The 92,120-nt window shown below is 48.7% G+C and carries 83 protein-coding genes, 1 tRNA gene and 1 pseudogene; 40 read left to right on the top strand and 45 right to left on the bottom strand.

Translation table 11 applies throughout. The annotated features are described in order from the left end of the window. Positions 1-573: 573 nt before the first annotated feature. From CHB92_RS19840 to rpmH, 5 genes are all read right to left on the bottom strand, one after another. Positions 574-1,086, bottom strand: a complete 513-nt coding sequence (locus CHB92_RS19840; RefSeq protein WP_089320976.1) for a DUF2480 family protein — start codon at positions 1,084-1,086, stop codon at positions 574-576. A 9-nt stretch (positions 1,087-1,095) separates the two neighbouring features. Continuing rightward, entirely contained in the window at positions 1,096-1,791 is a 696-nt protein-coding gene (tsaB, locus tag CHB92_RS19835; RefSeq protein WP_089320975.1) for a tRNA (adenosine(37)-N6)-threonylcarbamoyltransferase complex dimerization subunit type 1 TsaB, read from the bottom strand. Between the two features lie 166 nt (positions 1,792-1,957). Then, a complete protein-coding gene (locus tag CHB92_RS19830) occupies positions 1,958-3,607 on the bottom strand; it encodes a S41 family peptidase (RefSeq protein ID WP_089320974.1) in 1,650 nt (549 codons plus the stop codon). A gap of 38 nt (positions 3,608-3,645) precedes the next feature. After that, the gene (rnpA, locus tag CHB92_RS19825; protein ID WP_089320984.1) at positions 3,646-4,056 is read right to left on the bottom strand and encodes a ribonuclease P protein component; all 411 of its coding nucleotides are present in this window, start codon (positions 4,054-4,056) and stop codon (positions 3,646-3,648) included. Positions 4,057-4,097: 41 nt separating this feature from the next. Then, positions 4,098-4,259, bottom strand: coding sequence for a 50S ribosomal protein L34 (gene rpmH, locus CHB92_RS19820; RefSeq protein WP_071784616.1), 162 nt, complete (start codon positions 4,257-4,259; stop codon positions 4,098-4,100). A 153-nt stretch (positions 4,260-4,412) separates the two neighbouring features. Between rpmH and CHB92_RS19815 the strand changes: the two genes are divergently transcribed. Continuing rightward, positions 4,413-6,128: a M61 family metallopeptidase gene (locus CHB92_RS19815; RefSeq protein WP_089320973.1), complete on the top strand. Its 1,716-nt coding sequence runs from the start codon at positions 4,413-4,415 to the stop codon at positions 6,126-6,128. Between the two features lie 67 nt (positions 6,129-6,195). Here the strand turns inward: CHB92_RS19815 and CHB92_RS19810 are convergent, their stop codons facing one another. The 6 genes from CHB92_RS19810 to CHB92_RS19785 all read right to left on the bottom strand — a co-directional run bounded on the left by CHB92_RS19810 (position 6,196) and on the right by CHB92_RS19785 (position 11,038). Further along, positions 6,196-7,434: an NAD(P)/FAD-dependent oxidoreductase gene (locus CHB92_RS19810; protein ID WP_089320972.1), complete on the bottom strand. Its 1,239-nt coding sequence runs from the start codon at positions 7,432-7,434 to the stop codon at positions 6,196-6,198. Between the two features lie 137 nt (positions 7,435-7,571). Then, complete coding sequence (locus tag CHB92_RS19805; RefSeq protein ID WP_089320971.1) at positions 7,572-7,793, bottom strand: hypothetical protein; 222 nt, start codon at positions 7,791-7,793, stop codon at positions 7,572-7,574. A 154-nt stretch (positions 7,794-7,947) separates the two neighbouring features. Beyond that, positions 7,948-8,871, bottom strand: a complete 924-nt coding sequence (locus CHB92_RS19800; RefSeq protein WP_089320970.1) for a PfkB family carbohydrate kinase — start codon at positions 8,869-8,871, stop codon at positions 7,948-7,950. A 132-nt stretch (positions 8,872-9,003) separates the two neighbouring features. Continuing rightward, positions 9,004-9,080, bottom strand: a tRNA-His gene (locus CHB92_RS19795). A gap of 252 nt (positions 9,081-9,332) precedes the next feature. Further along, positions 9,333-9,701 (bottom strand): DUF6980 family protein, encoded by a 369-nt coding sequence (locus CHB92_RS19790; RefSeq protein WP_089320969.1) that lies wholly within the window; start codon positions 9,699-9,701, stop codon positions 9,333-9,335. 2 nt (positions 9,702-9,703) lie between these two features. Continuing rightward, a complete protein-coding gene (locus CHB92_RS19785; protein ID WP_089320968.1) occupies positions 9,704-11,038 on the bottom strand; it encodes a dihydroorotase in 1,335 nt (444 codons plus the stop codon). Positions 11,039-11,305: 267 nt separating this feature from the next. Between CHB92_RS19785 and CHB92_RS19780 the strand changes: the two genes are divergently transcribed. Beyond that, positions 11,306-12,667 (top strand): DEAD/DEAH box helicase, encoded by a 1,362-nt coding sequence (locus tag CHB92_RS19780; RefSeq protein WP_089320967.1) that lies wholly within the window; start codon positions 11,306-11,308, stop codon positions 12,665-12,667. Between the two features lie 102 nt (positions 12,668-12,769). Here the strand turns inward: CHB92_RS19780 and CHB92_RS19775 are convergent, their stop codons facing one another. Then, positions 12,770-13,237 carry a hypothetical protein gene (locus tag CHB92_RS19775; protein ID WP_245842735.1) on the bottom strand — a complete coding sequence of 156 codons (468 nt, stop codon included), beginning with the start codon at positions 13,235-13,237 and terminating at the stop codon, positions 12,770-12,772. Between the two features lie 181 nt (positions 13,238-13,418). Further along, positions 13,419-14,075 (bottom strand): uracil phosphoribosyltransferase, encoded by a 657-nt coding sequence (gene upp, locus CHB92_RS19770; RefSeq protein WP_089320966.1) that lies wholly within the window; start codon positions 14,073-14,075, stop codon positions 13,419-13,421. Positions 14,076-14,382: 307 nt separating this feature from the next. On the opposite strand from upp, the gene CHB92_RS19765 reads away from it, so the two are divergent. The 4 genes from CHB92_RS19765 to lpcA all read left to right on the top strand — a co-directional run bounded on the left by CHB92_RS19765 (position 14,383) and on the right by lpcA (position 19,152). Then, positions 14,383-16,053 carry a hypothetical protein gene (locus CHB92_RS19765; RefSeq protein WP_089320965.1) on the top strand — a complete coding sequence of 557 codons (1,671 nt, stop codon included), beginning with the start codon at positions 14,383-14,385 and terminating at the stop codon, positions 16,051-16,053. A gap of 209 nt (positions 16,054-16,262) precedes the next feature. Continuing rightward, on the top strand, positions 16,263-18,101 hold the full coding sequence (locus CHB92_RS19760) for an ABC transporter ATP-binding protein (protein WP_089320964.1): 1,839 nt from the start codon (positions 16,263-16,265) through the stop codon (positions 18,099-18,101). Positions 18,102-18,226: 125 nt separating this feature from the next. Then, the gene (locus CHB92_RS19755) at positions 18,227-18,568 is read left to right on the top strand and encodes a hypothetical protein (RefSeq protein WP_089320963.1); all 342 of its coding nucleotides are present in this window, start codon (positions 18,227-18,229) and stop codon (positions 18,566-18,568) included. 8 nt (positions 18,569-18,576) lie between these two features. Then, on the top strand, positions 18,577-19,152 hold the full coding sequence (gene lpcA, locus CHB92_RS19750) for a D-sedoheptulose 7-phosphate isomerase (protein WP_089320962.1): 576 nt from the start codon (positions 18,577-18,579) through the stop codon (positions 19,150-19,152). 80 nt (positions 19,153-19,232) lie between these two features. Here lpcA and CHB92_RS19745 read toward each other — a convergent pair whose 3' ends face one another. Beyond that, positions 19,233-21,425: a PAS domain S-box protein gene (locus CHB92_RS19745; RefSeq protein ID WP_144266351.1), complete on the bottom strand. Its 2,193-nt coding sequence runs from the start codon at positions 21,423-21,425 to the stop codon at positions 19,233-19,235. 241 nt (positions 21,426-21,666) lie between these two features. Between CHB92_RS19745 and CHB92_RS19740 the strand changes: the two genes are divergently transcribed. Next, the gene (locus tag CHB92_RS19740; RefSeq protein ID WP_089320960.1) at positions 21,667-23,205 is read left to right on the top strand and encodes a YifB family Mg chelatase-like AAA ATPase; all 1,539 of its coding nucleotides are present in this window, start codon (positions 21,667-21,669) and stop codon (positions 23,203-23,205) included. 541 nt (positions 23,206-23,746) lie between these two features. After that, entirely contained in the window at positions 23,747-24,418 is a 672-nt protein-coding gene (locus CHB92_RS19730; protein ID WP_089320958.1) for a porin family protein, read from the top strand. 190 nt (positions 24,419-24,608) lie between these two features. Here the strand turns inward: CHB92_RS19730 and CHB92_RS19725 are convergent, their stop codons facing one another. The 7 genes from CHB92_RS19725 to uvrA form a co-directional block, all read right to left on the bottom strand. After that, positions 24,609-26,009 carry a dipeptidase gene (locus CHB92_RS19725; RefSeq protein WP_258179121.1) on the bottom strand — a complete coding sequence of 467 codons (1,401 nt, stop codon included), beginning with the start codon at positions 26,007-26,009 and terminating at the stop codon, positions 24,609-24,611. A gap of 50 nt (positions 26,010-26,059) precedes the next feature. Beyond that, positions 26,060-26,704, bottom strand: coding sequence for a glycerol-3-phosphate 1-O-acyltransferase PlsY (gene plsY / locus CHB92_RS19720; RefSeq protein ID WP_089320956.1), 645 nt, complete (start codon positions 26,702-26,704; stop codon positions 26,060-26,062). Between the two features lie 171 nt (positions 26,705-26,875). Beyond that, complete coding sequence (locus CHB92_RS19715; RefSeq protein ID WP_089320955.1) at positions 26,876-31,645, bottom strand: hypothetical protein; 4,770 nt, start codon at positions 31,643-31,645, stop codon at positions 26,876-26,878. Between the two features lie 11 nt (positions 31,646-31,656). Further along, entirely contained in the window at positions 31,657-32,487 is an 831-nt protein-coding gene (gene prmA / locus CHB92_RS19710) for a 50S ribosomal protein L11 methyltransferase (RefSeq protein WP_089320954.1), read from the bottom strand. 4 nt (positions 32,488-32,491) lie between these two features. Continuing rightward, entirely contained in the window at positions 32,492-32,869 is a 378-nt protein-coding gene (locus CHB92_RS19705) for a DUF6150 family protein (protein ID WP_089320953.1), read from the bottom strand. A 104-nt stretch (positions 32,870-32,973) separates the two neighbouring features. Then, positions 32,974-33,735, bottom strand: coding sequence for a triose-phosphate isomerase (gene tpiA / locus CHB92_RS19700; protein ID WP_089320952.1), 762 nt, complete (start codon positions 33,733-33,735; stop codon positions 32,974-32,976). A 106-nt stretch (positions 33,736-33,841) separates the two neighbouring features. Then, the gene (gene uvrA / locus CHB92_RS19695) at positions 33,842-36,646 is read right to left on the bottom strand and encodes an excinuclease ABC subunit UvrA (RefSeq protein WP_089320951.1); all 2,805 of its coding nucleotides are present in this window, start codon (positions 36,644-36,646) and stop codon (positions 33,842-33,844) included. Between the two features lie 314 nt (positions 36,647-36,960). Between uvrA and CHB92_RS26495 the strand changes: the two genes are divergently transcribed. Continuing rightward, on the top strand, positions 36,961-37,083 hold the full coding sequence (locus CHB92_RS26495; protein WP_089320950.1) for a 30S ribosomal protein THX: 123 nt from the start codon (positions 36,961-36,963) through the stop codon (positions 37,081-37,083). A 45-nt stretch (positions 37,084-37,128) separates the two neighbouring features. On the opposite strand, the gene CHB92_RS19685 is transcribed toward CHB92_RS26495, so the two are convergent. Then, positions 37,129-38,415, bottom strand: a complete 1,287-nt coding sequence (locus tag CHB92_RS19685; RefSeq protein WP_089320949.1) for an MFS transporter — start codon at positions 38,413-38,415, stop codon at positions 37,129-37,131. A 233-nt stretch (positions 38,416-38,648) separates the two neighbouring features. On the opposite strand from CHB92_RS19685, the gene CHB92_RS19680 reads away from it, so the two are divergent. From CHB92_RS19680 to CHB92_RS19670, 3 genes are all read left to right on the top strand, one after another. Then, positions 38,649-39,122, top strand: coding sequence for a hypothetical protein (locus CHB92_RS19680; RefSeq protein WP_106219184.1), 474 nt, complete (start codon positions 38,649-38,651; stop codon positions 39,120-39,122). A gap of 344 nt (positions 39,123-39,466) precedes the next feature. After that, complete coding sequence (locus CHB92_RS19675; RefSeq protein ID WP_089320947.1) at positions 39,467-39,805, top strand: hypothetical protein; 339 nt, start codon at positions 39,467-39,469, stop codon at positions 39,803-39,805. A 441-nt stretch (positions 39,806-40,246) separates the two neighbouring features. Next, positions 40,247-40,627: a group III truncated hemoglobin gene (locus CHB92_RS19670; RefSeq protein ID WP_089320946.1), complete on the top strand. Its 381-nt coding sequence runs from the start codon at positions 40,247-40,249 to the stop codon at positions 40,625-40,627. Between the two features lie 57 nt (positions 40,628-40,684). Here CHB92_RS19670 and CHB92_RS19665 read toward each other — a convergent pair whose 3' ends face one another. After that, a complete protein-coding gene (locus CHB92_RS19665) occupies positions 40,685-41,749 on the bottom strand; it encodes an LA_2272 family surface repeat-containing protein (protein WP_106219183.1) in 1,065 nt (354 codons plus the stop codon). 494 nt (positions 41,750-42,243) lie between these two features. On the opposite strand from CHB92_RS19665, the gene CHB92_RS19660 reads away from it, so the two are divergent. From CHB92_RS19660 to CHB92_RS19645, 4 genes are all read left to right on the top strand, one after another. Then, positions 42,244-42,846: an RNA polymerase sigma factor gene (locus tag CHB92_RS19660; protein ID WP_089320944.1), complete on the top strand. Its 603-nt coding sequence runs from the start codon at positions 42,244-42,246 to the stop codon at positions 42,844-42,846. Next, entirely contained in the window at positions 42,821-43,051 is a 231-nt protein-coding gene (locus tag CHB92_RS19655) for a hypothetical protein (protein WP_089320943.1), read from the top strand. Before CHB92_RS19660 ends, CHB92_RS19655 begins: the two co-directional genes overlap by 26 nt. Positions 43,052-43,072: 21 nt before the next feature. Next, the gene (gene nth / locus CHB92_RS19650) at positions 43,073-43,753 is read left to right on the top strand and encodes an endonuclease III (RefSeq protein ID WP_089320982.1); all 681 of its coding nucleotides are present in this window, start codon (positions 43,073-43,075) and stop codon (positions 43,751-43,753) included. 147 nt (positions 43,754-43,900) lie between these two features. Beyond that, entirely contained in the window at positions 43,901-44,590 is a 690-nt protein-coding gene (locus CHB92_RS19645) for a hypothetical protein (protein ID WP_089320942.1), read from the top strand. Between the two features lie 70 nt (positions 44,591-44,660). Here the strand turns inward: CHB92_RS19645 and CHB92_RS19640 are convergent, their stop codons facing one another. Continuing rightward, positions 44,661-45,143, bottom strand: a complete 483-nt coding sequence (locus CHB92_RS19640) for a DUF4890 domain-containing protein (protein WP_089320941.1) — start codon at positions 45,141-45,143, stop codon at positions 44,661-44,663. Between the two features lie 262 nt (positions 45,144-45,405). On the opposite strand from CHB92_RS19640, the gene asnB reads away from it, so the two are divergent. Beyond that, positions 45,406-47,328: an asparagine synthase (glutamine-hydrolyzing) gene (gene asnB, locus CHB92_RS19635; protein WP_089320940.1), complete on the top strand. Its 1,923-nt coding sequence runs from the start codon at positions 45,406-45,408 to the stop codon at positions 47,326-47,328. Continuing rightward, the gene (locus CHB92_RS19630) at positions 47,325-48,491 is read left to right on the top strand and encodes a glycosyltransferase family 4 protein (RefSeq protein ID WP_089320939.1); all 1,167 of its coding nucleotides are present in this window, start codon (positions 47,325-47,327) and stop codon (positions 48,489-48,491) included. Before asnB ends, CHB92_RS19630 begins: the two co-directional genes overlap by 4 nt. A gap of 6 nt (positions 48,492-48,497) precedes the next feature. Here CHB92_RS19630 and gldB read toward each other — a convergent pair whose 3' ends face one another. Continuing rightward, positions 48,498-49,499, bottom strand: a complete 1,002-nt coding sequence (gldB, locus tag CHB92_RS19625) for a gliding motility lipoprotein GldB (RefSeq protein WP_089320938.1) — start codon at positions 49,497-49,499, stop codon at positions 48,498-48,500. A 73-nt stretch (positions 49,500-49,572) separates the two neighbouring features. Between gldB and CHB92_RS19620 the strand changes: the two genes are divergently transcribed. Continuing rightward, positions 49,573-50,244 (top strand): porin family protein, encoded by a 672-nt coding sequence (locus CHB92_RS19620; protein ID WP_089320937.1) that lies wholly within the window; start codon positions 49,573-49,575, stop codon positions 50,242-50,244. Between the two features lie 77 nt (positions 50,245-50,321). Here the strand turns inward: CHB92_RS19620 and CHB92_RS19615 are convergent, their stop codons facing one another. The 3 genes from CHB92_RS19615 to CHB92_RS19605 form a co-directional block, all read right to left on the bottom strand. Continuing rightward, positions 50,322-51,914, bottom strand: coding sequence for an Rne/Rng family ribonuclease (locus CHB92_RS19615; RefSeq protein WP_089320936.1), 1,593 nt, complete (start codon positions 51,912-51,914; stop codon positions 50,322-50,324). Positions 51,915-52,126: 212 nt separating this feature from the next. Then, positions 52,127-52,993 (bottom strand): tetratricopeptide repeat protein, encoded by an 867-nt coding sequence (locus tag CHB92_RS19610; RefSeq protein ID WP_089320935.1) that lies wholly within the window; start codon positions 52,991-52,993, stop codon positions 52,127-52,129. A 62-nt stretch (positions 52,994-53,055) separates the two neighbouring features. Beyond that, positions 53,056-53,361 carry an HU family DNA-binding protein gene (locus CHB92_RS19605; RefSeq protein WP_089320934.1) on the bottom strand — a complete coding sequence of 102 codons (306 nt, stop codon included), beginning with the start codon at positions 53,359-53,361 and terminating at the stop codon, positions 53,056-53,058. Between the two features lie 338 nt (positions 53,362-53,699). Here CHB92_RS19605 and mutY point away from each other — a divergent pair, with 338 nt between their 5' ends. The 6 genes and pseudogenes from mutY (at position 53,700) to CHB92_RS19575 (ending at position 60,076) form a co-directional block, all read left to right on the top strand. Next, the gene (gene mutY, locus CHB92_RS19600) at positions 53,700-54,791 is read left to right on the top strand and encodes an A/G-specific adenine glycosylase (protein ID WP_089320933.1); all 1,092 of its coding nucleotides are present in this window, start codon (positions 53,700-53,702) and stop codon (positions 54,789-54,791) included. Positions 54,792-54,899: 108 nt separating this feature from the next. Next, entirely contained in the window at positions 54,900-55,370 is a 471-nt protein-coding gene (locus CHB92_RS19595) for a single-stranded DNA-binding protein (RefSeq protein ID WP_089320932.1), read from the top strand. A 26-nt stretch (positions 55,371-55,396) separates the two neighbouring features. Next, positions 55,397-56,767 (top strand): gliding motility-associated protein GldE, encoded by a 1,371-nt coding sequence (gene gldE / locus CHB92_RS19590; protein ID WP_245842733.1) that lies wholly within the window; start codon positions 55,397-55,399, stop codon positions 56,765-56,767. After that, a complete protein-coding gene (gene gldD / locus CHB92_RS19585; RefSeq protein ID WP_089320931.1) occupies positions 56,727-57,350 on the top strand; it encodes a gliding motility lipoprotein GldD in 624 nt (207 codons plus the stop codon). Before gldE ends, gldD begins: the two co-directional genes overlap by 41 nt. Before the next feature lie 111 nt (positions 57,351-57,461). Then, complete coding sequence (gene recG, locus CHB92_RS19580; RefSeq protein WP_089320980.1) at positions 57,462-59,561, top strand: ATP-dependent DNA helicase RecG; 2,100 nt, start codon at positions 57,462-57,464, stop codon at positions 59,559-59,561. Between the two features lie 132 nt (positions 59,562-59,693). Then, positions 59,694-60,076 (top strand): annotated as a pseudogene (locus CHB92_RS19575) (acyl-CoA thioesterase). 211 nt (positions 60,077-60,287) lie between these two features. Here CHB92_RS19575 and CHB92_RS19570 read toward each other — a convergent pair. The 7 genes from CHB92_RS19570 to CHB92_RS19535 all read right to left on the bottom strand — a co-directional run bounded on the left by CHB92_RS19570 (position 60,288) and on the right by CHB92_RS19535 (position 69,175). After that, entirely contained in the window at positions 60,288-62,087 is a 1,800-nt protein-coding gene (locus tag CHB92_RS19570; RefSeq protein ID WP_089320930.1) for an acyl-CoA dehydrogenase family protein, read from the bottom strand. A 70-nt stretch (positions 62,088-62,157) separates the two neighbouring features. Next, positions 62,158-62,514, bottom strand: a complete 357-nt coding sequence (locus CHB92_RS19565) for a four helix bundle protein (RefSeq protein WP_089320929.1) — start codon at positions 62,512-62,514, stop codon at positions 62,158-62,160. A gap of 46 nt (positions 62,515-62,560) precedes the next feature. Further along, positions 62,561-63,739 (bottom strand): acetyl-CoA C-acyltransferase, encoded by a 1,179-nt coding sequence (locus tag CHB92_RS19560; protein WP_089320928.1) that lies wholly within the window; start codon positions 63,737-63,739, stop codon positions 62,561-62,563. A 96-nt stretch (positions 63,740-63,835) separates the two neighbouring features. Beyond that, the gene (locus CHB92_RS19555; protein WP_089320927.1) at positions 63,836-64,132 is read right to left on the bottom strand and encodes a GIY-YIG nuclease family protein; all 297 of its coding nucleotides are present in this window, start codon (positions 64,130-64,132) and stop codon (positions 63,836-63,838) included. Between the two features lie 91 nt (positions 64,133-64,223). Beyond that, positions 64,224-66,626, bottom strand: coding sequence for a 3-hydroxyacyl-CoA dehydrogenase/enoyl-CoA hydratase family protein (locus CHB92_RS19550; protein WP_089320926.1), 2,403 nt, complete (start codon positions 66,624-66,626; stop codon positions 64,224-64,226). A 24-nt stretch (positions 66,627-66,650) separates the two neighbouring features. After that, positions 66,651-67,085, bottom strand: coding sequence for a MarR family winged helix-turn-helix transcriptional regulator (locus CHB92_RS19545; protein ID WP_089320925.1), 435 nt, complete (start codon positions 67,083-67,085; stop codon positions 66,651-66,653). Between the two features lie 329 nt (positions 67,086-67,414). Beyond that, positions 67,415-69,175, bottom strand: coding sequence for an AMP-dependent synthetase/ligase (locus tag CHB92_RS19535; RefSeq protein ID WP_089320923.1), 1,761 nt, complete (start codon positions 69,173-69,175; stop codon positions 67,415-67,417). Between the two features lie 237 nt (positions 69,176-69,412). Here CHB92_RS19535 and CHB92_RS19530 point away from each other — a divergent pair, with 237 nt between their 5' ends. From CHB92_RS19530 to murQ, 4 genes are all read left to right on the top strand, one after another. Then, entirely contained in the window at positions 69,413-70,579 is a 1,167-nt protein-coding gene (locus CHB92_RS19530) for a formimidoylglutamase (RefSeq protein ID WP_089320922.1), read from the top strand. Positions 70,580-70,706: 127 nt separating this feature from the next. After that, positions 70,707-70,961, top strand: a complete 255-nt coding sequence (locus CHB92_RS19525) for a cytochrome b5 domain-containing protein (protein WP_089320921.1) — start codon at positions 70,707-70,709, stop codon at positions 70,959-70,961. 60 nt (positions 70,962-71,021) lie between these two features. Continuing rightward, complete coding sequence (locus tag CHB92_RS19520) at positions 71,022-71,885, top strand: hypothetical protein (RefSeq protein ID WP_089320920.1); 864 nt, start codon at positions 71,022-71,024, stop codon at positions 71,883-71,885. 110 nt (positions 71,886-71,995) lie between these two features. Continuing rightward, complete coding sequence (gene murQ, locus CHB92_RS19515) at positions 71,996-72,817, top strand: N-acetylmuramic acid 6-phosphate etherase (RefSeq protein ID WP_089320919.1); 822 nt, start codon at positions 71,996-71,998, stop codon at positions 72,815-72,817. Between the two features lie 70 nt (positions 72,818-72,887). Here murQ and CHB92_RS19510 read toward each other — a convergent pair whose 3' ends face one another. Continuing rightward, the gene (locus CHB92_RS19510) at positions 72,888-73,979 is read right to left on the bottom strand and encodes a hypothetical protein (RefSeq protein WP_106219182.1); all 1,092 of its coding nucleotides are present in this window, start codon (positions 73,977-73,979) and stop codon (positions 72,888-72,890) included. A gap of 265 nt (positions 73,980-74,244) precedes the next feature. On the opposite strand from CHB92_RS19510, the gene CHB92_RS19505 reads away from it, so the two are divergent. Beyond that, a complete protein-coding gene (locus tag CHB92_RS19505; protein WP_089320917.1) occupies positions 74,245-74,814 on the top strand; it encodes a hypothetical protein in 570 nt (189 codons plus the stop codon). Positions 74,815-74,889: 75 nt separating this feature from the next. Here the strand turns inward: CHB92_RS19505 and CHB92_RS25915 are convergent, their stop codons facing one another. The 5 genes from CHB92_RS25915 to era form a co-directional block, all read right to left on the bottom strand. After that, positions 74,890-75,042: a hypothetical protein gene (locus CHB92_RS25915; protein WP_179223114.1), complete on the bottom strand. Its 153-nt coding sequence runs from the start codon at positions 75,040-75,042 to the stop codon at positions 74,890-74,892. A gap of 231 nt (positions 75,043-75,273) precedes the next feature. Next, positions 75,274-75,483, bottom strand: coding sequence for a hypothetical protein (locus CHB92_RS19500; RefSeq protein ID WP_089320916.1), 210 nt, complete (start codon positions 75,481-75,483; stop codon positions 75,274-75,276). A gap of 140 nt (positions 75,484-75,623) precedes the next feature. Further along, positions 75,624-75,815 (bottom strand): hypothetical protein, encoded by a 192-nt coding sequence (locus CHB92_RS19495; protein WP_089320915.1) that lies wholly within the window; start codon positions 75,813-75,815, stop codon positions 75,624-75,626. Between the two features lie 187 nt (positions 75,816-76,002). Beyond that, positions 76,003-77,316, bottom strand: coding sequence for a ribosome biogenesis GTPase Der (gene der / locus CHB92_RS19490; protein ID WP_089320914.1), 1,314 nt, complete (start codon positions 77,314-77,316; stop codon positions 76,003-76,005). A 61-nt stretch (positions 77,317-77,377) separates the two neighbouring features. Further along, positions 77,378-78,268: a GTPase Era gene (gene era, locus CHB92_RS19485; RefSeq protein WP_089320913.1), complete on the bottom strand. Its 891-nt coding sequence runs from the start codon at positions 78,266-78,268 to the stop codon at positions 77,378-77,380. 294 nt (positions 78,269-78,562) lie between these two features. On the opposite strand from era, the gene hemH reads away from it, so the two are divergent. Further along, positions 78,563-79,591, top strand: a complete 1,029-nt coding sequence (hemH, locus tag CHB92_RS19480) for a ferrochelatase (RefSeq protein WP_089320912.1) — start codon at positions 78,563-78,565, stop codon at positions 79,589-79,591. 86 nt (positions 79,592-79,677) lie between these two features. Here the strand turns inward: hemH and CHB92_RS19475 are convergent, their stop codons facing one another. The 4 genes from CHB92_RS19475 to glmM form a co-directional block, all read right to left on the bottom strand. Continuing rightward, a complete protein-coding gene (locus tag CHB92_RS19475; RefSeq protein ID WP_089320911.1) occupies positions 79,678-80,163 on the bottom strand; it encodes a hypothetical protein in 486 nt (161 codons plus the stop codon). A 31-nt stretch (positions 80,164-80,194) separates the two neighbouring features. Next, entirely contained in the window at positions 80,195-80,776 is a 582-nt protein-coding gene (locus tag CHB92_RS19470) for an LOG family protein (protein WP_089320910.1), read from the bottom strand. Positions 80,777-80,865: 89 nt separating this feature from the next. Further along, the gene (locus tag CHB92_RS19465; protein WP_089320979.1) at positions 80,866-82,008 is read right to left on the bottom strand and encodes a cysteine desulfurase family protein; all 1,143 of its coding nucleotides are present in this window, start codon (positions 82,006-82,008) and stop codon (positions 80,866-80,868) included. A gap of 142 nt (positions 82,009-82,150) precedes the next feature. Continuing rightward, positions 82,151-83,542, bottom strand: coding sequence for a phosphoglucosamine mutase (gene glmM, locus CHB92_RS19460; RefSeq protein WP_089320909.1), 1,392 nt, complete (start codon positions 83,540-83,542; stop codon positions 82,151-82,153). Positions 83,543-83,701: 159 nt separating this feature from the next. Here glmM and mazG point away from each other — a divergent pair, with 159 nt between their 5' ends. The 9 genes from mazG to CHB92_RS19415 all read left to right on the top strand — a co-directional run bounded on the left by mazG (position 83,702) and on the right by CHB92_RS19415 (position 91,971). Next, the gene (mazG, locus tag CHB92_RS19455) at positions 83,702-84,511 is read left to right on the top strand and encodes a nucleoside triphosphate pyrophosphohydrolase (RefSeq protein WP_089320978.1); all 810 of its coding nucleotides are present in this window, start codon (positions 83,702-83,704) and stop codon (positions 84,509-84,511) included. Positions 84,512-85,053: 542 nt separating this feature from the next. Then, the gene (locus tag CHB92_RS19450; RefSeq protein WP_089320908.1) at positions 85,054-85,935 is read left to right on the top strand and encodes a MotA/TolQ/ExbB proton channel family protein; all 882 of its coding nucleotides are present in this window, start codon (positions 85,054-85,056) and stop codon (positions 85,933-85,935) included. A 21-nt stretch (positions 85,936-85,956) separates the two neighbouring features. After that, on the top strand, positions 85,957-86,562 hold the full coding sequence (locus CHB92_RS19445; RefSeq protein ID WP_089320907.1) for an ExbD/TolR family protein: 606 nt from the start codon (positions 85,957-85,959) through the stop codon (positions 86,560-86,562). An 18-nt stretch (positions 86,563-86,580) separates the two neighbouring features. After that, entirely contained in the window at positions 86,581-87,102 is a 522-nt protein-coding gene (locus CHB92_RS19440) for an ExbD/TolR family protein (RefSeq protein WP_089320906.1), read from the top strand. Positions 87,103-87,105: 3 nt separating this feature from the next. After that, positions 87,106-87,936 carry an energy transducer TonB gene (locus CHB92_RS19435; RefSeq protein ID WP_089320905.1) on the top strand — a complete coding sequence of 277 codons (831 nt, stop codon included), beginning with the start codon at positions 87,106-87,108 and terminating at the stop codon, positions 87,934-87,936. A gap of 183 nt (positions 87,937-88,119) precedes the next feature. Continuing rightward, complete coding sequence (locus CHB92_RS19430; protein ID WP_089320904.1) at positions 88,120-88,956, top strand: energy transducer TonB; 837 nt, start codon at positions 88,120-88,122, stop codon at positions 88,954-88,956. Positions 88,957-89,080: 124 nt separating this feature from the next. Beyond that, positions 89,081-89,338, top strand: a complete 258-nt coding sequence (locus CHB92_RS19425; protein WP_089320903.1) for a hypothetical protein — start codon at positions 89,081-89,083, stop codon at positions 89,336-89,338. After that, complete coding sequence (locus CHB92_RS19420; protein WP_245842732.1) at positions 89,328-90,269, top strand: PstS family phosphate ABC transporter substrate-binding protein; 942 nt, start codon at positions 89,328-89,330, stop codon at positions 90,267-90,269. The genes CHB92_RS19425 and CHB92_RS19420 overlap by 11 nt, the downstream gene beginning before the upstream one ends. Positions 90,270-90,330: 61 nt before the next feature. Beyond that, positions 90,331-91,971: a tetratricopeptide repeat protein gene (locus tag CHB92_RS19415; RefSeq protein WP_089320901.1), complete on the top strand. Its 1,641-nt coding sequence runs from the start codon at positions 90,331-90,333 to the stop codon at positions 91,969-91,971. Positions 91,972-92,120: the final 149 nt, after the last annotated feature.

Below are 92,120 nucleotides of genomic sequence, written 5' to 3'. Positions count from 1 at the left end.
CCCTTCCTTGTGAAGCGGGCTGCAAAGGTAAGAAGAGTTTTTCGTTTTGCAAGCACCAGGGGAGAGGTTTTTCTCTTTTTCCCTTTGCCTGCTAAAGACTCATTCAACCCCTGTTATCGCTGCCCCTGTCCTGCCGAAGGGAGCGCAAAGGTAGGCAAAGTTTCCCGGCAAGCAAGGCCCAAGGGAAGATCAGCGCAGAAAAAAAGCTAAGTAGCTCAGGCAGTGGGGGATTCTTTTTGATCCCCTTCTCTAGAGCGGGCGCTAGAGGGTAACAGCCAGAGGACCGGCGGAAGCTCCGGCTAAAACAGCTTTTTAACTGCTCCCCCTGCATGCTTTTCCTCTTAGTGCTGGAAAAAAACAGCAAAAGCGGGGCCTGAAGTTCCCCCTTGGCAGGATTGCTTTACCCAGTAATCCCCTTTTACCGCCTAGTCGCTGGAGTCTCCCCCACCGCTCGGAGGTAACCTAAGACCAACTCCACGAAGTTCAACAGCTGATAAGCTCACACTAAAGGAAAAAGATAAAGCTCCCGCCTATCCGACGGGAGCTTTATTAAATATTGCTTTTTTAAACTTATTATACAGTTTTAGGGCGCTTATATAACGGCACAGTACTGCAAGGTTCGCCATACATAAGGCTACTTACTACAGGCAAAAGCTTTCGCATTATTTCCACATAGGCATAGGTTGGCACTTCTACCCCTGCACAACCTTTTACCACTACTTTGCCATCCTGGTATTCTTCTACATTAATTTTGTTGATCGCCTCCTGCATTAAAGACTGTTCCAGTGCCTCCAGGTTCCCGAACACGTAATGATTTGCATGATTCTGCAGCTTTGTTGCTAATAACATATAAGCCCAGGTAGGCACTATAGCATCCGCAGAACATATGATCGCCACATTCTTGCCCTGATACTGCAACCAGTCATGCTCTTTCATAAAGGCTCGAAAATCTTTCTCCTTAAGGATCAGGCCATGGAAGAGGTTATCTTTTATATCGTATACCACACGCTCTCCCGGGTGAACCAACTCCTCCAGGTTGAGTGTAACCAGCGCGCTCTGTGCTACTTTGTTTATTATCTCTGACATATCTCGTTCTTATTTAGCGCTTTTACCTGCTTTTGTTATGTAAACATCCTTTAAATAGAAGGGTTCATAATAGGCTACATCCTCAAACGTTTTTTGCTCATACTTCTGCAGCGCTAATTGCCCAATGGTAATGGCAGACGGCACTACGTTATCTACAAACAAAGCATTTTCGTTTTCGGCTACCAATTCTTTGAATTTTTGCGCGCCACTACCCATAAAAACTATTTGCTGCTCTGCTAGCCTGTCTTCCAGTGTACTGGCATCCAACACAACAGGGGCTACTGGCTCTACTTCCTGCAGCTGACTATTCAGCACGCAAAGATACACTTCCATTCTTCTGGCATCCAGCATAGGACAAAACAGGAAACGGGAAGGCTTTGGTGTGACAGCCACAACTTGTGCAGCCAAGCCATGCAGAGTTGAAACTTCCAGCAAGGGAATGTTAAGTGAGTAACAAAGGCCTTTTGCTGTAGCTGACCCTATCCTCAAGCCTGTATACGACCCAGGCCCTCCTGAGACTACCACCGCCTCCAAATCCTGTAAGGTTATGCCGCAATTCTCTACTAGCTGGCTTATCATAACCGTAATATGCGAAGAGTGAGACTTCTCTATCTGCAACTCAGAAGTCCCTAGCAGTTGTGGTCCGTTGAACAAGGCAACAGAGCAAACAGTAGTGGAGGTTTCAATGGCAAGCAACAAAGGCATAATATATAGTAAATTAGTTAGGCAAGCTACCTGGAATCTTTTTACAAAATTAATGGAACATTGCACAGCTCCAAAACACTAGTTTGTAGGGAGAGTTATACGGATGGGCTTTACAACAAAAGAGGGTGGCACCTTTTGGCACCACCCTCCTATACACTGTCTCCCTCTAGTTTAACTTCAGATAAGAACTATACTTTTCTGGATTGTTCAGCACTTGCTTTGCCATTAAAATATCCGGGTCATCATCAAATGTAGCTTCAATGTAGCCTTTCTGGAGGTAGTATCTTGAAGCGATCTCAGCCTCTAACACCTCCATGATTTCGGACTTGAAGCGCATTAAATCATTCGCCTTGTTGTGCGACACTTTGTTTCTGATTGCCTCCAGTTCTGCCCTGATATCATCATAATGCTTGCCTTCTTTTGCCTCAGCTGCTAACTCATCCAACTCACTTTCTATGTTAGTAGCATAAGACACATCCTTACCGCTCAAGTAAGAAACAAAGCTTTTGTATTCTTCATCAGTAAGGTTAAACTCTTTAGCGGCCGGAATAGTAGGATGCTCAAACTTATACTTATTCGCATAGTCAAAGAAATAGCCTTTAGCCGCAATGGTTTTGGTGATATCGGAATACTCTTGCTGTTTTACTTCCACATCAGGCGCTACCCCACCACCATCGTATACTGTTCTTCCGGCCGCAGTTTTAAAAGCAACACGTAGTGAATCCGGCACTTTACCTACGCTACCGTCTTCGTTACGGTGTGTGTAATCAATCGCCTGAATGCAACGTCCACTTGGGATATAGTACTTAGCTGTTGTTACCTTTAGCTGTGAGTTATAAGATAAAGGACGTGTTACTTGTACTAGGCCTTTCCCGAACGTACGCTCTCCTACCAACACGGCACGGTCGTAGTCCTGCATCACGCCAGCTACAATCTCAGAAGCCGAGGCACTGCGGGAACTGGTAAGAATCACGAGCGGAATGTTTTTATCAAGAGGTTCATCCAGTGCTTTATAAGTTTTGTTCCACTCCTTTACCTTGCCTTTGGTGCTAACGATGTCCTGCCCCTTGTCCACAAACACGTTGGAGATATTTACTGCTTCATGCAGTAAACCTCCCGGGTTATCGCGCAGGTCGAAAACTATTTTCTTCGCCCCCATCTCTTTCAGCTTCTGAACAGCCATTTTCACCTCTTTCGAAGCATCAACCGTGAAGCCAGACAGCTGGAAATAACCGATCTCATTATCTAACATGCCATAATACGGCACGTTCTCTACCATAATATTGTCTCGCAACAATTCTACTGTTCTGGACTTTGTTTGTCCATAGCTGCGCACTTCCAGTTTAACAGAAGTATTTGCCTGCCCTTTCAAAAGCTTGCTTACATCTGAAGTAGACTTACCGGTTACCGTTACACCATTTATTTTCAATATCTCGTCACCAATGGCCAGTCCAGCTTTATGGGCCGGCGAGTTTTCGTAAGGCATTTGCACCACTACTTTTCCTTCGCGACTGCCAATCACAGCACCGATACCACCGTACTGGCCGGTAGTCATGGTGCGGAAGTCTTCGATATCGTCTTCTGGAATGTAATTAGTGTAGGGGTCCAGCGACTTGAGCATGGCGTCAATGCCGGTACGCATCATTTTGGCTGGAGGCACATCATCTACATAGTAGGTGTTCACCTCTTTGAAAAGCGTGGCAAAAACATCCAGGTTTTTGGCTATCTCAAAGTAACGCTCAGACTCGGTTTTGAAGGAAAGTAGGCCAAAGGCAAGAACGCCAACAAACAGACCGGCAATAGACTTCTTGTACATAATTTCTAGGTTAGATAGGACGCAGAAAAGTAGTATTGCTACTTATTCAAACAACGTACCAACCCTGAAATTAGTTTTTTTTGGATGGAATGAAAGGACTTTTTTTCCTTGCCGATATAAATTATACCCAGGAGCTGCGGAGCCTGCTCTTGAGATTGTGCGAGGATGTGCTTATTGAGGCGGAACGCCTCCCGTATTTGCCGCTTAAGGCGGTTACGGTCTACAGCACGCTTAAAATAGCGCTTAGAAACAGAGATGAGTACCTGGGTATGCCCAGGCAATGGGTCCTGCGGCGTGTAATACACAAACCGCAGCGGATACAAATTAAAAGAAGAACCCTTGCTAAACAGTAGCGCGGTGAGGCGCTTACTACACAAGCGTTCTTCTTTTGAAAATGTATAGGATGATGGCTGCTCGGCTTGCTGCTCGTTAGCTGCTGCTGAATCCATTAGCGGCCCAGGCAATGCAAAGCAAATTCCCCATTCAGGGATTAAGCTGCCTTATGTCTTTTCTCGCTAGAAACTGTAAGTCTCTTTCTGCCTTTGGCTCTTCTGCTGGCCAATACTCTTCTACCGTTAGCGGTCTCCATTCGTGATCTGAAACCGTGCTTGTTTCTTCTTTTTCTCTGAGAAGGCTGGAATGTTCTTTTCATCGTATGCCAATGCTTTTATTATGGCCTGCAAAATTAGGTAACCTTTTCTAAATTAGCAAAGTCATCCCCAAATATTCTCTTAAAATTATCAATCTTAAACGGCTACATAGGCGTTACAAGAGCAATAGCGCATAAAACCACGAAGGCAGCAAGATGATAAAATACAACCTTTCCTACTCAAATCCCCTCACACACTTCCTCCATATCACCATTACCATACCCCGCAATAGGGAGCAGGAACTGTATCTGCAACTGCCGGCCTGGCGCCCCGGCCGGTACGAACTACAGCACTTTGCCCAAAAGCTACGGGGTGTTACAGCCACTGCTAATGGCGAAAAACTCCCTATCCGAAAGGTAACGAAGGACAGGTGGTTGATAGAGACCAATGGAGCCGAAACAGTAGCGGTAAACTATGATTTCTATGCCCGCCAGATGGACGCAGGCGGATCCTGGCTGGATGAAACGCAACTGTACGTTAACCCCATCAATTGCATGATGGCCGTAGAGGGACGCGAGCACGAACCGTGCACCCTACAGTTGCAGATACCTGAAGACTGGCAGGTGGCTAGTGGCCTACAGGAGCAAGAGAAGCACACGCTAGAGGCTGCTAACTTCGACGAACTGGTTGATAGCCCCTTTATAGCCAGCGATAGCCTGAAGCAGGAAACTTTTACGGTGAATGATATTCCTTTTCACATCTGGATGCAGGGCGACTGCCAGCCGGATTGGGAGCGCATCAAAAGCGACTTTGAGGCTTTCACAAAAGAGCAGCTGCACGTTTTCGAAGACTTTCCTGTCGCGGAATACCATTACCTGAACGAAATCTTACCCTACCACTTTTATCACGGGGTGGAGCACAGCCACTCGACTGTCATTACCCTCGGACCAGGAGAACTGCTTATGGCACCGTCCCTGTACAAGGAATTCATCGGCGTTAGTTCGCACGAACTGTTCCATACCTGGAATATCAAGAAGATACGCCCCAAAGAGTTAATGCCCTATAACTTTTCTCAAGAAAACTACTTTAAAACAGGCTATGTAGCCGAGGGAGTAACGACTTATTATGGGGACTATATGCTGGCTCGTTCCGGCTTTTTTACAGCAGAGCAGTACTTTGAGGAGCTGAACACTTCTTTGCAGCGCTACTTTGCGGATTACAGTCGCAACAATCTCTCTGTGGCTGACTCCTCTTTCGACTTATGGCTGGATGGTTATAAGCCGGGCATACCTGACCGTAAGGTTTCTATTTATATCAAAGGCATGCTCACAGCTATGCTACTCGACCTGCAGCTACGCAAAGCAACAGAGAATAAGGCCAGCCTGGACACTGTTATGCGGAAACTATGGGAACGCTTTGGGAAAAAGAGCATTGGCTATTCCGAGGATGATTATTTGGCCCTCGTGGATGAGGTAGGACAGACTTCCTTTAGAACATACTTTGATAATTTCATTAACGGCACGGCACCAATCGAGGATGCACTGGACGAAGCGCTACGGTATGTAGGTTGCACATTACGGAAACAAGAGAGTTCGCTGCTGTATGAGCACAAGTACGGTTTTAAAGTTTCTTCTGACGAGACTTCTAAAGTTATAGCAATAGCCCCTGATTCCCCGGCAAGCGAGGTGTTAAGCATCGACGATGAGTTGGTAGCACTGAACGGGCGCAAGCTGGAGAACAACCTACAACAGCTGTTGGCACTAGAGCCGGACGAAGTAGAACTGGTTCTGTTCCGGGACAAACAATTGCATGTAGTGCGCCTGCAGAAGAATGACTCATCCTACTACAGCAGGTACTTCGTGGAAAAGCGTAAGGACGCCACCCAGGCTGAGCAGGAAAACTTTAAGCTTTGGCTGAAGCAGGAGTTTTAAAGGAAGAAAGGCTCGTGCTAGGAGAACAGTACTTGTTGAATGCCTGCCTCCTTGCTTTCGTCTATTTTCAATTAAACAGCAGTTTGAGGTAGAAAGACGGCTGTTTGAGGCGTTCGCGGAGGTCCAGGTCGTTGAACATGCAGGAGATAGTTTCTGCCAAGACGGTGTTCTTAGATGCTTTGGAGGCAACTTTATCAAACAGCCATGGATAGTTCAACAGCCTCTGCATCTGGCGACTCAGTTTAAGCTCTTTCCAGAGTCGGTTGTATACCGCTTTATCGTACCCTTGCATGAAGGCCGTCGAAAAGTCTTGTGCCTGTAGGCACTGAAACACCTGCTCTGCTGCCCACCGGCCACTGATCATGGCATTGCTTACCCCTTCTCCTGTAAAGGGGTCTATCAGGGCACCGGCGTCACCTAATAGCATGTAGTTGTCGCCAGAGATGCGTCGTTTTTTAGAGCCCAGCGGTAAGCCATATCCTTTGATTCCGCCCAGCAACTCTGCATTCCTGAAACGCTGCTGCAGCGCCGGGTGCGATTCGATCATCCGGAGCATCTCTTTCTTCAGGTTCACTTTCTTTTTGCTCACTGCACTGCTGAGCATGCCAACGCCTACGTTTGCATGGCCATTAGGCAAGGGGAAGATCCAGAAATAACCAGGCAGGAAATCCTTGAAAAAATGGAGTTCGATAAAGTTATCCCCATCCAAACCCTCCACGCCTTTGTAATAAGCCCGTAAGCCAGCACAGTAATGCTCAGGCTCCTGCTGCAGGTTGGCTACATGCCGGCTAAAAGCAGACTGTGCCCCATTGGCTACTAACAGGAGCTTGGTCTGAATCAGGGACTGGCTGTCTTTCCCGAGCAGCGCAAAGCCGCCTTCCGGCAACCGTTCAAAAGCTGCGACCTCTACTCCCTCCAGCAACCGCACTTCAGAGCGCTGCTTTACCTGTTCTATCAAGAAGTTATCGAAGTGGAGGCGTTTAGAGATGTAACCGGCTGGGGCATCTTGGGCCTTCTGGTAGTTGTATTTGAAAGGAACGCTCAGCTTCTCCCCTCCCGGTGAAATGAAGTGAATGCCCCAGGAAGGTAGCGCCTCCTGCTCCTGGCTAAACAGTTGTGGTAGATCCGGTGAGATACGGCGCAGTTCGTTTACTACCTTCCCGCTCAGTGCATCTCCACATACCTTATCACGAGGGAACACCGCTTTATCCACTAGCAAGGAGGAAATACCTTTGTTAGCTAAGTGTAGGGCTGCTGTAGCACCTCCTGGCCCTGCACCCAGTATACATACATCCGTTTTAAGCATATGCCATAGAAATGAATCTCTCGAAAGATAAGGATTTGAGGGCAGCACAGCACAGCAGGGCAGGCACAAAAAAGCGGAAGGCCTTTAAAGGCCTTCCGCTCTCGTTATTTTCATAGTTTGTATCTTGCGTAATTGCCTTACTTTTTATCGAAAGGCATATTGTTACCGCCCTGCGCCAAATTGCGGTTGGGGTTCTGCACTTTGGAGTCATCCGTCTGCAGTATCTTCTTCGCAGGGTCTATCTGTACTTCTTTGTTATAGCCCTCCTGCTGGCGCTTATTCTCCACTTTAGAGAGAACGTTTTCTTCTGATTGCTTCTGTAATCTTTCTTTATCGTTATTTTTATTCTTATCGCTCATATTCCTATCTCCTCTTTAGTCTACACTTAGTTTTACCCCACCCCAGGGCTTTTTGTTACAGAACCGGCAAAATAGGCTTTGAGAATACAGAGCTTTTAAATACAAAAAGGGAAGCCTTAGCCTCCCTTCCTGTTTTCCATATCTTTTATGGCTACTACTGTAGCACGGTATCAAAAGCCACCAGGTTCACGAATTTCTGTACGCGGTTATCAATCTCCTCCTGCGACAGCTTCTTCAAGCGTTCCGTGCCAAACTTCTCCACGCAGAAAGAGGCCAGGGCTGACCCATGAATCACGGCACGCTTCATGTTCTCGAAGCTGGCATCACCCGTGCTGGCAATGTACCCGATAAAACCACCCGCAAAGGTATCTCCCGCTCCGGTTGGGTCAAACACTTCTTCTAAAGGCAGGGCTGGGGCAAAGAACACTTTATCTTCGTTAAACAACAGGGCCCCGTGCTCCCCCTTCTTGATGATCAGGAATTTTGGCCCCATGTCCATGATTTTCCTGGCAGCTTTTACCAGAGAGTACTCACCGCTCAACTGGCGCGCCTCTTCGTCATTGATAGAAAGCACATCAATTAACTTAACTGTTTCTTTCAGCTCGTCCAGCGCAATATCCATCCAGAAGTTCATGGTGTCCATCACGATCAGCTTCGGGCGGTTGTGCAGGCGTTCAATAACCGTGCGCTGCACCTGTGGGGCAAGGTTGCCCAGCATCAGGAATTCACACCCCTGATAGCTGTCCGGAATAATCGGATCGAAGTCGCCCAGCACGTTTAGCTCTGTCACCAGAGTTTCGCGGCTGTTCATGTCGTTAAAGTAGCGGCCAGACCAGAAGAAAGACTTCTCGTTCTCCTTTACCTGCACTCCTTCGGTGCTAATGTTACGCTCGTGCATCAGTTTAATGTGATCCTGGTCAAAGTCACCACCTACCACTGATACCACGTTAACCGGCTTCACGAAATAAGAAGCAGCCAATGAAATATAGGTAGCCGCGCCACCTACGATCTTATCTGTTTTTCCGAAGGGAGTCTCCAGCGCATCAAACGCCATCGAACCTACTACTGTTAAGCTCATACCTTTAAATTACTATTAAATGGTTTAACTGTTAAGTGCTTGCTGTCAACAGCTCGTAGCCAGCAATTTAACCACTCCACAATTTATCAATTTATCCAAATAAAAAAGCCCTTGAAGTTCGCTTCAAGGGCTTGGGGTGGAAGATGGGGCTCGAACCCACGACCCCCAGAATCACAATCTGGTGCTCTAACCGACTGAGCTACAACCACCGTGTCTCGTTTGAGTGTGCAAATATAAAGAGGAAATCACAGAATGCAATACCAGGACGCATTTTTTACCTAAAAATTTTACGCATCGCTTCTTTTATACCCCTGTTAGTACCTTAAGTATATCGTAACTCAGTTAGTAAAAAACATACCTATCAGCCCATTCAGACTACTCCGCTTCTATACTTACGAACACAGAAAATGGAAAGACAACAAGCACCGACAGCCCTAAGCGAAACAGGAGCAGCTTAACTCTTACTTACTCAGCTTACTGCCACACCACGGGCAGTAGTTAATTACAACCATTGTTGCGCTGCCATTATGCACTGGTATTCCGTAAAGCCCCTCATCCCATCTATTGATGATCACTTCCGGATCATTATACTTTGTTTCCCCGTCCTGGTCCAGGCTTTCATACACTTTGTCGGCCATCATCATGCAGCAGTAACCGTCGGGATAGAACCCATTGCTCTTTAGCTTTTCAGCAGTAGCCCAGTTATAGCACTCCTCGTTATCGTGGATGGCGTCAACATAAGCTTCATACTCCTTAGAGGCTGTTATTTCCTCCGGCAGCTCTTTCCCGAAAAAACGGGCATGCAGCTCTTTAAACTTTTCCAGCTCCATGATTACCTGTCGAACAGTAGCCGCTCTCCTCTTTTGCTCTCGTCAAAAGCACCGTTCACAAAGGCCAAATGTCCTGAAACCAGTGTATGCGTAATGGAGCTGCTGAAGGTGTAGCCTTCGAACGGGGACCAGTTGCACTTGTAATAGGTGTTGTCTTTGGTAACAGTATAGGGCTTGTTCAGGTCTACCAGCACCAGGTCAGCCCAATAGCCTTCCCGTATATAACCACGCTCACGTACGTTAAAAAGTACGGCTGGTGCATGGCTCATTTTCTCCACCACCTTTTCCAGTGTCAGCTTGCCCTCACGCACAAACTCCAGCATCATCTGTAGCGAGTGCTGTACTTGTGGTATTCCTGATGGTGCTTTCCTGTACTTGTTCTGCTTCTCCTCCCAGGTATGCGGGGCATGATCTGTGGCAATAACATCCAGCTTATCCTCCAGCAGCCCCTGCAACAGCGCCTCTTTATGGCGGTGTTCTTTGATAGCAGGATTACATTTAATTTGGTTACCTAGCTCATCGTAGTCCTTCTTATCGAACCAGAGATGGTGCGTGCATACCTCGGCAGTAATACGTTTCTGCTCTAGTGGAATATCGTTCCGGAAGAGTTTCAGCTCCTCCTCAGTGGAAATATGCAGGATGTGCAGGCGGGTGTTGTGCTTCTCGGCCAGCTTTACTGCCATAAAGGAAGACTTGAAGCAAGCTGCCTCATTCCTGATTTCGGGGTGGCACTTCACCGGGATATCATCTCCGTACTTTTCCTCATAAATCGCCATGTTGTCGCGGATGGTCTGCTCATCCTCGCAGTGCACAGCAATCGGCAGCTTGGCCTTGGCAAATATCTGCTCCAGCGTCTCCTCATTATCCACCAGCATGTTTCCTGTAGAGGATCCCATAAAGATCTTGATCCCACACACGGTGTTAGGGTTGGTAAGCAGCACCTCTGCCAGGTTATCGTTTGTGGCCCCCATGTAGAAGGAGTAATTAGCCAGAGAGGTTTCTGCGGCAATATTGTACTTGTCCTCCAGCAACTCCTGCGTGACGGCGTTGGGCACCGTGTTCGGCATTTCCATAAAAGAAGTAGTGCCGCCTGCTACAGCCGCTCTGGCCTCCGTTTCGATGTTTGCCTTATGCGTCAGCCCCGGCTCCCGGAAGTGGACCTGGTCATCAATTACCCCTGGCAACAGATGCAGGCCTGTTGCATCGATGCTTTCATCCACCTCAGCAGCTATGTTTTGCCCGATCTGTACAATGCGTCCTTCTTTTACCAGTACATCGGCAGTAGTTACTTTTCCCTCGTTAACGAGTTGTGCGTTCTTTATCAGGATACTTTTCATGCTGCTAAGATACGGGAAGCCAACTTAATCGGCACATCTAACGCTGTTTTAATCTACCTCTTCAGCAGCGCAACAGCGGTTTGCGGCACATCTAGCGACACCTACAGCATGATGCGCACCACCTGAGGGATATTAACTCCACTTTCTTCCCTGCGGGTGTTCTGCAGGCTTTTCCCCTGCATTGTAATTACAGGAAGCACAGCTTTTACCTCCTAACCGCAAAATTCCCGTACTTTTGTAAGAACGCGAAGTAAAAGCACTATAGCCATGGCAGAAGAAACAGAAAAGGAGAACATCACATTTGAAGATTTCAAACTGAACAAACAGCTGTTAAATGCCATTGAGGAAGCTGGCTATGACAAGCCTACCCCTATTCAGCTAGAGGCTATTCCGGTTATTATGGGAGGGCATGATATATTAGGCATTGCCCAGACAGGAACCGGTAAAACTGCTGCCTACCTCCTACCGCTGCTCATGAAAGTAAAATATGCGCAAGGTACGAACCCTCGTGCCCTCATCCTTGCCCCTACCCGGGAACTGGCCATGCAGATAGAGGAGAACATCGGGCTGCTGGCCAAGTACACTGACCTTCGCTTTGCGGCTATTTACGGAGGAGTAGGTCCAAAGACGCAACTCTCCAGAGTACATGAAGGGATAGACATACTCGTAGCCACCCCTAAACGCCTGATGGAATTTTACCTAAAAGGCGAACTGGTGCTGAAAGAGCTAAAGACAATGGTGCTGGACGAGGCCGACAAGATGATGGACATGGGCTTTATGCCTCAGATTCGCCAAATACTGGAGGTAATCCCCCGTAAGCGCCAAAACCTGCTGTTCTCCGCCACCATGCCTGACAAGGTGGTTGAACTGTCGGAGGAGTTCCTGGAGTTCCCGACCCGGGTAGAGATAACCCCTCAGGCCACCCCGGTAGAAACAGTTAGCCAGGTACTCTACAAGGTGCCTAACCTACGCACCAAAATAGAGCTGCTTGAGCACCTGATCCAGGATACAGAGACCTTTAACCGGGTGATCATCTTTACCAGAAGTAAGAAAAACGCGGAGAGTGTGTCTAAGTTTCTGGAGCACCGGAATTACGGCGAAGTACGGGCCATCCACGGAAATAAAGGACAGAACACACGCATTAACTCCATGGAGGCTTTTAAGGGAGGAGAGGTCCGTTTTCTGGTCGCAACAGATGTGGCTTCACGCGGCATCGACGTCAGCATGGTAAGCCATGTGATTAACTTTGACGTGCCGCTAATTTACGAAGACTATGTGCATCGCATTGGTCGCACGGGTCGTGCTGAGAACGAAGGGGCAGCCATTACCTTTGCCACAGAGGCCGAAATGTACCACGTGCATAAGATCGAAAAGATCATCCGAATGCAGATCCCGCAAAACCCGATGCCTGCTGAGGTAAAGGTGTTTGAAACGCCTTTTGAAGAGCAGCAGGAAATGGCCCGAGATGTAGACCGCCAGAAACGTCGTGAAAACCCAGACTTCAAAGGGGCTTTCCACGAGAAAAAGGGGAAGCACAAGTCTAACTTTGAGAAAGGAAGGAAAAGTAAAGGCGATCCAAGGGACTCGTTCTGGCAGAAGACCAAGAAGAAAGGGAGCAGAAAGAAATAAAAAAGGACAGCAACTGGAGAAGGTTGCTGTCCTTTTTTATTTCTCTTCAAACGCGATCAGACTCTTTTACTAGAGCGTAGCTCATCTGCTCTCGGCATCAAACTAAAACTTGATACTTAATAACAGGCCCTCTGCCATATGGCCGAACTTAAAAACGAGCAGGTTAAGAACTGCACTCCAAAAAATGGAGCTCCAGAGCATGTGAATGAAAATATGCTTGCGGGAGGCCCCAAAGAGGGCCACTACAATAGTGCCGAATATTGGTGTAAAGATAACAGGGGTCAGAAAGGCAACGCCTGTTACACCGAAGCGTTTCCAGACCTGCACGATACGGCGGTTCTTTTTATTGAATATGGGCTTTCGCTTGGAGCGCCTTCGTTTTGAGAACCATTTTGAAACGGCTCTGCCAATGATGGAAAAAATAATAACACTTGTCATCATCCCCGCCACCGTTAATGCTGTAGTCTCTATATAGGACAGCCCTAGTGACATTCCCGTCACAGGTCCTCCGAAAAACTTCACCATACTTATCAGGTACACCGACAAGTACTTCAATACTTCTACTAGCACCGCTTCGGACTAAAATTGTATTCTACTAAACAGAACGCTCAAAATAACAAATTATACGTAAGTATACGCACAGGATAGCAGCAATAATTGTAATTATTCTAACAAGCTTTATAGCCAGTCAGCTAATTACCGAATCTTTACGGATTAGGTGGTAATAAGGGCTTACAGGCAAAGTTTGGAGCTACACTTTAGGCCCAAAGGCCAGATCGCCGGCATCACCAAGACCTGGCACAATATAGGAACGCTCATTCAGATGGTCATCTAGTGCCCCAAGCCAAATGTAGGCCTCCGGTACTTTCTGCTGTACATATGCCAGTCCCTCAGGAGCCGCAATAGCAGCAGCAATATGTACCTGCTTGGGTTTACCATGCCGTAGCATGCCTTGGTACGACTCCACCAAAGACCTACCGGTTGCCAGCATAGGATCTGCAAGAATCAATATTTTATCATGCAGGTTCGTGGAGGCCAGGTACTCCATATTAATCTGCAGCTGCGTATTTTCCTCCTCTACCCGATAAGCTCCCACAAAAGTACTGTAGGCTTTATCAAAGTAGTTAAGCATGCCTTGGTACAAAGGCAGCCCTGCCCGCAGAATAGTCGCTAATACTGGCTGTTCGGCTAGCAGTTTTGTCTCGGTTTGAGCAAGTGGAGTGGTAAGCGTGGCCGTGGTATAAGGCAAGGTTTTAGATATCTCGTAGGCCAACAGTTCCCCTAAGCGCTCAAGGTTACGTCGGAAGCGCATGCTGTCTTTTTGAATGGTGGTATCACGTAGTTCAGCAACATAATGGTTCGCTAAAGAGGGGGTATTGATCAGGATGTTGAGCTTGTTCTTTTCCATAAGAGGCGCCAAAGCATTTGTATTGGCTTAAAGGTACGTAAGGCAGAGGCCTTGTGCCAAAATTAGACCAAAGTTTCAAGCACCCTTCCATGAAAGAAGAAGAGATGAAACCGCTGATGATACGCAAAAAAGAACAGGTTATTCCCACCCATAAAAGTTCTACTACTGGGTACTTAACAGAGAACAGCTAAATTATGTAGCTTTTACTGTTGGAATCTTATAAATTCAGGCTTTTCCCCGGAACAAACAGCTTTTAAAAGAGTACATTCGCATTGCATCATCACAATCCCTATAACTGATACTGTACATGAAAAGTACGTTTGGTGCCTTAGCACTCACCCTTGCTTTTAGCTTTGCCGCACAGGCACAGGACACATACGTTCCTTACAACCGCGATGTATACCACTGGATAGACCGTTATCAGATCAAGTATGGCGACCAGGTACCCGAACTACAGACAGCGGTCCGCCCCTACGGCCGGCAGGATGTGGCAGAGCTGGCGGAGGTGAGTGCGCGTAACGCCACCACCCCTGTTGACCAGTTTAACACGCTGTACCTGCTCAACGACAATTGGAACTATACCGAGCTGGAGGTTAATGAAAGCCAAAAGCCGATCCTAAAATACTTCTTCCGCAATAGAACAGATCTCTATCACTTCGAGAATGAAAACTTTACGGTTCGTGTAAACCCGGTGCTACACTTTGAGGTGGGACTGGACAACCAAACGGACGGTACTCGTTACATCAACACGCGTGGTGTACAAGTAGAGGGCACGATTGATGACAGATTTGGTTATTACGCTTTTATAGGAGAAACCCAGGCGCGTTTCCCAGGCTATGTAATAGACCGTATCCAACGGGACAATGTAGTCCCGCACGAAACGCTGTGGAAGCCCTTTAAAGAAAATGCCTACGATTTCACCACGGCCCGGGGCTATATTAACTATGCGTTAAGCGATCATGTAGAGATACTGCTAGGGCACGACAGGCAGTTTATAGGAGATGGCTACCGTTCATTAATTTACTCAGACTTTGCCCCTCCGGCCTTTTTCCTGAAACTGAATACGCAGGTTTGGAAGATCCATTACATGAACTTGTTTCAGGAGTTAACTTCTGAGTACCGCCGTGGCGAAGGGGATTTGTTATTCCCTAAAAAGTACATGGCACTACACCGCTTAGGAGTTAACATAACAGATAACTTTAACCTGGGCCTGTTTGAGCAAGTTGTTTTTGCTCGTGGCGAAGGAAAGTTTGAACTGCAATACCTCAACCCTATTATCTTCTACAGAAGTATCGAACAAGGTCTGGGAAGTGAGGACAATGCCATGCTGGGCGCCGACTTCCGCTGGAACATACGGGACCGTGTACAGCTTTACGGCCAGCTATTCTTGGATGAGTTTAAGCTAAGAGAAGTTACGGCAGGTAATGGTTGGTGGGCAAATAAGCAGGCCGGGCAAATCGGGGCTAAGTACATAGATGCTTTCGGGTTGAACAACCTGGACCTGCAGGGCGAGGTAAACCTTATACGCCCTTATACTTACCAGCACGAGGACCAGTTTACGAATTACCAACACTATAACCAACCATTGGCTCACCCTATCGGCGCTAACCTGTACGAGTTGATCGGGATAGCGTACTATCAGCCGCTCCCACGTCTGATGCTTACAGGCAAAGCGATTGTTACCCGTTATGGCCAGGACGTAGTAACAGCGACAGACACTTTGAACTACGGCAACAACGTGCTCTTTTCTTACTACGACCGCGCTTTAGGTTACGGTAATGAAATAGGGCAGGGTATTGCGACAGACCTGCTGTTCCTGGACCTGACCCTCTCCTATCAACTCAAGCATAATATGTTCCTGGACCTGAGGCAGGTTCTCCGGAGATCGGATGCGGAAATAAATGCTTTAGACCATAACACGGTTTTCACCTCCGTTGCTTTCCGCTGGAACATTGCGCCACGACTATATGTATTTTAATCAATAGCAATACCACCATCTAAAGTAAAAAGGTAGAAAGGCAACTCTCTACCTTTTTACTTTCCTGCCTTTTAATTAAGTATCTTTGCTGCAGCTTAAGGGTTATTCCCTAACAGCCTTATCAACATTTAACCTGTAGTACCGGCACCGTATAGGCTGCCCTATCTGCTGTAGGCCTTTGACAATGGCTGACAGTGTTCTATACTCTCATGAAGACATACCTTCGTATACTCCAGTTTGCCAAACCTTACAGCCGGTTTGTGCCACTGTATACCATCTACACCATCCTGGGCATCATCTTCGGTATCTTTAACTTTGCGCTGATCATTCCCCTGCTCAATGTGCTGTTTGCACAGGTAGGGACCGAAGAAGCTGCTACAATGGTAACACAGCGCCCGGAATTCAGCTTTAAGCTGAGCTTTTTCACTGACTTCTTCAACTATTACTTTGGTCAGGTAATCCTGACTGAAGGCCGCGAGGGTGCCTTACTTTTTGTATGCGTGGTAGTGGTGGTTTCTATCTTCCTGGCTAACCTGTTCCGCTACCTGGCCTTCCGCATTGTAGGGGAACTACGGGCACACGTGGTAAAGAAAATGCGACATGCTGTTTACCAACGTGTGACGGAACTGCACCTAGGCTTCTTCTCAAATGAGCGTAAAGGGGACCTGATGACACGCCTGACAGTAGACATCCAGGAGGTGGAAAGCTCTGTCGTGAATACCCTCACCGTGGTAATCCGTGAGCCTATCAGCATCATCGCTTTTTTTGTGGTGTTGTTTACCATGTCAGTTAAGCTAACGCTCTTTACACTAATCCTGCTCCCGCTATCAGGGGGTGTGATTGCTGCCATTTCCAAAAAACTTAAGCGCAAAGCAAAACAAGGGCAAAGCTCACTCAGCTTTATACTTACCATAATAGACGAAACTCTAAGTGGTATTCGTGTAATCAAGGCTTTCAACGCTGAGCCATTCATCCTGAACAAGTTCCAGGACCAAAACAACCGTTATGCCCGTATCCAGCGCTCCATCGCCAACAAGCGGGACCTAGCCTCGCCACTTTCTGAGTTTCTAGGGGTAACGGTGGTGGCAGGCCTGCTTTACTACGGCGGAAACCTCGTGTTAAGTCAACAGTCAGAGTTGGAGCCTGCAGAGTTTATTACTTACATCATCCTTTTCTCCCAGGTCTTGGTTCCAGCGAAGGCGATGTCCTCCTCTTTCAGCAATATCCAGCGAGGACTGGTATCAGGAGACCGCGTACTGCAGGTAATTGACACCAAGCCACTGGTAGTAAACAAGCCCGACGCTAAAGTGCTTCCCAGCTTTAAGGACCAGATCGAGTTCAGGGGGGTGCATTTCGGCTACGGAGAAAGGCCTGTGCTGCAGAGCGTAAACATTCGCATACCCAAAGGCAAAACAGTAGCGTTGGTAGGGCCTTCAGGGGGTGGAAAGTCCACCCTGGCAGACCTTATTCCGCGTTTTTATGACCCTACGGCAGGCGCTATTCTTATTGACGGACACGACATCCGGGACTATACCATGGAGTCAGTACGGGATAAGATGGGGGTGGTGACCCAGGAGCCAATACTCTTTAACGACACCATCTTTAACAATATCGCTTTTAACAAAACAGACGCCACCGAGGCTGAAGTAGTCGCAGCGGCCCGCATTGCTAATGCGCACGACTTTATCATGAACACGGAGGATGGTTACCAGACCATAATCGGAGACAGAGGCGGTAAGCTTTCGGGAGGTCAGCGGCAGCGTATCAGTATTGCCCGCGCCATCCTGAAGAACCCGCCTATTCTGATCTTGGATGAGGCTACCTCGGCACTGGACACAGAGTCAGAAAAGCTGGTGCAGGAAGCACTGACTAACCTGATGCGAAACCGCACCTCTATCGTAATTGCGCACCGCCTGAGTACCATCCAACATGCCGACGAAATTGTGGTACTACAGGAAGGGCGGGTAGTAGAACGGGGCACCCATGACGAGTTACTTCAGGTGAGCGGTTTGTACGCAAAACTTACCCAAATGCAGCTAACGACATAATGGATAAATAGTATTTACAGAGCAGCCATACCGCTAAAATTGTTAATTAGGCTACTACCGCTAGGAAAAAGCCATATTTTCTTCTTAATTTTAAGAAAATATGTTGCACAGGAAATAGCTAATACATGAGAGCACTCAAGGCGATTCTTGATTTATTGGTACTGGCCTACGTTGTATTTACAGTACTTCTTTTAACCTCTGTACTCAACGAGAACACTATTTTTAATATCAGCACAGAAAACCAGGTTCTAGATTTATATAAAATTATAGCCGCTGTGGGGGGTGTGCTTATGCTGGCAAGGCTGCTCGTAAGCCGCGTGCACGTGGCAGGCCTGAAGCACGAACAACACATGGCACAGCTAAAAATAAATGAACTGAAAGCTGACCTCTATGAAAAACGTCAGGAGTTCAGAAGCAATAACTACCAGCGGGCCCAAGTCGAAGAAAAGGCTGAAGTCAGCAAATAAGGACTTAAATGACATCTAACACTATATTGGCAGAACTAACGCAGGCACAGGAAGTGCTTACAGCGTTTCTGTCTGATGCAGCAAACATAGCATCTGTTGAGGCTGCAGCCGATACCATGGCACTAGCGATAAGCAATGGTGGCAAAATTCTGAGCTGTGGGAACGGCGGGTCTATGTGCGATGCCATGCACTTTGCCGAAGAGCTGACAGGACGTTACCGCGACAACAGACGTGCTTTGCCAGCTATCTCTATCTCGGATCCGAGTCATATGAGCTGCGTGGGAAATGACTATGGCTATGACTTCATTTTTTCGCGCTACTTAGAGGCCTTGGGTAACCCAGGCGACGTACTGCTGGCCATCAGTACCAGCGGGAACTCCGGCAACGTGATCAAAGCTGCTGAGGCTGCTAAGGCTAAAGGTATGAAAGTAGTAGGCCTAACAGGTAAAGACGGAGGGAAGCTAGCACCGCTATGTGACGTAGAAGTTCGCGTACCGCACTTCGGTTACGCGGATCGTGTACAGGAAATTCACATCAAGGTAATTCATATCCTGATACTGTTGCTAGAACAAAAGCTGACATAGCAGGGGCAAACAACATAAAAAAGCGAGGCAACACAGAATTGATTGCCTCGCTTTATTTATGAATCGACCTTTTTCAGGTCTTATATGGGCAGGTACACATCAAAGGTAGTCCCGCTCCCTAGCTTGCTGTCTACCTCTATGTAACCATTGGCGTTTTCTACAATGCGCTTTACAATATACAGCCCTACGCCAGAACCTTCCACATGATCGTGAAAGCGCTTGAACATACCAAACAAGTGCTCCTTGTTTTCTACAGCCACTCCTAGTCCGTTATCCTGTACACGCAGCCGTACCATGCCTCCTATCCTAGCCGTAGAAACCTTAACAACAGAGGGCCTCGCGGCCGAGCGGTACTTAACCCCATTAGAAACAAGATTATAAACCAGGCTACGCAGGTTTTTGCGAGGAAAGAGGAAGTGAGGAACCTCCGAGAAGCCCCCTGTTATCGTGACACCTGATATGTTCACGAGCTCCTGTACACTTTCTCTTATTTCCTCCATCAACTCACTAAGGATAATGTTCTCCTTAGTCTCCGCTTGGCTCTTCTTCGTTTTAGAAATATCCGTCAGGTCTTCTATCGTTTTCTTAAAGCGCGATACGGATCCCTTCATCATACCCAATAGCCCCGACACCTCTACTACTGTGTCTCTAGTCAAATCCTCCTCCAACACCTGCAGCAAGGCCTCCAGGTTAATAATAGGCGCGCGCAAATCATGTGAGGCGGTATAGACAAAATTGTCCAGGTCTGCGTTAGTCTGTGTTAGCTCCCGGTTCTTTTGGTTCAGTTCATTGTTTGTGCGCTTGAGTTGCTCCTGTGCCTCGGCCAGCTTCTGAATAGCCAGGCGCTGTTCATGGATGTCTGTGGTGGTACCAAACCACTTTTTCACTTCTCCATCTTTTGAGGTCAAAGGCAAAGCCCTCGCCAAAAACCATCGGTATGTTCCGTCATAACGTCTCACCCGAAACTCTGCTTCATAATCACTGCCCGTGTTCAGGGCTTTTGCCCAGGCTTGTAACGCGTGCTCAGTGTCTTTCGGATGCAACGATCTTACCCAGCTTTCTCCCAGCCCCTCGTCTTCATCGCCACCAATGTAGGCTATCCAACGGGTGCTGATAAAGTCCAGCTGGCCATTAGGCTTAGCCGTCCAGGCGAACTGCGGCATGGCCTCCAGAAGCAGGCGAAACCTTTCCGAGCTTTCCATCACCTCCTGCTGCGCGCGCCTCTCCTGGCTCACGTCACGGACCTCCACCACAGTACCTATCAGCTTTCCGTTCTCCTGGATAGGGCTTGCAGCACAGGAAACCGGGAAAAAGCTACCGTCTTTCCTGATGAAAACATCCTCATGCCCCCTCACCTTCATGTTCTGTAAAAGAGCCTTTTCCAGTACACAGTCTCCAAGATCAAAAGCGCTACCATCAGGATGCCTGTAATGGATGATGTTATGCAAGGGCTGCCCTACTACTTCCTCCAACGTATATCCTGTCATAGCCTGTGCTGCCGGGTTCATATAAGTACAGCACCCGAACTCGTCTTTCATGAACAAAGCTGCTGTGGCATTATCCGTAACTGTTTGCCTTACCTGGCTTTGATACACCAGTTCAGCTGTTCGCTCCTTTACCCGCTTATCCAGGTCCGCATTTAGCTCTAGCAGTTCCTCGTTTGCTTTGCGCAAATCCCCCTCCAGCAATGTACGCTCGTTAAGGACTTGCTTCCACTCTATAGCAGTACCTGCGAGACCAGCCGCCAGCTCCAAAAGCTCTACCTCTGCTGTTGTAGGGGTTCTTAAGGAAGTGTAGTACATCGCGAAAGTACCTAATACCTCTCCTTCAGCAGAGAAGATCGGATGCGACCAGCAGGCTTTTAAACCATAATCGAGTGCCTTCCGGAACTGTGCCCACAGTGGGTCTTGGCTGATATCGGCTACCAGCACACGGCTTTTTGTAAAAGCTGCCGTACCACAAGAACCGCTTTCTGGACCAATGAAAGCACCATTGATCAAAGCCGAGTACTCTTGCGATAAGCTCGGTCCACTAACAGGGTGTAAAGTTCCTTGGGCGGCATTCAAGGCAAGTACAGAGCCCCGCATATCAGGATGTGTTTCCTGTATGACCCGAATGAGTTCATCTAATACCTCCTGCAAAGGCAAGCCCTTCATTAGCATCTCCCTCACACGGCCTTGCGCTTTGTTAAAGATCGCCAAAACGCTTTGCACCGGTTTTTCTACCGTCTCCCCTGGCTCCAACCTATGGGCTGTCTTAATTTTATCGCTCACTATAAAAAGGTAAGTCGCTGTATAGTTTTCAGTTAGGGCAGAAAACAACAAAGAAGTAAGAAGGGTTTACTTTCAGGGAGAAATAGCAGCCTTTAAGCCAAGAGCCTTGCGTTACCAATCTTTTTCTTGTTCATGTTCTGTATTAGTCCTTATAAAATTAGTATAATTTCAGAACTTTGCTTTTTAAGATAATGTTCACGCTCGTAATAAGTTGAGTCCCCCTTTAAACCAAGCATCCTACATGTTGATTAAGACGTATGGCAGCGCTGTGCAGGGCGTAAACGCCTACACTGTTACTGTTGAGGTAAATGTTAGCCCTGGCACCAAGTACTTTCTGGTAGGCCTGCCAGACAATGCCGTTAAAGAGAGTGAACAACGCATTCATTCTGCCCTCCAGCAATACCGCTATAAAATTCCGCGTCAGAAGGTTGTCATCAATATGGCTCCTGCCGATATCCGTAAGGAAGGCTCTGCTTATGACCTTACTATTGCCTTGGGTATACTGGCGGCTTCTGGCCAGATTGCGCAGGATAAAGTGTCTCAGTACTTGATCATGGGGGAGCTCTCGCTGGATGGATCGCTGAGGCCAATCAAGGGAGTGTTACCCATTGCCATACAGGCACGAAAAGAAGGCTTTAAGGGCTTTATTCTTCCTAGCCAGAATGCTCAGGAAGCTGCGATCGTTAATAACCTGGATGTGATTGGGGTAAGCAATATCCTGGAGGCGATTGAGTTTCTGGACGGCAAGCGGGAGATTAGCCCTATGGTAATAGACACACGCGAGGTGTTTCAAAGCTCTGTAGATCAATATGCTGCCGACTTTGCCGATGTACAGGGGCAGGAGAACATCAAGCGGGCCCTCGAAATTGCCGCTGCAGGTGGTCATAACGTGATTATGATCGGCCCTCCCGGTGCTGGAAAAACGATGCTGGCCAAGCGCTTGCCCTCGGTACTGCCCCCCCTCTCGATGCACGAGGCACTCGAAACAACAAAGATACACTCTGTAGCCGGTAAGTTGGGGGAGGCTGCCTCTCTCCTTACCACGCGCCCTTACCGCTCACCGCATCATACCATCTCTGATGTAGCCCTGGTGGGCGGGGGCGGTATGCCGCAGCCGGGAGAGATATCGCTGGCTCACAACGGTGTGCTGTTTCTGGATGAGCTACCAGAGTTCAAGCGTACCGTACTAGAGGTTATGCGGCAGCCTCTGGAGGAGCGGCGCGTTACCATCTCGCGTGCCAGGACAACCATAGACTTCCCCGCTAATTTTATGCTGGTGGCCAGTATGAACCCCTGCCCCTGCGGCTATTACAACCATCCCGAGAAAGAGTGTGTTTGCGGACCCGGTGTGGTGCAGCGCTACCTGAATAAAGTAAGCGGCCCCTTGCTGGACCGGATAGACCTACACGTGGAGGTAACGCCTGTGACCTTTGATGAAATGACCGCTACCCGCAAGGCTGAGGAGAGCAGTACCGTGCGTGAGCGTGTTGTACGCGCCCGGGAAGTACAAACAGAACGCTTTAAGGAAGTGCCCCAGATTTACTCTAATGCCATGATGCCTTCTCAGATGGTTAAGGAAATCTGCCAGATAAACGAAGCAGGGCGTACTTTGCTTAAGACGGCAATGGAGCGCCTGGGGCTTTCAGCCCGCGCCTATGATCGCATCTTAAAAGTAAGTCGCACCATTGCAGACCTTGCCGGAAGCGATGACATCAAGATAGAACACTTGGCGGAAGCCATACAGTATAGAAGCCTTGACCGGGAAGGATGGGCAGGTTAATAAAGCCTGCCTTTTAGCACTGCAGGGCAGTACCACCCACCGAAAAGGGGAGCTTTAAGTCTAAGGCTCCCTTTTCGGTGCTGTACAGCTTGTTTTAGCCCTTATTATTTTACTGATAACACGAAATCCAAAACGGAATACCTGCAAAGACGTATCCGATATACGTAATGATTTTATTCATGCTTGCTGCAGGAATGCGCTACAAGCAGAAAAGGTATGCCTTAGTACAAACTAAGACTATGGAAATAAAAGCCCGGCAGCTGGTCGGGCTTTTTTATTCTTGCTTCTTATGGCCGTTTACCTCTCAAAGTATAGCCTTCACATATATTTTAAGCATATATATACTATTCCTCTATGCTTTGGCCTGTTTGTTGCAATATCATGCCTAACATGCATGGATTTTGGTTATGGCCGCTAGAGGCCTTAAGCTTTGTGCCCTCTGGCCTCCGTAACCTGGGATAAAGTCATTTACAAGAGTTAAATTTTTTTATTAACCGGTGTACGACTCGTATAAGGCGTATACAACAAACTGATTTAAATTATGAAGAAGCTATTATTTGCCTTTGCTTTTGTGCTCTTAACTTTTACCGCGGCACAAGCACAATCCGGACTCGGCATTAGAGGTGGGGCTAACCTGTCTAATCTGGAAGGGGACTTAAGGGATGAATCGCTTTACGAGAATAAGTGGGGCTTTCATGCCGGTTTAACTTATAACATTGCGATTGTTGAAGACTTTTTTTCCGTTCAGCCAGAGCTACTCTACTCTTCTAAGGGATTTAAGAACGCTGACGAGGAGTACACCCTCCCCAATCAGGTTGGCACTGTTTATCGCCGGGAAGGCAAAATGAACTACAACTACATCGATTTACCCATACTGGCTAAAATTACGGCCGGGCCGATCTACTTCGAGGCCGGTCCGCAGGCATCTTACTTATTAAGCGTGAATGATGAGACCAGGGTATATGCGAATGATAACCTTCTGACAACATCCAGAACCGAGATAGACAAGGATAACCTTAAAAGCTTTGAGCTGGGTTATGCTGCAGGAGTTGGCTTTACAACGGGCGAGCGTTTCAACATCGGTGTGCGTTACAACGGCAGCTTTAACGACTTTGTAGATGACACCCCAGACAATTATTTCAATGAAGAAGATATTCGGAACGCCAGAAACTCTGTGTTTATGTTAACGGCGGCTGTCTACTTTACCCGCTAAAACGCATCACCCGGTATACTTAACAGCCTTGCCCCTCGGGCAGGGCTGTTTTTTTACAAAGCTTACATTTTCCTCCTGCTTAAAACGAGCCGCTGCCATTCGCCTTATGTCTCGGCTAAAAAGAGGAAAGCGCGCATAGACGAAAAATAGCTCTTCGCCCCTGCACGCTTTAGCTTTTGTTACTACCGGTTTACTTCTTCAGCTCCGCGAAGTACTTGTAAAAGAGAGGAATTGTCTCGATGCCTTTCATAAAGTTAAACACTCCGAAGTGCTCGTTTGGGGAGTGAATAGCATCCGAATCTAAACCGAAGCCCATCAACACCGAGTCCAGGCCTAGTTCTGACTTGAACATGGCCACAATCGGAATGGAGCCTCCGCTACGTACCGGCACTGGCTTTACCCCGAACGTTTCTTCGTAGGCTTGCGAGGCAGCCTGATAAGCGGGAGAGTTTGTTGGTGTTACCACTGGCTCCCCACCGTGATGCGGCTTCACAACTACCTTCACGCTCTTCGGTGCTATACTTTCAAAGTGCTTCTTAAACTTCTCCATAATTTCAGCAGAGGACTGATTAGGCACCAAGCGCATGGATATTTTAGCATAGGCTTTGGAAGCAATGACTGTTTTGGCACCCTCGCCTGTGTAACCACCCCAAATGCCATTTACATCTAACGTAGGTCTAATTGAATTACGCTCCATGGTGGTATAGCCTGCCTCGCCGTGTACGTCGCCCAGATTTAAAGCCTTCTTATACTTGTCCAGGTCAAAGGGGGCACGGGCCATTTCAGCGCGTTCCTCCTGGCTCAGCTCCTGTACATTATCGTAAAAGCCCGGAATGGTGATGTGGTTATTCTCATCGTGCAGGGAGGCGATCATCTGGCACAGGACATTAATAGGATTTGCGACAGCGCCTCCATACAGACCGGAATGCAAATCGCGGTTAGGGCCTGTTACCTCTACCTCTACATAGCTCATGCCGCGCAAGCCAGTGGTTATGGAAGGGGTGTCGTTCCCCAGCATGCCTGTGTCGGAAATCAGGATCACATCGCCCTGCAGCCTGTCCTTGTTTTCTTTCACGAAAGTCGCCAGGTTTACAGACCCTATCTCTTCCTCCCCCTCTATCATAAACTTCACGTTGCAAGTCAAGGTACTGGTCTGCATCATTGTCTCAAATGCCTTCACATGCATGTACATCTGCCCTTTGTCGTCGCAGGCGCCACGGGCATAAATGTTGCCGTCTTTGATCACTGGCTCAAACGGAGGAGAGTTCCATAACTCATAAGGGTCTGCAGGCTGTACATCATAATGCCCGTACACTAACACCGTAGGCAGGTTAGGGTCTACCATCTTCTCCCCGTAAACCACAGGGTTGCCTGCTGTCTCTACCAGTTCTACCTTGTCTGCCCCGGCATCAATCAGCCGCTGCTTTACGAACTCCGCTGTTCGCAGCACATCAGCCTTAAATTTAGGATCAGCGCTAACAGACGGAATACGCAGCATATCGAGCAACTCTTCCAGAAACCGGTCTTTGTTCTCGTTGATATAATTGTTCATAGTTTTTAGATATCTCGTTTGCTTAAAGTTACAAAAAATGCCACCCTTTTAAGCAGAGTGGCATTTTACCTTATTGTTCTGTAGGATCACTATCGTTTCCGGCCTATCCGGATGTTTGCTTTACTTTCTTCCCCGGCTATCAGGCGGTTAATGTTTTTGCGGTGCGTAAGCGCTACCACAGCAAACAGGATAAAGCCAAAAATAATCAGGATTGGATTTTCCGGGTGGAAGCGGGGCAAGAGCAGCAAAAGTGGGAAAGCCAAAGCAGCCGTAATAGAACCCAGTGAAACGTATTTAGAAGCAATGAGGACGATAACGAAAATAGCGATACACATTAAAGCGACTACCGGTTCTATGGCCAGCATCATACCAAGCAAGGTAGCCACTCCTTTTCCACCTTTAAAACGCTCGTAGATCGGGAAAATATGGCCAAGTACACCTAAGGCTCCCATGATTAGCTGAAACACAACCAGATTCTCGGGTGCAATACCCTCAAAAGTTACCAGTAAGCCTGCAAGCGAAGTAGCAACCCAGCCCTTAAAGATGTCTATCAGCATTACAGCCGTACCAGGCTTCTTACCTAATACCCGGAAAGTGTTCGTGGCCCCGGAGTTACCGCTGCCATGCTCCCGTATGTCTATGCCATAAAAGGCTTTACCAAGCCAAACAGCTGTGGAGACAGAGCCAATCAGGTAAGCGGCTATAAACAGTACAGCTATTAAAAGTACGTCCATGAATCTAGCATCTTTTAATCTAAGGGCTTGCTCATCTGTAAGTCACCTTGTGTGGTAATGATGCGCAAATGAGCGAAAAGAACAGCCAAATATAGCTAAATCTTAATTCGCTGCCTAACATATAAAGTCGTTGCTAAACTGTATACGCTGTGTTTATAGTTCCCGGTTATGCTAGTCTGTTTCCGGCTCTACGCCGAAAGGGTCTTCCTTCCCCTTCTTCTTTCTCTTTTTCTTATCCTGCTTCTCGTCCTCTTCCTGGCCTCCAAAGCCCCCCACCGGCTCACCTATCGGCTGCCCTGCGGCTACTTTAAAGCCCTTCTCGCCGTTCAGGTAGGTTTTGCTAAAATAGTCCAAGAACTGATTCTTCTCAATTGGCTCGCCCAGGTAAATTCCATAACTACCCGAAGTGCCACGACTGCCCTTAGACTTAGAACCGATCACTTTGTTAAAGTTATCGTCGGAGGAGGCTAAGGTGAGGCCGTTTTCGAAAAAGCTGAAATAGTACCAGGTGTAAGGATCAGCCTGTAGATAAAGATTAACGGCTGGGTCACCGTTCATATCCTGGCGCAACTCCAGGTACCCATCCATTTTAGCATTAATATCATTCTTCAGGATGCTAGCCAGGCTAATGCTGCCTACACTGTACCATGCATTTTGCTCATTAGACCATCGCAGGTTTACCTGGTCTAAGATGAGGCTGCGCACAAGACTACGGGAAACTTCTGGCAACGGCACGTAGGCCATGGCAGAACGCTCAATGTAATCTCGCACTCCTCTGTCTCCGATAAATTCCGCCAGTTTATAGTGTAAAGCCTCCTGGTTATGGCCCATGGCATCTATGCTCCCGAGGCCACTCCCCTGCAGGGCTGCCGCCATGGCATCAAGGGCTTTCCCTGGAACCTCTAAGTCAAAAGCGAGGAAAGTGTCCAGGCTGTAGCGACTACTGTCCACGTTCGCATCCCCACTTCCTGAAGCATCAATGCTGAAGTTCTTAGTAGGCTTTAAGAGATTTAGCCTGCCTTCAAAATGCACCGTATTAGACGCCTCATTGTACTGCATCAGGCTGCCTTCGTACGAGTCGCCATAGGCCCGGGCCTCCTGACCTATCTTGAACTCACCTTTGCTCTTGTCATAAGACAGTAAGCCATCTACTAGGAACAAGTCTAGATCATCTTCTGCCAGCTTCTTCGACACAAAGGTATTGTACAGCTTACCAGAGTCTGCTGCCATATGGAGCCCCGTGTGCAATGCCGTCCCATCAGCAGCCTTTGCTTTAAGAATCGGAATCCGTACGTTTTCAGGATCAAGGGTATCTTTCTTGTAAGGGAACCAACCAGAGTCGGCAGGATCACCAGTAAAGTTTAGCTTCAGCTCCCCATCAAAGTCCATGTACTTTTCAGGTGCCTGCATGGTAATTTTGCCGCGGTACAGAATGCGGGGAAAGATGTAAAAAGCATTCTCTTCCTTGATGTTAGCAGTGGCGAAGGTATAAACAGGTTTCTTTTTCTCTTGAGGGTTCCCATAAATAAAGTTCTCAAACTGCAACCCAAAAGAGTCTGAGGCGGCATTCAGAAAGTTATGTATGGCACTGCCTTTAAAAGCCATTCGCGACAGCACATCTATGTTCCCTTTATTAAGCTTATGGAACTGCTGAGAAGAGTCGGCCAGTACACGGGCATTGCGCAGGGTCTGGATAGTGGCATCTGCAGCAACCGCTACTTTACCACTGTCCGGCACAATGTACACATCAGCTACGGAAATAAAAGGAACACCACCTGCCCGTATCGTATTGTCTTTTAAGTTATAGTCGCCGCTCCCTGCCTTAAAGCGTAAGCCGCCCTGTTCCGGATGCATAGAGTAGAACCAGTTACTACCGCCATTTTCATCTGCTCTGAGGCTTACTTTCTGATTGTTCGTGTCCCAGCGGCCGCTACTCATAGAGGTTTTATACTGCGCTTTCGGAAACGTTATGCTGGCGGCCCCTTTCTTCTCACTTTCAAAGTCTACCAAGCCTTTCGTCATATCGTAATCAAGAGCCACGTCCAGGGCTTCTACGGCTGGCTTGCCTTCTCCCGACTTTACAACCATTTTCGCGTTGTTTCCGCTAAAACTTCGCTGCTTGAAGTGTAAGGAGGACGATGTTACTTTTGCCACCGGGTTTTCTAATATCCCACTTCCATACAAACCTCCCGGCGAATACTTAGCCGTCCCTTTGAAAGTGTAACTTTCCTCGTACAGCCTCATCGGCTCTTTCGTTGGTTTCAAGTACATGGTGTCGGTCAGAGGCTGCCAGTTCATTTCGAAGTTCGAAAGGGACGCTACAGGATAGCCGCTGCCTCCCTCTTTTATACTTATCATCTCCCCCCCTTTTGCCACGACACTGTCTTTAAAGTAAGTATAAACCGGGGCCTCTAAAGTAGCTGTAAGATAGGTTAGTTTCCCTCTGCTCTGTATGCCACTGGAGCTCATCATGATGGTATCAAAGGCTACTCCTTTACCGCCAAACGCCTCCAGTCCTTTTGCCGAAGGCTGGTAATAGAACCCTAGTGTCCCATCAGGCATCATCTGCAGCTTTGTTTTGATTGGAGGGAAGATGCCGCCAGAGTGGAAGGTGCCATCAAAGGCCACTACTTTTTTGCCTGAGCTTAGGCTGTCCAGTTTAAAGGGAGGCATGTCAAAGTAAACCGTGCTGTCGTAGGCGCCCCCGGCCACCTCCCGCTTGTCAAAAGCCACGAGCGCTCCCATTGGGGCATCGAACTTAGGGTACTCTGCAAAGTACTTTTCCCCTGACTTGTTATGTGGCTTGTTGATGTACAGCTTACCTGGCATACTACTTCCCTTGCCTGTCAGCACCTGCTCCGATGCCCCTCCTTTCCTGGAACGGCCCTTGAGGGACACTAAGGCAATGGTGTCTAACTTAATCAGGTCAATAGAAAATTCGTCGTAGTTGAACTTAAACTCGGTTCCTTTAAAAACCAATTGGCTGGCAAACACCTGCCCCTCAAACTCAATGTCGCGGTTCTTCAGTACATGTACTTCCTGACGCCGGGGTAGAATGTAGACGCTGGCCGTATCATTATTAAATGTGATTTTACTTACCCCGCGCACTGTCAGCCTGTTATCGTCCAGGTTCAGAGTAGCATTCCGACCAGATGGCACCACTGATTTAATAGCCAAATGGTCATAGTCTTTCAAATCACGGGAAGCCCCTACATAGTGCCATGCCTTAGGTTTTAGCTCAATGTAACCAGAGCCCGGGTCATAATTGAGGAACCGCTGGTGCGACATGGCACTGGCAGCCCCTTTGATAGCCGCCTCACTGATCTTAGTAGCTCTTGCTACATCCGAGGCATAGAACTCATTCCTTTTCGCTTTAACACTGTACCCTATCAGCAACTGTAACGGATGGAAGGGAGCAACACCGACTAACTGTTGGTAACGGTTGTTTGAGTAATACTCCAACGACTCGAGGTGTACTGGTACTATTGTTTTGGTGCTCAGGATCGAGAACTCTATCTGCGGCTCATTAAGGTTCCAGCGCACTCGCTCTGCGGTTATCTCTAACTTGTGAAAAGAATCAGAATAGGGCGTGTGTGCGTACGCACCCTTATCCTTGGTTAACGTTAGCTCCTGCCCACTCCTCGAATAGCGCAACTGCACAGCAGGATGAGTTAAAGAATCGTTTTGCTGATAGAGAGCAACTGCGGCCCGGCCGGCTAACAATAAAGTATCATTGAAGGTATAGTTGCGGGCTATAGCGCGGAACTTGCGCTCTCCCGCCTGAGACAGCACAACCTCTGAAAGGCTCCCATCCATCGACTCGCTACCTATTGCGTTTCCAATCAGAGAGAAGCCTCCTTTATAGGAGAGATTGCTCCCCAGGTTCGTTACCTTGGCATCATTTGTAAAGGATAGGAACTTTGGATAGGGGTATTTACTCGTTTTCCGCTTACGGCTGACCCACTCCATGGGGCCATCTATCGGCCCTGCCAGTACGGCTGGGTAAGAAATCGTTACATCGGGGGCTTTAAAGCCGGCAAACGAAATATTAAAGCTATACTTGCGAAGCTCGGCAACGGCTGGCTTTTCTTGTACCTGCCATTCGAACTTGCCTCCTTCTCCAACAAACAAGTCGTTTCCCAACATCAGCTGCCCATTTGTCTGTACAATAGCAGCTGAATCCCAAGGCGTGACAAAAGCAAGGGTAACATTTTGCAGTTGCAGTACGGGCCCCGACACCTTGGGCTGTGCAGGAATAAACTGCTGCTTCAGACTCTCCTTGCGCTTTTGCGCTGTTTTCTTCTTGTCTTCCTTTTCAGGGACGGAGGTTATTGTCCCCCAGGCATCATCTTCCTCTGCTGTTGCCTCTCCCGTTTCGTTCACCTCATCATCCCAAGAGATGCTGTCCCAAGAGTCTTCTTCAGTTACGGTCTCCGTTGGCTTGCTGGGCCCCTCATAGGCAAAGCTAAAACTCCCTCCTGTGGCATGGAGACTGTAGTAAGTGTTTTGGAACAAGCGGTTGGCAGAAAGGTAGAGACTGGCTGTAGTAAGAAATTTCTCTAACTGCTTTGGCTCTTCTTGTCCTATGGCTTTCGCTGTTACCTCCAGCATGTTGTCCAGGCGTACGCCGCTCAGGTTCCGGGTGCCCACCCCTGCAAGAAGCATTGTATAAAACTGCTCGAAGTGAGGATTGGCGCGCATCCGCTTGCGGTACAAAAGCTGGCTTACTTTTATCACCTGCTGCTTTTGCCGCTCAGTAAGCTTTCCACTGCTCCAGAGCTCTTCCAGTTGGGCAGAAAGTTCTTCAGCATGATCAACTTTACCCGCTGATAGCATAGCTTTCGCATCTTTCACAAACTCTGCAGGGTCATTTGAAAACTTAACCTGCGCCTGCGCTGAGAAAACTGCCAGAAATAAGATCAGGGATAAAAGCTGCCTCATAGCTATAAAGGTTAACTCTCTTGGAATATGGCAGACACCCAGTTGTTCTTAACCCGGTGCGAAACATAAGCTAGGCCCAGTTCCTGGGCTCTCTGCTGAATCATCGGCAGGTCCTCGGTATAGAAACCGCTAAGAACCAGCCATCCTCTTGGCTGCAGCACTGCTTTATAGGCAGGCATGTCTTCTAACAGAACGTTGCGGTTGATGTTAGCCAGTATAATATCAAAAGGTTTTTCTTCTTCTATCGTCTCGGCCCCGCCCAACCGCACATCAATGCTACTGTAGTTGTTAAGAGCTGCATTTTCCCGGGCGTTCTCCACTGTCCAATCCTCTATCTCCACCGCTACAATTTCGCTGGCTCCCAGCTCTCCGGCCATGATGGCTAAAATTCCCGTTCCGCACCCCATGTCCAGTACACGCTTGTCCTGATGGTCCAGGCTTAGCTGGTTCTCAATCATGAGCGTGGTGGTTTCGTGGTGGCCTGTACCAAAGGACATCTTGGGATTGATCACAATATCGTACTTCGCCTGCTCTGGCTTCGGGTGAAAGGAAGCCCGAACAGAGACCTGCTCCCCAATAAAGAGCGGCTCGAAGTTACGCTCCCACTCTTCGTTCCAGTTCTGGCGTGCTATCTTTTGCACCGTGTACTCTACCTGCACGAAATCAGCGTAGCGGCTTAGCACTTCCTCCAGCGCCTCCTGGCTGTACTGGTTCTCTTCTATGTAAGCACTGAAACCATCTTCTGTCTCTACAAAGGCATCAAAGCCAAGCTCTCCCAGCTCAGCCGTAAGTATGTCCGCGAAATCTGCGTTTACTTTTAAGGTAACTTCTATAAAATCCATGTTCTTATTGTTCGCGGCAAGTAGCCGAAGAGCGTACGTCCGTAAAATGCACTGTAATGTCGGCTAAGTTGCGTTTGTCCGTCACGTACAGAATATGATCGGCAAACGCTCTGTTGGGGGTTATGTACCAGATGCCCTCTTTGTCGGCAAACAGCTTGTTGTTCTCGCGGTACACCACCATATCTGCAAAGGCTTCCTCTTCGTCTAAAAAGACGAGGTAAGAGGCTGTATTCTTGTAAAGAGGGTCCCGCTCCAAGTACACAGCCCCGTAAATCTGGCAAAAGTTTTTACCAGTACTACTTACAGAAGTAGGGGCGGCGGCTATAGTCGGCGTATCCAGAAACGGCAGCAGCGTCATCCAGAGAATGAACAGTATCTGCATATATATAATTTTTTTGTTTAACTAAGTTCAAAGATAGGTATAAGTTATAAAAAAAGCTGCCAATTCCAACGATTGGCAGCTTTTTTATAGAAGGCCTTTGTACTTTAGAATGACTTAATGATGTCGGTAAAGTCGCGGGACTTAAGAGACGCTCCACCGACAAGGCCGCCGTCCACGTCCTTTTTCGAGAAAATCTCCTGCGCGTTACCGGGGTTGCAGCTACCACCGTAAAGGATACTGCAGTTATAGGCAGCCTCGGCGTCAAACATGCGCGATAACTGTTCGCGGATGTAGGCATGCATTTCCTGTGCTTGTTCTGCTGTGGCTGTTTTACCTGTACCAATGGCCCAGATGGGCTCATAGGCAATCACGATCTGATCAAACTCCTCGTTGCTCAGATAAGAGACACTGTCTTTTAGCTGCTGTCCCACGTAGTCGAAATGGCGGTCGGCATCACGCTCTTCCAAGGGCTCACCGCAGCAGAAGATCGGCTTCAGACCATTCTTAATGGCTGCTTTCATTTTTTGGTAAAGCAACTGGGCATCTTCGTGGTGGTATAAGCGGCGCTCGCTGTGGCCAATGATCACATACTCCACTCCCACCGACTTTAGCATAGCAGCCGATACTTCACCTGTATAGGCCCCGCTGTCATGCTCGCTTACGTCCTGTGCGGCGAGGTGCATCTTATCATTGCCCTGCACGAGTTTCCCTACGCCTTGCAGGAATGGGAAAGGAGGCGTTACAATTACGGTTACGTCCTCATTCACCTCATCCTTCACCATGTTATCGATCTCTGATACAAGCGAAAGTGCCTCTTCATAGGTCTTATTCATTTTCCAGTTTCCTGCAACGATTCGTTTTCTCATGTCTTATGTTTTTGTTGATGATTTACTTTATACGATGCCCCTAAAAGAAATTGCTCCTACTGTCGGGCAGGAGCAATTTCTTACTTTTAATTCAAAAGTTCTAATCTTAAAGCTTTTCCTTCAGGAAGCGGGCCGTATGGTTATCCTCCAGCTTCACCATCTCTTCCGGTGTTCCCTCAAACAGCAGGTGCCCCCCGTTGGTACCCCCTTCCGGCCCCAAGTCTATGATCCAGTCGGCTGACTTAACAATATCCATGTTATGCTCGATAATCACGACCGTGTTGCCATTTTCAATTAAAGCGTTGATGGAGGTCAGCAGCTTGCTGATGTCGTGGAAGTGCAGGCCAGTGCTGGGCTCGTCGAAAATGAAGAGGATATTTTCCTGGTGCGGCTGCGCCCCTTTTGTGAGGAAGGAGGCCAGCTTCACGCGCTGCGCCTCGCCTCCCGACAGGGTGTTGCTCGACTGCCCCAGGCGGATATAGCCCAGACCCACGTCGTTCAGTGGCTTCAGCTTCTCGATGATCTTCGGCTGATCCTCAAAGAAATCGATGCTGTCGGCAATCGTCATGTCCAGCACCTCCGAGATACTCTTTTCTTTGTACTTCACGTCCAGCACATCCTGCTTAAAGCGCTGACCATGACAGCTCTCGCAGGTTAGGTAAATATCGGCCATAAACTGCATCTCGATCTTCACCTGGCCCTCGCCCTGGCACACCTCGCAGCGCCCGCCTTCGATGTTAAACGAGAAGTGCGAGGGCTTAAAGCCCCGCGCTTTGGCCAGGGCCTGGTCTGCGTACAAAGTGCGGATAGCGTCATAAGCCTTCACATACGTAACAGGATTGGAGCGCGAGGACTTGCCGATCGGATTCTGGTCCACAAACTCCACGTGCTCTATCTTGTTGTAGTCACCAGCCAACTTGTCGAACTTGCCTGTGGCCTCAGCAGTGGTGCCGTGCAGCTTCTGCATGGCTGGTGCCAGTATCTTTTTGATTAAGGTCGACTTACCGGAACCACTCACGCCAGTCACTACCGTCATCACCCCTAGCGGAATCTTCACGTTCAGGTTCTTGAGGTTGTTCTCACGGGCACCCATCAACTCGATGGCATTGCGCCACTTACGGCGCTGCGCTGGCACAGGAACTTCCAAACGGCCACTCAGGTATTTGGCGGTGTAGGTATCCGCCTTTTGCGCTAGCTCCTCGAAGGTGCCCTGGAACATCAGGTTGCCTCCACCCGAGCCGGCCTCCGGTCCGATGTCAATAAGCTGGTCGGCGGCTTTCATCATCTCCTCCTCATGCTCTACCACAATGACGGTGTTGCCGATCTGCTGCAGTGTACGCAGTACCCCAATCAGTTGCTCCGAGTCTTTCGGATGGAGGCCAATGCTCGGCTCGTCCAGGATATACATGGACCCCACCAAGGCGCTGCCCAGAGAAGTAGCGAGGTTGATACGCTGGCTCTCGCCACCGGACAAAGTATTGGAAAGACGGTTAAGAGTCAGATAGCCTAAGCCTACACGCTCCAAGTAACTCAGGCGGTTTGTTACCTCCGTTACCAGGCGCTCGGCTACGTTCTGCTCATGCTGTGTCAGCTCTAGGTTTCGGAAAAACGGCAGCACCTGCGTGATCGGCATCAGCACCAGGTCGGTAATGCTTTTGCCACCCACCTTCACGTAGCTGGCATCCTTACGCAAACGGGAGCCACGGCACTCGGGGCAGGTCGTACGGCCCCGGTAGCGCGACAGCATTACCCGGTACTGTATCTTATGCGTTTGCGACTGGATGTGCTTAAAAAAATCGTTAAGCCCTTCAAAGTACTTGTTGCCGGTCCAAAGCAGTTCCTGCTCAGCCTCTGTCAGTTCATTATAAGGACGGTGAATCGGGAAGTCGAAGCGGATGCCGTTCTTAAGCAAAGGCTGCAGCCACTCGTTCATTTTGTCGCTCCGCCACGGCGCAATAGCGCCTTCGTACACGGTCAGGCTTTTGTCCGGCACCACCAGATCCGGGTCGATGCCCAACACACTCCCGAAGCCTTCGCAGGTCTGGCAGGCGCCATAAGGGTTGTTAAAGCTAAAGAAGTTAACAGAAGGTTCCTCGAAGACCAGCCCGTCCAGCTCAAACTTATCGGAGAACACGCGCTCTTCCTCGTCATGCAGCACCCGGCACTCGCCGTGCCCTTCGAAAAAGGCAGTCTGCACGGAGTCTGCGATCCGGAAAGCAAGGTCCTCGTCATTCTTATAAATGACGGCCCGGTCGATCAGGATGTAAGGCTGCTTGCCCAGGTCGGGCTTTTTCTGCTCCAGTAACTCTTCGATGAAGTACACCTGCCCTTCTGCGTATATGCGGGAGTAGCCTTTTTGCAGCAACAGATCCAGCTCCTTGGCTAAGGTACGCTCCTCGTGCTGGTGCAAGGGCGCCAGAATCATGACACGGGCCTCGTCCTCCAAAGAGAAGATAAAATCCACTACGTCTGCCACTGTATCTTTCTGCACTACCTCTCCGGAAACAGGGGAGTAGGTTTTGCCAATCCGGGCATACAGCAGTTTCAGGTAATCGTAGATCTCAGTACTCGTACCTACAGTAGAGCGGTTATTCTTAATGCTAACCTTTTGCTCAATAGCAATGGCCGGACTGATGCCCTTGATGTAATCTACGTCGGGCTTGTCCATGCGGCCCAGGAACTGGCGGGCATAGGAGCTCAAGCTCTCCACGTACATGCGCTGCCCTTCGGCATACAGGGTATCAAAAGCCAGGGATGATTTACCGGAACCGGACAGGCCGGTAATAACGATGAACTTATTGCGCGGCAGCGCCACGCTCAGGTTTTTCAGGTTATGTACCCGGGCTCCTTTGATAATGATGCTCTGCCGGGCGTCAAGCTCTTCCAGGTTATAGTCAGGAGTGTTTGCCATACGAAGACGGGCCTCCAACGCAAACTTTTTAAGGTGCAGGCGGAGGCCTTTTCTTAATTATTTAATCTGTAAAGATACAAAGACCTAACCTCATTTTGAAGGTCTTTGTTGTGTTGCACTCCGCAAGGGCAGGTGCATCCTCTATAACACCTGCCACAGCAGAATGGTTTAGCCAGTATAGCCCTAATCAACGTGGGCTTAGCTCACATAGCAGTTCCGTAAAACAACAAAATAAGCGGCCCGGCTATGCACACAACCGTGCTTTCTGCTGTACGTATAGCGGCCTATCTGCAACCATCTTAACATATTAACTTATGGGAAAAGGAGATAAGAAAACAAAGAAAGGCAAGATTGCTAAGGGAAGCTATGGTGTTAGACGGCCTAAACAAACCAGCAAGGCTAAAAGCCAGGACACGCAAGAAGAGGCTTCTAAGTAGCCTTTTGGATCACCCCCGGCAGTAAGCACAGCTAAAAGGCTGTGCTTACTGCTTTTGTAACGTTCCTGGGGATACTGGCTCAGGCGTCAGGTCCAGCTCTCTCAGTTTTTCCGCCTTAAAGGCGGTAACCCCCACCACAACCAGTGTCATTACGCCGCCGAAGACCACCGCAGGCACTACTCCCATCAGTTTGGCTGTGAAACCGGATTCAAAAGCGCCTATCTCGTTAGAGGAGCCTACAAAAATGTTGTTGACAGAGGACACCCGCCCTTTCATGTACTCAGGGGTGAGGGTATGAATTAAAGTACTGCGCACGATCATGCTGATACTGTCAAAAGCACCACTGAGCGCCAGCAATACCAATGAGAACCAAAAGCTCCTGGAAAGTCCGAAAAGGATAATGCAAACTCCGAAACCTGCCACACACCAGAGCATTTTCTTCCCCGCGTTTTCCTCGATAGGCTTATACGCCATTACAACCGCTATCAGTACAGAGCCCACCGCTGGTGCTGCCCGCAGGAAGCCAAGCCCCTCAGGGCCTGTTTCCAGAATATCGGAGGCAAAGACAGGTAACAGTGCTACAGCCCCACCAAACAACACCGCGAACAGGTCTAAAGAGATCGCGCTAAGCACAATCTGGTTGCTGAACACAAACCGAATGCCCGTACGCAGGCTCTCCATCAGGTTCTGCGGGTTTACGTTCTCAGGCAATGGTTTAGAGCCGATCAGGGCAAAAGACAGTAGCGAAACAAGCACCAGTGTGGCATCCGCAGCGTAAGCCGCCGTTACTCCAAAAAAGCCGTAGATCAAGCCTCCGATAGCCGGTCCTGCCAGTGAGGCAGCCTGCCAGGTCGTCGTGCTCCAGGTAATTGCATTCGCATAAAGCTGCTTATTCACTACCAGTTGGGGCATGAAGGAGAACACAGCCGGCCCCATAAAACCACGGGCTATGCCGCTTAAAAAGATAACACCGAAGATGGGAAGCGCTCCATACTGCTCCAGCACCTGGCTCACGTCTAAGGTGAAGAGTAACAACAAGGCCGAGCACAGCAGCAGTATCGTAATCACCACCATGATAATCTTCTTGCGCTCTATCATATCAGCCACGTAGCCGGCATAAAGTGAAACCGTAATAGAAGGAACTGCCTCTGCCAAACCAATAAGCCCGAGAGACAGTGGGTCCTGGGTGATATCATATATCTGCCAGCCTACAATTACCGCCTGTATCTGCATTGCTAGTGTAATACAGAGTCTGGCTGCTATATAAGACCGGAATTCAGGGAGCCGCAGGACGGCATAAGGGTCAAGCTTAGAGGGCTTCGCTTCTTCCATATTTCTATTAAAGGCGCAATTTAGCAAAGCCTTGGCAGGAATTTCGGCAGCGCCACAAATTACTCCTAGTATTTAGTCGCATTGTTCAAATATCCGTATAAAAACTACTTTTAGTACACCTGTTTGTTCGACCTGTTCGCCGCGCCTGTAACAGATGAGCTAAGGCTAACTTTCTTTAACCATTGCTAAACTTTTTATGTGCTTTTACTGTTTTACCTAGCCTCTGAGAAACGGTGGATGAAGGAAGAACGACAAGCCCGCTACCGATGACAGCCTTTGAAAGAACCGAGCTTCCCTACCTGCACATCGCTTTCCGTCAGGATCTGGATGTACTGTTCTGCCGTTGGCGGGCAGCGGTAGATCTTAGCCAGTTCGCGGAGGGATACATGACGACGCTGGAGATAGCGACCCGGCAACAGGCGCATTTCTGGCTCCAGGACTTTCGCCTACGCAACGTCTCTTCAGAGCTAGAGCAGGCCTGGTTTGAAAGTAGCTTTGTGCCCGCCGTGAAGATTGCCTTGGGCAACAGTACTTGTATCGCCTACCTCATGTCTCCGCTGCAGCGGGAGCTTAGCTTATCAGATGCATTCATATCGTTACGTGAAACAGTACGTTACGGTAACCACCTGACGACTGCATACTTCGTAAGCGAGCACGACGCACTCGACTGGCTAAACCAGTGCCGCCTTCAGGCAATATCGCGCTAAAGCGCTCTAAACAACCTTTTGCAAAAGGCTTGTCTTTCTTGAAGGGCAACGGTCCAGAATATGATAAAAAAGGGACTTGCACCGTAACTCAAAGCTCTAAACAGAAGTATAACATTTCACTGATTTAGGTTGTTACATCTGACACGCCGCTGACGTCCTCAGAAGGCCTCTCGCTACTCCGTTGTAGCCCCAGTGTTTACATGATCACCTCAGCGGCTTATTGTAAATTTTTAACAAAGTATACTTTTCCAAGGTAACGCCTGTGCTCCGGACACTTACCTGAGCAACAGGAACACGTTGACCTTTAGACTTATAACTAACATAAACTTAACACCACAGATCCTATGGAACTACTGGACATCAGAAATTTATTGGAGAACATTGAGCGGAGGGTGTGCCAGCAAGAAATAACTACTGACACAGCTATAACAAAGCTTATCAACACAGAGATCGCAAAAGCTATCAACTTAATGTACCAAAAGGAAGACATTGCGGGCGAAAATGTGTCAGAAGAAGTTTCAAGCACAACCCTGGAGAGTTACCTGACTCACCTTAAGAATGTAGAAGCAAAACTAAAGAAGCCCTCCAATATTTCGGCGCAATGCACGCCTGTAGAGGAACGCGACATAAACCGTCGCCTGCTGTTAATTCTTAATCGCATTAAAGGTTACAGCAGAAAGTAGTAGGAGAACCCTAGGGTTCATTTGTTAGACTATCCTTCGATAAGATTCCTCAGCTCTTTCGAAGGATTTTTTGTGTCTCATCCTTTTACCGTTAAAACTATTCTTCTAAGGCATGACAGGCGCCCACAGGAAAACTCCCTGGACTTGCCTGTTCCCCTTAGCTCTTGCCTCCCGTACACAGTCGTCTCTTATCTCGTCGTTAAATACCTCCTTTTCATGCACCTAAGTGATGAAGGTCATTTTTTACAAGTGTTACCTTCCGTAAACTTGCAGCCTAATAGCAGCAGTGGCTAAAGGTAAAACAAGAGTTAGCCTTTACTTGGTATGATGCTTGCCAAGAGGAAAGCCCTTTGTAAGCACTGTTCATAAACTTTAGCTTTACAATAGCATGATGCCTATTGCTGCACCTTATTGTTAAAGTCCTAGATAGGGCAGATTACCATGAAGAAAGACATTGAAACAGAAGAAGACGTTAAGCTGCTGATAGACACCTTTTACGATAACGTCAACCAGGATAGCCTGCTTGCCCCCATCTTTAATGATTTTGCAAAAGTGAATTGGGAGCAGCACCTCCCGATCATGTACAAGTTCTGGAGCTCCCTGCTGTTTGGCAGCATGGCTTATAAAGGACAGCCTTTCTCGAAGCACATGCGCTTACCCATAGAGCAGGTCCACTTCCTGCGCTGGACAAGCATATTCACCGCTACTGTAGACAAGCTGTTTGCCGGCACTAAGGCAGAAGAGGCAAAGCAGAAAGCAACCAGTATCGCACAGGTCTTCCAAATGAAGATGGGCTTGTTAAGCATTATAGGCCAGCAATAGCAAAGGCAGCAGGAATCAAAGTTCCCACTGCCCTTGCTTTAAATTATGCTACCTGCTTTAAAACCGGAAGCCAGCATTTAGCCCCGGCCACATAGTAACGCGTGTGTCTCTATGTATCTTGCTGTAAATGGTCTTTGCTGCCAGGTCCATACCGGTCCCCTCCCCACTATTCTTAAAGTCAGATTCAAAAACGTTGAAGGTTGTGCCTATTAGTACGGCTTTACGTCCTCCAATTCCTATTGTAGCCACCAGTCTCGCCTGCTGCATCAGGTTTGTGCTGTTGCTCATCCACATCCTCTCCTCGGATACCTGATAATTTAGCAGATCCAGGTTGAGATCTACGCCAGCAACTCTCCCCAACGCTGCGCCAAATCCAAGTCCATAGCCTAAACGATACACCTCGTCCCGCTGCTGCCAGCCTAAGGCAAAAATCGTATAGAACTTCTTCGTTCCCATTTTAAAGGCAGCATTGCCATAAAAAGTCTCCCCCGCCCAAAGCTCTCCACGGTAGTACCCATTCTTCCGGGCTATGTTGAGCACACCAATCATCTCCCCTGCAGAGTCAGCGATGTTTACCACCCCTAACTGCAGCCCCTTTGCTGTACCAGCCAGGTTAACCACTCCCAATTGTAAGCCATCCACCTGCTGCGCAATATTAACAACGCCACTAATTTGCGCCCCATCCACACTCTCAGAAGCTGCATTCACAACGCCTCCTAGTTGCAGGCCACTCACGCTGCCCTTTACCAGGTTTGCCACCCCACCTATCTGCAAGCCGATTAGTTCGCTAGCCGCCGTGTTGACCACGCCTCCTATTTGCAGCCCCCTCACTGGCCCCTGCACAATATTGGCCAGGCCTCCGATCTGGAGACCTGTAGCAAAGGCACGGTCAATGTTAAGGATACCTCCCAGTTCAAAGCCGTTAACGCCTCCATTGCTGCCTCCTAGTAAGTTGAAGGAGAAAGGCTGCCGGTAGGCTGATCCGTTCAAGCCGTTTGTTCCTATCCCCGGCACGACAGATACCTGTGCTGGCCTGCTCTCCAGTTCAGGAGTACTTTCCTGCGCCACAACGTTAGGCAAAGTCGCCAGCACCATTGCCACGCTTAAAATAATTCTTTTCATAGTTATAGGCTTGCTCGTTTTAAGGCCGCAAAAATAAGGAGTTTTCCGAAGCCTGCATGTTATTTCTTAGGTTTTAGGACTCCTGCTAATGCTTACCAGGACGGGAGAAACAAAATAAAACGCGGCGCAAAAGAGATAATAACTGAAGAGCCGCTGGAGGAACCTTTTCTCTAAGTTGAGGGCACTGAAAGATAATGGCAGGGTTTTAGCTTGAGCAATAGTGTTTTTCTATATGTGGAAAACTAAATTATGCTTTTCTGTCACTTTAAGGCATCTCTTCCACGTATAAATTGCAGCGGTGCCCGGCACAACGGAAAAGCAAGCAAGCCTTGTACAGTTACAGCAACTTTTTTTTACTAAATAGGAGAAGGAGCTGTTGCACAAGCAAAAAGCTTTCGATATATTTGATTTACACTTCAGAAAAAACTTGTTATTAACTAGTAAACGCAACAATATGATATAAAGCTCTACGTTAACTTATATGTAGCTTTACGATGAATACAACTACCCAGCTGAGCGACTCTGCTTTAGTCTCGCTCTACATCGCAGGTAACGAGAGTGCGTTTGAACAGCTAGTAAATAGACACAAGAACAAAGTCTACACAACTATTTTAGTTATTGTAAAAGACTCGTATACAGCCGAAGACTTGATGCAGGACGCTTTTGTAAAAGCAATCCATACCATGAAGAGCGGCCGTTACAACGAGGAAGGCAAGTTTTCTTCCTGGATTTGTCGCATTGCCCACAACCTGGCGATCGACCATTTCCGTAAAGAGAAACGTAGCCCGATGATCACGCTGGAAGACGGCAATAGCGTGTTTAACAATATGTCTTTTTCAGAGGACTCTGCAGAGTCGCTCCAGGTAAAAGAGGACACGCATGCCCGTTTACGCGAGCTAATCCAGGCGCTGCCACAGACGCAGCGCGAGGTGCTCATGATGCGACATTATGCTGAAATGAGTTTCCAGGAGATTGCCGACGCGACCGGTGTGAGCATCAACACAGCCTTAGGACGTATGCGCTATGCGCTGATTAACCTGAGGAAAAAGATGCTTAAAAACAACATCGCGTATGATAAAAACCTCTACTCAGAATGAGCTGATCCAGTATGTATATGACGAGCTGCCCGAAGAGGCCTGCACGCAGCTGGAAGCAGCGTTGATGCAAGACATGGAGCTGGCCGAAGGCTGCTCAGAATTGCTCATGATACAGCAACTCCTTGACGAAGCTGCAGCAGCACCCCGTAAGTGTGCCGTTGATAACATCTTAAATTACTCAAAAAGCTTAAGTTTGCAGTCGTAACCACGATTGCAAACTTTTTTTATGCGCAAGAAAGAACGCTACAGGCTACTGGTCGATTTTTTTACAAATAACTTTCCGGAGCCTGAAACCGAGCTCGCCTACTCGAACCCCTACGAACTAATACTGGCCGTAGTGCTAAGTGCCCAGTGCACCGACAAGCGCGTGAACATGGTAACCCCCGCTCTTTTTGAGGCTTACCCCACGCCGGAGCATCTAGCTACTGCTACCCCAGAGGAAATATTTCCCTATATCAAAAGCATCTCCTATCCGAATAATAAGGCGAAGCATTTGGCTGGATTAGGAAAAATGCTCGTGGAACGGTTTAACGGCGAGGTACCAAGCACGGTGGAGGAGCTAGTAAAGCTGCCTGGAGTGGGGCGTAAAACGGCAAATGTGATCGTCTCCGTTATATGGAACCAACCTGCCATGGCCGTCGACACCCACGTGTTCCGGGTAAGCAAACGTATTGGCTTGGTTTCCAAAACAGCTAAAACACCCTTGGATGTAGAGAAGGAGCTTGTGGCAAACCTACAGCAAGATTTAATTGCGAAGGCACACCACTGGTTGATTCTACATGGCCGTTACATTTGCGTAGCCCGCAGGCCTAAGTGCGAAGAATGCCCCCTTACCCATTTTTGCCAGTTCTTTCAAAAGAACTTCCCCAACATTCCGGATGATCCGGAAAACAAGCTGGGGGGCTAACAAGGAGAACGGGCGCCTCAGCTTTAGACGCGGGCGTAACCGTTTGGAAGAAGCTTTTAAGATGAGGCCATTCTTGTTGTTAGGCTTGGCTAACAGCAGGCAGGTACATGAGATTTTCGGAGTTCTTACTTCTAATAAGTTCGTATCATGTTTATTGGTCATTTTGCAGCGGGCTTTGCGGGCAAAGCCGTCTCGCCCAAAGTCTCACTAGCCACCCTTTTTCTGGCAGCTCAATTCCTTGACCTGCTGTGGCCAACGCTACTACTCCTGAACCTGGAGAGCGTGGAAATAACCCCTACACCCGGCAAGTTCACTCCCCTCAACTTCACAAGTTACCCAATCTCTCATAGCCTTTTGATGGTGCTGGGTTGGGGCTTGTTATTCGGGCTCGGATATTGGCTGCTGCAAAAGGATAAAAAGACGGCTGTGCTACTCGGCCTGCTGGTGATCAGCCACTGGCTTATCGACCTGATCGTACACGTCCCTGATCTTCCTCTGTACCCTGGTAACTCTCCCCTGGTGGGTCTTGGCCTCTGGAACTCTACTCCGGCTACTGTTCTAGTGGAGGGAGCCATCTTTACAGGAGGCTTATGGCTCTACCTGCGTCATACACAAGCAAAGAACAAAACAGGGTACTATGCCCTTTGGTCCCTGGTACTGTTACTGGTACTTGTTTATGCGGCCAGCATCTTCGGCCCCGCCCCTGAGCAGGTAAGCGACATTGCCTGGGCAGGCCAGTTGCAGTGGCTGTTTATCCTATGGGCGTGGTGGGCAGACAGGAACCGTACAGTAAAGGCCCCTACTCAGCAGCAACCGCAGGTAAGCCTACAGCACTAAGTAAACAAGCATACACGTCAAAGGCAGAATGTTAGCCCCTGCCTTTGACATGTATGCTTGTCTTATCTAACTAACTTCTTTGTGAGTGACCGCGGTGTCCTCTTCCGTCTTCTCTGCCTCTGTCCTGGCGTTCCTGCCAACGGGCATATCTTTCTTTGCGATCTGCCTCATACCTGGCGTACTGCTTTTTGTTCAGGATGCCTTTCAGTTCCGCCTCCCACTTTGCATGGCTCTCCCGCATGTCGCGGCGCATTTTACCGCGTTCGTTCGCACGGCGGTAGTCCTGCCTTTTAGCTGCCATCTCCTGAGCATACTTCAGGTTTAAGGCCTGCAGCTTACGCTGCTGCGACTTATTCAGGTCAAACCTCTGGCTGAGCCTCTCCGTTCTCTGTGCCGCTCTCTCCTCGGGTGTTTTTCTATCGTTATCATGCTTTCTGCCTCTCTCTTCGCGGTGCTCGGTACGATGCTTTCGTTCTTTCTGCGGAGCATGCTGGGCATAAGAAGAACCTACCACCAGCACACCTAGTGCTAGCGCTGCCATTATCTTTTTCATTCTCTTTCTCTACTTAGATGGGTTTCACTTTCTTTCTGATGCAAAACGCAGGCCTGTTTGTTTTACACTATACAAACACGTTACCAAAGCATATGCCAAAACATCTCGCCATATTGGCCCTGATTTCTTTATAGCAGTAAACCAGCGTGTTAAAATTAACATTTAGTAGGGGAACAGGTCTGCAGCAAGCTCAAAGCGTACAGTTAATTGTGATTTATACATACCTCTAGTCGTTAGTCCTAATCCAGGATAGCTCCCCTGTGTGAAAAGTCATTTTTGCTTAACTTGCAAAAAGTACCCAGGCTATATCTCCACGGTTTTGTGCGGCATCAACTTAATCATTGACAAGAAAGGACAAGCCTCTGCTTCCGCCATACGGCAGATGACAGAGGCCACAGTCTACCGTGGTCCTGATGCCACAGCACACGTTACTACAACCTGTGGCGCTGGCGCGATGCACATAGGGCATAATCGCTTGAAGATCATAGACAGGTCTGACGAGGCAAACCAGCCTTTTCGTTCAGAAGACGGGCGCTACCTGTTAGCCTACAATGGGGAGGTTTACAATTATAAAGAGATCCGGAGGCAACTGCAGGCACGGGGTCATTCTTTGAAGACAGCCTCCGACACGGAGGTGGTTCTGCACCTACTCATACTGGAAGGGGCAAACGGTTTGCAGCAGTTGGACGGCATGTTTGCCCTCGCCTTTTATGATACTGCCACACATCAGCTACTGTTAGCCCGGGACCGCTTTGGCATAAAGCCCCTTTACTACGCTGATACAGACCAGAGTTTTGTTGTATCTTCAGAAATCAAAGGTATTCTGGCCTCAGGCTTGGTGCCGAAAGAACTAAACCAGACTCAGCTGGAGTGTTACCTGCAGTATAGGCACGCTTTAAAGCCACAGACGTTCTACAAAGGCATTGCCGAACTGGAAGAGGGACATTATTTACTCTGGCAGAACAACAGCTTAACCACAACGCCTTATTGTTCTGTGTCAGCCCCTCAACAGGAAGAGGTAGTACCTACCGGGCAGTTGATCAGTAAAACAAAGGAACTGCTTTGTGAAAGCGTGCAGCGGCATTTAGTAGCTGATGTACCCATAGGTCTGTTCCTGAGTGGTGGCGTTGACTCTACCTTGCTGCTAGCCCTGCTCCATGAAGCCGGACATACGCAATTCCCTGCTTTTTCCATCGCCCTAAAGCCCTCAGAAGGATCCTTCGGCACACAAGACACGTATTATGCCCGCCTTGCGGCCGAACGCTACAAGGCCTCCTTCACGCCTTTTGAAATAGACGAGAACATATTGGCAGGCACCGACGCGCTCGTACGTGGGCTGGACCAGCCTATCGCCGATGGTACGGCACTGGTGACCAGTTATCTGGCTGGAGCGGTAAAGCCACATGTAAAAGTAGTGCTTTCCGGGGCAGGGGCCGACGAACTGTTCGGGGGGTATAATCGCCACTGGGCCTTTTACCAGTACCTGCGCCACCAAAACAAAGCACTTGCCCTACGCGGTGTCTTGCGCCTGGCCAAACCACTTCTTGTAACGGGTTTCGACCATCCCTTACGGAATACATTTCGACTGCTAAACAAGCTGCCCGATAAGATTCACCCAAACCCTTACAATACTTTCCTGCAGTTCACGGAAATGGACTCCGCCCTGCAGCAACTACTGAAAGAGCGGAGCGGTCGCCCGAAGTCAGTTAACCAGGAGAAAGACTGGCTGAAATGGTGCCTGCAGCACGACCTGCACCAGTACCTTATTTCCGACGTGCTATCCATGACAGACCAGACCTCTATGCAGCATTCGCTGGAGGTGCGTACTCCCTACCTAAGCAATGGGCTACACCAGTACCTGCAGGGGATGGCCGGTGGCACCCTATTCCGGCAAGGGCAGAAATGGGTGCTAAAAGAGGTCTTGGCTGCACAGGGAGGCAAAGAGTTTACCAACAGGCCGAAAGAAGGGTTTGGCATGCCCTTGGGCAAGTGGCTCCGTGACCCGAAAAACAGTTGGCTCTTTCAGGAACTACGGGACTCTAAAGCAATACTTTTCGAGTTTCTCAACTATACACAAACTCAGCAACTGCTACACCTTCACCTGAATGGCCGCCACGACTACAGTACGGAAGTATGGGCACTTTTAGTGCTGGCGAAGTGGCTACAGTTTAATTTTGCCTCATGAAGATCCTGTACATTCACCAATATTTCCGGACACCGGAACAGGGAGGCGGCCTGCGCTCTTACTACCTCTCTAAAGCACTGGTACAGGCAGGGCACCAGGTGGAAATGATCACAGCCTATGAGGGCGATAGCTACTATACTGCCTGTGTGGAAGGTATTAAAGTGCACTACCTGCCCATCCCCTACTCGAACAACTTTGGCTTCAGCCGGCGTGTCCTGGCTTTTCTCAGATACACTCTCCAAAGCATTTGGTTAGCTTTGAAGGTAAAGGGGGTAGACTTGTGCTATATTACCTCCACCCCTTTAACCGTGGGGCTGGTAGCGCTTGCGGTAAAGAAACTGAAGGGTACTCCTTACTATTTTGAGGTGCGGGACCTGTGGCCGGAGGGCCCTGTGCAGCTTGGCTTCATCCGGAACAAGCTCCTGCAACGCCTCCTCTACACTTTTGAACGCTACATTTACAAGCAGGCTGAAAAAGTAGTGGCGTTATCGCCGGGAATGGCCAGAGGGGTAAGGCCATATGTCTCTCCGGGAAAGGTTGCTGTTATACCCAACATGGCAGACTGCAGTTTCTTCACGAGTAAAAGCCCTTTACGGCACTCGCTGGAGGAGCCCTTTGTCGTTTGCTACACGGGAGCGATTGGACTGGCGAACCACCTGGAGTACCTACTGGATGTGGCACAGGCCTGCCTGCAACACCACTTGCCCCAGGTACAGTTCCTCATAGCCGGTGAGGGGGCAATGGAAGACCGGCTGAAGGAAAAAGCACAGGCTCTGGGACTGCACAACATCACTTGGCTGGGCTACCTGAACAAAATGGAGATACGGGAGCTGCTGTCTTCAGCACATGCCACCTATACTTCTTTTGCACCGTTCCCCATCCTGGAAACAAACAGCCCGAACAAGTTTTTCGATTCCCTGGCGGCTGCCAAACTGACTATCGTCAACACAAAGGGCTGGCTGAAGGAAATGGTAGAAGAGCACGGGTGCGGCTTTTATGCTGATCCCCAGGAGCCGGCTTCATTTGTACAGCAACTAAAACCGTACTTAGCACAGCCCTGCCTGCTCGTAAAGGCACAGCACCAGGCCCGGGAACTAGCCAAAACAGAATTTGCAAGGGCTATCCTCAGCCAGAGGTTCCTAGACTACATAGAGCAGCCCTAACGCTTGTTAGCGCTTTTCTGGTTTATACCTCGACTCATTAAAGATCTTGCGGTAGTCTGTCTCGGCCATTAACTCCGGCAGGGTTACTTCAGGGTTGCGCTCCATGTACTTGCGCACAATCTGCCAACCTACCCAGGTACCAAGCCGCCCGGGAGCACTCGCATCAATCTCCGGGGTATTAGGTCGCTCCCCGATGTACTTATTTACCAGAAAGGGGCTCTTTTCATAAAGCAACTCCTTTTCGATAAAGTGCGCCCAGATCCGGCCCTCGTTATGAAAAATATCAGCGATTTCCTGCTCCGAATATCCTATGATCAAAGAATCTGGGGCACAGGGCAGCACAGACTGTACAAAGTAGTAGGCTTTCCCTGCACTAATCATCTCCCCTAGCAGCGTTCTGTCTGCGTTGTTCACTTGGTTAAAGCGGTTGGAGAGCAGCAGCATAGCCGCCGGCACCATGTACTCCCGGTCATAGCGCTCCAGGATGTACTCATACACCTGCGGCCGGTACTTTGCGTTCTTCCCAATAAAGTAATCCAGCCCGAACACGATCAGGCTGTCAGAGATAAACAGGTCATTGCCTAAGGTTCCCAGGCCTGTTACAAAGGTCTTCACCTCCGGCACATGGTAATCAGGGTAATGGTATTTGATCACCTTAAAGGCATTCTCCAGTATTTGCTCTTCCTGTTCCATCTCCTCGAATCGTTCCACCGCTTGCTGCACCAAAGAATCTAAGGCCTCATTTGTAGCCAGCTCGTATAAAGGAGTTATAGCGGCCGAGTCAGAAACTTCTCCGGAAAGTTGCAAGTATCTTTCAGCAAAAAGAGGGTTAGCGGCCAAAAAAGCGGCAATCTCCTGCTTCGAGTCCGCAGCAAAAAAAGGCACCTCCATCCGCTGAACCTCCACATCAACAGGCACTTCTGCAATTTCCTCCGGCAACTCACAGCTTTCGTTTCCACAACCAAAAGCAAAAAGCAAGGTTACTAGTAAGAATAATCTATAATACATTGTTTCATATCTTTGTACAAAAATAGGGTGTTCCGTCGTATTAGGGTAACACTAAGCGTAATTAAACTACTTTATGAAAAAACTATCACTCCTTATGCTGTTCCTGGTCTTCGGGTTTTCAGCGAGTGCACAAATTGAGATCGGGCTAATGGCGTCGCCCACTATTGCCGGCAATCGTTTTATAGCCGAGGACAGGTACAATCTTGAGAAAGAGAGCAATAACCTGTACTTAGGGGTAGGAGTAATTGCCGATTACTTTTTTTCTCAAAACTATGCCTTCAGCACAGGCGTGATATACCGGGGCAAAGGCGGCGAGGTCTCCTACAACTATACTCGTGCAGATGGCAGCGGTTCCACCGTAACTACCAGAGGAAAAGACGATATTGCCTTACAGTACATCGAGGTGCCGCTCACTCTTAAGCTTTTCACGAACGAAATAGCCCCAGGCACGCTTGCCTACTTCCAGGTAGGTGGCTCGCTGAACACTAAAGTAGCCGCACAGGTAAACGATAAAAAAGTAATAAACGGTGAGAGAGTACTGAAGCGCTTCAACATTTTTGAAGCAGACGTCCTATTAGGAGGGGGTGTTGAGTTCCAGATAGGTGAGAGCACGAAGCTTTTCGGTGGCCTTACCTACCATCGTGGCCTTACTGATATAGACGACTATTATGAAGAGCAGTTCAGTGACAAGAACGTTTCGCTTAAAAACAACAGCGTTTCCCTTGACTTCGGCGTGAAGTTTTAAGGGGGTAAACAGACCAGCACTTTAACAGAAAAAGCCGCTGCCATAAAATGACAGCGGCTTTTTCTGTTTTTTATATGTTAAGCTTCATCTGCTACCACGGGAACGTCTGCTAACGCCGCACGTAGTTCAATCTCTTCGCCCCGGTCGTCCATCACTTTAAAGTCCATGATGCCTAGCGAGGTATCCTTTACCAGGCTTACCCATTTAAAGTACTTGAAGAACCACTTCATCTGCCTCGATACCATTCCCTTCGTGTAATAAGAGTACAGGAAAGGGTGCAAGTACAGGGTCAGGCTCTTGTGGTTATGGCTGGTCAGCAGGTCGTCTACCGCTGCCTCAATTTCATCTGTTACCAGTATACTGGCAGTAATTTTACCGGTGCCGTTGCAGGTGGGGCAAACTTCCCCGGTTACAATGTTTTGCTCTGGCCTTACACGCTGTCGGGTGATCTGCATCAGGCCGAATTTCGAGATTGGGAGTACTGTAGACTTGGATCGGTCTCTCTTCATTTCCTCCTTAACAACCTCGTAAACTTTCTGGCGGTTTTCGGGCGACTTCATATCGATGAAGTCTACTACTATGATACCACCTATATCCCGGAGGCGCAACTGACGGGCCACTTCTCTGGCTGCCATCATGTTTACGTTCAGTGCGGTTGCCTCCTGATCGGTTTCGGTATTAGATTTATTCCCACTGTTTACGTCGATCACATGCAGGGCCTCGGTGTGCTCAATTACCAGGTATCCGCCACCTGGTATGGTCACTGTTTTGCCGAAGGCTGCCTTTAGTTGTTTCTCAACGTGGAAGTGTTCAAAGGTCTTGGTTTTACCGGTGTAATGCTTCAGTATCTTTAACTTGTCTGGAGCAATACTGCCGATGTAGGCTTTGATCTCATCATAAAGGTGGGTGTCGTCCACCACGATGCTGTCAAAGCTCTCGTTTAATAAATCCCTCAAGATGGAAGAAGAACGATTCAGCTCACCAATAATCTTATCTGTTGGCTTTGCGATTCGAAGGGTTTTAAAGCCCTCTTCCCAGTTTTCAACCATCGTGCGCAGGTCTCTGTCGAGCTCTGCCACGTCACGCCCTTCGGCCACTGTCCTGATAATCACGCCAAAGTTCTCTGGCTTGATAGAGGTAATCAGTCGCTTAAGGCGCGTGCGCTCTTCTTTGCTGACGATTTTCTTGGATACACTTACCGTATTGGAAAACGGCACGAGTACCAGGTATCGGCCAGCCAGCGATATCTCGCAGGAAAGGCGCGGGCCTTTAGTAGAAATAGGCTCTTTAACGATCTGCACTAACAGCTGCTGCCCTTTTTTGAGGACATCCGCTATTTTACCGAGCTTATCTATCTCAGGCTCAAACTTGATCTGGTTGAGCTTTGGTGAAGCGTTCTTCTGTGTTTGCGCTGCTTTTACGTACTTATTCAGCGTTCTGACATTGGCCCCCAAGTCATGGTAATGCAGAAATGCATCCTTCTGGTAGCCAATGTCAATAAAAGCGGCGTTTAGGCCAGGCATTACTTTTTTTACAGTGCCCAGAAAAATATCACCTACTATGTAGTCCGTGTCTTTCGACTCGAAGTGATACTCTACTAGCCTTTTATCCTGTATAAGTGCAATGCGATCCCCATCTTGAGTAGAATTGATAATCAGTTCGTTACTCAATTTCTCTCAAATGGTTAGTTGGATGTATAAGACCAAAGCCCACTTTGCGCTGCAAAATGGGCCTTACTTAAACATAGAAGAAATTACTTCTTCTTATGTCTGTTTTTTCTTAGGCGCTTCTTTCTCTTGTGCGTAGCGATCTTATGTCTTTTTCTTTTCTTTCCGCAAGGCATAGTCTTGAAATTTTAAATATGGATGATTTCTTTAATTCGTTAATTAAGTTTCGCCAGGTACTCGTCTACGGAAGCTGCCAGTGCAGGATCCTTGCTCATGCCTTTTACCTTGTTAAATAAGGCTTTCGCGTCCTCTGCCTGCCCTGTCTCTGCCAACGCCACTGCCCAATAGAAGGTTCCTTCTACGTGTTGCGGGTTAACAGCTACCAGCTTCTCGAAGCGCTCCACTGCCTTGTCGTACTGGCCTGACTGCATCGAGAGAATGCCCAGGTTAAACAGCGCCTTTTCGTTATTAGGATCTGCCGCAATTACCTCACGCAACAGCATGATGCCCTGCATTGGGTTTGTAGTGGCCACATACGTCATGGCCAGGTTTGTCTTCGCGTCCAGGTCCGAAGGATTATTCTTCAGCACCTGCTCATACATGCTACGTGCTTTGGACCCCAGTTCATTGGCGCGTTCCTGTGTGGCTGCAAAAGAGAAAGCCTCATAGTAGGCGTCTCCGGCTTGTCTATAGCTTTTCTCTCCTCCGCGCGTTTCTGCTGCGATTTCGTAGAAGTAACCGGCGCTGTCGTACTTGCTTGCCGTAGAATAAGCCGCTGCCAGTTCTGAGGCAAAACGAGCGCGCGTTTGGGCATCGGTCGCTTTATTGTACTTGGCACGAGCCGTTGCCAATGCCATTAGCTGCTCTGGGGTTGCCGTCGCATGGGCATCAGCGGCAGCACCTGCCTCCGCACCATGGTTGTGGCCGTCATCCTCCGAGTGGCCTTCCGGGGTACCGGCTGTGGTCTCGGCTTTGGCGAAATTCTCTTTGTCCTCCTCGTTTACAACCACTTTAGGCAAAAAGAATATGCCGGCCGCCAAAGCGATTGCTACAACAACTATCAATATTTGAGACCGTGACATTCTTTTTACCTAAATGATTGTGTTTGAGTTAAAACAATTTAGATCAGCAAAGATACAAAAAATTAAGAATGTGCTACTTCCTGAATTTTCTTGCTGTTTTTGATCTTCTGGATGAAGGTCTTAGATGGTTTGAAGCTTGGGATGAAGTGCTCGTCGATGATGATAGATGTGTTCTTAGAAATGTTACGAGCTACTTTCTTCGCACGCTTCTTGTTCACAAAGCTACCAAAACCTCTCACGTAGATATTGTTACCGTCGGCCATAGAATCTTTCACCACTTTGAAGAAAGCCTCAATTGTGGCCTGAACATCTGCCTTCTCGATCCCTGTCTTATCAGCAATTTCTGATATTACTTCTGCTTTAGTCACTTTCTTAGTTTTTTATAAATTTAAATAATAAGATAACTTTCAACTATAATCAATCAGAAAGCACCTTCAACTATCTGATTTTCGGGGCACAAAGGTAGTTTTACTTTTCGATAAGTAAAAGCTTTGCTGCTAAATTATTACGTGCTCCCCAGTGTCTCATTTGCCACTTTAAAGCAGTGCAAGTGCCGTGCCTAAACCCGACGAACTCCCTTTCAACGCACATCCCGCACAAATATTTCGGAGCTTTCCAAGCCTAATCACTGTTGCCACATCAATAAACAATCGCTTTCTTTGATTTGTTCTCCCTTTCTTAGAGGGTTCGTATTTTTACTTTTCCTATGGATACTTCAGCACACGCGCATTTTGCTAACCCCCTTCTCCGCTGGTACGGCCAGCACAGGCGCCCCCTCCCCTGGCGCGATACCACTAACCCCTATTACATTTGGCTCTCGGAGGTAATCCTGCAACAAACGCGCGTGGCGCAGGGGCTCCCTTACTATCAAAAGTTTGTAGCAGCTTACCCTACTGTAGAGGAGCTGGCTGCCGCGCCGGAAGATGAGGTCCTGCGCCTGTGGCAGGGATTGGGCTACTACTCACGCGCCCGCAACATGCACCACACGGCACAGGTAGTGGTAGAACAGTATGGCGGAAAGTTTCCAGACTCATACACCGAGCTGATCAAGCTAAAAGGAGTGGGCAGCTACACAGCAGCAGCCATCGCAGCTTTTGCTTTTCAGGAGCAGGTAGCCGTATTGGATGGAAATGTGTTTCGGGTATTGGCCCGTGTCTTTGGCATTGCCGATGACATTGCCGCCCCGACATCCCGCAAGGTGTTTCAAAAGCTCGCTGATGAGTTGGTTCCTGCCCATGCGCCTGATACTTATAACCAGGCCATCATGGAGTTTGGGGCCATCCAGTGCACACCGGTTATGCCTGATTGCCTGTTCTGCCCCTTGCAGCAAAGCTGCTTTGCCTTTAACCACGGCATGGTGCAGGAGCTGCCGGTAAAGTCGAAAGCGAAGGCTGCCCGGCCGCGTTACTTCCACTACCTCGTGTTACAGCACCAAGGGCAGTACTACCTCCGTAAGCGGCTGGAGGGTGACATTTGGCAGGGCCTCTATGACTTTTACCTGTATGAGAGCGAGAGCAAAGACCTGGTCCTGGAGACACTGCTTGAGGAGCTACAGCAGGCCGGGTTAGAAGTACATAAATCGCTTATGCAGCCTCCCCAAAAGGACTATAAGCATGTTCTGAGCCACCAGAAAATCACAGCCCGTTTCTATCAAATCAAACTGGAGTCGCCGCTAAAAGAAGAGGTCCTAAAAGAAACAAGACTAGCCCCTTTTAACGTTGAAGAAATAGAGCAACTGCCTAAGCCAATTTTGATAAACAATTATATGAAAGATGCTAAAATTTCAGTACATTTATAGACTGAAACTAATTGTGCTAGTAAAGCATTATTTGTTTTAGTAAGCCATATTGCCTCCAGCTTGGTTGTTGGAGTAGCCCAGTTAACTTAAATATTATCGAAAAAAGACATGGCAAGTGTAAACAAAGTAATCCTGATCGGAAATCTAGGCAAAGACCCTGAAGTACGTCACCTAGAGGGTGGAGTGGCAGTAGCCCGCTTCCCTATCGCTACTTCTGAAACGTTTAAAGACAAAAGCGGTCAGCGCCAGGAGAGGACCGAGTGGCACAACGTTGTGTTGTGGCGCGGCTTAGCCGAAGTTGCTGAAAAGTATTTGAGAAAAGGACAGTCTGTCTATATCGAAGGTAGAATCCGAACAAACAACTACCAGGATAAAGACGGCATCCAGCGCTACAGCACAGAAATTGTAGCCGACAACATGACCATGTTAGGCGGCCGTAGTGAGAATGGCGGCAATGGTGGCGGTAACTACCAGGAGTCTGCTTCTTCTGCAGGCGGTAACTTTGGCGGTGGCGCTGCTACCAACAAAGGCGGAGCATCTGGCTTCCAGAACGACGAGCCGGATGATCTCCCGTTCTAACCTATGTTTCACTAAACTGAACAATCTTGGAAAGTACAGATTCCGGAGACCCCCTGAGTTATAGTTTACTTCAATTACTACAGAGTTCACTCACACAACTCAGGTTTGAATACATCGCAGCAATACTTGCTGGTTTTATCTTACTGCTGCTCTCTGCCCTCACCTCGGGGGCGGAGGCAGCTTACTTCTCCCTCTCTGAGCAAGAGCTAGAGCAGTGCAAAAAAAGCCAGTCGCCTACGGAGCGGCGCGTTTATCAGCTCTTGCAGGACCCTCGCAAGCTTTTAACCACCATCCTTGTCGTAAACAATGGCATCAATGTGAGCATCATCACGTTGTTTGCCTATGTGGCCTGGCAAGTGTTTGGTACCATGACCCTGCCTGCAGGAGCCATGCTCGCCTGTATGCTTTTTGCCACCTTCTTTATTGTGTTCTGTGGAGAGGTGCTGCCGAAAGTGTACGTGCAGAAGCGTCGCCTTAGCATTGCCCGGCGTACGGTGGCCATTCTTGCCTTCCTCGAACCGGTCATAAAGCCCCTCTCATCGCTGCTCTTGTTTATCAGCAGCTATATTGAGAAGCATTACATGGCGAGAGGCTACAACCATACCATTGAAGAGTTGCACCACAGCCTGGACGTAGCCCTTAAAAATGAGGAAACCTCTCCGGAGGAACGGAAGATTCTGCGCGGAGTGGTTAACTTTGGTTCTATCACGGTAAAGCAGATCATGCGTCCGCGCGTGGATATTGCCGCTTTTAACTTAAAAGCGACCCTCCCTGAACTGCTCCCTCAGATTGTGGAGTGGAACTACTCGCGCGTACCGGTCTATACAGAAAGCACAGACAAGATAGAAGGTATCCTTTACGTGAAGGACCTGCTCCCCTACCTGAATCAGGGGGCTGATTTCAGATGGCAGGAGCTGGTACGCCCCGCCGTGTTTGTGCCGGAGACAAAGCGCATCTCCGACCTTTTCGAAGACATCAAGGAAAAGCACGTGCACATGGCTATCGTAGTGAACGAGTACGGTACCACTGCCGGTTTGCTTACCCTGGAGGATATTGTAGAAGAGATTTTAGGCGAAATTAACGATGAGTTCGACGAGGATGACGATATCATTTACTCGCAACTAGACGAAAGTACCTTTATCTTTGACGGCAAGACCTCCCTGCACGACTTCTGTAAGGTAGCAGAGATCTCTTTTGATGCCTTTGACGAAGTGAAGGGTGAAAACGAAACCATTGCTGGCCTGATGCTTGCTCTGTTCTCCCGGATTCCGCGGGTGGGCGAAGAAGTCGCTTTCGACCGCTTCCACTTTACGGTAGAGTCAGCGGACCCGAAGCGTATAAAACGAGTTAAAATTAATGTCGCAAGCAAAAAAGAACACTACCACAAAGTTAGCTAAGCTAAAGTTGTTCCTATGGTTTGGCCTAGCTGCCAGTGTGGTAGCCTGTGGCGGTGCAGACTACACCCCAAAGCCAAAAGGTTATAACCGCATCGATTTGCCAAGCCAAACGTACCAGCCGCTGCAAGAGCAGCACCCTTACGTGTTTGAGTACTCGGAGCATGCTAAGATCCGGCCCGACTCTTCCGGTATTGCCCAGCCGCACTGGATTAACGTGATCTACCCCAAGCTAGGCGCTAACGTTCAAATAACCTACATCGGGCTGGATAACAGCGAGGAAAAGCTGAACGACCTGATTGAGGATGCCCGTAAGCTAACAGCCAAGCATCAGATAAAGGCTTATGCCATTGAAGAGGCCGAGGTAAGAACGCCAAACGGAGATGTGGCCTCTGTGTTTGAACTGGAGGGAGAGGTGCCCAGCCAGTTTCAGTTTTATGTTACGGACTCTACGGAGCATTTCCTGCGTGGCGCCCTGTACTTCCGGACCGCCACACAAAACGATTCCCTGGCTCCGGTCATTGAGTTCGTAAAGAAAGATATTATCCACATGCTGAATACGCTGGACTGGAAAAATCAACAGTAGAAGCCACTTACATCAAGTATAGAGCCCCGCCAGCACTTACACCTGTCGGGGCTTTTGTTTATTTTTGTATTCTATACTTTCACCTTTAACACCGAGAGCGAGCCAAAGGCCTTGAGCAACTTTTTCAGCACAAAAATAGAATTCCTGAAAGGTGTAGGACCGATGCGGGCGGAGCTGTTGCAGAAAGAACTCAACATCTTCACCTACGGCGACCTTATCCAGCACTACCCTTTCCGCTACCTCGACCGCACCCAGTTCTATAAAGTGGCCGAGCTGGACGAGAGCATGCCTTATGTGCAGGTGCGCGGTCGTATAAGGGGGAAAGAGCTATTGGGCGAAGGCCGAAAACAGCGCTTGGCAGCCACTTTGGTGGATGAGAACGGCGATCAGCTGGAACTGGTGTGGTTTAAAGGGGTGAAATGGATGCAAAAAACGCTGAAAAACCATACCGACTACATCGTGTTTGGCAAGCCTACAGCATTCAACGGCAAGTTCAACATGGCGCACCCCGAACTGGAAGAACTGGCTGAGGAGAAACAAACGACCTCTTTTCTGCAGCCCGTGTACCATACCACTGAAAAGCTCAAAGCCCATCGCATCGATAGCAAGGTGATCAGTAAAATGATGGAGTACCTGCTAAAGGTGGCCCTTCCACAGGTACAGGAGTCGCTCTCGCCGGACCTGATCGACCAGTACCGCCTGACAGACAAAGCCAGTGCCTACCGAAATATACATTTCCCGGAATCAGTAGAGAAGTATAACGCGGCCAAGTTCAGGCTCAAGTTTGAGGAGCTTTATTACATACAGCTGCGCCTGTTCCGCCAGAAAGTGGTACGCAAGGCCGATCTGCAGGGGCAGGTGTTTACCCAGGTGCCTACCCTTACTGAGTTTTACAAAAACCATATGGCCTTCGATCTGACTAACGCCCAGAAGCGCGTAGTGAAGGAGATTTATGGAGACTTAACTTCCGGAAAGCAGATGAACCGCCTGCTGCAGGGCGATGTGGGCTCGGGCAAGACCATTGTGGCCTTTATCACCATGCTGATCGCCGCCGATAATGGCGCACAATCCGTACTCATGGCCCCTACCGAGATCCTGGCTGACCAGCATTATGTGGGTCTGAAGCAATTTGCAGACAGGCTAGGCATTAACCTGGGGAAGCTAACCGGCTCGACAAAAGCCAGCGAGCGCAGAGTACTGCACGAGCAGTTGCGCTCCGGCGAGATGAAAATGATTGTGGGCACGCATGCCCTGCTGGAGGACGTGGTACAGTTTCAGAACCTGGGCCTGTGCATCGTGGATGAGCAGCACCGCTTCGGTGTGGAGCAACGCTCTAAGCTCTGGCGCAAAAATCCGCGCATTATCCCGCACGTACTGGTAATGACGGCCACCCCTATCCCCCGCACACTGGCTATGACGCTGTATGGCGATCTGGATGTGTCGGTGATCGATGAATTGCCAGCTGGCCGTAAAGAAATCGTAACCGTACACCGCTTTGATAGTCATCGCCTGCGTGTGTTTCAGTTCATACGCGACCAGATAAAGCTGGGCAGGCAAGTGTACATCGTGTATCCGCTGATAGAAGAGTCTGAGCAGATGGAAAACTACAAGGACCTGATGGATGGCTACGAGAGCGTGAAGCGAGCCTTTCCGGAGTTTAAGGTGAGCATGGTACATGGCAAGATGAAAGCCCAGGACAAAGACTACGAGATGCAGCGCTTTGTGAAACACGAAACGCAGATTATGGTTGCCACTACGGTGATTGAGGTAGGCGTAAACGTGCCAAATGCTTCGGTAATGGTGATCGAGAGCGCGGAACGTTTCGGTCTTTCTCAGTTGCACCAGCTGCGTGGCCGCGTGGGTCGTGGAGCCGAGCAAAGTTATTGTATCCTGATGACAGGCTATAAGCTGAGCAAAGACAGTAAAACGCGCCTGGAGACCATGGTACGGACCAACAATGGCTTTGAGATTGCCGATATCGACCTGAAGCTCCGCGGTCCGGGCGACCTGATGGGCACGCAGCAGAGCGGTGTGCTGGACCTACTTATTGCCGATCTTGCTAAAGACGCTCCCATACTGCAGGAGGCTCGGGCAGCGGCGCAACGCACGCTACAGGAGGACCCACAGCTGGAACAGCCGCAGAATGCTAATATCCGTCGCCATATACAATCGCTGAGCGCGAATACGGTAAACTGGAGCAGAATTAGCTAATTTTACTTCAGAGCGCTTACTGCTCTCCTTTCTCCCCAACCTGTTAAAAGCATTACATCTATAGGAACTATGGTAGCCGTAATACACAGCACCTCGGCTTGCTTCAAAAGTTCCTTGCACACAACCATACTCATGAACTTACAAGAACGCATAGCGCAATCCGAAACCCGTATTTTCAAAGCCGTATTTCCCAACACTACCAATCCTATGACACCCTTTTTGGTGGCACGGCAATGCAGCTGATGGACGAGGTTGCATTTATTACAGCTATCCGCTTCTGCCGCAAGAGAGTAGTGACGGTATCATCAGACAGGATTGACTTTACACAACCGATTCCGGCAGGAACCATTGTGGAGTTGATCGGACGGGTAACTAGTGTAGGTAATAAAAGCCTGAAAGTACAAGTGGAGATTTACATTGAGGAAATGTACTCCGACACTCGCCTGAAAGCGGTAAATGGGACCTTTACCTTTGTAGCAATAGACGAGCACAAACAGCCGATAAGTGTTTTGTAAGATGCCTCCGGTAGCTAAGCTAGCCCCTACTGCCTTTCAGCTTTGAGGGTGTCCCATAGTTCCACGCGAAACAATAGCTGTACGCTAATACTTTCATTACTTTTCATTCGCCTGACTAAACACCAGCCCAGGTTCATTCGAAAGCTACTCGACAAAAAAAGAGGCCAGCTCCTATGGAGCTGGCCTCTTCAAGTATAAAAATGGTCAGAAATCAATACACAAATTCATCTGCCTCAATCATGGCGGCAGCAATTCGTCTGCGCGCCTCTTTTGTGTTGTAGAGGTCTTTTTTCGTAAAACGCTTCAGGCCCATAAATAGCAAGCGTTGCTCATCTCCTTCTGTCATGGCAGCGATTGCTTCTTTACCAGCCTTAAAAGCTATGTCAACCGCATCGTTCACTGTTACACGCACAATGTCTATTTCATTCGCTACAGCCTCTTCGCCTCTTTGGCTTACCAGCTTCTCTACCCGTAGCAATGTAGACTCTGCCACATACGTTTTGATTGCCATGTCCGCAATGTTCATCAGAATCTCCTGCTCCTTAGCTAAGGAGTTCATATACTTCTGCACAGCAGTACCAGCCACCATCAGAATAGCTTTCTTCAGGTTCTTAATGTACTTATGCTCTGCCGTAAACAAGCCTTCTTCCTCCCCGGCACCAAAGTCCGGTATAGCCATCAATTCCTGCTGTACTGATTGGGCTGGCCCCATCAAGTCTAGCTCCCCTTTCATGGCCTTCTTCAGGATCATGTCCACGGTTAGCATGCGGTTGATCTCATTAGTTCCCTCAAAAATGCGGTTGATACGAGAGTCACGGTAAGCGCGGTCCATAGGATAGTCGGCTGAGAAGCCGTAACCACCATAAATCTGCACCCCTTCGTCCACTACATAGTCCAGCACTTCAGAGCCTTCTACCTTCAGCATGGCGCACTCCACGGCAAATTCACGTGCAGCACCCAGCAGTGCCTCATTCTCATCGTTACCGGCAGCCATTAGCTCCTGCTCTTTTCGGTAAATGTCCATACCGCAACGGTACAAGGCCGACTCTACCGCGTAAATGCGGATAGCCTGCTCGGCCAGTTTATGACGGATAGCTCCGAACTTAGAGATAGGGAGGTTGAACTGGTGACGCTCATTCGCATATTTTACCGATAGGTTGGCTACTTTCTTAGAGGCTCCCAAGGTAGCAGCTCCTAACTTGATACGGCCAATGTTCAGGATGTTAAAGGCGATCAGGTGACCTTTGCCAATCTCGCCCAGCACGTTCTCCTTAGGCACCTGGCAGTCTTCAAAGAATACCTGGCGGGTAGAAGAACCTTTGATGCCCATCTTGTGCTCTTCGTTGCCAAGGCTTACACCAGGAAAGCCGCGCTCTACAATAAAGCCCGTAAACTTGTCTCCGTCCACTTGCGCAAACACCACGAACACATCAGCAAAGCCAGCGTTAGTGATCCACATTTTCTGGCCGTTCAGGATGTAGTGCGTGCCTGCCTCATTCAGGACAGCTTTTGTCTTAGCAGCCAAGGCATCTGAGCCAGAACCTGGCTCGGTCAAACAGTAAGCCGACATCCATTCGCCACTCACCAGCTTCGGGATGTATTTCTGCTTTTGCTCATCTGTACCGAAGTAAAGGATGGGCAGGGTGCCAATACCCGTATGCGCGGCAAAAGCCACCGGGAAGGAATGCCCCCCTCCTACAGATTCTGTCACTAACAGCGAGGTGTTGAAGTCCATGTTCAGCCCCCCGTACTGCTCTGGGGCAGACACTGCAAAAAGCCCCAGTTCACCTGCTTTCTTCATCAGGTTCTCCATCAGGCCTTCTTCATGAGCATCCAACCGGTCAAGCAAAGGGTTTACTTCATCCCGCACAAAGTCCAGACAGGTCTGAGCCATCATGCGCTGCTCTTCGCTAAAATCAGCAGGGGTAAACACATCCTGCGGGTCTGTTTCCTTTATCAGAAACTCCCCACCTTTAATGGTAGTAGTTTTATTTTCTGTTTCGTTTGCCATGGTTTTTAGACTTTTAGATGAAAGACAAAGGACAAAAGACTTCTTTGTCTTCACGATTCATACTGTTTTCTCAATCTGTTAATTTATTCTTTAGGCTACTTATCTTCTTCTGTAGGGTTATTAACCTTGCTAGTAGAACTTCAAACTGCTTCTCAGGCAAGTAACCAAACTCCTTGGCTAATAAGAGCTGTGTTTCAAGTTCATAAGACGAGCCCAAAGCAAAGCCCAAGAAGTTCCGGAAGTCTTTATTAGTACTTCTACCAGAACCTTCTGCGATGTTAGAAGGAACAGAAACAACAGCTCGATTTATCTGTGACGTGAGGCCAAACTTTTCAGAAGCGGGGAAAGCAGAAGTACGCTCATGTACTTCTTTGGCTAACTGAATAGCCTCTTTCCATACTACTAGCTCTCTGAAGTTGTGTGTCACGTGTTTAAATCCTTCGTCCTTTGTCCTTCTTCCTTTGTCAAAAGGGTTACCTTAGTAGTTCGTAGACTCCTGCCACTCCTTGGCCACCTCCTACACAGGCTGTAACAAGGCCATACTTCTTGCCAAGGCGACGCAGTTCATGGAACTGCTGTACGCTTAGTTTGGTACCTGTACAACCAAGCGGATGGCCTAATGCAATAGCGCCGCCACTAACATTGAGCTTATCAGGGTCGAAGTCCAGGTGGCGCATTACAGCAAGCGACTGGGCGGCAAAAGCTTCATTCATCTCAATCAGGTCAATATCGTTTAAGGTCATACCGGCCATTTTCAGGGCTTTCGGCACTGCCGCAATCGGTCCCATGCCCATAATGCGGGGATCCACGCCACCCGTGGCATAACTTACCAGTCGGGCGATTGGCTCCAGGTTCAGCTCCTTCACCATACGCTCGCTCATCACGAGCACAAAAGCAGCTCCATCGGACGTCTGGGAAGAGTTACCAGCGGTTACCGAACCACCAGCTGCAAATACGGGCTTCAACTTCGCCAGCTTCTCCAGAGAAGTATCCGGGCGAGGGCCTTCATCCGTGTCTACCACGTAAGTCCTGGTTTTCTTTTTGCCGTTCTCATCCAGGTAGGTCTCCTCTACCGTAATCGGCACGATCTGCTCTTTAAAGTAGCCCTGCTCAATCGCATTCAAAGCTTTCTGGTGCGACTTTAACGCGAACTCATCCTGGTCTTCACGTGAAACATTGTAATCGTTGGCCACCGCCTCAGCTGTTAAGCCCATGCTCAGGTACCAGTCCGGGTTGTTTTTCGCGATGTGGTAGTTCGGAGCCGTCTTCCAGCCAGCAGTCGGCACCATCGACATCGACTCCGCGCCACCGGCAATGATACAGTCGGCCATCCCGGCGCTGATGCGGTTAGCAGCCAACGCGATAGTTTCCAAGCCTGAGCCACAGTAGCGGTTCACGGTCATGCCCGACACGGACATAGGCAGGGCCAGCAGCGAGATCATGCGGCCTATCTGCAGGCCTTGCTCTGCCTCCGGCACAGCGTTCCCCACAATCAGGTCGTCCACGCGCTCCGGGTCCAGGGCAGGCACAGTACTCAAGAGGTGCTTGATGACATCAGCAGCCAGGTCATCAGGTCTTGTGAACCGGAAAACGCCACGCGGGGCTTTCCCCACTGCGCTACGAAACCCGGCTACGATATATGCATTGTTCATTTTGATGCTCTTTTTATAGTTTATACTTCAGCTTTACTATCTATTCTATTTTGTCATCCTGTAAGGATCTTGGTGGCTGGGAGGTTAAGCATGTGTTTAATCATCAACTTTTAAAAAACGTAAGTATGGATTCTCACTTTTGATAAGGGTCATCTTCTGTTCACGACTTAGCAACTTCAGCTCCTTCTCCCGCTCTATTGCATGCTGCACATAAGTATACCACTCGTAGTACAGTAATTGGTAACAGTAGTAGCGGCCAGCAAAGCTTTCCGGCTTTCCCCGATTTACTTTGTGCTGATCAAGCCTTACTCGCAGATCATTTGTCACACCAGTGTAAAGCACTGTTCTACCTGGATTCGTAATGATATAGACGAAGTAATTATGACCATGCATAGCTAAAGCTTAAACTTTCTTCAACCAAGTTTCTTTACAGAATGACAAAGAACGTGCAGCCGTTGCTGCAAATGCTTAATACCAACCTCGCTTAATTTCTTAGCGGTTTGCCTGTGGTCAGGATGCTCTGAATACGCTCCAGTGTCTTGCGCTCCCCTGTCAGCGACAGGAAAGCTTCACGCTCCAGGTCCAGCAGGTACTGCTCGCTCACCTCAGTTGGGGCCGACAGATCACCACCGCACATAACATAAGCCAGTTTATGGGAGATCTTCTTATCGTGCTCGGAGATATAGCGGCCGGTATACATGGCGTTGGCACCTGTCAGGAACATACCCAAACCTCCTCTACCCTGCACTTTAATGTTCGTTTTCTGAACCGGCTTAGTATATCCTTCCTCTGCCAGCAGGATAGCCTGTGCCTTGGCATCCGCTATCAGACGGCTGTTGTTGATCGTAATACCATCCCCCCTTCGGATATAGCCTAAGTCCATGGCCTCTTTCGCAGAGGTAGAGACTTTTGCCATACCGATGTTCAGGTAGATGTTTTTGAGGGTGTTGTACTCTATATCGCCTTCCTCATATGCCTCGGAGGCACGCAGCGCCATTTCTTTGGTACCACCCCCACCCGGGATTAGCCCAACACCGAACTCTACCAAGCCCATATAAGTCTCAGCAGCGGCCTGAATGTGATCGCAGTGCAGGTTTAGCTCGCAACCACCACCCAGCGTTAACCCATGAGGCGTACCAACCACTGGTATAGCGGAGTAGCGCATGCGCATCATGGTGTCCTGGAACTGCTTGATCATAAAGTTGATCTCGTCGTACTCCTGCTCCAAAGCGTACATGTAGATGAGCCCCACGTTCGCACCGGCTGAGAAGTTAGCGGCATCACTGCCCACCACCATCCCCCGGAAGTCTTTCTCGGCGATCTCAATGCCTTTGTTCAGGCCAGCGATTACATCACCTCCTATGGTGTTCATCTTGGTGTGAAACTCCACGTTCAGGATGCCATCGCCTAAGTCGATGAGGGTAGCGCCACTGTTTTTCCAGACTGTCTTACTGCCACGCAGGTTATCCAGGATAATGAAGTTCTCTGCCCCTGGAATAGCTTTGTATTCTTTACTTTGAATGTCGTAGTAGCGGCGTGTGCCATTTTCTACAATGTAGAAAGACTCTTGCTGATGCTCCAGCATCTCCAGTACCCAGCCTGCAGGCTTATAACCTGCCTCTGTCATACGCTGTGCACCTTCTCGGGCCCCGATGGCATCCCAGTACTCGAACGGCCCTAACTCCCAACCGAAGCCAGCACGCAAGGCATCGTCGATACGGTAGAGTTCATCCGAAATTTCCGGGATGCGGTTAGACACATACTGGAACAGGCCAAACAGTGTCTCGTTGAAAAACTGCGCGGCTTTATCGTTCTGCTGAGAAAATACTTTAATGCGCTTCCTCAGGTCATCAATTGGCTTCAGGGCTTCCAGGCTCTGAAACTTCACCTTCTGCTTCGGCCCGTACTCCATGGTACCCAAGTCCAGCGTCAGAATCTCTGTCTTGCCTTTGGCATCCTTCGTTTTTTTGTAGAAGCCCTGGCCTGTTTTGTCTCCCAGCCACTTATTTTCTACCATCTTCTGCACGTAGTCTGGAATCTTGAAGAGCTCGCGTGCCTCATCCTTCTCCCCTGCTTGGTACAGGCCATTGGCTACGTTCACGGTGGTGTCCAGGCCTACCACATCCAGTGTGCGGAAAGTAGCAGACTTCGGACGGCCAATGATTGGTCCTGTAATCTTATCTACTTCATCTATGCTTAGCCCTGTTTTCTCCATGGCCTTCAGCGTTTGCATGATGCCATAGATGCCCACACGATTCGCAATAAAGGCAGGTGTATCTTTCGCCAGGACGGTGGTCTTACCCAGGTACAGGTCACCGTAATGCATCAGGAAGTCTACCACTTCCTTGTCTGTATCCGGCGTAGGGATAATTTCCAGCAGCTTGAGGTAACGCGGCGGGTTAAAGAAGTGCGTACCGCAGAAGTTCTTTTTAAAATCGTCAGAACGCCCCTCTGCCATCAGGTGGATCGGAATACCCGATGTATTGGAGGTGATAAGGGTACCTTGTTTACGGTACTGCTCTACCTGGTCGTACACCAGTTTCTTTATCTTCAGGTTCTCAACTACTACCTCTATCGTCCAGTCGGCGGTAGCGATGTCCTTCATGTCGTCCTCAAAGTTACCCGTCTGGATCAGGCGCGCGTCGGGCTTGCTGTAAAGCGGCGAAGGGTTGGAGTTGATTGCCGCCTGCAGGTGGCCGTTCACCAAACGGTTGCGCACGGCTTTGCTCTCCAGCGTCAGCCCCTTTTTCTCTTCTTCCGGCGTCAGCTCTTTCGGAACGATATCGAGTAGCAGCACCTGCACGCCAATGTTGGCAAAGTGGCAGGCAATACGAGAGCCCATTACACCGGAGCCAAGCACTGCTACTTTTTTGATTATTCTTTTCATAGAATGGGTATGGTTGTCTATGGTTTAAAAGATCTCTTTGTTTTCTATCATGCCCTGGATGCGGTTGCACACCTTAAAAAAAGTATCCAGTTCCTCCTGTAATATCTCCTGGCGCACCTTGTGGTTAAAGTGCTTTACCGTACGACGGGCCACCTCCTTCTTCTCAAGTCCTTTATCTGTTAAAAAGATGCGTACCAAGCGCTTGTCCCGTGCATCAGACACTTTATAAATCAGCCCTTGCTCTTCCATGCTTTTTAAAATACGGGTCAGGCTTCGGGCCTCCAGGCCCAATAGTGGGGCTATTTTGGTAGCTGGGGTACCTTGTTGCTGATCCACGTTCAGCAGTACAAAGCCTATGGAGGTGGTAATGCCATTTTTAGTGGCCTCCGTGTTGTACATACGCGATATGGCATGCCAGCACACTTTAAAGTTATAGTCTACAGTTTCTTCCGGCTTCATGCATGTATATGGTGTATACCAAATATAAAAAAATATGTTATGCTTGCATACCTTTTAAACGAAAAAAATCTTCTCGCCACCAGAAGAGGGGGGAGTCCAGGCGCTTTGATAAAAAGGCTGCAGGTATTTTATACTACAAACCCGCGATTGAGATTAGCTGTACCCTCAAAAAGAATCAAATGGACAAAAAAAAGTAGCCTCTCCAATACAGGAAAGGCTACTCTCGTAAGTGCTGTTAAACTATGGTATGGCGCTTTATGCCTTAAAAGTCAGACCTTAAAAAGAGAAGCAGGAATTTTTATCCTTTCTGTTTCTTACTTCCACAACGTTTAGCTGTACATGCTGTCGATCAGCCCCCGGTAATTCGCAGAAATTATTTTACGTTTCACTTTAAGGGTTGGCGTTAGTTCTCCACTTTCTACTGTCCACATCTTCGGAACCAGCCTGAACTTCTTAATGGTTTCATACTGCGCCAGTCCCTCATTGGCCTTCTCTATTTCCCGTTGGTATTTCTCCAGTACCTCTGGTCTGGTAATCATTTCCTCATCCGACGAATACTTGATGCCTTTATAATTCGCCCAATCCTGTAACCCCATAAACGATGGAACGATCAGCGCTGCAGCGTACTTCTGCCCTTCGCCAACTACCATTGCCTGCTCTATCACCACAGACTCTTTCAACTTGTTCTCGATGGGCTGTGGCGCTACATATTTGCCGCCAGAGGTCTTGAACATCTCTTTCTTACGATCAGTAATGCGCAGGTACTTCCCCTCTACCAGTTCCCCAATGTCTCCGGTATGGAACCACCCGTCTCTGTCAATCACCTCGTCTGTTAGCTCCGGCTTGTTATAGTACCCTTTCATCACGTGCGGGCCACGTGTTAAGATCTCACCATCCTCCGCAATTTTGATCTCTACGCCGTCTATGGCCATTCCTACCGTCCCGATCATGTTGTTTTCGGGCTCAAAGCGGTTAACGGCAATTACAGGCGATGTTTCTGTGAGGCCGTAGCCTTCCATTACCCGAATCTGAGCAGCCCAGAAAACCCGCGCCAGGCGTGGTTGCAGGGCCGCGCCGCCCGATACGATAGCCCTCACGTTCCCTCCTAAAGCTTCTCGCCACTTGCTGAAGATGATTTTGTTCGCTAAGTCCAGCTGTTTGTTGTACCACCAGCCCTGATCTTTCTGCGTGTCGTAGTTAAGGCCGAGTTCCAGTGCCCAGAAAAACAGCTTCCGTTTCACGCCCGTCAGCTCCATGCCTGTAGCCACAATCTTATCATATACTTTCTCCAGCAAGCGCGGCACGGTGGTAAACACATGCGGCTTCACCTCCTTCAGGTTCTCAGATACTTTCTCAATGCTCTCCGCATAGTAAATGGAGACGCCCATCCGGAAGTAGAGGTACAGCAGCATCCGCTCAAACACGTGGCACAGCGGCAGAAAGCTCAACGCCCGGTGCTGGTGATTTACGGGCACATAAGGCTCTGTTCCCAGTACATTGCTCATCAGGTTGCTGTGCATCAGCATCACCCCTTTAGGATTACCCGTTGTACCGGAGGTGTAAATGATCGTCAGGATATCGTCCGGGGCCACAGCTGCTTTTAAGGGCTCCAGCTGCTGCACGTCCTCCCCTTCCCCTAATTCTAACACCTCTGACCAGTTCTTAGCCCCCTGTACCTGATCGAAAGTATAAATCTCCTTAATGCTGTCCATGCCCTGCGTGGCTGCCACCACCTTGTTATACAGAGAGGCATCTGCCACAAAAATGACTTTTACTTCAGCATCGTTGAAAATGTAACGGTAGTCCTCTACTGTTATGGTCGGGTACATGGGCACGCTGATAGCCCCCACTTGCTGAATACCATAGTCTGCCAACACCCACTCCGGACGGTTGAAAGAGATAATAGCGACCTTATCGTTTTTACCGATCCCAAGTTTCAGCAGGCCGAGGCTCACCTTGTTGGCATAATCCTGCACGTCCTGCGTGCTGTACTTCTGCCACGTACCGTTTACTTTGGCTGCCAGGCAGTCCGGCTGCGGAAAGTGCTGCAACTGATAAGGTAACAGGTCAAAGGTTCGGGTAATGTTCATAATATGGTTGTTAGTCGAAATGTGTTTGATTCTTTGGTCAGGCATTGCCTAGTGAGGTAGAGTGAGTAACCACACCCGGTATACATGCATTTTAAATATTTTTTTTAAATCTGCCATAGGGCTTACAGAAATATTTACCATTAGTTATATTTAAGGTTCCGACGCCAGGTGTCCGGTGGCAATTTATTTCAGCTGCTTCTGCCCCTGTTGTTACAGACTTTCCCAGACTATAGCTATATGAACCTGTCCATTTTCTTCGAGCCTCTGAACGAGGACATGTACGCTGCCTTGAACAAGCCTCGCACCCTGGGCGCTTACATCAATCGTTTTGTGGGCAAGTTCCCGGACTGGCGCACTGCTGACATCGCCTTAATTGGCGTAAACGAGGTCAGAGGACTTGACACAGAAGAAGCATCCGAGCCCAAAGCCGTACCTGCACCGGCACGAGCAGTGCGCCAAAAACTATATAACTTAAACAAAGGTACCGGCCGCTGCCAATTGGTGGACCTCGGCAACCTCCGCCCAGGTATAACGCTTGAGGATACGTATCTCAGGCTAAAAGAGATTGTAGAGGTACTTATCTCGTACAATACCATCCCGGTAATTATTGGCGGTTCCCACGACCTGGAATACGGGCAGTACCTGGGCTATGAGCACCTGGACCGGGTTGTGAACATGGTAACTGTTGACAGCAGCGTAGACATGACCGAAGACCCTGAGGCTACTCCAAACAAAAAGCAGCTGCGCAAGATACTGATGCACGAACCGAACTACCTCTTTAGCCTGGGGCAGATCGGGTATCAGTCGTACCTGGTGGAGCCAGAGGTAATGGCAACGCTCGAGAAGCTGCACTTTGAGGCCTACCGCGTGGGAGAGGTGCACCGGAACGTGCAGGAGATGGAGCCTGTAGTACGCGTAGCCGACCTTTTGACTTTTGATGTTTCCGCTATCCGGCACCAGGATGCCCCTGGCTATGAGCCGGCGAACCCTTTCGGCTTAACTGGCGAAGAAGCCTGCCAGATTTGCTGGTATGCAGGCCTGAACGATACCTTAACCTCTTTGGGGATCTATGAGTATAATCCCGAACTGGATAACCGGGGCCTGACGGCCATGACGATCGCCACGATGATCTGGTATTTTGTGGAGGGCTTTTACCACCGCAAAAACGAGCTTACCTTTAACAGCAAGCAGTTTACCAAATACGCCGTCGCATTTAATGATGACAACCCGGACCGTATGATCTTTTACAAGAGTAAGAGCAGCGAGAAATGGTGGCTGGAGGTAGAGGCGCTAAGCAGTGATAAGGGTAGCCGCATTGTCCCCTGCAGCTACGAGGATTACCTGCAGGCCATTAAAGGAGAGGTGCCCAACCGCTGGATTCTGACCCAGGCAAGAATCGGGTAGCTTGAGCTGCCCCCTGCACTAGAGCAGTCAAATCGCTCAGCGCGTACAGGTAAAGGAGAAAAAGCATTCAACAGGTAAGCTACGGCAAAGTTTTCCTCCTTCATTTTACAACTATTAGCCAGCCCCTTTGAGCAGTCTTCCAGAATACACGCTACAACAATTAGCCTCCCGGAACGGACAGGACCGGGACGAGATTTGGGTCGCATACAAGGGCGTCATCTATGATGTGAAAAAGTCCCGGCTATGGCGCAATGGCAGGCATTATGAGCACTGGGCCGGGCAGGATCTGACAGCAGAGCTAAAGGACGCTCCGCATAATGCGAACGTTTTTGATAAATTTGAGGCAGTAGGCCTTGTGAAAGCATCGGCTTACAGAGAATAAGACAAAGAGCGTGTCTCTAGGCACCCCGCCGTGGCTAAAGACCTAAAACAAAAGCATTTTATGATTTTAATAGCTGACAGCGGCTCGACCAAGACTGATTGGCGCGTAATGGACGCTTCGGGCGTACAGGAACAAGTTATTACAGCAGGCATCAACCCGCAGTATCTGGAGTCGTCACAAATCTATACTATTTTTGAAGGAGAGCTGCTCCCGAACCTTAAAGAGAAAAACCCAACTGCAATTTACTATTACGGGGCGGGATGCAGTTCCTCAGAGCCAAATCTACGCGTAGAGCAAGCTCTGCAAAAGGCTTTCCCGAACAGCACAGCCCATATAGACCACGACCTGCTTGCCGCAGCACGTGCCCTCTGCGGTCACCAGCCTGGCATCGCCTGTATTTTAGGCACAGGCTCTAACTCCTGCCTCTACGATGGTAAAAACATTATAGACAATGTGCCCTCACTGGGCTTTTTAATTGGGGATGAAGGTAGCGGTGCTTACCTGGGCAAAATGCTGGTTAGGGCTTACCTGTACCGCGAGCTTCCTCCGGAGTTGGCAACTTCGCTAAAGAACACGTATAACCTTACTAAGGAAAGCGTCCTGCGCTCTGTTTATGGCTCGGATATGCCCAGCACTTACCTGGCTACTTTCGCAAAGTTCTGTTATGACAAGCGTAAGAACCCGGTCATCCATGCCATGATCTACGAGAGCTTTTCGGACTTTTTTGAGCGCCATGTGTGCAAGTACGAAGGCTTTACAGAGCTGCCGGTAAACTTTGTTGGTTCCATTGCTTACCACTTCTCGGATACCCTGCAACAAGTAGCCAAGAAGTTCGGAGTGCGGATCGGCACCATCATCACCAGCCCGAGCGAAGGCCTGATCCTGTACCACCAGGAGCTACTTGCCAAGATTGGAGAGAAGTAATTTTTAGACTAGAGAGGAAGGGCAAAGGATAAAAGACACGCGGGTAAGGGACAGCTACCCTAAAGCCTTTCACCGTATACCCTTCCTCTTTCATCCATTAAACAAATAAAGTGTCTACAACTGAGTCAGCGTCTAACTACGATAGACTGGAGAAAATGAGCGTGCGGGAGTTGCTGGAGAACATCAACCGCGAAGACAAGACAGTACCGCTGGCGGTAGAAAAAGCATTGCCCCAGGTGGAAGCGCTTGTACGCGCTACCGTAGAGCGGCTACAGCAAGGAGGACGCTTGTTTTACATTGGGGCTGGTACCAGCGGCCGTTTAGGTATTGTAGACGCCTCTGAGTGCCCTCCTACCTTCGGAGTTCCGCACGGAATGGTCATTGGCCTGATTGCTGGAGGCGACAGTGCCATTCGCAAGGCCGTAGAGTTTGCCGAAGACGACACAGCACAGGCCTGGAAGGACCTGCAAGGCTATGAGGTTAGCCCTAAGGACATCGTGGTGGGGATTGCCGCCTCCGGCCAGACCCCGTACGTAGTGGGCGGGCTTAAAGCCTGCCGCCAGCAGGGTATTAGCACTGGCTGCATTGTATGTAACGCTGACAGCCCTATAGCAGCGGAGGCAGACTTCCCGGTGGAGGTGATCACAGGACCTGAGTTTGTAACAGGCAGTACCCGCATGAAGGCCGGCACAGCCCAAAAGCTTGTACTGAATATGCTCACAACCGCTACCATGATACGACTTGGCCACGTGCAGGGCAATAAGATGGTGGACATGCAGCTCTCCAATCACAAGCTCGTGAACCGCGGCACCCAGATGATCATGGACGAACTGGACCTGACACGCCCGGAGGCGGGTGCTTTGCTGAAGAAATTCGGCAGTGTAAGAGCCGCCATCGAGGCATTCAGAAACGGCGGCAACAGCACATGTTAAAGTTTAGCACCACGGCAAGAAGCAGGGGCAGCACTTAAAGAAAGTGCTGCCCCTGCTTCTTTAGGCTAGCCTATTCTGCGGTTATGAGCTTTTCCTTCATTATCGCGGCGGCTTCCTCGTTTGGCACAAAGTAATTGGCAACAGACCACGGGAAGTTGAGCTTAAACCTGTTGTCCTCCTTTAGGCTATACAGCACTTTCCTTCGGTATTCCTCCAGCGGCTCTAGCCCCAACTGCTCCCGGCGTGCATCAATCCGCTGCAGTTCCTGAGGGTTCATGTTCTCAACAAAGTAAGTTGCTTCGCCTTTTAGCTGCTCGCCTTCTTTGCAACCGTTACAAGTAATCTTCACAAAGGCTTTCGTGCTGTACCTGTTCTTACCCGCCTGCTGTTCCATTAGGTAAGCGGCGGCCTGTGGCGCTAGCTTACCATCATGCACTGCTTGCATCAGAATCTCTGTGAAGTCATACCCATCCATGGCTCTGGTTTGCCGCTGAATCACAATACTGAAACGCGGCAATTGCTCCAGGGTATCGGCCACCCCAATCAACTCCTCGCCCGGATAACCATACTCCGCGATCCAGTTGAGTAAGTTCAGCGTATTGGCCGTTTCAATTGCCCGTAAGGTATCACGGTGCATCTTGTAGCCCCCCTCTGCCTGCCTGAAGTACTGGTCGCGGGCATACAGCTCGTCCAGGTCAGCGCGCAGGTCCAGATTGGCCGCTTGCTCAAAGGCTTTCCTTCGTTTAGGGTACTTACGTTTAAAGCGCTTCCACCTTCTTCCTTCCTGGAGTGGGCTAAATGCTTGCTGTTGCTCCAGGTAAGGCAGGCTGGCCCCTTTCTGTACGAGTTTTTCCAAGTAACTGAATGCCTGCTTTTCTTCCTCCAGCAGCATGGCACAAACAGCCGCATTATAATAGTCGCGTGCAAAAGCGCTTGGCACAGCCTCAAATGCTTGCTGATAAGCATTCAGGGCCTCGCCATACTGTTCGTTTAGGATAGCTAATTCCGCCCGCTGAATTGTGGGATGGTACACCTTCACATAGTCAGGCGAATCCGTGGCACCAGCAGCTGAGAACACAAATAACAGCAACAAGGCGAGCAGGTTACGGCAATAAGAGGTGAATGTACTACAAGCACTGCCCGCAGGTATGTATCGGAGCATAGGCAATAAATGAGGTTGATAAACTAAAGGTATAACGTTTATACTTCCTATATCGCCTGTGGCTCAAAAACAGTTTCCTTTTAAATAAAATATGCTCTAAAAAGGAAGCTTTGAGGCCACCTTTTCAGTCCCTTTTCTGTTAAATAACAGCGTGGCTGTAAAAGCGAAAGGCAAATACACCTGAAAAGCCCCAACTTTACGGTAGCTGTTAAGTAGCTTCGGGTGGGCTAAGACTAGTTTGTCCCACCCCCTATATTTAGTGATTATGCATACAATCGAACCTTTTTATAACTGGCTGGAAAAGTACGCTGCTAATGAAGATCCGCGTTCGCCGCTCTTTGGTGCAGAAAACAGCCTGACCCATTACACCAACACTATCTACGGGTACTACATCCATCCGCAGTGGGACGGTATTGACTCAGAAACTTTGTTCCTGAAGATACTCTATACGGACTATGACCAGGCCTTTACCGTGATAGAGTTTATCGGAGAGTGGAACGATGCGCTGAACAACGATATCATGCAGCTAAAGCGTAATATCATAGACCCTCTAACCGGCGAAGGCATCAAGTACTTTATTCTTATCGGCGAGAACGTCTTTAACTTTCACGGATCAGAGGATGACTATTATGAAGAATGGTTTGAGGACGTGGAGGATGGATGGATCGCGGCGCTTGGCTTTCAGGACTTTGTGCTGAGCGAGATGAAGAATTATAACCTGGACTACTACATCAACTACGGCGGTAACCTGGAAGACATTCATTGGCGCACCTTTACTCCTAAGCGGCTCTTCGCGCTGGTGAATAGCATGATTCAGAAACGACTGGGGCCTTAGGAGCTGCTTTGCAAACACAAAAGGGCCTGCACACTTGCTGTGCAGGCCCTTCTACTTTAGAGGCGTTCTCAAGTATTAGCGATCTACCTCTTCCTCTATTTCCTCCCCGATCTCTTCGGCTTCATCTTCTATTTCTTCTGTACTCTCCTCAATATCATCGTTGGTTGAGGCACAGGAGGCAAAGTTTAATGCTCCCACTGCCATCAGCATATAAAGTGTCTTTTTCATAGCTCATACAGTTAAATTATGTTTTCGTCCGATCTGTCAGGAGGCTGTCTTTCCTCGCCTTCAGATGCACAATAGATAAACGATAACAACTAAGCTTAGTTAGCTACCAAGAGCAATTTATTTCACTACTGGCCAGCAGTTTACCACATCAGCACGGCTTAAACAGACAAAAGTTAAGTTCCTTCACCCCTCCTGAAGCCCACACAAACTAAACCTGCAGTCGCTGGTTTGTTATTCCTCTACCTCTTCTGCAACCTCTTCGTTATATTCCTTCACTTCTTCCGATAGTTCTTCGCTTTCCTCTACAACAGCCTCCGCTTCATTCGCTTCAGTTACATCCTCCACTTCCTCGGCTACGTCCTCCGCTTCAGAAGCTGGCGTGTCACAGGAGGCAAAGGAGAACAGACCTAATGCAATCATCATAAAAATTGACTTTTTCATAAGTATAGGGTTTATGGTTACACTAACGAAATTGAGTTAAACGGCTTTTAAAGAGCCTAAGGATAGCAGCTACAAGTTATTTTAGGCAGACCTCGTCTTTATGAAATGATTAGGCGCTATACGTATAAATTAAGCCGTACCTACTCTACGATGACAGCAGTCGTATCTATCTCGTCCTCCAGCTCATCCATCTTGTCAGTTCTTTCCTCCGCCTCATCCGTTAGCTCTTCTGCCCTCTCATCCAGTTCTTCGGCTCTTTCTTCTCCAGGCCTATCACAGGATGCGAGACAAAACAGACCTGCCAGCACAAAGACATAAACTATTCCTCTCATAATGTTTCTCTTTCCAATACTGCCAACCGGCAATGCGCTCACTTTTTATACGTGTTTTAACTGTGACTTGCCAACAAGTACGACACGAGTAGAATATAGTTCAGTAAAAATATAGAAGGGCCGGGTGCATGAAGCACCCGGCCCTTCTATGTGTCTAACTTGAATGAATGCGAAGAAATACTCCGCTTTACTTCTTCCTGAAAATAAGCTTGATCGGCACCCCCTCGAAGTCAAAGTGCTTGCGCATGCTGTTCTCCAGGTAACGCATGTATGGCTCCTTTATGTACTGTGGCAGGTTACAGAAAAAGGCAAACGTTGGGTTATGCGTCGGTAACTGCGTAATGTACTTTATTTTCACAAACTTCCCTTTGATGGCTGGCGGCGGATAACGCTCAATTTCCGGCAGGATCAGGTCGTTCAGCTTGGAGGTAGGAATCTTGCGCGTTTTGTTATCATACACCTCCATGGCCTTCTCCACGGCCTTATGGATACGCTGTTTCGTTAGCACTGAGGTGAAGACAACCGGCACATACTTAATCGGAGCTATCCGCTCCAGGATCTCCTCCTCAAACTCTTTGGTTGTATTCGTTTCCTTCTCTACCAGGTCCCACTTGTTCACCAGGATCACGATGCCTTTACGGTTCTTCTCAGCCAGGGCAATAATATTTACGTCCTGCGCCTCAATGCCACGCGTCGCATCCAGCATCACGATACATACATCCGCTTCTTCCAAAGCACGTATCGCGCGCATCACCGAGTAAAACTCGATATCCTCGCTTACTTTGCTCTTACGGCGCAAACCGGCGGTATCCACAATGATAAACTCTTTGCCATAGGCATTGTAGCGCGAGTGGATGGCATCACGGGTAGTACCTGCCTGATCCGTTACGATGTTGCGCTCCTCGCCCAGCAGCAGGTTCACAAAAGAGGACTTGCCGGCATTAGGACGTCCTAGCACAGCTATTTTAGGAATACCCGCATCCGGGTCCTCCACGCCCTCGTCTTTGAAGTGCTTTACTACTTCGTCCAGCAACTCGCCCGTTCCGGAACCGTTCTGCGATGAGATCGGGAAAATTTCCTCCCCTATGCCCAAGGCATAAAATTCGCCCATTTGGTAACCACGGGCATTGGTATCGGCTTTGTTGGCAACTACATAAATAGGCTTATCGGTGCGGCGCAGCACGTTGGCAAATTCTTCGTCGAGTGCGGTTACCCCTGCCTCCACATCCACCATAAACAGGATCACGTCAGCTTCCTGAATGGCCAGGTTCACCTGCTTATTGATCTCTTCTTCAAAGATATCGTCGGAGCCGTGTACGTAGCCTCCCGTATCAATTACAGTATAATACTTGCCTGTCCAGTCGCCGTGTCCGTAGCTTCTGTCGCGGGTAACGCCGCTCACGTTGTCCATGATAGCTTTGCGCTGGCCAATGAGGCGGTTAAAAAGTGTAGATTTCCCTACGTTGGGGCGACCGACAATCGCAATGATGTTTGATGACATCGTTAAAAATAAAATGGTTAAAGTACCCCCGGAGCACCGTGCCCCGAAGCTTTAGTGTGCGCTATTCCTGGCTATAGCCAAAGCGGCGGAGCAGCTTCTGGTCGGTTCGCCAGTTCTCGTTCACGCGCACGTATAAATCAAGAAATATTTTCTTCTGGAAGAACTCTTCCATGTCCAGACGGGCCTGCGTGCCTACTTTCTTCAGGGCCTCGCCTTTGTTTCCGATCACAATGCCTTTCTGGCTACGTCGCTCCACACTGATCTCGGCTCGGATGCGGATGATGTCTTCCTCTTCCTTAAACTCCTCTACGACCACTTCGCAGCTGTAGGGAATTTCCTTTTTGTAGTTGAGAAAGATCTTTTCCCGGATCATCTCGGACACAAAGAAACGCTCCGGCTTGTCTGTCAGTTCATCTTTCGGGAAATAAGCCGGGTGCTGTGGCAGGTAATGCAGCAGACGTGAGAACAAGTGCTCCAGGCCAAAGCCATGCAGCGCCGAGATAGGCAGTATCTCCGTCGGGTTCATCTTCTCCTGCCAGTAGGCTACTTTCTCATTCACCTCCTCGTCTGTAGACTGGTCTATTTTGTTAATAAGCAGCAACACAGGTACCTGTGCATACTGGAGTCGCTTAAGCACGTCCTCCTCGTCGTGCTTCTCATAGATGTCCGTCACAAACAGGATCACGTCGGCGTCCTCCAGGGAGGTGCGCACAAAGCCCATCATCGATTCGTGCAGGGCATACTGCGGTTTAATGATGCCGGGCGTATCGGAATAGACGATCTGAAAGTCATCTCCGTTCAGGATACCCATGATCCGGTGCCGGGTTGTTTGTGCTTTAGACGTAATGATGGAAAGCTTTTCCCCCACCAGCGCGTTCATCAGCGTTGACTTTCCGACATTGGGTTTACCCACAATACTCACAAAACCAGCTTTATGCGGTGTTTCAGACATAAGCTAAAAATTTAAGGATGCAAAAGTACTTCTTTTTTACGGAGATTCAGCCAGAAGTGAATAATTGATTACCAGAACGATAGCAAAAGCCTGAACAAACAGCCGTTCGTACGGTTGGTGCTTCACTGTCTCCACCTAAACCAAGGCCGGGCTGTTCGTGTTTCCGGATGTGCACAAGAGGTGCCGGGCGAGCGGAGACAGATGACTGCGCCTCTTCTATTAATCATAGATATTATCTATCAATAACAAACGACTTATACTTCGTATCTTTGTACTTGAAAAGCACTGATTTAAATGAGTAAGAAAACGACAGGCAAAATAGGAGTACTGCTGGTGAACCTTGGCACACCAGATACGCCGAACACACCTGATGTCAGAAAATACCTGCGCGAGTTCCTGTTAGACAAGCGCGTGATAGATATAAACCCTTTAGGCCGCTATGCCCTGGTAAACGGTGTTATTGCGCCTTTCAGGGCTCCTAAGTCTGCCAAAGTTTATCAGCAGCTTTGGACCGACCGGGGATCTCCCTTACTCTACCATGGGCTTGATCTGCAGCAGAAACTGCAGGCCAGCTTGGGCGACGACTACCACGTTGCCTTTGGCATGCGCTATCAGAAGCCCAGTATCAAGAGTGCCCTGGACGAGCTACGCGACAAGAGCGTAAGACGCATCATCGTTTTGCCACTGTTTCCGCAGTATGCTTCGGCCACCACGGGTTCTGTACAGGACAAGATTATGGAAATTGTGAAGGATTGGTGGATCATCCCGAGCATTAACTTTATCTCCTCCTACTGCAATGATCCTGGCTTTATCAGTGCTTTTGCGGAACTGGGCCGGCAGTATATGGAGCAGGACAACTACGACCATGTGGTATTCAGTTACCATGGTGTGCCGGAGCGCCAGATCCTGAAGGGCAGTGACCATGGCTACTGTAAGCTGGGTGCGTGCTGCAACACCTATAACAAACGCAACCAGTACTGCTACCGGGCTTCCTGCTTCGAGACATCACGCCAACTGGCAAAGGCACTTAATTTGGCTGATGACCAGTACACGGTTGCCTTTCAATCCAGGCTGGGAAAAGACCCGTGGCTACAGCCGTATACAGATGAGGTTTTGAAGACCATGCCCGCCAAGGGCATCAAAAAGGTACTGGCCTTCAGCCCTGCTTTCGTAGCCGACTGCCTGGAAACCACTGTAGAGGTAGGCGAGGAATTTAAGGAAATGTTTGAGCATGCCGGCGGCGAGAAGTGGCAATTGGTAGAGAGCCTTAACTCTTCCCCAATGTGGGTGGAGGCAGTAAAGAACCTGGTACTGCAGCATTAGACCGCTTTCGGAATAATAGTAGGGGGTTAACCAAATCTCAAACAAGTAAAAGGGCCGCTGCAAACCTGCAACGGCCCTTTTACTTACTAGTCCCAATCCCAGTCCCAGTCATCCTCATCTTCGTCTTCCACATCGCCCCCCACAGAAAGGGGTGCTTTAAGATAAAAGCCGAGTGCTTTCTGGTTGCCCTCTCCGCTGTACCTTACCCTGTAGTTCAGGCCAGCATAGTAGTTTAGCCAGTAGTCCGTCTGAAGCCCCAGCACAGGGGAATCTTCTTTCCGAAGCTCCAGGTAAGGGCCTGCTGATATACCTGCCACACCTACCCCTGTCTGGGCCTGCATATATAAAACGGTGCTCCCTCTTCGGCGATCGAAACCCAGGTTGCCGCTAATCGGAAACTGGTCCTCGAACCACCATACGGCGGCCTCTACTCCCCAACTCACTTTCGGCTTTTTCTCTCCGAAATTAAAGTGTATAGCCGGGCCTACGGAAAAGACATCCTGTGCCTGCGCTGTGGAGAAACCCAGTAGCACTACGAGCAAGAGCAGCTTTAGCTTTAAGGCCACTCTCATACCTTTTGATGGTGTCATGCGCTGTTGGCTATTATATCCGCTCCGAATCTACCCAATCCTCCGAAGCCGCCTCCGCATACGTTGTTAGCTTCTGCAGCAGTACCGCTGCATCGGCCTCCACTACCAGTCCTTCCACGTACTCAGGTTTGATAAAGCCCTCCTGCACGCTGTGGGAAATAAACTCCATGAACTTATCGAAGTAGCCGTTCACATTGTAGAAAGCAACAGGCTTTTTGATGATCCCCAGCTGATTCCAGGTAATGATTTCGTTTACCTCATCCAAAGTGCCAAAGCCCCCTGGCATGGCAATAAAGGCATCGGAATTGGCCGCGATCAGGGCTTTGCGCTCATGCATGGTTTTTACCACATGTAGCTCTGTCAGTCCAGTGTGCGCCACCTCCCGGTCTACCAGGCTCTGCGGGATCACTCCCATGGCCTCGCCCCCTGCCTCTAACACGGCATCGGCTATGGCCCCCATCAGCCCTACCTTGCCACCACCGAAAACTAATCTGATCTTTTGCTGCCCCATCAGCAGCCCTAACCTAGTGGCTGCCTCCTGATAGGCTGAGTCTTTACCTGCGTTGGCTCCGCAGAACACCGCGATACTTTTCATGATTTATATTGGCTAAAAGTTAATTTTGAACAAAGAAAGGCCCCGACGTACTGCCGGAGCCTTTTTATACTAGCGCTTTTCGTCTATACTTACGCTGGCTGCTTCTTATACATCTTGGCAAGCGTTTCAGCCGCGTAGTCTACCTCTTCAGGGGTATTATACTTACTGAAGGAGAAGCGCACATTGCCGCGGCTCGGATCTATGTTTAAAGCCTGCAGTACATGCGACCCTACATTGGCCCCACTGCTACAGGCACTACCTCCAGAGACAGAGATTTTATTGATATCCAGGTTAAACAGTAGCATCTCGTTGATATCAGAAGCCGGTAAACTGACGCTTAGCACCGTGTACAGGCTTTTGTCACCAAACTCCGACAGGCCATTAAAGCACACGTCCTCCAGCTGTTCCTTTAACTTGTGGATCATTCTGTCTTTCAGCCCCTGTATATACTGGGTATGCTCCTCCATGTCGCGGTAAGCAATCTCCAACGCCTTGGCCAGCCCGATAATACCGTACACGTTCTCGGTGCCCCCACGCATGTTGCGCTCCTGGGCGCCGCCCTGTATCAGGGGCTGAATCTTAATGCCGGCATCACTGTACAGGAAGCCAACGCCCTTCGGCCCATGGAACTTGTGCGCTGAGCCAACGATAAAGTTAGCACCAAGCTGCTGCAGGTCGTGCTTGTAGTGCCCCATCGTCTGCACGGTATCGGAATGGAAAACGGCATTATACTTCTTACAGAGCTGGCCGATCGCCTCTATGTCATTCAGGTTTCCTACCTCATTGTTGGCATGCATGACGGATACCAAGGTCTGCGGCTGGCTGCTCAGCAGTTCTTCCAGGTGCTCCAGGTCCAGGTTACCTTTTTCATCGTGCCGTAAATAAGTCACCTGTACCCCCTCCTGCTTTTCCAGTAGCTCCATGGTATGTAATACCGCATGGTGCTCTAACCTGGTGGAAACGGCATGCCTGATCCCTAAGGAACGCACGGTGCTGATGATGGCTGTGTTGTCAGCCTCCGTACCACCAGAAGTAAAGAAGATCTCTGCCGGGGAAGTGTTCAGCAGCGTAGCTACTGTTCTGCGTGCTTTCTCGATGGCAGACCTTACCTCTCGCCCATGTGAGTGTATAGACGAAGGGTTGCCAAAGTGCTCCAGCATGTACGGCGTCATTGCCTCGAGAACCTCCTTATCGAGCGGTGTGGTGGCAGCATTATCTAAATAAACGCGCATATTCTTAAACTTACTGTTCTTCTTCTGTTTGTTAACAACTCTTAAAGTATAAAAAAAAGTTGCGCCAAGGGATGGAATCTCTCCTGTCCGCTGGCGCAACTCAATGGCTATGGGATGTTGGTATAGCTACAACAACACATACTTATGCTTTAACAGATATGATCTCTTTTATGTCGGCAATAATCTTGTTGGCCAGGTGCTCTGCCGTCGCATTGCTGTCCGACTCGGCATAGATGCGGATAATCGGCTCGGTGTTCGACTTGCGCAGGTGTACCCACTCTTTCCCAAACTCAATCTTCACCCCATCTATCGTGTTGATCGGCTGCTTGGCGTAACGCTCCTGCATCTGCTGCAGCACGCTGTCCACGTCTACCTCTGGCGTCAGCTCAATCTTGTTTTTAGAGATGTAATAGTTCGGATAGCTGGCACGCAGGCGGGTCATGCTCATACCCGATTTAGCCAGATGCGTCAGGAACAAAGCGATACCTACCAAGGCATCGCGCCCATAGTGCAGCTCAGGGTAAATAATCCCTCCGTTGCCCTCACCACCAATGATCGCGTTCTGCGCTTTCATCATATTCACCACATTCACTTCACCTACGGCAGCGGCATAGTACTCGCCCCCAGCTTTCTCGGTTACATCGCGCAGGGCTCTGGTAGATGATAGGTTGGAAACCGTATTTCCTTTCTGGTTCTTGAGCACATAATCGGCCACAGCAACCAGCGTATATTCCTCCCCAAACATGCTGCCGTCTTCGTTTACCAGGGCCAGGCGATCTACGTCCGGGTCCACTACTATGCCCAGGTCGTACTTGCCTTTCTCGATCACCTTGGCGATTTCGCGCAGGTTCTCTGGCAGCGGCTCCGGGTTGTGGGCAAAGTTACCGTCTGGCTCGCAGAACAGCTTCTCCACCTTTCGCACCCCTAGTGCCTCCAGTAGCATCGGCACCGCTATACCTCCTGTAGAGTTCACAGCGTCCACTACTACACTAAAGTCCTTTGCTTTAATGGCCTCCACGTCTATTAAAGGTAATTCCAGGATAGCCTTTATATGCTTTTTGAGGGCGTTCTCGCTCTGCTTATACTTCCCTAGCTGGGTTACCTGCGCAAACTCAAAGCTCTCCTTCTCTGCCAGCTCCAGCACCAGCTTACCTTCTTCGTCCGAGATAAACTCGCCTTTGCTGTTTAGCAGCTTCAGCGCATTCCACTGCTTGGGGTTATGGCTGGCAGTTAGAATAATACCTCCGCCCGCTTTCTTCGCTGGCACCATCATCTCCACAGTAGGCGTCGTAGACAGGCCTACATCGATCACATTAATACCCAGTCCTTGCAAGGTGGCGCACACTAACTTGTTCACCATCTCGCCGGAAAGGCGGGCATCACGGCCAACAACAATGGTGTTGTTATTCGTGTTCTGCAACACCCATGTACCGTAAGCAGCGGCAAATTTCACCACGTCTACAGGCGTGAGCCCTTCTCCAGCCCGTCCGCCTATCGTGCCACGAATTCCTGATATTGATTTTATTAAAGCCACTAGTCTTATGTTTTTACTCAGACAAAAGTAGTAATTAAGATATACTTTCTGAACATTTTCCACGATTATACTTTGGGTAACAGCCCCGGGTTTTGCACCGCCTCCCCGGTACGGGCTACTGCCGGCACTTCGTGCTTTTGTTTTATTATATTTGTCTTTATGGATAACAAGAACTTTGACGACAGCCCACGCAGCAAACAGCTGCAGGCCTTTAACCGCCTGCTTGATGTGATGGAAGACCTGCGCGAGAAGTGCCCCTGGGACCGCAAGCAAACCATGGAGAGCCTTCGCCACTTAACGATAGAGGAGACGTACGAGCTTTCGGATGCCATTTTGCAAGGAGACCTGCAGGAAATTAAAAAAGAAGTAGGTGACATTATGCTCCACCTCGTTTTTTACGCCAAGATAGCTTCGGAGAAAAAAGCCTTTGACATAGCCGATGTACTGAACGCGCAGTGCGAAAAACTTATTTTCCGGCATCCGCACATTTACGGCGACACCAAAGCCGAGACAGAGGAAGAGGTGAAGCAAAACTGGGAGAAACTCAAACTAAAGGAAGGCAACAAGTCGGTGCTAGGAGGTGTTCCCTCCTCCCTGCCGGCCTTAGTTAAAGCCATGCGCATTCAGGAGAAAGCCAGGGGCGTTGGATTTGACTGGGACGACAAATCTCAGGTATGGAAAAAGGTACAAGAGGAACTAAATGAGTTTGAATCAGAGTTTAACGTACAAGAAACAGCAGCAATAGACCAGGAGAAAGCTACTGCGGAGTTTGGAGACCTGCTGTTTTCTTTAATCAACTTTGCACGTTTTGCCGGCATCGATCCAGAGGAAGCACTGGAGCGCACGAACCTCAAGTTCATTAGTCGCTTTCAGTACCTGGAAAGGGAAGCTGCCAAAGACGGGAAGCACTTACAAGACATGACCTTGTCTGAGATGGACTTTTACTGGAACAAGGCAAAAAACCAGTAGGCATGCATACATGGTGTTGAAAACTTTGCTATATTTAACCCACTTTTTCTAAAAAGTTACAGTGTAGTGAACATTTTGTTAAGTTAACTCCTTTATCTCGACAACAACTTCTATTACTAATTACAAAGCAAGCAAAGCGGAATATTAGCGGAAACTGATTTTCGCCCCAGCCCACAAAACAAGTATCCTACACTTACGTAGCCTAATCGGCATAATTATCCAGGGTAGTATAAGCACAGGCAACAGAGGGCAAAGCAGCGCAAGATTAGTGTTAACACATTGAGTTCGCTTTTTTTCACTACTTATTGAGCAGCAGCAGAAGGAAGATTAGGAATTTTAAAGGAGAAAAGCTTAAATTAGAGTGCTGAAGAGATTGCAATTAATACTTTGTCTAAAATTAAAAGCATCTGATTGTTTGAAAATTTGAGAAAAAGCAGAAATTGCAAATTCATTAAAGAACTAAAAGCAAAACAATTACCTTTTATATTTACCCAAACAATTTTAATTACAACACAAACAGCTAAACTTTAAACTTTAAAAAAATGGAAAAAAAGACTGCAGCAGCGACCAAGAATGCTAACGTAGAACAAAAGGCAAGCCCAGTAGGGGGTGTATTCGCAACAATTGTAATTCCTCTTGCCATTATAGCCTGTGTGCTTATCTATATGTTCGTGCTTGGCAACCCTGCTAACTTTGAAGGCGGTGATCCAGAAAGCCACCCACTTCCAGGCAACTACTTAGGTATCGTATACAAAGGTGGTTGGGTAGTACCTGTTCTGATGTCTCTTGTACTGATGGTATTCATCTTCGCTATTGAGCGTGCCCTTACAATCAGCAAAGCAAAAGGTAATAAGAGCGTTGCCGGCTTCGTGAGAAACATCTCTGCTAAATTAAACCAGCGTGATATCAACGGCGCTATTGCTGCCTGCGACGCACAAAAAGGTTCTGTTGCGAACGTAGTAAAGTCTGGTCTGCTGAAGTACAAAGAAATGCAGAACGAGCCAGAGTTATTGAAAGCTGAGAAAGTTGCTGCTATTCAGAAGGAGATCGAAGAGTCTACTTCACTGGAGCTTCCAATGCTGGAGAAAAACCTGGTAATTATCTCTACAATTGCCTCTATTTCTACACTGGTAGGTTTGATTGGTACAGTACTTGGTATGATTAAAGCGTTCGCGGCCCTTGCACAAGGTGGTGCTCCGGATGCAGTAGGTCTGGCAAACGGTATCTCTGAGGCCTTGATTAACACGGCGCTTGGTATTACAGGTTCTGCTCTTGCTATCGTTGCTTACAACTACTTCACTAGCAAAATTGACGAGTTGACTTATAGCATTGACGAGGCTGGCTTCAGCATCATCTCTACTTTCTCAGCTCAGCACGATACTGCTGCTCCAGCTCCAGCTGCTGCAAGAACTCAAACTGTATAGTAAACCTATTAAGTAAAAGAAATGCCTAAAGTAAAAGTAAAAAGGACCAAACCATCGCTGGACATGACGCCAATGGTGGACCTTGCCTTCTTGCTGGTTACTTTCTTTATGCTAACAACAAAGTTTGCTCCGGAAGAGTCTGTTATCGTAGATACGCCTTCTTCTGTATCGGAGCTTAAACTGCCAGACACAAACGTGATTACCCTCACTATCGGCGACGGGAACCGCGTATTCTTCGGAGTGGATGGCCAGCAGACAAAGGAAGCTTTACTAAGCAAGATCGCTGGTAAGTATGGCGTCAGCTTCACAGAGGAGGAGTCTAAAACCTTCTCGCTGCTAACGAACTTCGGGGTTCCTGTTAACCAACTTAAGTCTTACTTGTCTATGGAGTCTTCTGCACGCAAAAACGTAGTGCAGCCAGGTATTCCGATTGACTCAGTAAATAACGAGTTGGGAGACTGGGTGCACCAGACTCGCCTTACAAACCCGAAAGTTGTTGTCGCTATCAAAGGTGACCAGAACGTAGACTACGCCACGATTCAGAGAGTAATTGACATTTTGCAGGACAGGAAGATAAACAGGTTTAACCTGGTTACTGACATGGAAGCAAAGCCAAGTAACATCTAATAGAAAGGAGACAAGAAAATGGCAGAAATTCAAGAAAAAGCCGACTCCGGTAAAGGAGGCAAGAAAAGAGCCAAGAAGATGTCTGTCCACCTGGATATGACCCCAATGGTTGACCTTGCATTCCTTCTGTTGACGTTCTTCATGCTTACCACTACTTTCAGTAAGCCGCAGACCATGGAAATTAACATGCCTGTAGATCCTGAAAATGAAGAAGAGCAAATGCCTTTGAAGGCGAGTAACGCTCTTACAATTATTCTGGGTGAGGACGACGAGCTCTATTACTACTTTGGCCTTGCAGAAGACAGCCCAACAGTAGAAGAGTCAGACTACTCAGCTAGTGGTATCAGAAAGGTGTTGGTTTCTAATAGAGTAAAGTCAAATCCAAAAATGACTGTACTTATTAAGCCAATGGAAACATCCCGTTATAAGAACGTGGTAGACATCCTGGACGAGCTGAAGATCACGGACACCAAAAAGTTTGCGCTTGTAGAAATTGCTGACGCAGACACGGAATTATTAGCACAACAAAACATACAGTAAGATATGGACAGTAAGTTAGCAGCTAACGCATCGCTTGACGATATCGTCTTTCAGGGACGGAACAAAGCTTACGGTGCCTACCTACTACGAAAACTGTACAATAGCCATATCACCAAAGCCGCAATCATTGCAACCCTACTGTTCTTGCTTTTTGTCAGCATTCCGCTGATAGCAAAGTTAGTAGAGGGAGAAGAAGAGGCAGAAGTGGTAGAGCGTATTGTAACAGAGGTAGAATTGGCCCCACCACCACCAATTGATGAGGCAGCACCGCCACCGCCACCGCCACCGCCGCCACCAGATCTTCCACCGCCACCACCGCCAGTGCGAGCTACTGTAAAGTACACGCCACCGGTAGTAAAGCGTGACGAAGAAGTGCAGGTAGAGGAAGAGATTCCAGACGTGGAGGTACTACAGGAAATCGATGCAGGTGTCAAGACCATTGAAGGAAGCAAAGATGCTCCGGTTGACCTCGGTGAAATTGACGGTACAAGTGAAGTAGTAGCAGAAGTAGTAGAGGAGAAGCCTTATACTTACGTAGAGCAGATGCCTTCTTTCCCTGGTGGAGAGACAGAAATGCTTAAGTATTTAGCTAAAAACATCCGATACCCAGCTGCTGCACAGCGTGCCGGAGTGGAAGGACTTGTAGTTCTTTCATTCGTAGTAAGCAAAACTGGTGAAATCTCTGAAATCCAGGTAATTAAAAATCTGGGTGCCGGTACAGACGAGGAGGCAACACGCGTTGTGAAAACAATGCCAAAGTGGACTCCTGGTAAGCAGAACGGTAGAGCAGTACCAGTACGCTACACGCTTCCAGTACGATTTACGATCAAATAAGCAAATACAGGTTTGCTTTAAGCGCCCAGCCAGAATTGGCTGGGCGCTTTTTTTTGCACGAGCTAAAAACTCAGCATGCATACCTTTTTTGAAGTACATTTCGTATCTGATTAGAGCAGGAAAAAACGATTAAAAAGTTTTAAAGATGAACAATAATTGATGTTATACTAAAACCCCCAGCCCATGAAAAAGAGCTATTTCTTAAGCATGACTTTTAACAACGTGATTTTTAAAGGTCGGAATCAGGCGTACGGCGCCTATGTGCTACGCCGCTCTTATAGCAAGAATATTATGTTGGCGGCCATTCTAGCAACAGCACTTTTTTCAGGGGCACTAGTCGGACCTTTAGTAGAAGCTGTCTTCTTTGCTGACCCTGCTAAATATGAAAAGCCGGAGTACGTTGTATATGAGCCTGTACTTATAAAACTCCCCAAGCCACCAAAGAAGGAAGAACCACAGAAAGAAGTTGTACCAGTGACGGAAGTGGTAGCGCAAGAAAAAAGTAAGACAGAAAAGTTTACAAAGCCAACTGTTGTTGAGGAAAACACGCCTCTAGAAGCCCCGGATATACCAGATCAGGCTTTACTTAGTAAGGTAAACATAGGGGAACAAACACTTGACGGGGAGTTACCAGAAACACCCACAACGACCACAAGAAAAGTATCTCCTGCCACAGGAGGAGAAATAGGGCTAGAGACAAAACCAGAGGTGTTTATACATGCCGAGGTTATGCCAGCGTTTGAAGGAGGCACAGAAGCACTGTTCGAGTACCTGAGTAAAAAATTGAGGTATCCATCGGAGGCCCAACGAGCAAAAGTAGAAGGAATGGTAGTGGTTACCTTTGTAGTAGCGCCAAGCGGAGAAATAACCCAGGCAGAAGTGATTAAAGGACTAGGCTTCGGGACTGAGGAAGAGGCGCTTCGGGTGATAGAGAAAATGCCTAGATGGAAGCCAGGCAAACAAAATGGCCGGAACGTGCCTGTCCGTTATACCTTGCCAATTAGATTCCACTTAAAGTAAAGTTTAGCTTTCTGAAGAAGGCAGTAGCGGCAAAGTTAGTTTTGTTTGCTACTGCCTTTCTTTTTAAATCCAATTCGGTTATTTTTAAGGGTTAAACAAATATCAAAGAATTAACGTCTTTAGCATGCCAGATCCAAGAAGAGAAGACAAGTCGACAGGAAAGATGCTTCGCAAGTTTGGTCGCATCTTTGCGCTACTCATGACGTTAATATACGTTGCTTTGGGGCTGTTCCTTATTTTTGCTGGCGACTCCCTAAGATTAAACATAGACGACAGTTTCAGGTACTTACTAGGAGGCATTATGATCCTATACGGAACGGTGAGGTTTGTAAGGGTTTACCAGAGCAACTCTAGCTTTAGAAAGAAAAAAGATGATGAATAAGCTTTACAGCATAGCACTGACAGCAGGGCTCCTTGGGCTGCTAGCCTGTAATAACTCAGACGGCCCTACTGATACCCCTACATCAGGTAATATTAACATCAGCGTTGACGAGACTTTCAGACCCATCATAGAATCTCAGGTAAATACCTTTGAGGGCATCTATACTAGGGCAGACATCGACGACACGTATAAGCCGGAAGGACAAGTAGTAGAAGATCTGTTAACAGACAGTACGCGCGTTGCCATACTTTCCCGAGAATTAACACCAGAGGAAAGGGCTGTTTTTGATAAGCAGAAAAGAATTCCCAGATCTACTAAAATTGCAATTGATGCAGTTGCTCTGATAGTGAATAAAGAAAACTCAGACTCCCTGCTTACAGTGGAAGAGTTGAAGCGCATCTTTAGCGGCCAGGCGAAGACCTGGAAAGACCTGGACGAGAGCTCGGAACTAGGAGACATAACAGTGGTGTTTGATAACAATAATTCCAGCACGGCACGTTATGTACGAGACTCCCTGACAACAAACCAGAAGTTACCCGAAAACTCCTTTGCAGCTGAATCCCACGAAGCACTTATCGACTACGTGACAGAAAACAAGAATGCGATCGGTGTGCTGGGTGTAAACTGGATCAGCGACAGGGATGATACCACAGCCGTTGGTTTTATGAACAAGGTAAGAGTGGTGGGTGTAAGCGAGTATGCAGACCCTATCTCTGAGGATGAGTATTACCAACCATATCAGGCTTATATAGCACAACAAGTGTATCCGCTCCGTCGCAACCTGTACATTATCAGCACAGAAGGCCGTTCGGGCCTTGGCACAGGATTTGCAGCCTATGTTGCGAGTGATAAAGGACAACGAATTATCCTTAAGTCCGGCTTAGTGCCGGCAACCATGCCAGTACGTGTTATCGGCTTAGGAAATCAGTAAAACAGATCTGGTCAAAACCGACAGGACTTAATATTTCAGAAACAACTAAACTAAACTTACAATGACAAAGAACTGGAAGTATATTGCCCTTATGGTGGCTGCCTTCCCTGCTACTGCAGCGCTTGCTCAAACAGGAGATGCCGGTAGAAGAGCAGTTGATTTAGAGCGTTATGAGGAAGCCAAGTCTATTTATAAAGGACAACTGAACCAAAAAGACGCAGACAACGCCTATTTTGCGCTAGGTGATATCTACCTGAGAACAGGCAAGTTAGACTCAGCGGCTTACTACTTCAACCAGGGTATCAACAACAACAAAAAGTCTTATATCAATCATGTAGGCTTGGGCAAGCTTGCTTTAGAGCAGGGCAACACAGCAAAGGCAGCACAGGAATTTGAAGAAGCGCTGAAAGGCAGAGGTAAGAAAGACCCTTACGTGCTAACCATGATCGGTGAGGCTTATGTAAATGCCCCAAATGCAACAGAAGAGCAAATAAAGAAGGGGGTAAGCTACCTGAAGCAAGCCTTGGAGCGCGAATCTAAAAATCCTACTGCGAATGTGATTTTAGGTGATGCTTACCTGAAGCTAAAGCAGGGTGGTGAGGCGATGACAAGCTACGATAGGGCCATCCAGTTAGACGATAACTACGCTACTGCTTACCTCAAGAGAGGACAGCTTTATACCAGCTCACGTAACTATAACGAAGCAGAGGAGGCCTTTAAAAGAGCCATAGAGATTGATCCTAACTTTGCTCCTGCCTACCACGATTTGGGTGAGCTGTACTACTTTGCCGGCCAGTACGACAAAGCACTGTCTACTTTCCAAAAGTATGTAGACATGGCCGAGGATACGCCTGAAACAAAAGCCAAGTATGCTTCCTTCCTATTCCTGACAAAGAATTATGACAAGGCCCTACAGGCTGCGGAACAGGTACTGCAGAAGGATCCTAACAACATGGTCATGAACCGTCTGCGTGCTTACTCTTACATGGAGCTTGGTCAACCAGAAAAGGCTTTACAAGCAATAGAGACCTACATGCAGAAAGCTGATAAGTCTAAGCTGATCGCGGATGACTACGAGTACTATGGCCGTATTCTTGCAAAGAACAACCAGCCAGTAAAAGCGATCGAGAACCTGGAAAAGGCTATCCAGATGAACCCAGAGAAAGTGGAGCTTTACTCTGAACTAGCTAACACATATGCTGCAAATAATCAATATGCCAAGGCTATTGAGGCGTATGAGCGTAAGCGTGAGAACGTAGAGCCAAGCAACGCTGACTACTATTACATGGGTAACATCTACATGATGGCCGGTGAAGAAGCGAATGCGGCTAGTGATGCGCAAAAAGCCAATGACTACTTCAAGAAGGCTGACGAGACGTACGCGAAAGTAGTAGAAAGCAATCCTACGTACGCCCCTGCTTATCTTTGGAGAGCACGTGCCAACGCCAGCCAGGACCCGGAAACAGAGCAAGGCTTAGCGAAGCCTTATTACGAAGAGTTTATCAAACAGGCAGGTAGCGAACCAGAAAAGTACAAGCCAAACCTGATTGAGGCGAACTCTTACCTGGGTTACTATTACTACTTGAAAGGCGAAAGAGATAATGCCCTTAAGTATTGGCAAGCGGTTAAGCAACTTGACCCAGCGAATGCGCAGGCAGAGGCCGCCATCACTGAAATTAACAAGTCTGCTAAAAAGAAGTAAGACCATTTCATAAAAAAGCCCGCTCTGTAACAGAGCGGGCTTTTTTATGCCTTCTGTCCCGTCCTAGAATAGGTTGACACTCAAATCAACCTTATATGGAAAAAGCGAGAGAGAAAAAAGGCAAGCGCACCCAGCGGGACTACACGCTG

The sequence above is a fragment of the Pontibacter ummariensis genome (assembly GCF_900188175.1).
Classification (GTDB): domain Bacteria; phylum Bacteroidota; class Bacteroidia; order Cytophagales; family Hymenobacteraceae; genus Pontibacter; species Pontibacter ummariensis.
Note: the sequence above shows the minus strand (reverse complement) of the source record. Positions and strands in the feature narration are given on the sequence as shown.

Excerpts from the sequence above, each read along its gene's own strand:
- CHB92_RS19790 (WP_089320969.1), bottom strand. The coding sequence starts at position 9,701 with ATGGAGCTGGAAAAGTTTAAAGAGCTGCATGCCCGTTTTTTCGGGAAA.
- CHB92_RS19755 (WP_089320963.1), top strand. The coding sequence starts at position 18,227 with ATGAGAGCACTCAAGGCGATTCTTGATTTATTGGTACTGGCCTACGTT.
- CHB92_RS19675 (WP_089320947.1), top strand. The coding sequence starts at position 39,467 with ATGGAACTACTGGACATCAGAAATTTATTGGAGAACATTGAGCGGAGG.
- CHB92_RS19840 (WP_089320976.1), bottom strand. The coding sequence starts at position 1,086 with ATGTCAGAGATAATAAACAAAGTAGCACAGAGCGCGCTGGTTACACTC.
- CHB92_RS19435 (WP_089320905.1), top strand. The coding sequence starts at position 87,106 with ATGGACAGTAAGTTAGCAGCTAACGCATCGCTTGACGATATCGTCTTT.
- CHB92_RS19805 (WP_089320971.1), bottom strand. The coding sequence starts at position 7,793 with ATGAGCGATAAGAATAAAAATAACGATAAAGAAAGATTACAGAAGCAA.
- CHB92_RS19645 (WP_089320942.1), top strand. The coding sequence starts at position 43,901 with ATGTTTATTGGTCATTTTGCAGCGGGCTTTGCGGGCAAAGCCGTCTCG.
- CHB92_RS19630 (WP_089320939.1), top strand. The coding sequence starts at position 47,325 with ATGAAGATCCTGTACATTCACCAATATTTCCGGACACCGGAACAGGGA.
- CHB92_RS19620 (WP_089320937.1), top strand. The coding sequence starts at position 49,573 with ATGAAAAAACTATCACTCCTTATGCTGTTCCTGGTCTTCGGGTTTTCA.
- prmA (WP_089320954.1), bottom strand. The coding sequence starts at position 32,487 with ATGGATTTTATAGAAGTTACCTTAAAAGTAAACGCAGATTTCGCGGAC.
- CHB92_RS19595 (WP_089320932.1), top strand. The coding sequence starts at position 54,900 with ATGGCAAGTGTAAACAAAGTAATCCTGATCGGAAATCTAGGCAAAGAC.
- nth (WP_089320982.1), top strand. The coding sequence starts at position 43,073 with ATGCGCAAGAAAGAACGCTACAGGCTACTGGTCGATTTTTTTACAAAT.
- CHB92_RS19550 (WP_089320926.1), bottom strand. The coding sequence starts at position 66,626 with ATGAAAAGAATAATCAAAAAAGTAGCAGTGCTTGGCTCCGGTGTAATG.
- CHB92_RS19520 (WP_089320920.1), top strand. The coding sequence starts at position 71,022 with ATGATTTTAATAGCTGACAGCGGCTCGACCAAGACTGATTGGCGCGTA.
- upp (WP_089320966.1), bottom strand. The coding sequence starts at position 14,075 with ATGGAAAAGAACAAGCTCAACATCCTGATCAATACCCCCTCTTTAGCG.
- CHB92_RS19705 (WP_089320953.1), bottom strand. The coding sequence starts at position 32,869 with ATGCAGATACTGTTCATTCTCTGGATGACGCTGCTGCCGTTTCTGGAT.
- CHB92_RS19500 (WP_089320916.1), bottom strand. The coding sequence starts at position 75,483 with ATGAAAAAGTCAATTTTTATGATGATTGCATTAGGTCTGTTCTCCTTT.
- CHB92_RS19570 (WP_089320930.1), bottom strand. The coding sequence starts at position 62,087 with ATGGCAAACGAAACAGAAAATAAAACTACTACCATTAAAGGTGGGGAG.
- CHB92_RS19560 (WP_089320928.1), bottom strand. The coding sequence starts at position 63,739 with ATGAACAATGCATATATCGTAGCCGGGTTTCGTAGCGCAGTGGGGAAA.
- uvrA (WP_089320951.1), bottom strand. The coding sequence starts at position 36,646 with ATGGCAAACACTCCTGACTATAACCTGGAAGAGCTTGACGCCCGGCAG.
- lpcA (WP_089320962.1), top strand. The coding sequence starts at position 18,577 with ATGACATCTAACACTATATTGGCAGAACTAACGCAGGCACAGGAAGTG.
- CHB92_RS19495 (WP_089320915.1), bottom strand. The coding sequence starts at position 75,815 with ATGAGAGGAATAGTTTATGTCTTTGTGCTGGCAGGTCTGTTTTGTCTC.
- CHB92_RS19765 (WP_089320965.1), top strand. The coding sequence starts at position 14,383 with ATGAAAAGTACGTTTGGTGCCTTAGCACTCACCCTTGCTTTTAGCTTT.
- CHB92_RS19545 (WP_089320925.1), bottom strand. The coding sequence starts at position 67,085 with ATGAAGCCGGAAGAAACTGTAGACTATAACTTTAAAGTGTGCTGGCAT.
- CHB92_RS19505 (WP_089320917.1), top strand. The coding sequence starts at position 74,245 with ATGCATACAATCGAACCTTTTTATAACTGGCTGGAAAAGTACGCTGCT.
- plsY (WP_089320956.1), bottom strand. The coding sequence starts at position 26,704 with ATGGACGTACTTTTAATAGCTGTACTGTTTATAGCCGCTTACCTGATT.
- CHB92_RS19610 (WP_089320935.1), bottom strand. The coding sequence starts at position 52,993 with ATGTCACGGTCTCAAATATTGATAGTTGTTGTAGCAATCGCTTTGGCG.
- CHB92_RS19555 (WP_089320927.1), bottom strand. The coding sequence starts at position 64,132 with ATGCATGGTCATAATTACTTCGTCTATATCATTACGAATCCAGGTAGA.
- CHB92_RS19655 (WP_089320943.1), top strand. The coding sequence starts at position 42,821 with ATGATAAAAACCTCTACTCAGAATGAGCTGATCCAGTATGTATATGAC.
- CHB92_RS19740 (WP_089320960.1), top strand. The coding sequence starts at position 21,667 with ATGTTGATTAAGACGTATGGCAGCGCTGTGCAGGGCGTAAACGCCTAC.
- CHB92_RS19715 (WP_089320955.1), bottom strand. The coding sequence starts at position 31,645 with ATGAGGCAGCTTTTATCCCTGATCTTATTTCTGGCAGTTTTCTCAGCG.
- CHB92_RS19685 (WP_089320949.1), bottom strand. The coding sequence starts at position 38,415 with ATGGAAGAAGCGAAGCCCTCTAAGCTTGACCCTTATGCCGTCCTGCGG.
- rnpA (WP_089320984.1), bottom strand. The coding sequence starts at position 4,056 with ATGGATTCAGCAGCAGCTAACGAGCAGCAAGCCGAGCAGCCATCATCC.
- CHB92_RS19420 (WP_245842732.1), top strand. The coding sequence starts at position 89,328 with ATGATGAATAAGCTTTACAGCATAGCACTGACAGCAGGGCTCCTTGGG.
- CHB92_RS19470 (WP_089320910.1), bottom strand. The coding sequence starts at position 80,776 with ATGAAAAGTATCGCGGTGTTCTGCGGAGCCAACGCAGGTAAAGACTCA.
- CHB92_RS19785 (WP_089320968.1), bottom strand. The coding sequence starts at position 11,038 with ATGAAAAGTATCCTGATAAAGAACGCACAACTCGTTAACGAGGGAAAA.
- gldD (WP_089320931.1), top strand. The coding sequence starts at position 56,727 with ATGTCGCAAGCAAAAAAGAACACTACCACAAAGTTAGCTAAGCTAAAG.
- CHB92_RS19440 (WP_089320906.1), top strand. The coding sequence starts at position 86,581 with ATGGCAGAAATTCAAGAAAAAGCCGACTCCGGTAAAGGAGGCAAGAAA.
- CHB92_RS19730 (WP_089320958.1), top strand. The coding sequence starts at position 23,747 with ATGAAGAAGCTATTATTTGCCTTTGCTTTTGTGCTCTTAACTTTTACC.
- era (WP_089320913.1), bottom strand. The coding sequence starts at position 78,268 with ATGTCTGAAACACCGCATAAAGCTGGTTTTGTGAGTATTGTGGGTAAA.
- CHB92_RS19415 (WP_089320901.1), top strand. The coding sequence starts at position 90,331 with ATGACAAAGAACTGGAAGTATATTGCCCTTATGGTGGCTGCCTTCCCT.
- CHB92_RS19660 (WP_089320944.1), top strand. The coding sequence starts at position 42,244 with ATGAATACAACTACCCAGCTGAGCGACTCTGCTTTAGTCTCGCTCTAC.
- CHB92_RS26495 (WP_089320950.1), top strand. The coding sequence starts at position 36,961 with ATGGGAAAAGGAGATAAGAAAACAAAGAAAGGCAAGATTGCTAAGGGA.
- CHB92_RS19425 (WP_089320903.1), top strand. The coding sequence starts at position 89,081 with ATGCCAGATCCAAGAAGAGAAGACAAGTCGACAGGAAAGATGCTTCGC.
- CHB92_RS19665 (WP_106219183.1), bottom strand. The coding sequence starts at position 41,749 with ATGAAAAGAATTATTTTAAGCGTGGCAATGGTGCTGGCGACTTTGCCT.
- tpiA (WP_089320952.1), bottom strand. The coding sequence starts at position 33,735 with ATGAGAAAACGAATCGTTGCAGGAAACTGGAAAATGAATAAGACCTAT.
- CHB92_RS19465 (WP_089320979.1), bottom strand. The coding sequence starts at position 82,008 with ATGCGCGTTTATTTAGATAATGCTGCCACCACACCGCTCGATAAGGAG.
- gldB (WP_089320938.1), bottom strand. The coding sequence starts at position 49,499 with ATGTATTATAGATTATTCTTACTAGTAACCTTGCTTTTTGCTTTTGGT.
- mutY (WP_089320933.1), top strand. The coding sequence starts at position 53,700 with ATGGATACTTCAGCACACGCGCATTTTGCTAACCCCCTTCTCCGCTGG.
- CHB92_RS19670 (WP_089320946.1), top strand. The coding sequence starts at position 40,247 with ATGAAGAAAGACATTGAAACAGAAGAAGACGTTAAGCTGCTGATAGAC.
- CHB92_RS19780 (WP_089320967.1), top strand. The coding sequence starts at position 11,306 with ATGGCAGAAGAAACAGAAAAGGAGAACATCACATTTGAAGATTTCAAA.
- CHB92_RS19430 (WP_089320904.1), top strand. The coding sequence starts at position 88,120 with ATGAAAAAGAGCTATTTCTTAAGCATGACTTTTAACAACGTGATTTTT.
- CHB92_RS25915 (WP_179223114.1), bottom strand. The coding sequence starts at position 75,042 with ATGAAAAAGACACTTTATATGCTGATGGCAGTGGGAGCATTAAACTTT.
- CHB92_RS19530 (WP_089320922.1), top strand. The coding sequence starts at position 69,413 with ATGAACCTGTCCATTTTCTTCGAGCCTCTGAACGAGGACATGTACGCT.
- mazG (WP_089320978.1), top strand. The coding sequence starts at position 83,702 with ATGGATAACAAGAACTTTGACGACAGCCCACGCAGCAAACAGCTGCAG.
- CHB92_RS19535 (WP_089320923.1), bottom strand. The coding sequence starts at position 69,175 with ATGAACATTACCCGAACCTTTGACCTGTTACCTTATCAGTTGCAGCAC.
- CHB92_RS19450 (WP_089320908.1), top strand. The coding sequence starts at position 85,054 with ATGGAAAAAAAGACTGCAGCAGCGACCAAGAATGCTAACGTAGAACAA.
- CHB92_RS19815 (WP_089320973.1), top strand. The coding sequence starts at position 4,413 with ATGATAAAATACAACCTTTCCTACTCAAATCCCCTCACACACTTCCTC.
- CHB92_RS19760 (WP_089320964.1), top strand. The coding sequence starts at position 16,263 with ATGAAGACATACCTTCGTATACTCCAGTTTGCCAAACCTTACAGCCGG.
- hemH (WP_089320912.1), top strand. The coding sequence starts at position 78,563 with ATGAGTAAGAAAACGACAGGCAAAATAGGAGTACTGCTGGTGAACCTT.
- CHB92_RS19800 (WP_089320970.1), bottom strand. The coding sequence starts at position 8,871 with ATGAGCTTAACAGTAGTAGGTTCGATGGCGTTTGATGCGCTGGAGACT.
- rpmH (WP_071784616.1), bottom strand. The coding sequence starts at position 4,259 with ATGAAAAGAACATTCCAGCCTTCTCAGAGAAAAAGAAGAAACAAGCAC.
- CHB92_RS19510 (WP_106219182.1), bottom strand. The coding sequence starts at position 73,979 with ATGCTCCGATACATACCTGCGGGCAGTGCTTGTAGTACATTCACCTCT.
- tsaB (WP_089320975.1), bottom strand. The coding sequence starts at position 1,791 with ATGCCTTTGTTGCTTGCCATTGAAACCTCCACTACTGTTTGCTCTGTT.
- CHB92_RS19640 (WP_089320941.1), bottom strand. The coding sequence starts at position 45,143 with ATGAAAAAGATAATGGCAGCGCTAGCACTAGGTGTGCTGGTGGTAGGT.
- CHB92_RS19810 (WP_089320972.1), bottom strand. The coding sequence starts at position 7,434 with ATGCTTAAAACGGATGTATGTATACTGGGTGCAGGGCCAGGAGGTGCT.
- CHB92_RS19475 (WP_089320911.1), bottom strand. The coding sequence starts at position 80,163 with ATGAGAGTGGCCTTAAAGCTAAAGCTGCTCTTGCTCGTAGTGCTACTG.
- CHB92_RS19445 (WP_089320907.1), top strand. The coding sequence starts at position 85,957 with ATGCCTAAAGTAAAAGTAAAAAGGACCAAACCATCGCTGGACATGACG.
- CHB92_RS19830 (WP_089320974.1), bottom strand. The coding sequence starts at position 3,607 with ATGTACAAGAAGTCTATTGCCGGTCTGTTTGTTGGCGTTCTTGCCTTT.
- der (WP_089320914.1), bottom strand. The coding sequence starts at position 77,316 with ATGTCATCAAACATCATTGCGATTGTCGGTCGCCCCAACGTAGGGAAA.